This is a genomic window from Singulisphaera rosea (assembly GCF_054877945.1).
On the sequence record NZ_JBTYIP020000011.1, the window covers coordinates 1 to 115,343 of the forward strand.

Sequence of the window (115,343 nt, forward strand, 5' to 3'; positions counted from 1 at the left end):
GCGAGTGAATCCCATCGCAAGAAATCGAAGAGGATTCACTCGCTGGCGCTTCGGGCGTGTATCAATGAGGTGCTACCCGGATGTAAACCGCTGTAAGACGGAACCCGTGGCACTCGTCGTTTGAACATTAGAACAATGATGATTTCTGTCGCGGGGACGATCACGCCCCATGGGTCCCTCGGGATTTTACCTGAGGCTGCCGATTCGGTTCGACGGCCAGCAGCGGTACTCCGCGCGCCCGACGAACTGGTTGTCGGGGACTGGGCCCCAGACGTGGCTGTCGTTGCTGGCGTTCCGGCTGTCGCCCATCATGAAGTATTCGCCGGTCTGGAGGTGGATTGGGGGCATCGTGTAGGTGATGGGTGCCTTGAGGTAAGGCTCCTCGATAACCTTGCCGTCGATCCAAACCCGGCCACTCGAGACCTCGATTGTTTCGCCGGGCAGCCCGATTACCCGCTTGACGACCTCACCGCCCTTCGGCATACGAAACACCCAGACTTCCTGCCGCCTCGGCGCGGAGGCCCCGCGGAGCGACACGCAGATTCGGTCGCCGGGGGCGAGCGTCGGCCCCATCGAGCCCGACGGGATCGAATAGACCCGTAACGACGTCGCATAGGTCGCCGCGTCCCTCGCGAACCAGAGGATCACGGACAGGGCGGGGATGATTAGCAGCCAACGGCGCCGTCGCTTGCCGTTCAACGCCTTCTCGCTCGCCATGGAATCGACTCCTCCACCGTGGTGCGGCCGATCGGACCAACCCTCACCCTCGGGGCACGACGCCGAAGTCTCGGGGAGATCCCGAGGGGGCCGTGTCCCCGAGTCGGCTCGAACGTCCGCGACCGAATGACGGCGACTCCGGACCATTCGCAATCCCTCCGCCATCGGAGAGACTCCTCGCCGCGAAGCCTGACGAGCTTTCTTCGGCCGACTCGGGCGAATATTCACCGCAAAGGTACAAAGGGCTGCGAGAGCGATCCCTTCTCTCGGGATCCTGTCTTTGTGTCACGGTGCCTTTGTGGCGAATCAATCCTCCAAACAAGGGGTCAATTCTGCCCCGCGCGGGGACCTCACCTCGCGGTTACAATCGCGGGTCCGAGGGCGGCCGACGGGGCCGAGCCCTCCCGAAGAAAACCGGCGATCACCCCGATGAACATGAATCGTTTCAGGACGACTGGCCGCGTGCCGCTCCCCCCCCTCGCTCCTTGCCAGGCCTCCAGTCGAGGCGCCCGGGTGATTTTCTTTACGCTCCTTGTCACGGCAGGGGCGTTGTTCTCCCCAACCGAGGCGGCCGCCGAACTGTTGGCGGGCGTCGCCAAGGTCGACGTCACCGAGAGGGCAGGCGTACCGGTCAACGACCCGTTGTACGCCAAGGCCCTCGTCCTCAAAAACGGCCCGACGACGGCCGTGATCGTCACCGTCGACGCGGTCGCCATCGGCGAGATCGGCCCCATCAAGAACGACTACCTGCCCCGTGTCCGTTCCCGGCTCGAGGCCGAGCTCGGGATCAAGCCCGAGAGCGTCCTCGTCAACGCCAGCCACTGCCACGGGATCGTCTGCTCCGACGTCGACCAGCGGACGTTCCAGGCCGTGAAGGAGGCCTCGGAGCATTTGGTCCCCGTCAAGGTCGGCGTCGGCGTCGGCCGAGAGGACCGGATCATGGAGAACCGCCGGCTCCGGATGAAAGACGGACGCGAGGTCGACGTCCGCCATGCCTACTCGCTCCCGCCCGACGAAGAGGTCGCCGGCGTCGGCCCCGTCGACCCGGAGATCGGGATCCTCCGCCTCGACACGGCCGAGGGGCGACCCCTGGCGGTCGTCTACAACTTCGCCTGCCACCCGATCCTGGGCGTCCCCGGCGCCAAGAACACCGCCGACTTCACCGGCTTCGCGTCGAGGGTCATCGAGGAGAACCTCGGCGAAGGGGCCGTCGCCCTCTTCGTCCAAGGCTGCGGCGGCGATATCAACCCCGCCTTGTATAAAGACGTCGAGAACCCTCGGCATGCGGAAACGCTCGGCAACGTCCTCGGCCTGAGCACCCTGAAAGGCATCCGGGCCATCAAAACCCGAGACGACGGCCGCCTGCGCGTCGTTCGCGAAACCCTCGCGCTCCCGAGGGCCGACTTCGCGACTCGCATCCGCTCCCTCGAGGCCGAGCAACTCGCGCTCGCCCAATCCCTCGGGGGGACGAGCTTGAGCCTCAAGACGTTCCTCCCCCTCGCCGTGAAGTACAACCTGTCGAAGGAGTATCCCTCCTATTACTCACACAGGTATCTCTCCGAGCGGAACGCGGGCCGCGACGACCTCGACCAACTCGACGCCGAGAACCGCCGGAACATGGAGCAGTACATCAAGAACATCCACACCATGGAGCAGCTCACGAGGACCCAGACCAACCTCGCGCTCTTGAAGAAGCACCAGGCGGACTACCTGGCCAAGGGCAAGCCGACCGTCGACGTCGACCTGATGGGCCTGCGCGTGGGCGACTTCGTGCTCGTCACGTCCCCCGGCGAGCTGACGGTCCAGATCGGCCTGAACATCAAGAAGGCGTCGCCCCACGAACGGACCTTCGTCGCGGGATATACCAATGGGTATATCTATTACGCACCCACCGCCGAACAGCTCAAGAACAAGGGGGCGGCCCAGGAAGACTGCGACACCATCCTCGCCCCCGAGTGGCAAGCCCTCTTCGAGGGGAGGGCCGCCGACCTGTTGAGGAAACTCTGAGTGTCGATTTCAGAGCCCGGCGGTCCCGCAGGGGAATGCCGGGCCGTGGCCGGATCGACCTCGCCTTTGGCTCCGGTCCTGACGACTACTTGTCCCCCTCGGGGGCATACCCCTTCCAGACCCACTCGATGGCGTGCGGGAGGAATTGCTGCTGGGCGTTGCTGACGCTGTGCCGAGCGCCTCGGCAGAAGAGGTATTGATACTCGTAACCTTTGTCCTTGAGCACCTTGGCCATTCGGTGGTTGGCCTCGACCCAGTCGTGCATCCCGTCCCGCATCACGTTGGGGTTGAGCAGGTCCGCGTCGCCGACGGAGATGAACAGCCGGATGGGCTTCTTGGGGCTGTTCGGGATGAGCGTCTCGTGGAAGCCCCAGGCCCCGTCCGGGAACTTCGGGTCGAACGGCCACGCCTGGTTCACGAACGTGCCCGAGGTCGTCAGCACGCGGTGGTACAGGTCGTTTCGGAACCAGGCCATGATGAGGGCCGCCGATCCTCCGGAGCTGTTCCCCATCGCCGCGCGGCCGTCGGGGTCCTTCGTCAACGTCACCCCACAGTGCTTTTCCACCCGCGGCAGCACCTCGGTCTCGATGTACTCGGCGTAGTCGCCGTTCATGTTGTCATATTCTTTCCCACGCTCGTGACCCTGGGCATCGCCGCCGCCGTTGCCGATGGAAATGAGGACGATCGGCGGGATCCGCTTCTGGTGGATCAGGTTGTCGAGGATCGTCTTGAGGCCGTTCGCCTGGCCGGGGCCGTCGTGGACCACCAGGAACGGCGCCTCGGTCCCTGGCTTGTACTGTGCGGGGATGTAGACACCAACCCTCCGCTTGTAGTCGATGGGGTGCGTCTCCACGATCAGCGTCTTCGGATTGCTCGGGTCCACCTTCCCGAACTTGTCGCGGGCGATGCCGGGGTTAAAGAGCCTGGTCTCCTTCGAGTCGAAGACCAACGACTCGACCTTCCCTTCGGGCACGCCCTCGACCTTTTTGCGTTCCGGCGCGGGCACGTAGTTCGGCCCGATGACAAAATTGTCGTAAGCGTCGAGGGGTGGGGTTTCGCCTTCATTCAGCACCTTGAACGGCGGCGCACCCGGGGCGTCGAACGGGCGTGTCGCCGGCTGGGCCAGGACGCTGGAGCCTGCGAACACCGCGATCAAGCACGCCATCAGTCGTTTGAACATGACATCCCTCGCTGTTTCTTCGTCGGATCACCCGTGACGGTACCGGGTGGGGACTGCGATGTCTCTTATGTACCCGATTTCCCAACGGCCGGCACTACGTCGCCGAGATCCTTCGGGCTCTCGACACCCCCGCTTGCCTGACACCGGGCCGTCCTTTGACCTCTGACCCGGCCTGGTTCGTCCGTTTCATGATCAGGCTCATATCCGCGCGCCGCGAACAGAGCCTGAAGCTTGGATGAGCCGCGTCAACGAGGCGATGGAGCGTCTTGAGGCCGGCAAGGCCCGCTACCGCATCGTCCTCGACGCGGATTTCTCATGAGCCTTGCCCTGCTCATTTCTGCTGTAGGGGTGCATATGGGAATGAGCGAGGTGACTCCACTGGCCTCAGAATTTTCTCAGGGTCCAGGCGGAGACGCTCGACGGGCCAGGTGTCATCGATGGTGCGCGGCTCGAGCAGGATATCACCGAATTCTACCCGCTCGAAAGAGCGGGTCTGGAAACGGAATTCCTCGATGCGATCCGGTGAGATTGGAAATCGGTACACTGTCGAGGGACCGGGCATTTCCTTCTTGCTCGGTAAGTCGATGGCTTTGTGTACCTGGCCGTCATGATCGAAGGCGATCAGTCTCTTATCTATGTCTTTGAGGTCAACGTCGACCGTGATCGACGTATCTTGCTCGATTGCCCGAGCCCTGGAGAACGTGATGACGTGCGAGCCGAAAGTCACGTTCTCTCGCTCTTCCAGGCCGCGGGTCGTCGCGGCCGTCGCCCACGGGCCGGCGGCGATGCGGACCCGGGCCGTACACGACGACCAGGCCTTCGGCAACTGGACGATCGCCCCAAATCCTCCCGGGATGGCCTTTCCGTAGTAGAAGTCGCAGCGCTCGGCGGTGTCCGAGACGATGGCCCCGGGAAACTCCCAATCGACGTGAACGCCTTCTGGATCTTCCGGGTCCCACACCCGGATGACGAAGGCCCTGATCTTCTTGTCCTGATCGTGGCGTCGCGGGACCGAGGCGATGAGGACGAGCGAGCGTGGGATCCTCGAGCCCCCCGGGCTCCATTGGAGTCCTGCCGTGAGGTCCCTCGAACCGGTTGTGACTCCAAGTAAGGCCACCGTCACGCCGTTGGGGAGAGACCTCTTCCAGGGGGACTGCTCAGTCTTTGGCTCGTGGCTAGGCGCATCCGCGGGGAGGGGTTTCTCCGTGACCTTGCCGCGAGGAGCGGACTGTTTCGTCGCCGGCAAGTCCGTCGTCGAGGCGGGCTGCCTCGCGAGCAAGACCGCCCCGGTCGCGATCGAGGCCGCGAGGGAGAATGACGTCACGACGTGCTTGAATTTGGGGAGGAACATGGTCAGGAGGACTCCCTTCGAGAGCTCCAGGGCTCGCGCCGAGATGACCTCGGGGCAGGTGGCTCTGCCTTTCGCGACGGCCGAGGCAATGCGGACGGTCGACTCTCTCAACGAGGTCGCCACGGGCGGCGAGATCGATTCGAGGGAGAGCCCGGGGACGAACGCATGGCCCGAGACGGCGAAACCGCGACGGGCCAGGCCGACCCGGAGTCGTTCCCGGGCCCGCATTAGGCGCACGCCCAGGGTGTTCTCGGGGCACCGGAGCTGGGCCGATGCCCCTTGCCGGCTCATGCCTTCCAGGTGGCAGAGAACGATCGGGACGCGGTACTTGTCGGGTAGTCGAGCGATTTCCTCGTGGAGGACTGCCAACATCTCGAGGCGTTCTTCGTCGGGAAGGTATCCCTCGTCAACTCGCGCCGACCCTCGCGCCTCGTGCTTTCGCCGGCGCGCCTCGACCGTCCGGGCCTTCTTCGCCGTCCGGGAGGCGACGCCGTAGAGCCAGTTGCCGAGGAGCTCGGGCCTGGCGATGCGGCCGGCATGTCGGGCCAGGACCAGGAAGGTCGCCTGGAATGCATCCTGGGCGTCGTGTGGGTCGCCGAGGATGCGTAGGCTGACGCCGAGGACCATCGGGCCGTGCCGCTCGACGAGGGCCTCGAAGGCCGCCTCGGCCTCTCCTCCCTCGCGGGAGGCGAACCGTTGCAGCAACTCGCCGTCCGAGTCTCGGCCGAGGGCGCCGAATTCGAAGAGCGTCCGCACCTGTCTCAGGCAATCCGCCCGTCCGTCGGCCATCGCTCGGGGTCCTCTCCGGCGTTTACCGTCTTCCTCCTGTACTGCCCGGAGGGGCCGAGTTCATTTCATCGGGCTATGAGGAAAACCCGAAGGAGTCCCCAAATGGTCAGCTCGCGGAGGTTGGACTTTCGCTGTTGCGGTCGTAGGGGATGATATTTTGCCACTCGTCGGCGTCGGAGCGGGCGACGACGGCCACGACGGGCTCGGTGTCGCTCATGTTGAAGACTTCGTGGGGGACGCCGGGCTCGATGTAGATGAAGTCGCCCGCCTCGTTCTCGATGACCTTTTTAAGCCCTGGCCCGTACTCGTGCCGGACTCGGCCCTGGAGGATGTAGAGCATCAATTCGAAGTCGACGTGGATGTGGGCGTACGCGACGCCGCCGGGAGGGATCGTCGCCACGTTCATCGAGAGCTTCGACGAGCCCACGTTCTTGGCGCTCATGCCGGCCTTGTAGCGGATCCCGTTCCAGCCCCGGCAGTTCCCGCTGCCTCGGATGACACGGATCCCCTCGCCCCCCTCGATGTCGGGCATGAGATCGTCGACAGATTCCGATTCCGCCATTGCGAACGACCCTCCGGCAAACCCAAACCTTGATCTTCTCCCACTTTCCGATCTCCCAAGTCTAGACGAAGGGTGTGGGGCACGCCAGAATCCAAAAGTGGTGCCGCGGGCGTCGCGATCTCTCCTCCTGATCGTCCTGGTGGGATTAAGAATGCCGACCATGAACGCCGAAAACGCCGCCGACCCGTTCCTGGCCGAGCGCGAACGGTTCCCGATCCTGGCCCGGACCAATTATCTCATCAGCAACTCCCTGGGGGCGGTCCCGTCCTCGACCTCCGCGGCGCTCGGCGATTTCCTCGAGACCTGGGCGACGCGAGGGGTCCGGGCCTGGGAAGAGGGCTGGTGGACCCTGGCGACCGACCTCGGCAACCTCGTCTCCCCCCTGATCGGGGCCGGGAGGGACGAGGTGGTCTTCCAGCCGAACGTCACGCTGGCCCACGCCGTCGTCTTCAGCGCGTTCGATCTGGGCGGCCCCCGGAGGAAGGTCGTCACCGACGCCATGCACTTCCCCTCGATCCTCTACCTGATCGACGGGCTCCGGCCCACAGGGGCCGAGGTCGAGGTCGTCCCGACCGACGACGGGGTCACCGTCGACACCGGGCGGATCCTCGAGGAGATCGACGAGGGGACGGCGATCGTCAATCTTTCGCATATTTTGTTTAAAAGCTCGTATGTTCACGACATTGCCGCGATCGCCGCGAGGGCGAGGCAGGTGGGCGCCATCACGGTGGTCGACGGCTATCAGGCGGTCGGGGCCTTGCCCGTCGACGTGAAGGCCCTGGGGGTGGACGTTTACATCGGGGGCTGCTTGAAATGGCTCTGCGGGGGGCCCGGTACGGCGTTCCTCTGGGTGGACCCCGCGATCAGGGAACGACTGGCACCTCGGCTCACGGGATGGATGTCGCACGCCCACCCGTTCCTGTTCTCGCCCACGCTGGAACGCCGGACCGACGCCTGGCGATTCCTCAACGGGACGCCGAACATCCCGTCGTTCTACGCGGCCCGGCCGGGCCTCGAGATCATCAACCGCGTCGGCGTCCCGGCCATCCGCGGCAAGTCCGAGCGGCAGACGGCCCGGCTCCTGGCCCTGGCCGATGCACGCGGCTACCCCTGCACGACCCCTCGCGACCCGGCCAGGCGCGGAGGGACGGTGGCCTTGCAGGTCGAGCACGGTGCGGAGGTCGCCCTGGCGCTCAAGGCGCGAGAGATCCTCTGCGACTACCGGCCAGGTGCCGGGATTCGCTTGTCTCCCCATTTCTACACCCGTGACGACGAACTCGACGCGGCGATCGAGGCCATCGCCGAGATCCTCGCCGATGGGGCCTGGCGGACGTTCTCGGGAAAGCGCCCGACCGTCACATGACGGATGCTCACGAGAGGACCTGGCCCGATCGCAATGCGGAGCGCCCGGGTGGCGGTCCCAGGTCGAGACCGGTCTGGACTTCCCGCTCGATAGAAGCGACACTCTGGCCTCTGTCGGGAGGAGCGGAGAGGCGAAACAACCTCGCGATCGACATCCGCCTCGGAGATTGTTTCGATACCGTCCCACCCGATGCGTTTGCGACGGTCGGCCGCCAAGGCTTGGCACCTTCCCTTCCGAGGAACAGGAACGGATTCGACCGATGGACGTGACGACCTTTCGTTACAGCCCCGCCTGTTCGGCCCCCAAATGCTCTCACCCGGCGGTCTACAAGGTGGCCGCGCCCTGGAGCGACGGCACCAGCTCCGAGCTGAAGAACTACGGACTGGCTTGCGACGCCCACCGCGATTCGCAACTGATGCTGGCCCAACTCCATCGCGAAGGGCTCAAGCTCGCCGACGGCGAGTCGATCGGCCCCGTCGGCCTCTATCGGCTCGCCACCGGCCAACGTGACGTCGCGTTGGTCCGGCTCCCCGATCACTAAGGTCCTTTCCCGAAACCTGTTTTCTTCTTAGAAGACGGGTTTCTGTGGGAATGCACGGAGACATCCCCGGCGGGTTGTCGTTGTCGAGGGCGTCAGAAACCCGTTTTCTAATTAAGAAAACAGGTTGCGGGTTAGACACTGGGGACCCGGTCCGGACGCGGACGAGCGGGTCATGTCTCCTGAACGAGATGGATCTCGACCATGAGTCATAGGCCTAGGATCGGGCGAAGGCCGGGGATCGTGCTCGCGGCGTCGCTGGCACTCGCGACGTCGCTGGGCGCGGGAGTGCCCCGTTCGCAAGTCCATAACCTTTTCACGCAATTCGACTTGCCGGATGCGTGGGAGGCCCGCTTCTGGGGCGATCCCGCCGTTAAAGGGCTGCTCGCGCTGGATGCCAAGGCCTTGGCCGAGCTGGTGCCGGTCCAGGCGGGGATCCGATACTGCCGCTGCCCTTCGTGCGACGCCACCGAGGCCGAGGACCCGCTGGGTTGGTCCGTGGACAAGCCGGCCGTCCTGACTTGCCGACACTGCGGCGTCGCCGTGCCGAACGACCAGTTTCCGGCGAAGGACGAGAAGGACAAGAAGGTCCCCGAAGATGTCGTCGACGTCCTCCCTCGCGTGACACACCACTACCCGTACCACGTGGTCGAGGCCGCGAAGCAGCGATATCCCGACGAACGGCTCTACCTCGCCGCCAAACGTGACTACGAGGCTCGCCAGTTCCTCAGCAAGGCGGCCCTGTATGCCGCAGTCCGCTACCATGAGGCCCCCGGGGGGCGTCAGGATCCCGCCCTGGCGCGGCTCGCCTCGGTCCTGATCCTCCGCTTCGCCCAGACCTATCCCGCCTACGCAACCCACTACGATCAGCCGGAGTCCCCCAAGGTTTTCCAGCAGGCCGATTTGCCCCCGCCTTATCGCCAGGGCTACAAGACCGGGAAGTGGGATTGGACCGCGGGGCTGGACGTCCCCTTGCAGTTGGTCATCGCGTATGCCCTCATCCGCGACACCCCCGCGCTCCAGGAGGCCGGTCGGGCTCTGGGGGATCTGCACCCTTCCAAGACGATCGAACGCGACCTCTTCCGGGCCTCGGCCGAGTTCGTGAGGCTGCAACCGGAGGAGTTCAGCGAGAAATCCCTCCAGGCGTATCGGGGGATCCTCGCCGTCGGTCGGCTTCTCGACGACGCCGGGTTCGTCCATGAGGCCCTCACCCGGCTCGACGGGTTCGCCGAGCGTGGGTTCTACCACGACGGGCTCTGGCGGGAGGGCGACGCGGCGACGCACCGCCGGATCCTGGAATTGATCGACGGCTGGCTCGATCGACTCCTGGCGGGATACTCCGATCCCCCCGGCTATGTCCTGAGGCCCAACGAACGCCGGATCGAACACGTCGTGGGAGTGGCGGGGATCCCGATGCTGGCCCTGGCGCGTTCCGCGGGTGCGACGGTCCTGAGCGACCCCCCTACGCCCGAGATCCAGCAGGCGGCCTGGCCGGCGGTGGAGACCCCGGCGGTCGCGAGACACGCGGCCCTGCTCGGCGGTGCGGGACTGGCGAGGCTGGCCGTCGGCGAAGGGCTGGGGGCGATCGACCTCGAGCTGAAAGGGCAGGACAGCATCGGCTCGCCCCACTACCAGCGCCAGGCGTTCCGCCTCGACATCGGCGGTCGGCCGGTCCTCGGCGACCTCGACGACCTGCCCCCGATCCCCAACGGCTGGGACCGCGCCACGGCAAGTCACAACACCGTCCTGATCGACGGCCTGAATCAGCGCGAGTCCTTGAGGAAGGCCAAGGAGCCGACGCTCGGCGGGAACTTCCTCTACTTCGCCGCCGACCCCGACTTCCAGGTGGCGACGCTCGACGACCCCAGCGCCTATCCCCTATCGGCCAACCGTTATCGCCAGACGATGATCGCCGCCTCGGGGCCGAGGTCGTCGTACGCGATCGGCGTCTTCGAGGTGGACGGGGGGCTCCAGCACGACCAGATCTTCCACGGGGCGCCCGGCTCATTGGCCCGTTGGGAGCTCTCGGTCGCGTCCTCCGCCGCCCCTTCGTCGCTCCTCCCGGCATCAATCCCTTATGTCTCGACGGCCCGTGCCGAGGACGGGCGATGGTTCGTCCAGGCCTACGGGGAATTCGCCACGCTGGGCCAGGCTCGGGTCTTCCGCCCGTTGATGGCGTCCCTGACGGGCCCCGATGCGCCCGGGGTCCGGGTCCACATCCTCGGCGACATGCCCGCCTCGGTCATCGTGGCCACGAGCCCCGACCCCGCCTCGCCGACCACGGGCGAGGACCCCGGGCGCGCCGGGCTGATCGTCCGCCGGCGCTCGCCGAACGGGGCGACCTTGAAATCGACGTTCGTCAACGTCTTCGAGCCGACCGCCGGGCCGGCCTCGACCTTGTCGCGAGTCGGCCGTGTGGTCTCGCCCGAAGGGTCGGTCGTCGTCCACCTCGAGACGGCCGACGGCCCCGAGCAGGTCGTCGTCAACCTCACGCCGGGGACCGAGATCAAGGTCCCCCTGGTCGAGGGTCGATCGCTCGTGACCGACGCCCTGGCCGTCCGAGTCTCGGCGCATTCGCTCGTCCTGGCCGGCGGGACCTTCGCCGAGACGGCCGGCCGACGCGTCGAGCAGTCGGCGGCCTCGGGGAAGATCAAGGCCGCGGTCCGCAAGGCGTCGTCCAAGGGCCGGGGCTGGTTCGAGACCAACACCCCCTTGCCCGACGCCCCCTCCCTGGCTGGCCGGATCCTCCTGATCCGCCACGGCGACGGCACGACCCGAGGCTGGACCCTGCAACACGTCGAAACCCACGCCAACGGCTCTCGCCTCTACGTCCGCGAGGAGCCCGGCTTCACCATCGACGACAAGAACGACCGCGTCGCCCGCTACTACCAGTTCCCCAGGAATATCGCTCCCTGGCCCCACGAATTCCGCATCTCCAAGATGTCGAGGGCCGGCGACCCCATCGCGACGCCCGTTCGCTGAGGAGCGACCTACGGGGTTGGGCAATCGTGTGTTAGCCCTAAAGATAGGCTTCGGCCGTCAGAAACAAGGCATTGAGTCACTCGAGGAACTGTCGTCCTCTTGATGCGTCCCTCAACTCCTCCCAGATCCCGAACGACTGCTCGGCGGGTGCACGCTGAGGGTTGGCTCGAGGCCAGGGATATTCAGGATTCGGGCCTTCCCGAGCGAGGGCCGGGGCCAGGTCCTCGATGCTCATCGCCAAGGGGATACTCGAGCGGATACGCGACGACCACGCCTCATCCCTGCCATCATAACCGAGCTGTTGCTGGGCCATTCACCTGGTGGAGAGGCTCCGCAGGAAACGGACAATCGCATGGCAGTCGGGGAGTGCGGGCTGCTTGCGAAGGAGCTCGAATACGGCAAAATCCGACCGAGCCTGGGCCAGGAATAACCGCTGCTGCTCGTTCACGTCCGTCGGCCGGTCGCGATGTTGGCAACGAATTCCCAACCGTGGGGCAATGGCAGTCGGCTCGCGCTGATGGCCTCAAGTCGTTCGCTCGTGATGTCGGCCACAAAGAGCCGAAACGGAGCACCTTGGACATTCAGCCCGAATTCAATCGGCTCGACGTTGCGCCTCTCGGCCTCAGAAAGCGTCAGGCGATCGTTTACCCCCAGGAGCCGGATCTCGTCGGCTGGTGCACCCGTTGGGAGGTACAAAGCAACTCGGATGCTGCTGTCTGAGGCTAGATGCTTCCTCGTGATCCAACGCGCCATCTCATCTCGTTCGGTACTGGTAGGGGCCGAGGGTGGCGGTGTCTTCTGCTGACGGCGACGGGATACAGCGTCCAACTCGTCGAGGAACTCGAACCACTGCTCTTCATCGTATTGCTCAGCAGCACGGGCAAGTTCTTGGGACGTCGGAATCGGACCGGCTCCTCTTCTTGGTCTCCGGTGTCCGTCTATTTATTTCGATCATAGCGGGTAAAGAGCATGCCGAGTAGCCCGGGAGTGCCGACGCCAACGGTATACTGCAACGAGTGTTCATGAAAATTGTTATTATTTTTATGGTTTTTTTAAACATTTACGTTTGTGTTATGTTTGCTTGCGAGTCGATCGAGGTCGTCCGTAGTAGAAGCACTCTCCTCCGGCCATTCCCTTCCGACGTTCGGCGGATGCCCAGCGACGCCTTGTCGGTCGCCCGAGGCTGGGTTATCGTTGAGTCGAGCCATTCGATGCCGATCACGCTGATCTGTGATCGACCAGCCTCTTCGATATGAGCCTGTCGTCGGGTCCGATCTCCATAGGATCGTCGCGCCTACTCCGGAGAAGCCCTCGGGAGTCGGGCGGACCTCGGCGAGGATGATCTCGAGCGACAACGATCCAACAACCCGAAGGTCCACATGCACTCGTTCCCCCCTACGAGTCGCCGGTACTCACGCTTGGCGTCCTGCGCCGTCGGCCTGGTCTTGCTGGTCGCCCTCGCTGGTGGGGCGTGGAGGTATTCGACGGGAGGGCTAAGGGCTACACCCGCAGCCGTACCCCCACCCGCTCCGAAGCCGACTCACCCGTACCAGCCGAGGAAGCCGCTGGAGTCGAGCGGCTTTAGCTTGATCCTCACCATGGTGGATCGCTGGAAACCGGACGCGTCGCTCCAGGACGTCGCCGAATGCTGGCGAGACGTCGGCCATCGCCTCGGTCGGGTCGTCGACGAACGGCTCGCTCAGCCGTCGATGACGGACGAGGCCAAGGTCCCGCTCCTCGTCCGGAAGGCGATGCTACTCAACAGTGAGGCGGAGCCTGAGAACGCCTACGCCGCCTTGGCCGAAGCGAGGGGCCTCGCCGAGCGGAACAAATCCGTGCGCGATGCCTGGCTCTACTCGCTCGTCTATTTCCAGGGGATTTCGGCCCTGCGGCTCGGGGAGGACCAGAACTGCATCCTGTGCCGGGGCGAGAGCTCGTGCATCCTGCCGATCTCCTCGGCGGCGGCCCACACGAACCCGCACGGGTCGCGGCTGGCGATCGAACGGTTCACCGAGTACCTCGAACGCTTCCCCGACGACCTCGAGGTCCGCTGGCTCCTCAACCTGGCCCACATGACGCTCGGGGAGTATCCCCAGAAAGTCGACCCTCGGTATCGGATTTCGTATGATCGCTATCTCAAGTCCGAATTCGATATCGGCCGATTCCGCGACATCGGCGACCGGGCCAAGGTGAACCGGTTCAACCAGGCCGGGGGTGCCGTCATGGAGGACTTCGACGACGACGGCCGGCTCGACCTGGCCGTGACGTCGTTCGACCCGACCCAGAGGATGGAGGTCTATCGAAACCGAGGCGACGGTACCTTCGAGGAGCGGACCGAAGCGGCCGGCGTCACCGACCAACTCGGCGGCCTATACTGCGTCCAGGCCGACTACAACAACGACGGGGCCGTCGACCTCTTCATCCCGCGCGGGGCGTGGCTCCCGCTGCCCATACGGCCGACCCTGTTGAAGAACGTCGGCGGACGGTTCGTCGACGTGACCCGCGAGGCGGGGCTGCTCCACCCGGTCAACTCGAACTCGGCGAGCTGGGCCGACTACGACAACGACGGCTGGGTCGACCTGTTCGTTTGCTGCGAGAACCAGAGCAACCGCCTCTACCACAACGAAGGGAATGGGACCTTCACCGAGGTCGCCTCCAGGGCTGGTCTCTTCGCCCTGAACCAGACGTTTTGCAAAGGGGCAGCCTGGATCGACTACGACAACGACCGCTATCCGGACCTCTTCCTCAACGACTTGAAGGGGAGCGGCCAGCTCTTCCATAACAAGCGCGACGGCACGTTCCGCGATGCCTCGGTCCCGATGGGGATCGACGGCCCCAGGGTTGGATTCTCTTGCTGGGCGTGGGATTTCGACAACGACGGTTGGCTCGACATCTTCGCCGCCAGCTACGACCGCACGTTGGCCGGCGTGGTCCAGGGACTCATGGGCCAGCCCCACAACCTCAACGCGAACAAGCTCTATCGCAACCGGGGAGGCAAGGGTTTCGAAGACGTGACCCGGAAGACCGGCCTGGACATGGTCTTCGCGACGATGGGGAGCAACTTCGGAGACTTCGATAACGACGGATTCCTCGATATGTATCTCGGCACCGGGGAGCCTCACCTTTCCACCCTGGTCCCCAACCGGATGTTCAAGAATGTCGAGGGACGTCGATTCGCGGAGATCACCGCCTCGTCGGGCACCGGCCACCTCCAGAAGGGGCACGCCGTCGCGTGCGGCGACTGGGACCGAGACGGCGACATCGACCTCTTCCTCGAGATGGGCGGGGCGACGAACGGCGACCGGTATCACAACGTCCTGTTCGAGAACCCGGGGCAGGGGAATCACTGGCTGACGGTGAAGCTCGTCGGTAAGCAGACCAATCGTTCGGCGATCGGTGCCCGGATCAAGGCGGTCACGGCCGGGAAGGCGTCCGCAACGATCTACCGGCACGTCTCGTCGGGGAGCAGCTTCGGAGCGAACCCACTCCAGCAGACCCTCGGGCTCGCCCGGGCGACGAAGATTTCGAGCCTCGAGATCTATTGGCCGACGAGCGACACGACCCAGGTCTTCCGCGACGTCGACGCCGACCAGGCGATCGAGGTGACCGAGTTTGCCAAGGAATACCGACGTTTGGATTGGTCCCCGATCCCCCTCCCGAAGTGATCGCCTGATCGTGAAAACAGGCGCCTTCGGGGCAGATGATTCCCCAAGAAGACAGCCTGGAGAGTCTCGAGGGAGAAAATACGTCTACCCTGTTGACAACGGCCGATGAGGGGTTATTCTCACCCATGTCGGTCGTGAAGCCATACCCAGAAACCTGCCTCTCCGACCGGCCGAAGCATCGGCTTCGATCATCCGGCCTCTTCTCTGTTCCGGCCCCGGCGCCCTGTAGTAATACGGGACGCCGGGGTTTTTGCTTGGTTCCTTGGCGAGCGAGCCTGGTGATGTCACGACGCTGGAATGGACCCGGGCCGGAGTTCGACCTGGCCTGGGGAGAACGGACTTGGACGCTCAAAGTCGACGACCCGTCGCCCGGCTTGCGGGTCCGCGACGAGTCGGTCGGCCCGCTGCTGGGTCTGGAAGGGGTGGCGGCGATCGGCCGATGGTCTCCGGAAGCCCTCTCCGGGGCGACGCTCATCACTTTCGAGCGCCGGTTCGAGCGGGTTGAGGCCACCTACGCCCCTCAAGGGTGGGGCGACTTGGTCGTCCGGGCCGCCTGGAGCCCGTCCGGGGCCGATGGCGTGGACTTGGAAGTCCAGATCCATGCCTTGTCGGTCGACCAACTCCAGGCCGTCGAGGTCAAGCTCGCGAGCATCCTACCCGAGCCTTCGGAGTCGTCGCGGTGGAAGCGCTGGGTCGAACCTCGAGACGCACGCTCGGCCGCGTTGAGCTACGACGGGCGCGAGGCCGACGTCTGGGGATTGACGACCCTCCCGATCGTCGACGAGTCCGCCCCCCTGGCTCCTCGAGTGCTGCCGGGCCCCTGGGGTGATGGCTGGACGTACATCGAGATGGTCCACCCAAACGACGTGGCGCGGCGGATCACCGAGGCGGGAAAGGCCACGAGTCTTGGCCACACGACCCGATACGGCCTCTTTGGCTACGACCTCGAGAAGGGCGTGGTGCTCCGCGCCCGGTTGAGGGCACTCTGGACGAACTCCTCGACCGCCCGGCACGATTCGCTCGAGCTCTATGAGCGCTTCAAGGGCGAGCCGCTCCCGCTCGGCACTTGAGAAACGAGAGGGGCTCGGTACTGATCATCACGTCAGCGGGAAGTCGGGGCCGGTACCCTGATCATCCCCATTGCCAACTCCAGGACGATTCTCCGGCGGGGAGCTCGGTCGTCCAGGAGAGTCGGTTGGCGCGGTGGTCGTAGGCCGGTGCAGGAGACTCGGGGGCGGAATGCCAGGGACCGAGCTCGGCCAGGCCGGGGCAGGTCAGCCCGAGCTTCAGCGAGACCGCGTGGCGGAGCTTCGCGTTGAGCGTGAGGTGGTAGACCGTGCCGCCGATCGGGCGTTCGAGGCGGTAGCTGACCTCGCCGCAATCGAGCGTCCGGCTCAGTCCGACATGGGGCCAGCCGCTGGGGAGGGCGGGGTCCAGTCGGAGGACGCGGTCGGGGACGTCGTATTCGAGCCCGGCGATGTCGAGCATCGTCTCGGCGAGCATCGCGTGGAGGCCCCAGACGCCCGAGGCTGCACCGAGGGTGTAGCGGGGGGCATCGTTGGCCCGGAGCGACGAGCGGAGTAGCAGACCGAGCGGGAAGAGCCGTCCCAGGATCCCGTCGAGCATCGTCAAGGCACGGTTCCAGTGCCGGATCTGCCCGGTCTCCCGACCGAGTTGGATCAGGTACCGGGCCATCCAGAGGGTGGCCTGGCTGGAGATGTCGTGGTTGTGCGACTCGCTGGGGGAGGCGCTCCCGTGCGGGCGGGCCGGGTCGATCGACCATCGCGCGAGGACGTTCGAATCGCCGTTGACGGCGTTGTATCGGAGGATCGTCTCCGCGGTCCGGACGGCCCGGGGGTCGGCCGCGGGGAGGAGGCCGAACGGGACGATCAGCCCTAGCAGGCTGATGTCCAGGGCACTTGAGCGGTTGATCAAGGACTCGGGCCGGTCGGTCCAAAGCCCTCGGAGGGTCGAGAGTCGTCGGGCGTCGAGGAATCGGCCGGTCTCGAGGTCGACCAAACCCGGGGCGTCCTCGCCGGTCCCCTCGCCTCGGCCCAAGATCCCGGTCGTCCAGATGCGGTCGGCGAGGGCCGTCCAATGCTTGGCGGGCTCGGGGCGATCGAGCAACTCCGCGAGCCGGGCCGCGGCGCGGAGGCCGGCGACGACGCAGGCGTTCGAGTAGAGGAAGGCCCCGAAGCGGTGGTCCCAGACCCCTGCCGAGGTGATCAGCGACAGGTCTTCGAGCCAGCGCAGGCCCGGATGCCCGGCGTCGCCGGTGCAAACGCGCGCGGCTTGCTCGATCATCGGCCAGGACGCGGCGACGAAGTCGCGGTCGCCGGTGCGTCGGTAGTGCTGTTCGAGGGCCCAGGGGATCATCGCGGTCTGGTCGACCGCGGGCGTCTCCCACTCCGGCCCGCCGTCGATCGTATACTTCTGGAACCAGTATGTGTACGGGTGGTTCTGGCCTCGGACCTTGGAGAGCCAACGGAAGACGCCCCGGCCGATCTGGGGGTGGCCGAGCCGTTCCAGGGCTCCCGAGACCCAGATCGCGTCTCGGGGCCAGCAATAGGCGCTCAGGCCGCGGTCGAAGCCGGAGGCGATCGCACCCCAGGTCGCGTCGGCATGCAACGCCGCGGCGAGGGCCGAGCGGCGGAGGCTGACGGCGTAGGTCGGCTTCGAGAAATGGGGATTCGGCAAGGGTTCGACGAAACTATCCCACTCCTGGCCGGTCGTCTGCTCGACCTGGTCGAGGTCGGCCGATCGGAACCAGGCGAGTGCGGGGCGGAGCCAGTGCTCGAACGTCCCCGGGTCGCCCCGCCATCCCGTGAAGGCGCCGCTGACGAGGAGGTCGACGGTGACGGTCTCCCCGGCGGGCAGGTCGAGCCAGCGGAGCAAGATCGCCTCATTCGCGCCCGTCGGCTCGCAATGGACGTCCCCTCGGCCGTCGAGGGCCACGGCGAACTCGACCGTCGCGTCGCGGGCGAGCTTGCGGTTGGCGTGGGCGTGGCCCCGGTTCGTCGCCAGGAGCGTCCGGTCGCCGTCGTGCCAGATCAGGCCGGGCTCGCCGATCCCGCCATTCACCTCGGCCTGGATGTAGACCCCGAAAAGCGCCCGGCGCGGCTCGGTCCCCTCGTTTTTGACGCGGAACCGTTTGAGGTACTGCCCGGGCGACTCGGTCCCGCCGGCCGTCTTCGGCAGGCAAGGGCCCATCGCGGCGAAGTCGGTGATCAAGACGCGGACCGGCCCTCCTCGCCAGGCGAGCTCGGTCATCAGGAGGTTGGTCGCCCCGAGATAGTGCTGGAAGGGCTCCCACGAGAGCCGCTCGGTGAACCAGTCGAGCCGACGTCCCGCTGCCAGGCCCCCGACGATCGCCCGGAAGTGGGAACGGCTCTGCGGCAGGTCCCCCTCGGCGGGCCGGACGTCCGAGTGGAGGCCGACGGTCGGGAAGTACACGTCGTACGTCGAGCCTCGCCCGTCGACCCGGGCCGTCATCATTCGGTTCCCGACCAGCCCCTCCGGGCCCATCGCGACGATCTCGGCGGCCTCGGTCCGGTCGGGCAAGTTAGGCCGGATGATCGTATCCTGCGGCGGGCTGTAGACCGTCTCGCCCCCTTTGGGACGCATGACCGAACGGTAATGCAGCCGGACTCCCACCGCTTGAGGAGGGATGGGGACGTGCCAGAAGCTGTTGACCCCTTTGTTCTCGATCCAGAAGGCGGGCAGGGGGCCGAGGGCCACGTCGTCGGACGAGATCTCGAGCCAGACGATCTGATCGGCCTCGATCGGATGCGTCCCGACGACGACCGCCGACCACATCCCGGCGCGGACCGGTCCACCGTGTCGTCCCTTCGCCGCCGCCTCGATCCAGGTGGACACCATATTTGATATCGCCCCGCGTCCCCCGGTCCGGAATCGGTCGAAGGCCTCCGCCACCCAGCTCGTCCCCACGGGCCTGGGTGTATGATTGTGGAGTATCCGTCCCTTCGCGCCAAGGGCCTGGGCCCTCGAGCGGCGATTCCTCGACGGGCGACCTTCGGCATGCATGCCGATGCGGAGGCCCGCCTCCTCGGGGGGCGTCGCGGGTGCCCGCCCGAACGCGAACGGCTCGCGGAGGAGTCGGCCGTGCACAAGGCAGGCCGAGCCGCCCGGAACTGGCGCGTTTGACGCGGCCGGAACATCAACGGAAGGTGGGATGTCGATGTACGCGAGCTTCAATGCGAGGGCGATCGGCCTGGACCTCGCACCCGAGGATACGGTGCAACTCGCGGCCGAGGCGGGCTTCTCCGGGGTCGACCTCCTGGTCCGCGACATCGTCGACGGCGGGACGGACGTGGCGAAGCTCCGGGCGAGGATGGACGAGCTCGGGGTGCGCGGTGGGGCGTGGCCGCTGCCCGTCGATTGGAAGGGGGATGCGGGGCGATTCGCCCGGGACCTCGAACGCCTCCCACGATATGCCGAGGCGGCGGCGATTCTCGGCCTTTTCAGGACGGGGACCTGGGTCTTACCCGAGACCCTCGGACGTTCCGGCGCCGGGGAAGATCCGGAGACCGTTCTTGAGGAGACGGCCTCGTGGCATCGCGAACGATTGGCCGCGATGGCCAACGTCCTCGAGCGGCATGGGAGCCGGCTCGGCCTGGAGGTCATCGGCGTGGAGTCGTTCCGCACGGGGAACGGTCTGCCGTTCATTAGCCGACTGGGCGACATCGAAGCCCGATTGGGAGCAATCAGGTCGCTCGGCCCGAACGTCGGGATCCTCCTCGACGTCCATCACCTCTACGCGGCGGGCGAATCGATCGAGGCGGGACTCACCTGGGGAGTCGACCGTCTCGTCTGGGTTCACGTTGCCGACCTCCCGGCCTCGGCCTCGTCGGATCGGCATGCGATGCGCGACGACGTCCGGGGACTTCCGGGAGAACATGGGGCGATCGACTGCAGGGGCTTCCTGGAGCGCCTGGCCGTTGAAGGTTACGACGGTCCCGTCACGGCAGAACCACTCGCGGCGTGCCGGTCGCTCTCGGGACTGGACCCGAAGGCAAAGGTGCACACCGTCTCCGCATCGCTCCGATCGGTCTGGCCGATCGAAGGCGTCGTGTGAACACTCGAGGAGCAAGGTCCCGCGGGACAGCTCAACGGTTGTACGCGGGCTCCGTCTCGACGGCCTTGGCGACGCGGTTCGGCGAGATTTCTTCTCGGTACACGGGGACTTCGTGCGGGGCCTCGATCCCGATCCGAATCTGGTTGCGGTCGATCTTGACGACGGTCACGACGATGTTGTCACCGATCACGATCTTTTCGCCAAGCTTCCTGCTCAAAACCAGCATGGAACTCTCCCGTTCGTGGTGAAGTGCCCGTTGCCGAATTCCTCTTGGCGGCCCACGCCGATTTGAGGCGATCTGAACAATCTACTAATAGCACACACTATACCAAAACTCGGATTTTTTCCGATTGTCGCGCCTAATGTGAGATCCTGATTGGAGATCGGTCATATTATCGGGCAACGATCGAGGGGGCGGGAACGCAGAGGTATTGTCAACATTGCCGCCCCTTCCCGGATCGCCTTTGAAAAAATGGGAGGTGGAGTTTCCACCCTCCCTTGCGACGAATGTCATCGGACCGCGTGCGTTAACCCGCAAAGACCGTTTCCAGCGCCTGTCGCATGACTTCCGGGCGTGGGTCTCGTCCAGACCAGAGACGAATGCCGATGACACCCTGGTTGACGAGCATCCCGAGGCCATCAAGGACCTGGCACCCCTTCGATTCCGCCTCGCGGACCAGGCGAGTCCTCGGCGGATTCGGGATCACGTCGCTGACGATCATGCCGTTTCGGAGGGTTGACACGTCAACAGGGATGCGTGCATCGACGTCCGGGAAGAGGCCGATCGAGGTGGCATTGACGAGCATATCGACCCCTTCGGGGACGTGGTACTCGCCTTCCCAAACGGCGAACTTGGCCGGAACTCCCGTTCGCTCAATGAGCTGCGTCGTGAGCGTTTGACCACGACTCGAGTCGCGATTCACGATGGTCAGGTGTTCCGCACCCGCCAGGGCCAACTCGACCGCGATCGCGCGAGCGGCACCCCCGGCGCCCAGGATGACGGCCCGGATGCCGGAAATGGGACGTAGGGTGAGTACCGACTGGAGGAACCCTTTGCCGTCCGTATTATCGCCGATCAGTTCCCCGTCGCGATGAATGACGCAGTTAACCGCTCCAATCGCTTCGGCAGCAGGACTCAGCCGGTCGAGGTGGGGGATGACGGCGACTTTGTGCGGGATCGTGCAGTTAAACCCTTTCCAGTTCATGGCGCGGGCGCCTCGGACCGCGGCACCGAGGTCGTCGGGGCGGACTTCGACGGTCAGGTAGCGCCAGTCGAGCCCCATGTCGGCGAACGCCGGCTCGATCATCGCCTGGGTGGGGTTCTCGGCGACCGGGAAACCGAAGACGCCGACGAGTTCTTGCTTGAAGGAGCGGGTGGTGGCCACGGAGGGTCCCCTCATTGCGTTGCGGTACCGGCCTCGCACCGGTACGATTTGGACGTCTCCCATGCTGGAAGATGTCTGAACGTAACGCATCGAACGGCCTGGCGTAAGACAATGCCCGTTCGTGCCACGGAATCGGACTTCGCGAAAGGGAACGACCGATGATCGAGGCACGTGGGCTTACGCATCACTTCGGCGTCCGTCCCGTCCTCCGGGGGATCGACCTCACCATCGAGCGCGGCGAGCTCGTCGTCGTCCTGGGCCCGAACGGGATGGGGAAGACGACGTTGCTGTCGATCCTCGGTGGGGTCCTGAGCCCGCTGACTGGCACGGTGACCATCGACGGCAAGGAACGTCGGGGGTCGGTCGAAGAGGAACTGGCCATCCGCAAGATGGCCGTCTATCTCCCCGACCACCCTTGGCTGCCGGCCAACCGCACGGGGCGTGAGTTCCTGTATGCAGTCGGGCAACTGTACGACGTCGATCCCATGCGCCTGATCGACCACATCGAGCGCCTGCTGTCCCTCTTCGAGTTGACGGAGCAGTCCGATTCCCCGATCCGAGGGTATTCCGCGGGCCAGAAGAAGAAGATCTCGCTCTGCTCGGCGCTCGTAACCGAGGTCCCAGTCCTCCTGCTCGACGAGCCGTTCTCTGGTGGACTCGACCCGTCGGGCCTGACAGCCCTGAAACGAGTCCTCCAGCGGCACGCCCAGCTCAAGGAGCGGACGATCGTGCTCACGAGCCCGGTGCCGGAGCTCGTCGAGGAGATCGCCACCCGGGTCGTCGTCCTCCACCAGGGCGCCGTGCTGGCCTTCGACACGATCGAGGGTTTGCGAGCCCTGACAGGATGTCAGGGCACGCTCGGCGACGTGCTCGAGCGCTTGATCTTCCCCGAGACGGGCGAACGGCTCGAACGCTACTTCGAGGGGTTCTCGCGATGACCCGACGCCTCCGCGTGATCCTGCCGCCGACGTGGGCCTTGATTCTTGCCGCTGTGCTTTACGCAGCCCTCGAAGGATTTGTGCTTCTCCTGGAGTGGCGGGGAGGGATCACGTTAGAAGGGCTCAGAGCTCGACCGTCGACGATTATCGTCGGAGCCGCGGCGGTCGGCCTCGGGATCTTTCGGGTCTTGGCATTCCATCCGTTCTTCCGTCCCCGGTATCGCGAATGGCTCGCTCGGACGCCCTGGACGAGCCGGTCCCCCTTGCCGGACGGCCCTGTCTCCCTCATCTGGGAAGACGCAATCCTCGTCTCTGTCCTTGCCTCGATGGTCCTTCACGCACCCCTGGTCAGCCCGCCCCGGATACTCACGACGTTCCTCGTCAGTTACCTGGCGGCTTTGCTCGTGACGTTGATGACCACGGGAGCCTCGGCCTACGGGTATGCGATCGTCTTTGGTTTCGGCTTGATTGCCCATCTTTGGCAAGAGCCTTGGGCGGCGCTCAGCGTTGCCCTCGCCTTCGCCTGTGTCGGGCAACTCGGGCTTTGTCGTTCCCTGGAGAGGTTTCCCTGGGCGTCGGAGCCGGACTGGTACTTGGCAGGGTTCACGAAGGCCTTGGGCTTCTCCCGTCATTTAGAGACGAAATGCGGCTGGCCCTATGATCAATGCCGACCCCAAGCGGCCCGTCTCGTCAAGATACCGCTCTCCGACGCGATCGTCCTCAGCCTCCTCGCCGGCTGGGGGTTCTTCGTCTTCTTGGGCAAGCTCGAGGAACCCAGGGAACGGGTTGCCGCGGCGAGGGATATCTCCGTCTTCATGATCATGGTCATGGCGGGAATCCGAACTCTCGTCTATGTCCTCAAAGGCTTGCCGCCGATCAGCCTTCTCGGGCGACTCGCCACAGGCCGATGGATCATCCCTGGCTATGATCAAATCTTCATGGCGTCGATCGTCACGTGCGTGGCCCCCTTCGTCATCGCCCTGGGACTACGGCAAATCGGCGCCTCCGATGAGGTCATCGGGTCGATGGCGATCGCCTCGGCACTCTTCGTCGTGCTGAAGACCGGGCCAAGGCTCGAAACCTGGGGGTTGACGGGCCGTCTCCGGATTTTTCGGCTACCCGAGGATGTCGTTGTCAAGGTCGACTGATGCGTAGCGGCCGGAAGCCGACGGCGTCGGCGGCGACGCAGTGGTAGCGCACGCCCCGGATTTCGCCCTGGACGGCGAGCGACCATTGCCCCTGGATGTGGAGATGGCCGTAGACGCACGCCGAGACGCCCGAGGCTTCGAACCGTTCGACGCAAGGGCCGGGGCGTCGGTGCTGGTCGAAGGGGGGGTAGTGCCAGAGGACGTAGAGCGGCTCCCGGCCCGAGCCCAGGGACGTGGCACTTGCGAGCGCCCGGTCGAGTGCCTCGAGTTCCTTGGCTTGTGCCTCCTCGGCCGAGGCTTCGGGCTCGTCCGGGAGGACGGCCGTCCCTCGAGTTCCGCAGACGACGACGCCGTGGGTCGCCACGGCGTCGCCGCCCACGGCCAGCAGGGTCCTCCTCAGGAGGGGCCGGACCTTCTCCACGCTGTTCCACCAGTTGTCGTGATTGCCCGCCGAGAGGACCTTGGTGCCGGGCAAGCGGTCGAGCCAGACGAGGTCGGGCTGGAGATCCCGATGGTTCCGGGCCATCGAGAGGTCGCCGGGGAGGAGCACCAGGTCCTCGGGGCGGACCACCGTCCTCCACTCGCGTTCGATCTTGCTCGCGTGGTCGCGCCAGCGTTCGGCGTAGCGTTCGCGGCGGTCGACGCGTGCGAACGAGAGGTGGAGGTCGGCGATCGCCCAGACGTTCATGCCGGGTCGATCCCGTAGAGGCCCGCGTCCTCGCCGACGAAGGGGTTGAACCGACGCTCGCGGCCGACCGTCGTCATCGGGCCGTGGCCGGGGAAGACCGCCGTGTCGTCGGGGAGGTTCAAGAGCTTCGCCCGGATCCCCGAGATGAGCAGGGGCCCGTCGCCCCCGAGGTCCGTCCGCCCGACGCTCCCACTGAAGAGGACGTCGCCGCCGAAGACGAGATGCGGCTTGAACGTGTCGCAGAGGTAGACGATCGAGCCGGGGCTGTGCCCCGGGATCTCGCGGATCTCCATCGAGAACCCCGCCAACTCCAGCCGTTCGCCGTCGGACAGGAGCCGGTCGGCCGGTGGGCTGGTCACGGGCATGCCGAACTTGGCGCTCAGGTTCGCCTCGGGGTCGCTCAGCAGCGCGACTTCGTTCTTCCCGATGATCAGCGGCACATCCGGGTACGCTTCCTTCATCCTCGCGTTGCCCGCGATGTGGTCGACGTGCCCGTGCGTGTTCAGGATCGCCGCCAGCGTCTTCTTCTCGGCCTCGAGGATCCCGAGGATCGTCGCCGTGTCGAAGCTTGGGTCGATCACCAGCGCATCCTCGCGGCCCGGTCGCCAGATGACGTAGGCGACCTCCGCGAACGGGGCCGATTCGACGGGGACGATCTGATAGTCCTCTGGTTCCATCCTCGCGAGTCTCCCAAAGGGCACGGCGCTTCGTCGGCGAACGAAGTCTCGCCGGTTGTAATTTCGCCCAGGCGGTTGCAAAAATGACAAGCCCTCTTTCCAAAGGGGCGTGGCTCAACGCCCTGGCAATCGCCAATGCCGGTAAGTTCTTCCATCCGACCGTCCGAGAACGGATTGGGTGATTTTTGGCCCGGGACTTGCTCGAAGATTGTCTTGTCGGTGGAAAACCACCCGAACCCCCGCGGCTCGCCTCCTCGGCCTCCCCGCGGTCGGATCGCCTTCGTTGGTCCTAATTACGATCCATGAATGTGTGTGCAGGACAACCTTCAACCACCCGCTCTGGCCACAAGGATTGAGTTATGATCATGAAGCCAGGTTCGCGTTTTGTGGTCGCCGTCCCGGGTCGTCTGCGGGGAATGAAGGCCGTCGGCACGTTCGCGACTTTCGGGTTGTCGGCGGTCGTGGCGGGGCATGCGGGTTGGGGGAGCGAGCCTGGGTCGGCCCGCGACTCCGGTTCGATCGTGGTGGTCAACAACGCACTCTCGCCGTCGACTCCCGACTTCGACCGTGCGGTCATGAAGGTCGGTGGAGATGAAGGGGAAGGCTCGCCGGGCGCCCCTCGCGTGGCGAGCGCCGCGGGCCGCACGACGCCGAGCCTCCCGTCGCAGGCGTCATCCCCGTCTTCGGCGGTGGCTTCGATCGCCTCCGACCCGATCGCCAGGGCACACCAGGCGATCGCCGAGTGCCGGTCGAAGTATCGTCGGGTCCAGGATTACACTTGCACCTTCTACAAGCGTGAGCGGATCGACGGGAAGCTCGCCACTCCGCACGTCATGTCGATGAAGGCGCGGTCGAACCCGAACAGCATCTACTTCAAGTTCGTGAAGCCCAATAAAGGGCGTGAGGCGATCTACGTCACGGGCCGTCACAGCGGCCGGGTCCTCGCCCACGACGTCGGCCTTGGCAGGCTCGTCGCCGGCACGATGAAGCTCGACCCGCTCGGCGATATGGCCATGGAAGACAACCGCCACCCCGTGACCGAGGCCGGCATCGGCGCCCTGATCGAGACGGTCGCGAGCCGATGGAAGGCTGAGCTGACTCCCGAAGAGTCGAAGATGGTCTTCCACCCGACGTCGAAGGTTGGCTCGATCCCCTGCACGATGATCGAGTCGATCCACCCCGAGAAGCGGCCCGAGTTCTTCTTCCACGTCGTGAAGCTCTACATCGACAACGAGCACGGCCTCCCCATCCGCTTCGAAGCCTACGACTGGCCCAAGCACCCGGGCGCCGCCCCGGAGCTGGTCGAGGAGTACACCTACATGAACTTGCGGGTCAATGTCGGGCTCCGCGACCACGACTTCGACCCAGCCAACCCGCAGTATTCTTACGGCCGATTCTGAGTCCAGGCCCCTAAATTTGCGGCTGGCGCACATCCGGGTTGGGGCCATCAAATCGCTCCCCACGCCGGCTTGTATTGGCGGGCGGCGGCGGTTCAGGGCGGGGCATTTTCTTGGCGTTTCGGACGTAAGTCAGGGGTGTTTCCGAGGGTGGGGATTAATCGCTGCATTCCTCACGAGCTTACCCCGAAGAGGCCGATAACAAGCGTGGGCGAGCGGGGAGAATCGGCGTTCGGCCGGCCCTCACTCGACGATTCGGCGGGGGTGCCGAGTCGGGACGATCGGATGCGAAGAGGCTGAGGATTTGGGAGTCGAAGCGGTCTTGGCAGGCCGTAGGGCCTTCGCTAGAATCCGCCTCGCTTCGGGGATGTGACCCCCCCTACCGGGCCTTGGGAGGGCGGGTCCGACTGGCCGAAGTGTCCCTTCCAGCTATGGCGATTCGCGCCGATTGATCATGCGGGTCTGATTTTGCCGACCGCTCCCATGATGGGGGCTGGTCTCCGTCCGTCCGTTCCATGGAAGGAGGCTCGATGAGCACGGTCCCGACCACCAAGGCTCAGGTCCGCGTCCATATTCGCTGGATGATCCGCCGCGACATGCCCGAAGTCCTGGCCATCGAGCACGCCAGCTTCGAGTTCCCGTGGTGCGAAGAGGAGTTCCTCAGGGTCCTCCGCCAGCGGAACTGCATCGGGATGGTCGCCGAGTACGGCGAACGGGTCGTCGGGTTTATGATCTACGAGCTGCACAAGAACCGGCTCCACGTCCTCGACTTCGCGACCCATCCGGAGTTCCGCCGTCAGGGCGTCGGCCAGCAAATGGTCGCCAAGCTCGTCGGCAAGCTCTCGAGCCATCGCCGGACCCGGATCGCGTTGAGCGTCCGAGAGACCAACCTGCCGGCCCAGATGTTTTTCCGAGCCCAGGGCTTTCGCGCCTTGGAAGTCGTCCGCGAGCACTACCAGGACACGGGCGAAGACGCCTACGCCATGCAGTACCTGCTCGACGAGACGGTTATGGACGAGCCGGTCCCGACCAACCGAATTGCCAAGCAGTTCGAGAACTGACCGACGTTTCCCCCCCGAATTCGTTCCCTCGCGCGGGTCGCGCGGGCAGGCCCCTGGGCCCGCCCGCGCGGCCCGTTCCGCTTTCTCACCCTCGATTTGCAACGCCTGCTGACGACCCTTCTTCGAGGAGAGTTGGGATCGGGTTTCCCACCAGGCCATCAGGGGTCGCCGATGCGACTCGCGCGTTCGCGCGACGGATGAAGGCGAGCCGGTGCGGGGTCTTGAGACTGCGTCTTCCGCCCGACCGGCAATCGGCGTACCATTGGGTTGGGGTACGGTGCGCTCGTCACGGAGCGGGATTCCGAAGGACGGGAGCGGTCGTTCCTCCGTCTCGGGGTGAATTGCCTGCGGGTCTCCGAACGCCCGCGTCTCGGGGCGATCGGACAATCGACCTTGGGAGGGCCTGCCCGGCTCCTCTCCGGGGCCTGGGCCGCGAGGGACGGGCTCAGATCATCGGAATGCTCGGGCCTTCGGGGGCCACGTCTCGAGGAGGGTTCCGGGGTGGACGAGGACAAGGTACACCTGAGCCAGATCGAGACCTGCTGGACGATGGTCTTCCAGGCCCACGAGGGGGAGACCGACTCGGCTTCGGTCGCGCAGCGTCTGATGATGGAGCGCTACGGGGGGGCGGTTCATCGCTACCTTTTGAGCGTGACCCACGACCCGGAGCTGGCGGCCGACCTGGCACAGGAGTTCGCGCTGCGATTCCTCCGCGGGGATTTCCGACGCGCCGACCCGAGTCGTGGACGATTCCGCGACTTCGTCAAGACCGCCGCCATGAATCTGATGATCGACGCCTATCGACGGACACGAGTCCGCCCCCTCCCGCTCTCCTCCGGCATCCCCGAGCCGGCCATCCCCGGCCTCGACCTCGCCGAGCTCGACCAACGGTTCTACGAATGCTGGCGCGAAGAGCTGCTCAGCCACGCCTGGACGCGTCTCGCCCAGCTCCAGGACGAGTCGGGCGCGCCTTACTATGCCGTGCTCCGGTTCCGCGTCGACCACGCCGAGCTCCGCTCGGCCGAGATGGCCGAACACCTGACCGTCCGACTTGGGAAGCGCGTCAGCGCGAGCTGGGTCCGCCAGACGCTCCACCGCGCCCGCGAGAAGTTCGTGGATCTGCTCGTCCGGGAAGTCTCGCACTCCCTCGGGAACCCGACCCATGAGGAGCTCGACGACGAGCTGAGGAACATGGACCTCTGGAATTATTGCCGGCCCTCCCCCTCGTCCCGCAGGCCCGACGACCACCGCCGCATGCCCTGAGCGACCTCGGCCGATCGCCCTGCGCACCTCCTCCGCGTGCCGGCCTCGTTCGGAGCGGTCGGCCTCAATAAGACGTGAGCGAATAACCGTCGACGATCTCGCGGATCCGGATGACCCGGTCGTCTCGGAACGTGAAGAGCTGGACCCATTGGAGGTCGTAAAAGAGTTGCCGCGACGGGAGCTTCCCCCGCTCCCTCGCGATGACCACCACGGTGTCCCCCTGCGCGACGACCGTGTGGACCTCCGGATGCTGGTCCTCGATCATCCCGAAGTTCTTCCGGATGGCCTCGCCGACTTCGGCCCGCCCGCGCCAGTAGCCGAGGAACGGGAAATGACTCTGGCCCGTGATCTCCAACTCGACCTCATCGTCGAGGTGATCGAACGCGGCCTCGAGCTTCCCGAGGGCGAGGTTGCGATAGACCTCCTGAACGAATCCGACCCGCCGCGCCTCCGTCTTCTTTCGGTCGAACTCGGGGTCTCCGTGGCGGAAGGCGTGCCCGATCCCTTCGATGAAACGTCCGACGAGTCCCGGCGTCATCACAGCGGCCTCCGATGGTTCCTCGGTCCCCTACGACCTTATCGAAGAATGGAGGTCTCTGTCCCGCACTCCGGGACCATTCCTCGATACCGGGGTCTGGAGCCGTCGACGACTCCATTTCCAGCGAGGTCGTGCTGTAATCCCGCAGAAGCCCGATCACTCGGAAAAGGCGGGCTTCGGGACGGACACCGAGTCTATTCCATCAAGACCACCATAACATGAGCCACGAAGAATTGGGCCACTCCGGTAATCTCCGCTTTCGGATCTTGGCGGGCCGGCGGGAGGAGATCGCGAGGGGCGCTTTGCGGGGAACCCGCCGCCGTCGAGGTGGACCCGATCGGTTCGCCTCGACGGAGGAGGGGCGTCCGGCTCAGCTCACGTTGAAGGTGAAAGCCTTGGGGGTGGTGTCGGTGTCGATTCCGCCATTGGCGGTGCCGCCGTTGTCGCGGACCTGGAAGGTGAAGGACGCGTAGGGTGTGCCTGTCGCTCCTGCGGCGGGGATGAACTTGAGCTTCCCGGCGTTGATGTCGGCGACGAGGATGACGAGCCCCGCGGTGACGGCGGTCCCGTTGAAGGTGAGCGATCCGGCGGTCGGGAGCGAGGAGATCACGACCGCGGCAAGCGTGTTGGCGGGGTTGTCGTTGGCGTCGGTGAGGGCGAAGTCGGAGGCGGCGAAGGTGTACGTGGAGTTCTGGGCGATGGAGACCGTCTTGGCGACGCCGACGGGTGCGTCGTTGACGGAGGTGATCGTGACGTACATCGAGCGAGCGATGGTGTCGGTGTCGACGCCGCCGTTTGCGGTGCCGCCGTCGTCCTTGACCTGGAAGCTGAACTTGGCGTAGAGCGACCCGTTGACGTTGGTGGGCGGGGTGTAGACGAGCTTTCCTGCGGCGATATCGGCGGCGGGGATAATGGCTCCATTGGCGGGGGCGACCCCGTTGTAGGTGAGGCCCGATGCCGTGGCGACGTTGGTGAGCTTGATCGAGACGAAGTTATTGGCGGGCGAGTCGTTGGGGTCGGAATATCCGAAGTCGGCGACGGAGAAGACGTAGGGCTTGTCCTCGAGGGTGGTGACGGCCTTGGCGACGCCGACTGGGGCGTCGTTGACGGAGGTGATCGTGACGTACATGGAACGGGCGATCGGGTCGGTGTCGACCCCGCCATTGGCGGTGCCGCCGTCGTCGCGGACCTGGAAGGAGAACTTGATGTAGGAGCCGCCGTTGACGTTGGCGTTTGGCGTGAACTTGAGCTTGCCGGCGGCGAGGTCGGCGACGGGGATGACGACGCCGGAGGTGAGGGGGGCGCCGTTGTAGGTGAGTCCCGGGTTCGTGGGGATGTTGGTGACGACGATGGAGGCGAAGTTATTGGCGGGGTTGTCGTTGGGGTCGGAGAACCCGAAGTCGGCGACGGCGAAGGTGTAGGAGGAATCTTCGAGGATGGTGACGGTCTTTGCGATGCCGACGGGGGCGTCGTTGACCGGTGTGACGTTGACGGTGATGGTCTTGGGTGTGGGGTCGGTGTCGATACCACCGTTTGCGGTGCCGCCATTGTCCTTCACCTGAAAACCGAAACTGAGATATCCGGCGCCGTTGACGTTTGCGGGGCCGATGAACTTGAGCTTTCCGGCAGCGATGTCGACGGTGGTGATCACTTGGCCGTTGGTGAGGGCCGACCCGTTGAAGGTCAAACCGGGATTTGCGGGGACGTTGGAGACGATGATGTATCCGAAGGCGTTGGCCGGTGAGTCGTTGGGGTCGGAGAACCCGAAGTCGGCGACGGCGAAGGTGTAGGAGGAGTCTTCGAGGACGGAGACGACCTTGGAGGTGCCGAGTGGAGCGTCGTTGACGGAGGTGATGGAGACGTACATGGAGCGAGCGATCGGGTCGGTGTTGACGCCACCATTGGCGGTGCCGCCGTCGTCGCGGACCTGGAAGGAGAACTTGATGTAGGAGCCGCCGTTGACGTTGGCGTTTGGCGTGAACTTGAGCTTGCCGGCGGCGAGGTCGGCGACGGGGATGACGACGCCGGAGGTGAGGGCTGCGCCGTTGTAGGTGAGTCCCGGGTTCGTGGGGATGTTGGTGACGACGATGGAGGCGAAGTTATTGGCGGGGTTGTCGTTGGGGTCGGAGAACCCGAAGTCGGCGACGGCGAAGGTGTAGGAGGAATCTTCGAGGATGGTGACGGTCTTGGCGATGCCGACTGGGGCGTCGTTGACGGGCGTGACGTTGACGGTGATGGTCTTGGGTGTGGGGTCGGTGTCGACGCCGCCGTTGGCCGTTCCGCCGTTGTCCTTGACCTGGAACCCAAAGGAGAGGTAGGCGGAGCCTGCGACGTTTGCGGGGTCGATGAACTTGAGCTTTCCCGCGGCGATGTCGACGGTGGTGATGACCTGTCCGACGGTGAGAGCGGCCCCGTTGAAGGTCAGGCCTGGGGTGGTGGGCAGGCTGGAGATGACGACATATCCGAAGGCGTTGGCCGGAGAGTCGTTGGGGTCGGAGAACCCGAAGTCGGCGACGGCGAAGGTGTAGGAGTAGTCTTCGAGGACGGTGACGGCCTTGGAGGTCCCGACGGGCGCGTCGTTGACAGAGGTGATGGAGACGTACATGGAGCGAGCGACGGGGTCGGTGTTGACGCCGCCGTTGGCGGTGCCGCCGTCGTCGCGGACCTGGAAGGAGAACTTGATGTAGGAGCCGCCGTTGACGTTGGCGTTGGGGGTGAACTTGAGCTTGCCGGCGGCGAGGTCTGCGACGGGGATGACGACGCCGGAGGTGAGGGCTGCGCCGTTGTAGGTGAGTCCCGGGTTCGTGGGGACGTTGGTGACGACGATGGAGGCGAAGTTATTGGCGGGGGAGTCGTTGGGGTCGGAGAACCCGAAGTCGGCGACGGCGAAGGTGTAGGAGGAATCTTCGAGGATGGTGACGGTCTTGGCGATGCCGACTGGGGCGTCGTTGACGGGCGTGACGTTGACGGTGATGGTCTTGGGTGTGGGGTCGGTGTCGACGCCGCCGTTGGCCGTTCCGCCGTTGTCCTTCACCTGGAATCCGAAACTGAGATATCCGGCGCCGTTGACGTTTGCGGGGCCGATGAACTTGAGCTTTCCGGCAGCGATGTCGACGGTGGTGATCACTTGGCCGTTGGTGAGGGCCGACCCGTTGAAGGTCAAACCGGGATTTGCGGGGACGTTGGAGACGATGATGTATCCGAAGGCGTTGGCCGGTGAGTCGTTGGGGTCGGAGAACCCGAAGTCGGCGACGGCGAAGGTGTAGGAGGAGTCTTCGAGGACGGAGACGGCCTTGGAGGTGCCGAGTGGCGCGTCGTTGACGGAGGTGATGGAGACGTACATGGAGCGAGCGACGGGGTCGGTGTTGACGCCGCCGTTGGCGGTGCCGCCGTCGTCGCGGACCTGGAAGGAGAACTTGATGTAGGAGCCGCCGTTGACGTTGGCGTTTGGCGTGAACTTGAGCTTGCCGGCGGCGAGGTCGGCGACGGGGATGACGACGCCGGAGGTGAGGGCTGCGCCGTTGTAGGTGAGTCCCGGGTTCGTGGGGATGTTGGTGACGACGATGGAGGCGAAGTTATTGGCGGGGGAGTCGTTGGGGTCGGAGAACCCGAAGTCGGCGATGCCGAAGGTGTAGGAGGAATCTTCGAGGATGGTGACGGTCTTGGCGATGCCGACGGGGGCGTCGTTGACGGAGGTGACGGAGAGGGTCAAGGTGCGGGCGGTGGGGTCGGTGTCGATGCCGCCGTTGGCCGTTCCGCCGTTATCCTGGACCTGGAACTTGAAGGAGGCATAGGTCGCGGCGAAGGCGTTGGGGGCGGAGGAGAAGACGAGCTTGCCCGCCGCGATGTCGGAGGCGAGGATCGTGGCCCCCGCGGCGACGGCGGTCCCGTTGAGCGTGAACGATCCGGCGGCCGGCAGCGTGAGGACCTTGATGGAGAGGAGGGCATTGGCCGGGTTGTCGCCGGGATCGGTGAAGCCGAAATCGGCGACGGAGAAGGTGTAAGGGGTATCCTCGAAGGCGATGACGGTCTTGGAGATACCAACGGGGGCGTCATTCCTCGGGCTGCCGACGACGCTGGTGATGTTGGCGAAGGAGGTGACCCTGGTGACGAGGCCGCTGGCGAGGTCGAGGACGAGGCCGGTCGTGCTTGCGGACTCATTCAAGATGGCGCCGTCGGCGCCGCCGTCGAGCTTGAGGATGGAGGCGTTGTCGGCGGGGGCGAAGGTGTCGAGGCCGGCGCCGCCGAGGAGGGTGAGCTTGGGGTTGGCGCCGGAGTAGTTGAAGGTGTCAGTCCCGCCGGATCCGTCGACAGAAATATTGGTGATGCCGACGAGGAAGTTGGCGGACGATCCCAGCGAGATCTGGGTGGGCGAGATGGTGAAGGTATCGGCGGCGCCGGTGCCGATGACGCTCAAGGAATCGGTGCCGCCCATGCCCATAATCGTGAAGGGAGCGGTGCCGGAGAGGGTGCCCTCGAGGTACCCGTTGAGATAAACGTCGCGGGTGTTGGCGTCGAGGTACTGGACGACGATGGAGTCGTTGCCGGACGTGCCCCAGAGTTGCTTGATGTTGTCCGTGACCGGCAGGACGATGAAGGAATAGCTGACGGAGGACGTGTTCGCGAGCGCTCCATGGACAACCAGGGTATACGTGCCGGTGGTGGGCAGGGTGACGCGACCGGAGTCGACCTGCATGTTGCCGTCGAACACCGGGACGCCATACCCATCGTACAGCGTCCATCCTCCCAGGCTTCCATAATTGGGATCGTTCGAGGTGACCGCAGTGCTGTCTAAGAAGATTGTGCTGCCGGCGGTCCCGGAGAATTTGTAGAGATTTGCGGAGTTCGAAGGGTTCAGGCTGGCGTTGATTGCGGTGCCCGGGGTGATGGAGGTGGCGGCGGCGAAGTCGAGGAGGCTGAAAGCGTAGCCGTCCCCTGCGGGCCCGTTCACCTGGAGGGAGTAAGTGCCGGCGGGGAGCAGGCCGATGTTCTGGTCGTCCGAGCCGAAATTCTCGTAGGCCAGCACGGAGCCTTGAGGTCCGGCCAGGGCCCAACTCAGGCTGCCATCATTCGTCCGGACGTCGAACCAGAGCCGCGTGGGGTTGGCGAGCGTGAACTGGTAGTTGTCGATTCCTCCCGACGAGACGGAGGCGGAGACCGGACTGCCCAGGGTCAGGACGGTCCCGGTGACGGGGGCGGGATTGGTGTGGGACTGGTAGTTCACCAGGAAGCTAACGGTCGGCGAGGCTGTGTCGTCCAAGGCTCCGGCGAGCACCAGGGTATAGGTCCCGCTGGTGGGGAGGATGACGCCTCCGTTGTCGTCGGCCACGCTAGTGTCGAACAGGGGAGTGTTGAAGGAGTCGTACAACCGCCAAGTGGCATAATCGCCCGAGGAGCTGATTGTGTGGAAGAGCAACGAATCGCCCGCGGTCCCGGTGAACCGATAGAGCTTGGTCGAGTTGGCGGGACTGAGGCTGGCGGAGACGGTCTGACCCGTGGGGGTCGCGGCGGAGCCGACGGTGATGGGAGTGGCGGCGGCGTAGTCGAGGAGGTTGAACTTGAAGCTGCCGGTGTGGTCGCCGTTACCGAAGACCGTGAGGGTGTAGGTGCCGGCTGGGAGGACGTTGATGCCCTGATCTTCGGGTGCGAAGGCGGTGATGCCGCCGACACTGCCCTGGAGCCCCGCAAGGCTCCACTCGAGGTTCGCGTCGTCGGTTTGACTGTCGAACCAGAGCTTGGTAGGCGAGGCGAGGGTGAAGGTGTAGTTGCGCTGCTGTCCGACGCCCGTGATGGAACCGGAGACGGCGGTGCCGAGGGTAAGGGCGGCGGTGGCGTCGCTCACCGTCCTGACGACGAAGGTGTCGGTGGTGACCCCGTTCGCGTTGAGGTCGCCCGCGATGACGAGTGTGTAGGTGCCGGTGGTTGGCAGGGCGAGGCGGCCGGAGTCATTGGCGATGTTGCCTGAGTAAACCTGAGTGCCGAAGGCATCGTAGAGGTGCCAGTTCCCGGTATAAAGGTTGGAGCCGGTGGTGAAGGCGGTATTGTCGAGGAAGAGTGTCGAGCCCGCGGTACCTGAGAATGAGTAGAGTTTCGCGGAATTCGCGGGATTGAGCGTGGCGACGACGGAACTTCCGGGAGTGGCCGCGGTGGCGGCGGCGAAACCGAGAAGATTGAACGTGAAGCTGCCGGTGTAGTCGCCGTTTCCAGCCACCGTGAGGGTGTACGTGCCGGCCTGGAGGAGGCTGATGTCCTGGTCTTCGGAGCCGAAGGAGAAGCCGGAGTCGACGTTGCCCTGGGGCCCCGCCAGGCTCCAGAGGAGACTGTCGTCGGCGGTTTGGGTGTCGAACCAGAGTTGGGTCGGCGACGCCAGGGTGAAAGTATAGTTCGCCTGCTGTCCCTGGGAAGCAATGGAGCCGGAGACAGGAGTGCCGAGGGTGATCCCCGTTGTGGTGTCGCTGACTGTCCTCACGACGAAGGTGTCGGTCGCGGTCCCGTTCGCGTTGATGTCGCCCGCAAAGAGGAGTGTGTAGGTGCCGGTGGTGGGCAGGGTGAGGCGGCCGGAGTCATAGGCCAGACCGTTGAGAAAGACTTGAGTGCCGAAGGCGTCGTAGAGATACCAGTGTCCAGAATAACCGCTGGGGTCGGTGGTGGAGAATGACGTGATGTCAAGAAAGATGGTCGAGCCCGCGGTGCCCGAGAACGAGTAGAGCTTCGTAGAGTCTGCGGGGTTAAGTGAGGCTGCGACCGAGCTTCCGGCTGTGACGGCGGTTGCGGCGGCGAAGTCCAGAAGGTTGAAGGCGAAGGGTTCGGCCCGGGGGCCGCTCACGTCGAAGACGTAAGTGCCGGCCGGGAGCAGGCCGAGACTCCGGTCATCCGAACCGAAGTTTTGCCCATCGAGGACCATGCCCTGAGGCCCGGTCAGGCTCCAGCCCAGATTCGAGTCGTTGGACTGGCTATCGAACCAGAGGCGTGTGGGGGCGGCGAGGGTGAATTTGTAGGCCTTGTCGCCGCTGGCGCCGATGGAAGCCGAGATGGGAGTGCCGAGGGTCAGTGCGGTACCGGTGACCGAGGGAGGATTGGTGTGTGATTGGTAATTCACCTGGAAGCTATAGGTGGGAGCGACCGTATTCCCTGGAATTCCGGTCACTACGAGAGTATAGGTTCCCGAGCTGGGAAGTTTTACCCCATTGGCGTCGGTGCTAAGATAGTTGTCGAAGATGATATTGGTGTACGGGTCGATGAGTTCCCATTCGGTGTAGTCGCCGGTGAAGGAGAGGTTGTGAAAGAGGAAAGTGTCGCCGGCGGTCCCGCTAAACGTATAGAGCTTGGCGGAATTGGCCGGGTTGAGCGTTGCGCCGACGGTCGCGCCCGTGGGGCTGGCAGAGGTCCCGGTCGTGATGCTCGTGGCTGCGGCGAACGAGAGGAGATTGAAGCCGAAGCTGCCGGTATAGTCGCCATAACCGGCGACGGTGAGGGTGTACGTCGCGGCCGGGAGGAGATTGGTGGCCGTGTCGAGAAAGCTAAAGGGTTGCCCGCTGAGGCCGCTCCCTTGGGGGCCGTTCAAGCTCCAGCTCAAGTAACCATCGGCGGTCTGACTTGCGAACCAGAGCTGGGTCGGCGCGGCGAGGGTGAAAGTATAATTCTTCACCTGTCCGGGGACGGAGATGCTGCCCGAAACGGGCGTGCCGAGGGTCATCGAGGTGGTGGCGTCATTTGTCGGCTTGAAGTTGAACGAGTAAGTGGTGGTGCCCGGAAGGTTGAGGTCTCCGGAGACGACGAGCGTGTAGTTGCCGGTGGTCGGCAGCGTGACTCGCCCGGAATCCCACGGGATCCGATTGCTGAAAACCTCGGTGCCGTACGAGTCGTAGAGCGCCCAGCTTCCCCCGTAAGCGTCGTTGTCGGAGTTGGAGAACGCCGTGTTGTTGAGGAAGATCGTGGATCCGGCCGTCCCCGCGAATGAGTAGAGATTGGTGGTGTTCGCGGGGGAGAGGGTACCGCTGACGGCCGCCCCCGCGGTGATCGGTGCCGCGACGGCGGCCATGTCGAGGACCCGGAAGGCGAACGATCCGGTCGTGTCGCCGTCCGCGGAGACCGTGACCGTATAGTTTCCTGACGGTTCCAGGCCCAGCGGCGCGTCGTCGGCGTTCAGGGGTCGTGAGGCGACCGATCCGGCGGGCCCGGTGATGCTGACGTTGAGCGCGCCGGAATTCGTCAGGCTGTCGAGCCAGAGTCGCGTCGGATTGGCGAGCGTGAAGTTGAAGGTCTGGACCTGGCCGGGGGCCGAGATGGCGCCGAAGAAGCGATTGTCGCCCGCCGGTGCGCTCATGACGAGCCGCTCTTCGAGGGCTTCCACCAGGGCCAAGCCCCTGAGGTCGGCCCGCCGATTGCGGGCCCGCGCCTTGGCTCGCTCGCGGGAGCTCGCACGACCTTCGGACAGGGAGAACTTGAGGGTCTTGAGCCAGTTGCTCGGTCGCATGTTCGTTGATCCCTGGTGCGTGTCAATGTGCGAGTTGAAGCGAATCGACGGACGTATGGATCGAAGTCGACGTGATCCCTGGACCAGACCGCACCGCGCCTCCGACGACTCGGCGCAGGCGTTGCGTGGCCATTCGAAATGATGGGTCACGAGGCGTTTGCCTCGGGGGTCGCTCGAGTCTCGACCTGGCGGGGGGAGACCCAGGAATCGAGTTCTCATTCTTTGGCGAAAGTCGGTTCCGCCGGATGCGAGATCGTCGCTGGGAAGAAGCCCCCACTTCGGGGCGTGATCACCTCGTGGCCGTTGAGAGCTCGTGCTGCAGAACGATTCGCGTTGGGCCTGGGAGTCTCGCCATCGAGACTATCGAGGGTTGTACCCGATCACGCGAAGGGTGCGACGCGGCTCTTCTTGTCGGAGTACCCGACCGAGATGTCGTTTGCTTGCAACAGCATTTCGGCGACTCAACACGGACATATGCCGGGGATGCCGAGATTGCGGAGTTAAAGTAACGAGCGGATGGACGCATTGCAAACGGTAAATCCGATTTTTCTTGCGTGCTTTCGATCGGATGCGGAAATTCCTACGCGCATTATGCGAAAACCAAGAATGATCCGGTCGTGATGAGCCTGAATCGGAGGCGGCCCTTCGGGCCATGGTGACTGCATAACGTGGCTTCCTGCTGGATTTCGAGGGAATTCGGCCCATGGCATGGATCAACGTGATCGATGGCCGACTGTTTCCATCGACCCTATTCGTCCACCCGGCGATTGTCGGATTGGTCTCCTCGTTCGTGACGGATCGTCTAAGAACGTCACAACGATGACATCCCCCTCAGGAAGTTGTCGGATCTTGATGCTGAATCGGGACGGGAATCGTGCGTCTCGTCTCGGGATTAGGAATCGTGTGAATGTTAAGAATTAACAAAGAGCGATAAGTTCAGCTTAAGTCGCTTGTTGGTTCTTACTGTCGCCATATTGCGTGCGTGATTGGTGATGTGGAGTCTTCGGCCTATCGTCCCCACCAGCTCCGTTGAGTCATCCGCCGAGCGGTTGCGTGGGGCCGTTCGTGGGGCCAATGATTGAATCGCTTGCGAATGCGGCTTTTGCGTCGGCGCGGTTGTCGACGCAAAGGACGAAGGAGGAATTGTCAGCCCGGTCAGAAAAAGTTATCGAGTCGCCCCTGCTTGCCGATCTTAACTGGCGTCGGATCGGCCTCACGTCCCGAAGGAGTGGCCCGCCGGGGTCAGGTCCGACGTCACCCGCTGGAAATTCACCGATCCTCGTCTCCGCGTGAGTGGGGACGTTCGAAATACCCAAGTGCTTGGCAGCATGAGGCTCCTGGGCCCGGAGACCGTCGCGATGCTCACCGCCACCACCGCCGCGATTGGCATGGCTTGCCTGCTTCAGTTGCCCCCTCACGAATGTGCGGGGCCTTATGGATGTCCTCAACACGCGTCACCGGCCGTGGTCTATGCGCAGGACCACGGGGCTCGACGATCGTTCTTCTTCCAGGGGCACCTCCGCAGGCTGGTGTTCTCGGAGAACGTCTGTCCGCTCGGCTCTTGCGTGCCGGATGGGATGGATTATTACGCGATGCAGATGCGGCGGATGACCCCGGAGTTTGCTCCTCCGGCCCAGTCGGCGGCCCCCTCCTCGACGGGGGCACCGAATGCGGCCGGGTCGTCGGGCGCGACGGCACCGTCGGGGTCGGCGGCTCCCTCGGGTTCGGCACCTCCCGCGAACTCGGCACCCGCACCCGCACCCGCCCCCGCGACGTCCGGCGCGTCGACGACACCGTTGGATCCGACCTCGGCTGGAATTTCGCCCCTCAAGTGATCCAATGCTCATGATGACGCGGCCCGCTCCTTGGATCTGAGCGGGTCGCATGACACCGAGATGGCTCGATCGCTCCTTCGTCTGGGGGAGGGATCGAGCCTTGCCGCATTCGAAAATCATCGAAGCCGTGAGAGGCGATCGAGCGATTCTGAAAATGTCTTTTCCGCCGAATCTCTCGGTGGGCCTCGTCGTCCCTCACGGGCGTCTTCCTTCTCGGCCGCGACGACGTACCATTCTATCCAGGGGTCGGGAGGTGCCTTCGGCTCGACGGGTGGGGCCCGGACCTTCCTCGATCGGGTGGCGATTCCCCAGACGCGGGGGCCGAAGAGATGAGCATCTATCGCGCGGACCTGTTCCTTGGGCGGGTTGCGCTCGTGACCGGGGGAGGGACCGGGATCGGGCGAGGGATTGCCGAGGCGCTCGCGGCGCACGGGGCGGAGGTCGCCGTGCTGAGCCGCTCGGCGGAGCACCTCGAGCCTTCGGCGAGTGCGATCACCGAGGCGACGGGCCGTCGTTGCTTGCCGCTGGTCGCCGACGTCCGACAGCCGGCGCAGGTGGATGCCGCGGTCGGCCGCGTGGTCGAGGAGCTCGGCGGGCTCGACATCCTGATCAACGCCGCCGCGGGCAACTTCTTCTGCCCGTCGGCCGACCTCTCGCCCAACGGGTTCGGCACCGTCCTGGATATCGACGCCAAGGGGACCTGGAACGTCAGCCGGGCCGCCTATCTCGCCCGGATGCGCGACCATGGCGGCTCGATCCTGAACATCAGCGCGACGCTCCATTACGGGGGGACGCCCGGGCAGGCCCACGTCGCCGCGGCGAAGGCGGCGGTCGACGCGTTGACGAGGACGCTGGCCGTCGAGTGGGGGCCTAACGGTTTGCGGGTCAACGCGATCGCCCCCGGCCCGATCTCGGACACCGAAGGGGCCCGCCGGCTCTTCCCCGGCGAGGCGGCCGAGCGGCTCCGGCAGGCCATCCCCTCGCGACGACTTGGCCGGATCGAGGATATCGTCGACCTCGCCTTGTTCGTCGTCAGCGACGCCGCGGCGAATCTCAACGGGGCGATCGTGGTGAGCGACGGCGGCCTCTGCCTGGCGGGGAATTTCGGCCTGCTGCCGGGCGGAGCCGGGGCGTGAATCGCTTCGGGGCCGAGGAATCTATGTCCTTGCCTCGGCCCTGGTTTCGGCGGGAGTCGGGCGATTGCCCTGGAAAGTCGCCCACGCATCGGTTCGAATGAGGAGCATAGGGTTGAGCGTCGTCTCTCCGTCGGTGGAGGGCGCTCCCCTTTCGGAACCGTTGGGGGCGTTCGAGGCCCGGCGGGCCGGCCGAACAGGAGAGGCGAGGAGTCAGGACGGATGAGACGATTGCGAACGGTCGCGGCGGGGTTGGCGTTGCTCGTCGCGGGGGTCCCGGCCCGAGGCGCGGAGACGACCCCGGCGCCGAAGTCGGGGATCGATAAGGCGTTCATCGACCCGAAGGTGCGGCCCCAGGACGACCTCTTCCGTTACATCAACGGGAAGTGGCTCGACGAGGCCAAGATCCCCGCCGACAGGCCACTCGACGGGGCCTTCTACCAACTGCGCGACAAGGCCGAGGGCAACCTTCGGGCGATCATCGAGAAGGCTGCGGCGAAGGCCGACAACCCGGCGGGGTCCGAAGCCCAGAAGATCGGCGACCTCTACGCCAGCTTCATGGACGAGGCCCGCGTCGAATCCCTGGGCCTCGGGCCAATTAAGGACCGGCTCGCCAAGGTCGAGGCGATCGCCGACAAGGCCGGGCTGATCCGGACCCTCGGCGAACTCCAGCGCTCGGGGAGCCCGGGGCTCTTCGGGCTCAACGTCGACACCGACGCCAAGAAGTCCGACAGCTACATCGTCTACATCGGACAGGGGGGGATCGGACTCCCCGACGAATCCTACTATCGCGACGCCAAGTTCAAGGCGGTCCGCGAAGCCTACGTGGCCCACATCAAGAAGATCCTCGAGCTCGCCGGCATCCCCGGGGCCGAGGCGGGCGCGGCGCAGGTGATGGCCCTCGAGACCAAGCTGGCGGGCTCGCACTGGGACCGCGTGAAGAGCCGGGACGACACCCTGACCTACAACAAGAAGACACGCGCCGAGCTCGCTGCGTTGACCCCCGGCTTCGACTGGGCGGCCTGGTTCAAGGCGCTTGGCGCCCCGGAGATCGGCGACGTCGTCATCCGCCAGCCCAGCTACTTCGAGGGGATGGCCAAGGCCCTCGACGAGATCCCGCTCGCCCAGTGGAAGACCTGGCTGGCGTGGAACGTGATCCACGCACACGCACCGTTGTTGAATCGTGCGTTCGTCGATGAGAACTTCGCGTTCTACGGCCGGACCCTGACCGGTGCCCCCGAGATCCGCCCGCGCTGGAAGCGGGGCGTGGCGATCGCCGAGTCGGCGCTGGGCGAGGCACTGGGCCGCCTGTACGTCACTGAGCACTTCCCCCCGGCCGCCAAGGCGCGGATGCAGGGGCTCGTCGGGAACTTGATCGAGGCCTATCGCAAGGACATCGAGTCGCTCGAGTGGATGAGCCCGGCGACGCGGAAAAAAGCCCTCGAGAAGCTCGCCAAGTTCACGCCCAAGATCGGCTACCCCGACAAGTGGCGCGACTACTCGGCGCTCGAGATCAAGCGGGATGACCTCGTGGGCAACTCGGCCCGGTCCGATGCCTTCGAGCTCGACCGCAACCTCGCCAAGCTCGGTAAGCCGGTCGACCGCGGCGAGTGGTTCATGACGCCCCAGACCGTCAACGCCTATTACAACCCCGGCCTGAACGAGATCGTCTTCCCCGCCTCGATCTTGCAGCCCCCGTTCTTCGACCTCGAGGCCGACGACGCCGTGAACTACGGCGGGATCGGCGCGGTGATCGGCCACGAGATCGGCCACGGCTTCGACGACCAGGGGTCGAAGTACGACGGCGACGGCAACATGAACGACTGGTGGGGCGAGGCCGACCGCAAGGAGTTCGACTCCCGGTCCAAGATGCTCATCGAGCAGTACGACGGCTTCTCGCCCGCCCAGCTCCCCGGCCAGCACGTCAACGGGGCGCTCACGATCGGCGAGAACATCGGCGACCTCGGCGGCCTGACGATCGCCTTCAAGGCGTATGCCCTCGCCCTGAAGGGGAACGCGGCGCCCGTCCTCGACGGCATGACCGGCGACCAGCGGTTCTTCACCGGCTGGGCCCAGGTCTGGCGGTCGAAGTATCGCGACGCCGAGCTCACCCGACGGCTCGCCACCGACCCCCACTCGCCCACCGAATTCCGGTGCAACGGCGTCATCCGCAACCTCCCCGAGTTCTACGAGGCGTTCGGCGTCAAGGAAGGGGACAAGCTCTGGCTGCCCCCCGCGAAGCGCGTGCGGATCTGGTAAAACACCAACGGGGATCGGTGCTCTCTCGCAAAACGGCGACGGCCTTCGTGATGTCGAAGGCCGTCGCCGTTTTTCCATTGGCGGACGTCTTGCTTCGAGCGATGTCGCGATCGGCCCAAGCGGCAAAGGCATTCGAGGGATGCCGGGACGGTTGTTCCCGACCTCTTGTCATAAGCCCTTGCGGAAAAATATTCTCAAATTTTAGGGATGAAAGATCTCGCCGTGAGCCATTAATTTTCAAACGATCGAGCGGAGGGGCGGACTCTCCCCCGCTGCACTCTCAATCAACCACGAAAGGGACGAGTGCACGCAGTTTGCGGTCGCGGAGGTACAGCCCGAGCCACCCGATGACGCCGACGATGACAGGCACGAAGAACATCCCGTCCTTGGCGTGGACGTGGGTTGCCACCGCGCCGCCCAGATACGCGAGCATGAGGAGGCCGCCGAGATAGCGTGTCTTCGGGACGAGGTAGAGCACGAACATCGACAACTCGATGACCCCGAGCGGCAAGGCCGATCCGGCGGGGTACGTCTTGGACCATTCCTCGAGGAATCCCTTCGGTTGCGTGATCTTGAAGTAGGCGCTTGGCAGGAACGCGAGAGAGAGGATGCCCGAGAGCACCCAACCGGTCGTGCGCTGCCATGTGGGGATCGGATCCGTCAGCATTTTTGTGGCACCTGAATGATGGTTTTGGGGTTAACACGCCGCTTTTAACGCCCCGTCGAACCACGTGCAAGGCAGGTTTCCGGCTCGTCTCGCCGATCGCCCCCGGGCGAACCTCTCCGGGGTCACTCTTGTCGGACGCGTGACAATGCTGCGGGAATGCCGTTCGGTGGGAGGGGCGTTGGTCGAAGAGGGAGAGGACCGCGATGGGTAGGCAGCACGAGCGGATCGACGAGGCGCTGGCGGAGTTCATCGAGAAACAGCACATGTTCTTCGTCGGGACGGCGCCGACGGCGATCGACGGCCGTCTCAACCTCTCGCCGAAGGGGCTCGACACGTTCCGGGTCCTCGGGCCGACTTCGGTCGCCTACCTCGACCTGATCGGGAGCGGGATCGAGACGGTGGCCCACGTCCGCGAGAATGGTCGGATCACCTTGATGTTCTGCGCCTTCGAAGGACGACCGCTCATCCTCCGGCTCTACGGCCGAGGCCGTGTCATCGAGCCCCAGGACGCGGAGTGGGGCGACCTGATCGGTCATTTCCCGGATCTGCCGGGGGCCCGGGCCTTGGTGGTCGTCGAGGTTGATCGGATCGCGGATGCCTGCGGATTCGCCGTGCCCCTCTACGAGTTCCAAGGCCACCGCAAGCAACTGCTCGACTACGCCGACCAGCAGGGCCCCGACGGCCTCGAGGCCTACAAGGCCAAGAAGAACCGCGTGAGCATCGACGGGATCGCCGGCCTCCGTGTCCCGGAGCCGGGCGTGCCCTGATCCGGGTCGCGGCTCCTCGTCTGTTTGATCTTTGGTCGACTTTCTTTTAACCTGGGGCCGTCACCTCGACGGCTTGCGCGTGCCGCGGCCGCGATGGACGTGGGCCAGTTGCGAGGCGTTGCGCGATGGAGAAGGCACGGGCCTCGAACGGCGGAGACCAACGCGAAGGAACTGGTCTGAGCCGGCGCGGGTTCCTCCATGCGGGCCTCTTGGGGCTCACCCTGCCGCAACTCCTGGCGCTCCGAGCGAAAGGGAGCGTGGCGACCGGGGAACCGACGGCCTTGATCGTCGTCTGGCTCCAGGGCGGGGCCAGCCACCTCGAGACGTATGACCCCAAGCCCGACGCCCCCGCGGAGATCCGAGGGCCCTTCGGCTCGATCGAGACCCGAGTCCCGGGGATGCGGATCAGCGAGCTCCTACCTCGTCACGCGGAAGTCGCCGACAAGTTCACGATCTTGCGTTCCCTCGTCCACAGCGGGTTCTGCCACCAGCAAGGCAACCAGCAGATGTTCACGGGCCACCCGGTCCAGGAGTTGAAGCTCCGGCCGGATCACCCGGACATGTTCTGCATCGCCCATAAGTTCCGCGCGGATCGTTCCCGCTCATTGCCTGCCTACGTCGGGGTGAATCCCATCCCTTACCTCGGCTCGTCCTACCTCGGCCCGGCTTATGAGCCGTTCGTCGTGGCCAACGACCCGAACGCCCCCGGCTTCGAGGTGTCGGACATCGGCCTGCGCAACCCCGCCGACATCGAACGCCTGGGGGGGCGGATGGGCTTGATGAGCCGGATGGACGGCCTGCGGATGGCGCTCGACGACCCGAAGCGTTCGCGGGCATTCGACGAGTTCCAGACGCAGGCGTATAGCCTCCTGACCGGCCCCGACGCGCGTCGGGCCTTCGACCTGAACCGCGAAGACCCGCGCCTCCGCGACCGCTACGGCCGCAACACCTGGGGCCAGCGATGCCTCCTGGCTCGTCGGCTCGTCGAGGCGGGCGTGGATATCGTGACAACCAGCCTCGACGGCCCACTCTGCGGGCGGATCGGCAACTGGGACGACCACGCGGTTAACCATCACATCTTCGAGGCGATGAAACGGCGTTGCGCGTACCTCGACCGGGCCGTGGCGGCCTTGATCGAGGACCTCCATGAGCGGGGCCTCGACCGTCGCGTGATGGTCGTGTTCACCGGCGAGTTCGGCCGGACGCCGAAGATCAACTACGCGCCCGACTCCGCCAGCGGGGTGAGTCAGCCGGGCCGCGACCACTGGCCCCACGCGACCTCGCTCCTGCTCAGCGGCGGGGGCATCCGCCCCGGACAGATCATCGGCGCGACCGATCGTCATGGTGCCGAGGTGACCCGTCGCCGCGTCGGCGTCCGCGACCTGATGGCCACGCTCTACCGCCACCTCGGCATCGACGCCTCGCGCCTGGCCGTACCCGACCAGGCCGGCCGACCCGTCCCGATCCTCCCGGAAGGGGAAGTGATCCCCGGCCTCGAGGTCGGATGAACATCGTTCGTCAATGACAGCCGTTCGCGGTGTTGTGGCCGCGGGAGCTCTTCACCACAAAGGCACAAAGTCACACAGGGGAGGATTCGCAGAGTTGCGGAACTTTCCCGAATTCCCTACGGCATTTGTTTAAGTTTGTGGTTCTGTGGTGAGTCTCGCGCAAGGCATGGTGGATGTCAGCAAAGAGAGTCTCGATTATTCGGTGGACGGCTCGAGATCTTCAACCTATTTGCTTTTCCAACGTTCGATCGGGATGACGGCCAAGTCCTCTTCGCGGACTGGGCCGTCACGCTTGATCTGGGTGAAGGAAAAGACGCACGTGGCCTGGCCTGGCCCATACCAGACGACCCGCTTGGGGAGCCAGGTTTTCTTGTCGACTTCAATCATGGCATGGAGCTCCGTCCCTATCCCCGCGCCCGCCGCCTCGGTCAGAGTGATGAGGGCGGTCGATAGGCTCTCGCGCACCAGGGTTATTTCCTTGTAGCGGCGACGGGCTTCGGCGACGTTCATGTCGAAGAGAAACGGGAGCTGATGGCCTTGAAGCATGCAATTGTAATCAAGTGTAAATGCTTTAGTGAATCCGGCGAGGACGGTCATATTCGCCCTCCCTCGTAGCTCGGCGGGATTGTGCGGGATTTCGACGATGGAGCTCGCATCGGGTCGATATCGGTAGAGCCGCCCTCCTGTCAGGAGGATACGTTGATGGGGCTCCCATAGGTCGCCGACCTGTTTGATTTCCTTGAAAACGGCCCGGTTCGTCGGCCGATCGATGACGATTCGGCCGGCGAACCGGTCCTTCTTAAAGTCCAACGGGGGTGCCAGGGTGACGACCTTGGTGTAGGCCACGTCGAGGGACTTGCTGACCCCGCGCTTTTCCCAAAGGGTGAGGATTTCCTGGAGCCTTGGGTCGTTCGCGTTGACTTCGCCCGGCCTGGGGGCTTCGGCCTGGCGGGCCGGGGCGAAGTCCGATTGGGCCTGGGCTGCGACCACGACCCCCATCAATACGAAGATCCTTCGCATGTCAATCCTCGGTGGTGATGGTTCTCTCAACGGTGCTGTGCAAACATGCGTCGTCTGGTGCGGCCGGACTAACCTCTCTCCCAGTCTTGGCAGCCGATGGTCATCTCCGGGCCGCACCCCTGGTGGGCTTCGCGGGCTTGGTGCTGATTTGCTTCGGCATCGGCTCCGGGGCGTCCGTGGCGTCGACCTTCTCGATCTTCCAGCCTGCGAGTGGTGTGAACTGGAAGGTCTTATCCTGGACAGGGATATTATGCCGGACCCTGTTGAAGGTGTAAACCTTCGTCGACTGGTTCTCCTTGATGTGGGTCACGGTCCTGGGTAGGAGGAGCTTCTTGTCGAGCTCGAGGGTTGCCGTGACGCCCGAGCTTTTCCCGTCCTTGGTGAGCTCGGTGAACTTGATGACCGCAACCTCGTCATCCTCGCGGACCAGGCTCATGTCGTAGAAGCGACGCGCGTCGGCCTCCGTCATGTCGAAGAGGAACGGGAGGCGGTCGCCGTGGATGATCCGGTCGAAGAGGGTTGCGAAGAGGAGCCTGAGCTCCGGCTCCTGGTTGCCGGGGGGGCCTGGGCGTTCGTCCCGCGCGCTGAGCGGGATGTCGAAGATCGTGTGGGTGTCGACCCGGTAGTGATAGAGCCGTTCGCCCGACCAGAGCATCCGTTCGAACGTCTTCTTGTTCGAGCCGACGAACTCGTCGACGTCGACCCAGGCGAGATTCGGGCGTTTCAAGAGCAGTCGTCCCGCGGATTGGGTCGACTTGGTGGCCATCTGGGGGGCGAACGTCTCGGTCTTGGTGTAGATCACGTCGAGGGTCTTGCTCGGCCCCCGTTTTTCCCACTGGGCGAGGATCTCCTTCAGCCTCGAATCCGTCGGGCGTGCTTCGACTTGCGTCGGAGTGGTCGCTTGCCCTAGGGCCGTATTCGAGGGGATCGGGGGGAGGGCCAAGAGGCCCACGAATACGACGAGTCTCCGCATCGGGTCCGTCCTTTGCGAAACGATCGAGCGAGTTATCGTGATTAGCGTCTTTGTCTAGACCGTTATGAATCGGTTGGTTCGCACCTCGGGTTTATCTCGTTTGGTCCACGGTCTGGATATCCCCGATGATTTCCGGGCTGGCCCCGGAACTGACCGACGATCAGGACTCGATAAGCACGTCACGGACGACATCGGGGGCCTTGGGGTCGTGAGCTACGGTGTTGAAGCCGAGTAGGATGGATGTGGTCGTCCCGGTGTTCTGGAACGCATGGGCAAGGCCGGGTGGGATGATGAAGCGATAGGCTTCGCCTTCGGGGATGTGGACGTCGCGGATTTCGGCCCCGTCTCGGTAGCGGAAGAGGGTCGGGCCGAATGCGGCGGTGATCTCGGTCCCGCGCTCGTGGTAGTGATTGCCGCGGATGGCCCCGGGTTCCGTCAGGACGAGGTGCACGTTTCGCTGGTTGGGGAGGTCGTCCGGGCCGATCGGCTCCAGGACGAGGCCTCGGGCATCGGTCGGGAACATAATCCGTTCGATCTGGATCGACGTCGACATGGGGAGGTCATAACTCGGGATTGCCGTCTTCCCTTTAATCAAAGGGGAACGGCACGAATCATCCGCGCCCGGTCCTGTCCGGGCGTCCGGGCTCTCCTCGTGTCCCGGCCGGGTTTTTGTAACGTTCACGAGGGTAAGGCGGCAACCCCGATGTCGGCAGGGCGCCTGGTGTGCGCGGCGGACTGGTTGCGTATGATGGGCCTCGAGTCACCAAGGCCGAATCTTTTCGATGAGCGGGAACGACCCGACATGATCCACGTCATCGCCACGATCGAACTGCGGGAAGGGGCACGCGACGCCTTCCTGGCCGAATTCCATGCGATCGTGCCCCTGGTCCACGCCGAGGACGGCTGTCTCGAGTACGGGCCCACGGTCGACGTGGCGACGGGCCTGTCGGTCCAGCCTCCGATCCGCGAGGACGTCGTGACGGTCGTCGAGAAGTGGGAAAGCCTCGAGCATCTCCATAGGCACATGACCGCGCCGCACATGGAAGCGTATCGGCCGAAGGTCAAGGACCTGGTCACCAAGACGACCCTGCACATCTTGACCCCCGTGTAAAACGACGGCCCGGCTTCGGGCTGTTGCGCATGGACACAAGATTTTTTGGCCACGGAGGAAACACGGATCGTCCAAGGATTGAAAATTCAATATAGATTTGATATCTGTGTTCATCTGTGTCGTCGGTTGAAAGATCGACTTCCTTGGTCTTAGGCCAAGGAGGGGCGTTGCGCGAATCAAGAATGAAAAGGAAGATGGTTGCGACCGGAATCACCTCGGAGTCCTCGACCATGCCCAAGGGCCTCAGGCTGCTGACCTTGTTCGCCGTCGCGATTCTCCTGCCGACGTTGGCCTTGAAGGCCCAGCCGCAGGCTCCCCCGGCGCCACCGTCCGAGCCGACGGCCAAGGACGTGGTCAAGGCCGTCGAGAAGGAGGAGAAGGCCGCCGAGAAGGAGGAGAAGGCCGCCGAGAAGAAAGTGGCGCCGGATCCTATCGAGCGGATCAAGGAGGAAGGCCTGAAGCACTCGCAGGTCATGGCGACCCTGAGCTACCTGACCGACGTGATCGGGCCGAGGCTCACCGGCTCGCCCCAGATGAAGCGGGCGAACGAGTGGACGAAGGAAAAGCTCGCGTCGTGGGGCCTCGAGAACGCCCACCTCGAACCCTGGGGTACGTTCGGGCGAGGTTGGAGCCTCAAGCGGTTCTCGGCCCAGGTGATCGAGCCTCAATGCCTGCCGCTGATCGCCTATCCCAGGGCCTGGTCGACCGGGACCGAAGGACTGCTGGTTGCCCCGGTCGTCTATCTGAACGCCAAGACCGAGGCCGACCTGGCGAAGTTCAAGGGCAAGCTCAAGGGGGCGGTCGTCCTGCCCAGCCCGACCCGCGAGATCGCCGCGCGGTTCGAACCCCCGGGGAACCGGCTCACCGACAAGGAACTCCTCACCCTGGCCGACGCCCCCGAACCCACCCCGCGCGGGGCGGGTCCTCGTCGAGGACGGAACGGCGACAGCGCTGGGGCCGCCACGAAGGGGGCTCCCGGCGCACGTCCTTCTCCCGCCCAGGCGGTCCGAGACCGGCTCGAGTTCACGAGAAAGACGCTCCAGTTCGTCATCGACGAAGGGGCGGCGGCCCTGGTCGATCCCAGCCGTCGAGGGGACGGCGGGACCTTGTTCGTGGGCTCGGCCCTCGTGCCGGGAGGCCCGACGCCCCCCGGAGCGAAGCGGATCTCGGCCTGGGACAAGGAGGCCCCCAAGGCGACGATCCCCCAGATCGTCCTCGCCGACGAACACTACAACCGCATGATCCGCATGATCGAACTGGGTGAGCCGCTCAAAGTGGCCATCGAACTGTCGGTCGGGTTCCACGACGACGACCTCTCGGCCTACAACACGATCGCCGAGATCCCGGGGACCGACCTCAAGGATCAGGTCGTCATGCTCGGGGGCCACATGGACTCATGGCACAGCGGCACCGGCGCGACCGACAACGCGGCGGGCGTCGCCGTGGCGATGGAGGTCGTGCGGATCCTCAAGGCCCTCGACCTCAAGCCGAGGCGCACCGTGCGTATCGCCCTGTGGAGCGGCGAGGAGCAGGGGCTCCTCGGCTCGCGCGGGTATGTCTCGGAGCACTTCGGCAAGGCCCCACCCCAGAGGACACCCGAGGGGCCGCGCCCCTCGAGCCCCGAGAACGAGTCGATCCCCAAGGACTCGGCCGACCCGACGCGCACGCAGGAATTCGAGAAGTTCTCGGCCTACTACAACCTCGACAACGGGACGGGCAAGATCCGAGGGGTCTACCTCCAGGGCAACGAGGCCGTCCGCCCCCTCTTCCGCAAGTGGCTCCAACCGTTCCGCGACATGGGGGCCTCCACGCTGACGCCCTCGAACACGGGCGGGACCGACCACGAGTCGTTCGACGGGATCGGGCTCCCCGGGTTCCAGTTCATCCAGGACCCGGTCGAGTACGACAGCCGGACGCACCATTCCAATCAGGATGTCTACGACCGCATCCAGGCCGACGACATGAAGCAGGCCGCGGTGGTCATGGCCGCCTTCGTCTACAACACCGCGATGGACGACGAGAAACTGCCGAGGAAGCCGAAGCCCGGGGCGAAGTGAAGGCGAGGGTAAACGACGGGCTAGTGTCTGCCACAGATGGAAGAAGAGACCCTTTGGCCACGGATGGAACACGGATAAGACGGAGAAAGAGTATGATCAACAGATAACGCAGATTGACGCAGAAAATAAATTCGATAATTTTGCAATTTTATTGAGTTTCAAATCTGTGTCCATCTGCGTTATCTGTTGACGCATCCTCCGATCCCTTGATTTATCCGTGCTCCATCCGTGGCTAAAAGATCCTTTGCCCTCTCTGTGGCGGATCCCTATCTCGAAGTTCGGTCATTGAGGGGAAAGAGGCCCGACCGATGTCCATCGTGCGAGCCGCGGTCGTCCAGTCCGCGTCCGTTGCCTTCGATCGTGATCGGAGTGTGGAGCGAGTCCGGGACCTCACATGCTCGGCGGCCGAGCAGGGGGCCGGGCTTGTCGTCTTCCCCGAGGCGTTCGTCTCGGGATACCCGCGCGGGCTCGACTTCGGGGCCCGTGTCGGCTCGCGCTCGGCGGAGGGGCGGGAGTGGTATCGACGCTATTGGGAGAGCGGTATCGACGTCCCCGGCCCGGCGGTCGACGCGATGGGGGCCGCCGCCCTCGAGGCTGGGGTCCATCTCGTCGTGGGCGTCATCGAGCGGGAAGGGGGGACGCTCTACTGCTCGGTCCTCTTCTTCGGCCCCGACGGCTCGCTCCTGGGCAAGCATCGCAAGCTGATGCCGACGGCCGCCGAGCGGCTCGTCTGGGGATTCGGAGACGGTTCGACCCTGCCCGTCCTCGAGACGTCGATCGGCCGCCTCGGCGCGGCGATCTGCTGGGAAAACTACATGCCGCTCCTGCGGATGCACCTCTATTCAAAAGGGGTGCAACTCTACTGCGCCCCGACCGCCGACGATCGCGAAACCTGGCTCGCGACCATGCGGCACGTCGCGCTCGAAGGGCGTTGCTTCGTCCTCTCCTGCAACCAATACGCGTTGCGGAGCGACTACCCCGAGGAATATCCGGCGATCCAGGGAAACGACCCTTCCACGATCATGACCCGAGGGGGTAGCTGCATCATCGACCCCTTGGGCCGCATCCTCGCCGGCCCGGCCTTCGACGGCCCTTGCATCTTGACCGCCGACCTCGACCTCGACGAGATCGCCCGGGGCAAATATGACTTCGACGTCTCGGGCCATTACGCCCGCCCCGACGTCTTCCAACTCGTTGTCGACGAACGGCCGAAGCGGCCGGTGGTAACCGGGCCGGCCTGAGCGTCGTTTTGCCATGGAGCCGGGTGATGCGCGCTTCGCCTGACCATCAAACGACTCGGGGAGCCGCAGTTTGCGGCTCCCCGAGAGCGTTTCCAGGGTGGATTCCTCGAGACTCGTCGTCGACAACGGGGCAAGAGTGCCCCGCACGAGGAACGCGGGGCACTCCTGCCCCGCGCCCCTCTCGAGGTCACTTCGCGGTGGCGGGGAGGGAACGGATCCAGTCGCCGATGAACTTGATGGCCTGGCGGTCGAGCTCGGTGGTGACGAGCGGTGGCATCCGGCCGGTCCCCGTGTTGGAGATCCGGTAGTACATCACGGAGCGCTCGGGGGCGCCGGGGGTGACGATGCGGGCGTCGGGGAGGTCGAACTTGTTGTGGATCGGGATCTCGTCGACCACCCGCATGCGGCGGAGCGGCGTGCGGAGGTCGAGCTGCATCTTGGCGTTGCCGCCCCCTTCGCCGACGTGGCAGACGGAGCAGTTCACGCTCAGGTACGACTTGACGCGGGCCTCGAGCGGGGCGTCCGGCGAGTAAGGATTGACGAGCTTGGTGCTGTCCTCGCTCTTCTTGGGCAATTCGCCGTCGAACAGCCCGAGGTGCTCGAGCACCCGGACCTGGTTGTCGAGCTTGCCGGCGTAGCTGTTCTCGCGGTCGAGCTGGAGCTGCGTGAAGCCGAGGACGAAGCCGGCCGCGCGGGAGTGGCAACCCATGCACTCGGACCGTGAGGCGAAGCGGTAGATCTGCTCGCGGTGGCCGCCCGGGGCGCTCGGGTCGGCGACCTCATACTCCTCGGCGAGGCCGCCGCCGCTGACGAGCTCGGCGTCGGTGTTCTCGGGGTTCCACTTGTAGGAGTAGCCGACCCACTCGCCCTGCTGCCGGGTCATGAGTCGCGTCTCGACCCGCTTGGGGGCCGCCTTGCCGGCCTCATCGACGAGGTTGAGGCTGAGGGTCTGGATCATCACCGAGCCGTTGGGGAAGGTCCAGGTTCCGCCCGCGTTGAGCTGCGGCTTCTGGATGATCTTCTCGAGCCCCGGGATCGCGGCGAATCGCTCCATCGTCGCGCCGTCGGCCCACTGCGGGGCGGTGACGTCGAACGGCAGGGCGGCCGGGTGGGGCTTGTGTTCGGCGACCGAGGCGAACAGGCCGGTCTCGCTCAGCTTGGTCGGGAACGGCTGGGTGGGGCGGTCGGCCTCGGTCGTCGGGTCGAGGCGATAGAAGGCCCCCGCGTGGTCGATGACGTAGAGCTCCTGGGCATGGTCGGTGCCGAAGCCCGTGATGTTGAAGGGGGTGTCGACCAGCTCTCGGTGCCCGTGGACGGTCTTGCCGTCGTCGGACTTGACGCCCCAGACGCGGCCGGTGGACCAGTCGCCGTAGATGTAGGTCCCGACCAGGTCGGGGACGCGGGTGCCTCGGTAGACCCGGCCGCCGGTGAGCGATCGGGCTTCGCTGTGGGAGTGCTCGGCGGCCGGCAGCAAGATCGGATCGGGGCCGGGCTTGCGCAAGGCGTGGAAGATGTGGCTCCCCTCGGTGACGCTCCAGCCGTAGTTGCCCCCCTTCTGGATCAGGAAGACCTGCTCCCAGAGGTCCTGGCCGTTGTTGCCGACCCAGAGCTGTCCCGACGGGTGGTCGTAGCTGAGCTTCCACGGGTTGCGCAGGCCATAGGCCCAGAGCTCGCCCCGGGCGCCTGGGCGATCAACGAACGGGTTATCCTTGGGGATCCCGTATTCCTTGCCGTTCTCGGGGTGGTCGACATCGATCCGGATCACGGACCCGGTCAGGTCGTTGAGGGTCTGGCCGGTGAGGTCGGCGTCGGAGTCGCTGGAGCCGTCGCCGGCGGAGACGTAGAGGTAGCCGTCGTTGCCGAAGTCGAGGTCGTCGCCGTTGTGGCCGTTCGAGGGCCACTCGATGATCAGCTTTCTCGTCTTCGGATCGACCTTGCCGGTCTTCCGGTCGACCGTGAAGCGCACCGCCTGGCTTGTCTTCTTCCAGCCCCGGATCGGCCCGTTCAGGCCGATGTAGATGTAGCCGTTCTCCACATACTTGGGGTGGAACGTGAGGCCGACCGCGAGGCCGTCGACCTCCACCAGCAGCTCGGTCTTGCTCGCGTCCTGGCTGTCGTCGAGGACGAGCACCTGCCCGGGCCCCGCCCAGGTGTTTTCGTGCCGGAGCAGGAACAGTCGATTCGTCCCAGGCTCGGGGAACAACCCGAGGGGTTGCTTCACCTTGAGGTTGGGGAAGGCCCGGACGACCTTGTAGGGAGAGAGCGGGTCGGGGGAGCCGACGACGCGCGAGTCGTTCCAGGGGATGCGGCGATCGAGCCCGAACGGCTTCTCGTCGCCGGGGCGTTCGGCCGCCGACACCGCGGGGCCGAGCAGGACGATGAATACGAGGACGCGCAGCGACCACATTGTTGTTGGGGCCCCTCGAGGATTCGGATTGGATCAGGTCTCGATCGGACGCGAAAACGACCCGCGGCGGACCTCAGAGAGGATTGAGGAGGCCCGGGGGTCGCGATTCGAGAATAGTTTAATCAAACGGTGGGTCATCACCAAGTCGCAGGACCGACAAATCTCGTACTCAGCGGAGGACTTGTTTCGACAATGCCACCTGTCTCTGGTCTCCGAATGAATAAGGAGTAATATTCTGGTCTTGAGTGTGCGACCCGATGGCGGCAGTGTCGCGGGCATGGAGGCATGGTGGGAGATTGACGGTGGGAAGATCGTGAAATCATAAAGTGTGGACATTTCTAATTTTTGTGGCTGGTCGCTGTCTGTGCCGAACCTGTGTGGGAGGGAGCCGCTCTGTTCCTCGAGAGTCGTGAGGGATTTCGGTCTGGCGGGGGCGATGATGGCTCCTTGCCCTGTGGAGGGGGAGGAGGATGAGCACAATTCAACGCTCGACCGATCGGGATTTGGTCCGACCCCCGCCGTGGCTCCCGGGATACGTTCAGTACGAGACGATTATGGGGTCGGTCGCGTATGGGGTTTCTCCCGACTCGAGCGACATGGACGTCTACGGCTGGGCGGTCTCGAGGAAGGACGACGTCTTCCCGCACCTGCGCGGAGAAGTCCTCGGGTTCGGCACGGCGAAGCCCCGGTTCGGGCAGTTCCAGAAGCATCACATCACCGACAGTGATGCGCTTGGGGGGCGAGGACGTGCAGGTGGTTATCCATGACCGAGAACGTGGCGACCGAGCCCGCGAAAATCTCCGCGAGTTCTTTGAGCCGCTGGTCGATCCGGTCCTTGCGGTCGTGCTCGGGATCACCCAGGAGAAAGGCACGTCGGACGCAGCGGGTGATGCAATGATACCAGCGGGTGGCGGTCGGATCGACCAAACGGGCGAGGGCCATTGTCATCGGGAAGCCTCCTGTATGTGATCGTCAGTGCAGTGGTAATGCCGAGGCGGGACGTCAAGACTGCGCTGCATGTCCTTTGTGGAGTCTGTATCGAGAACGAGGAGGAGGCACGTACCTTCTGGCGGGACCACGCAATCGAGACAGATCTTGACTGGTTCGGCCCTGGCGCTCCTGTTTTTTCTATTGGTCGTCAGGGAGATATCGGTCGTTGCAAAATCGGGGATCGAGTCAGCCAAACAGTCGAAGTTGTTGATCGCCCAGGAAAGCGCGGTACGAAGACCGTCGATTTTGACGTGCTGTGAACAGCGACCGTATTCCTCAGTGGAGGGCCCCACTTCCCCGAACGATTTGTTGCAAAAAGCAATCGAGGGTTGTTTGAAAACACTGTCCGCTAAAATTCGACGCTAGGTGGTAAAGGGCGATCTAATGACAGAGATTCGTTGGGAACGCATTACTCCGCATCTTGAAGAGTTCCAACGTCACTTGGCGTCCCACGTCCCCCTATTGAGGATCGAGCATCTAAACGATCGTCGTTGGACCGATGAGCGATATCGCGAACATCTAAAAACCGGTGCATACTACCGCTATGGCGTTTACCTCATCTTCGACCGTAGCGAAGTCCTCGAGTACATCGGCCACGCTATGAACCGCTTTCATGATCGAGTCTGGGATCATGACAAGGTTTTAGACCGGATTCTGACTGACGTGATCGCGATTCCACACGAATATTACTTCTTGGGACCTGCGCTCGAGTTTTTTCTGATCTGTCGGCTTAATCCCACAAAAAACAAAGTCTATAGCGGGTATACCATTCCTGAATTCCCGGGCGACCTCCCAACCGCGCCACCTTAGATTTGCGACTCGCTAATCCACGCCGATGCTACACCTGAATGAGGTTTCAGTAGGCTTCTACTCCGAGCTGAACGTAGCATACCCAAATGGCGATTTGTTCGTCCAACTTATTCAGACTCTTCGATCAATTTCCATAGCGAGGGGAAGTTTGACTTGAGCCATGCATCCCATCCAGCCCGTTCATTGCGAGAATTCCGATATTCAGAAACCTGTTGGGCGACGTCGTCGTGACCTGCCTTTTCAAGTAGTTCGACTGCCACCTTCCAGCGGTCGCGGCCTCGCCGCGTGCTAGTTTTGCCTGGATCCGACGCCGTAGGGATTTGTCTCAATTCTCCCGCCGTTGGCACGGATGGAAGTGCTTCGGGCCAAGCGTAATGCGCCCCAAGTTCTTGCGGGAGAATCAATCTTTCGTCATGGCCGCATGGTAGTTGATGAAGGTCATTTAACCAATGGCCAGCGTCCCATTCTCGGGCTACAAACGCTGATATCAAAGCATCCCAGGCATGCTCAGAGTCAACGCTATAGATCCCCAACGCAAGCCAGCTACTAAGAGCTTGATCCATTTGCTCTCGCAGATTCACGAAGTCGTACCCGATCCGGGTAAGTGCGAAATATAGCACCTTTGGATGGGTTTCTGTAATCTTCAGTCTCGTGTATTTATGGCGTAATGCAAGAGCAACCACCATTCCGTTAATCGGCATGGCTCCGTAGAGTGAATTCGGTGCAGTCACCGAGGCCGCTGCGGTCGGATATGCGGCTCGGAGCGCTCGGTCCGCTGGCCGCCACCCAGCCGGTCCGGTGCTCCAAAGAGTCAGTGTATCGACTCCAAGAGCGATTGGTTCGCAGCCCTGACAACACTGACTGAACCATCTAAGTGCGTGCTCAGCGGTAGGAACCGTCTCGCACTGCGCCTGATGACAATCGATCGCAGCAACTCCGTGGGCACCGCCACCGCCCGGATCGTAGCCAAGGTACATTCTCCTTATCACGTGAATCCTCAGATGGCCCGCTACTTTACCCGAACGTGTATAGATTTGACAATCAGCTTTCATTGCTTGAGCCAGGCGCACGGACAATCTCTCCTGCGATATCTTTAATCACAATCGGAGCTCCCGCGTCATCCCAGATCTCCACCCCCAAAAGTGTCATTTTTGGTATGTTGACCGCCTGAAATCTCACATCCGGCTGATAGTCGAGAGATTTTTCAAGCCTTACAAATGTCTTACCTTGCAGCCACGCCTTGACTTGAGGCTGATTCTCCACGTCTTGAACTCCTGCCGGAACAAACGTGATCGACGCCATAAGTCTAATATGGTGACGAGCTTTGCCCTTGTACGCATTTTGGCTAATGATCTGCTCTATAATATGGTCGTCGACTTTGATGATACGCATTATCATCATGATCACGGCCTGCCGAATCAACTGAATGTGATCATCGGCAGTCTTACTCGCCGTTTGTAAGCTGAGTGAGCCATGTGCGATTTCATTTCGAAGCCGCTCAAGTCGATCAAAGACTGTTGGTCGACCAAGTCGCCCTAGTACGTCTTTCATCCCCTCCTTGAAATTTCGAACAGTGCTTGATGGAAGGAGTTTGGTGTAAACGCAATCCAAACCTTCCATCGTCGACCATGCAGTCAAAAACTCATTGAGAACGTCTTCATTGTCCGCAAGCCCTCGCCGAAACGACACCAAAGCTCGCTGAACCCGTTCTTTGAAGTCGTCTTTAATGTCAGTGCGTACCAAAAACGAATTATAGTTTTTTTCGAGAACATGTATTAGATTTTGGTCTTTCAAGGCTCTAGACGCTTGTGGTCCGCCGGTCTCGTAGAAACAATACCTAAAGTCTCGATCCTGGATATTCTCGCTGACGTCATACGCCATTATAGGTAAGGCTGTTGCGGCAGAGGCCATTGCTACGCAACTCAGCAAGCTGAGTGCATAGTTCGCAAGGTTCCCGGCTGCTCTTATCGCTGAATCAATATTAGCTTCCACAATTCTTACCTGAAGCACCAGCCCGTTACATACGTGAAGCCCTGGTTCCATTTCGGTCCATGCGTCAAATATCGCGATTTGGCCAAATGGAAAATCAAGAAACACTGTTTTCCCTTCGTTTTCATCGATATAGGGTTTCTCCCCTAATCGAATTTTGGAGGGCGAAAACAGTCGGACGATATATTCCGGCACAGTGCCCTCACAGGAATTTGTCCAGGCCCAAGTTTGTAAAAGCTACGAGTTTCTCTACTCCTCCCCCACCTCTTCCACGCTGATCCCCGTGATCACAGCCTTGCCCTTCTCCTGCTCGAAATCCCGCCCTGGCATCGCCTGCTGAATCCAGACCAGGGCGTGCCTCGTGATCGCGTCGTATACCCTCCACAGATTACGACCTGTGACCGTCACCCGCCAGACCTTCGTCCCGACGAATTGGACGACGAACCGACCGGGCGAGTATTCGCTGTGGGAATCGATCCCCACATACTGCATCGTGACCCGCGGGCCCGGCTCGCGGATGATGTGCAGGCGGAGCAGGGCCTTGCCTTGGCCCACGATCCCGGCCGCCTCGTATCCGCCTCCGAACTCGGTTTCGGGGACGCCGTCGTCCTCAGGCTTCTGGCCGTTGGCCCCGAAACGCTCGGTGAACTCTCTCAGGTGGGCATTCTCATCGCTCATAACTCATTTCCTTGCTTCGGGTTGGTTCTCTCAGGAATTGCTCCGCCTTCTCGCGGAGCTGGCGGTACGTGTCACGGACCCGCTTGATCAGCGAGTTGACCTTGCTCTTCTTCTTTGGCTTGGGCCGTGCGGGCCCAACCAGCTCGGTAGCCGTCATGCGGGGGTCGGTCTTCTGGATCGCCTCCCGCAGCACGGCAGGGGCCATGCTCGTGAAGATGCGGGCCGAGTCCTTACCCCGCGACACTGAGACGTAGAACTGCTCGGCGTTGATCGCCCGCCTGGACTCGCCGCCCATCGCGATCAGCACCTGGTCGACGGTCTTGCCCTGGCTCGCGTGCGAGGTGGTCGTGTAGGCGTGGGCTACGTGCAGCGGCTGCGATCCGTCGAGGATCCACTTGTTGGAAAGGATAATATCTGTGCTGGTCTGTCCGTCTCTGCGCTTGTCCTCGCGGAACCCTGCCACGGTATAAACAGCACCGTTGTCGAGGCGGTGGCCGTCTTTGGACTTGCCGCCAGCGGTGATTCGGATGACGTCACCAGGGGCGAGGGGGATCTCGGCGGACTGGTAGACGGCGATGTGCTTAGGGTTGAGAGGTCTGACTCCAGCTCCAGCCAGCGCACTCTGCGCTCCAATCCTCTCACCGATCTTATGAGGCCCCGAATTCCGGACAAACTGGATGACCTCCGAGCCGTCGTAGCGGTCGCGGTCTCCGCGTTCGGCTTCCGACCAAGCCAGCGGCTTAAGCTGCCCCAGAACCTTCTCATCCTCGCCAAGCGAGGTGAACTTACTGAGGCGGAAGCGAGCTGGCGTCGGATCCTCGGACTGCGACGGCCGGAGCCGTTTTGCTCGGTCGACGAGGGCATTTATGGTCATTGGACACGCCGTAACCTGGCAATGCTGGCGGAAGACCGCAATGACAGATCCGAAGCCGTCCGGCATTGCCGAATGGGCCCACGCCGCATAGGAGTTATTTCCGTCGGATTCGACTTGGAGTGTCGCTTCCACGGCTTCGGACGCGAGTCGTTCAATCTCACCGGCCCGACGTTGGTGGGTAAGCTCGCTACGGCCGTCGGAGTCACAATCGAGCCGAAGGCCGCGCTCCGAACCATTGAAGGGCGGGGCCCCTCTGTTCTCCGAGAGTCGTGATGGGATTCGGTCGGGCGCGGCGACAACACCTCGCCCGTTTCTCGGCATCCGCCGCCGTGGGAGTCGTTCGCTGCGGGCGGGTTGGGAGAGAGGGATGAGCACGCTGCAACGCTTGACGGACCGGGGGTTGGTCAGGCCTCCGGCCTGGCTCCCGGGGAACGTCCAGTACGAGACGATCATGGGGTCGGTCGCGTATGGGGTCTCTTCCGACTCGAGCGACATGGACGTCTACGGCTGGGCGGTCCCGAGGAAGGATGATGTCTTCCCGCACCTGCGCGGCGAGGTCCTCGGCTTCGGCACGGCGAAGCCCCGATTCGAGCAGTTCCAGGAGCACCACATCGCCGACCGCGATGCGCTCGGGGGGAAAGGACGTACCTATGACGTGACGATCTTCGGGATCGTCAAGTTCTTCCGGCTGGCGATGGAGAACAACCCGAACGTCATTGATTCGTTGTTCACGCCGGTGACCTGTGTCCTGCACAGCACGAAGGTCGGGAACCTCGTCCGCGAGAACCGTCGCCTGTTCCTCCATCGGGGGGCGTGGCCCAAGTTCAAGGGCTATGCCTATTCGCAGTTGCACAAGCTCTCGAACAAGCAGCCGAGCGGCCGTCGGGCCGAGCTGGTGGAGCGGCACGGCTACGACACGAAGTTCGCGTACCACGTCGTCCGCCTGGTCGGCGAGGCCGAGCAGATCCTGGTGGAGGGGGATATCGACCTCCAGCGGAACAACGAAACCTTGAAGGCGATCCGGCGCGGCGAGTGGAGTGAGGAACGGTTGAGGCAGTGGTTCGCGGACAAGGAGGCGCAGCTCGAGCGGGTCTACCTCGAGAGTACCCTCCGGCCGATCCCCGACGAGGCACGCCTCAAGTCGCTGCTTTTGAATTGCCTCGAGGAACACTTCGGCAGCCTGGACGGTTGCGTGGTCGATCCCGACCGGGCCGTCGCCGCGCTCCGAAATATTCAGGCCGAGCTCGACCGCGTCAGGGACCTGCTGTCAGGGGAGGGGGGACGATCATGACGACAACCGAGGATACGCTCCGCCGGAAAGCGAACGAGCACCCGTACCCGTTGATCTTCGCCACGATCAGCGGGGCCCACCTCTACGGGTTCCCCTCGCCCGACTCCGACTACGACCTTCGCGGGGTTCATGTCCTGCCGGTCCGCGAGGTCGTCGGATTGGAGCCGGGCAGGGAGACGGTCTCGAGCTCGACGATCGAAGATGGGCTCGAGGTCGACCTCGTCACCCACGACGCCGCCAAGTTCTTCGGCCTCCTCCTGAAGAAGGACGGCTCGGTACTCGAGCAACTCGAGTCCCCCTTGGTCGTCCACACGACGCCCGAGCACGAGGAGTTGAAGGTGATCGGCCGGTCGTGCGTGACGAAGCACCACGCGCACCACTATCTCGGCTTTGCCGCGGCCCAGTGGCGGCTCATCGAGGGGGAAACGCCCCTCCGGGCCAAGCCCCTGCTGTATGTCTACCGGGTCTTGCTGACCGGCCTGCACCTGATGCGCTCGGGAGTCGTCGAGGCGAACCTCGAGCGGTTGAACGACGATGTTCGGTTGTCGCACGTGGCCGACCTGCTCGCCCTCAAGCGGTCGGGGCCGGAGGCCTCGACGTTGACTCGTGACGACCTGGCGTTCCATCGTGGCGAGTTCGAGCGGCTCCGTGCCGAGCTCGAGGCTGCCTACCAGGCGAGCACGCTCCCCGAAAGCCCTTCGGGTCGACCTGCCCTGAACGACCTCCTGATCCGCTTGCGTCTCGGGCCTGTTGGCTGAAGCCGGCTCCTCCCGAGTACCCCGTTCGGAGCTGTGACGGGGCTTGGGTACGACGATCGATGATACTCTGGGTGCCACGGGTTCCGTCTTCGGACCCCGTGTGGATTAGACTCGGGTTGATGGCTTGCTTTTCGGCCGAGAGAGGATCCTGGCATGAACCGTGAAGGTTCGCCTCCGACGAGCCCTCTGCTCAAGCCCGATATCGCCGGCCGGGTCTAATCCTCACGGGGTCCGAAGACGGAACCCGTGGCACCCTCGAGCAGCGTCCTCCACCGATTTCGCTCCTTGATCCATCCCGGTTTTGGAGGGTCGAGTCGGACAATGCATGAGATCAGTCCACCAACTCTGTTCGGGCGACTTCGGAGGCCTAACTCCCCGATTGGGACTTGCGCGTGTAGAATGATCCCCGGGTAGAGGCGCCGGACCGGGAGATTTCTCCGGGACAATGTCGTGTCCTTCGCTCCCGGTGCGGTGTAGCGGAAAGGCGGCGCATGGCCCGGACGACCCATCCCGTTCCGAGATATCTCGGTGCGGTCGCGATCATCGCCCTCGTGACCTTCTTGCGTTGGTGGCTCCCGTCACTCCTGGGCGTGAACGTCCCGTATGTGACCTATGCCGTCGCGCTGGCCATCGCCGCCTGGTTCGGCGGCCTGGGGCCCGGGCTGGTGGCCCTCGCGCTCGGCGTCGTGACCGCGACGGTGCTCTTCGTCGCGCCCGGCGGCTCGGTGCTCGGCCTCCAGGCGGACGACATCCTCGACCTGGCCCTGTACCTGACCACGGGGCTGATCATCGTGCTCATGGCCGAGTCCCACCGCAACGCCCAGGCGAAGGCGGTGGATGGGATCCGCGACGCGCTCGAGAAGCAGCGGCAGCTCGAGCGCGAGGTCGCCGAGCGCGAGCGGGCCGAGCACGAGACGGAGCGCGCCCTGGCCGAGCAGAGCCGGCTGCGGGCCCTCGCCGAGGAGCAGTCGGCCACGCTCGCCAACCTCTTCGAGCAGGCACCATTGGGCATCGTCTTCTTCGACACCGAGCTCCGCTACGTCCGGGCCAACACCTACGCGGCCGCGCTGACCGGACACACGCCCGAGCAGGTCGCCGGCAAGCCGGTCGTCGAGATCCTCTCCGAGGCCATCCCGGCCGAGCAGGTCCCCGACGTCGCGTCCCACTTCCGGCGCGTCATCGAGACGGGGGAGACGTTCTCCGTGCGCGGATGGGCGTCGGAGATGCGCCATCGCGACGGTGCCACCGCCTATTTCGACTGGAGCCTCCGTCGTGTCGACCGGCCCGAGGGAGGGGAGACGCTCGGCGGACTCTTGACGGTCGTCGAGGTGACCGAGGAGCTCCGGCGCGAGCGTGCGATCCGCGAGGGGGAGGAACGATTCCGGGTCATCCTGAGCAGCATCGGCGACGCCGTGATCGCTACCGACGCCGTCGGCACGATCGGGTTCATGAACCCGGTGGCCGAGTCATTGACCGGTTGGGAGGCCTCCGAGGCTCGCGGCCGTCCCCTCGTCGAGGTCTTCCAGATCGTCAACGAAGAGACGAGGGAGGTCGTCGACAACCCGGCCCACAAGGTGATGAGGGATGGGGTGGTCGTCGGGCTGGCGAATCACACGATCCTCGTCGGCAAGGATCAGTCCGAGCGGGCGATCGACGACAGCGCCGCCCCGATCCGAGACCTTGACGGAGGGATCAAGGGAGTCGTCCTCGTCTTCCGGGACGTCGAAGAGCGGCGGAAGTCCGAGCGTTCCTTGCGGGAGAGCCAGGAGCGACTCCGGCAGCTCGCCGACACCATGCCCCAGATGGTCTGGACGGCCGGGCCGAATGGCGAGGTCGAGTACTTCAACGGCCGTTGGTATGAGTACACCGGGCTCTCGGCCGAGCAATCGCTCCTGTTTGAAGGCTGGCGGCGCGTCGTCCATCCCGAGGATATGGAGCAGGTCTACGCCCTCAGGAACCGGGCGGTCGTCGAGGGTGAGCACTTCCACGTCGAGGTCCGGCTCCGGGATCGCCATGGCGCCTATCGCTGGCACATCGCGCGGTCGGTCCCCGTCTACGACGAGTCCGGCCATTTGACCAGGCGGTTCGGCACCGCGACCGACATCGACGATCGCGTGCGCTCCGAACAAGCCTTGCGGGAGGGCGAGGAACGCTACCGACTCCTGGCGGAGGTCCTGCCCCAACTGGTCTGGTCGAGCCGGCCCGACGGCCGGCTGGCCTACGGCAACCCCCGCTGGCTCGACTACACCGGGATGACCTTGGAGCAGGCCCGGGGCCAAGGCTGGACGTCGGCCGTCCACCCGGACGACCTCGAGGCGACGCTGGCAACCTGGGTCCGGGCGACCGAGTCCGGCCAGTCCTACCAGGGCGAGCAGCGCCTCCGCGGCAAGGACGGGCAGTATCGTTGGTTCTTGACCAGGGCCCTCCCCCTCCGCGACGAAGGGGGGCAAGTCGTCGGCTGGCACGGGACGTGTACCGACGTGGAGGACCAGAAGCGGGCGACCGAGGCGCTCGTCCTGAGCGAACGCCGACTCGAGCTCGCGCAGGAGACCGGGCGAATCGGGACGTTCGACTGGGACCTCCGGACCGGGCGACTGGAGTGGTCCGCTTCGCAGGAGACGCTCTTCGGCCTGCCAGTCGGGGGCTTCGGCGGCCGGTTCGAGGATTGGGCCCAACTTGTCCATCCCGAGGATCGCGAACAAGCCCAGGACCAGTCTCGCCGGGCCGTCGCGGACCGCTCGGTGCTGAAGACCGAATTCCGGGCCGTGCGCCCCGACGGCGAGATTCGCTGGATGACCGCCGACGCGAAAGTCATCTGCGACGACGAGGGGCGGCCCGTCCGCATGATTGGCGTCAACCAGGACATCACCGAGCGGAAGCAGCTCGAGGATGAGCTCCATCGGCGGATGGAGGAGTTGGCGGAGGCCGACCGGAAGAAGGACGAGTTCCTCGCGATGCTCGCCCACGAGCTGCGCAACCCCCTCGCCCCGATCCGCAACGCCTTGCACCTGATGCGACAGCCGGAAGGGGACGGCCTCGGCATCGAGGCCGAGCGTGTGATCGCCGAGCGACAGGTCCGCCACCTCGCCCGACTCGTCGACGACCTGCTCGACGTCTCCCGGATCACCCGAGGCAAGATCGAGCTCCGCAAAGAGTCGCTCCTCCTGGCCCCGATCGTCCGCCAGGCCGTCGAAGCGACGCGCTCACTGGTCACCGAGAAGGGGCACGAGCTGACCGTCTCCCTCCACGAAGAGCCGATCCGACTCGAGGCCGACCCGACCCGCCTCGAACAGGTGCTCTGGAACCTCCTCACCAACGCCGTGAAATACACCGAGGCGGGGGGGAAGATCCAGCTCCGGGCCGAACTCGGCGAGGGCGAGGCGGTCATCCGAATCCAGGATTCGGGCGTCGGCATCGAGCCCGAGATGCTCCCGGAAGTCTTCCAGATGTTCGTCCAGGCCGGCCGGCACCTGGGCCACGCCCAGGGAGGTTTGGGGATCGGCCTGAGCCTGGTGAAGATGCTCGTGGAGATGCACGGGGGGCGGATCGAGGCCAGGAGCGAGGGGTTGGGAATGGGCAGCGAGTTCATCGTCCGCCTGCCCATCCTCGCCGCCGCGGAGACGTCCCCCGAGCCGCCGGCCGCCGCCCCTGTGGCCCCCGAGGCCGCGAACGGTGTGAAGTGCCGGCGGATCCTCGTCGTCGACGACAACGTCGACGCGGCCAACAGCCTCGGTCGGGTCCTTTCCCGCCTGCTGAAGCAGGATGTCCGCGTCGCCTACGCCGGCCAGGCGGCCCTGTCTCTGGCCGAGGATTTCCAGCCCGAGATCATCCTGCTGGACATCGGCATGCCCGGCATGGACGGCTACGAAGTCGCCCGACGCATCCGGTCCCGCGACGAGAAGACGAATCCCGAACCCCTCCTCGTCGCCCTCACCGGCTGGGGCCAGGACGAAGACCGGCGCAAGTCGAAGGAGGCCGGCTTCGACCTCCACCTCGTCAAGCCGGTCGACCCCGACGTCCTGCAATCCCTGCTCGCCGAGGCCTGGGGCGACGCATCGAATGACAACAACCCAACATCGGGCTAGGATCCGCCACGGATATTCCAAGGGATCAGAGAATTTGTCAACAGATGACGCAGATTGACACGGATTGGAAATTCGATAATTTTCTTAAAATTATTCGAATTAATCATCTGTGTCAATCTGTGTCATCTGTTGATCGCCCTCTTTCTTCCTCTTATCCGTGTTTCATCCGCGGCTAAAAAGTCTTTTGCCCTATCGGCGGCGGATCCTAGCTCGATTCGGATCGGAACCTCTCCGGTCACTTCGCCTTGGCACGCTCCGTCAAGTCCTCATACACTTCGCCCTCGTTCATGGGTATCCACAGGACCTCATTCCCGTCGAAGCGGAGCTTCGCGAGGTCGACCTTGCGGATCCGCTGATTCTCATAGGTGCGGACGTAGTAGCATTTGTTCTTGAGGTCGGCGAAGGACGTCCACTGCGTGAGATCCAGGGCGTCTCCCGCGGCCCCCTTCTCGCGGACGATGCCGGGGAAGATGTCGAAGGAGTCGAGGATGTGCGAGGCGAGGTTGATGCCGTCCTTGGCCGTCGCCACGGGCTTGGCGGATTGGCTCAGGACGGCGGCCCGGACGAAACGCGAGGGCGGGGTGAAGTCGCCGGGAAGTCCGAGCAGGCCCGACCCCTGGCCGAGCTGGTCCAGCTTGAGGCCTCCGAGGTCGACCTCGGGGACGTTGGTCGCGGACAGGTTGAGATAGTTGCGCAGGTTGATGAGGTGCCAGTCGAAGGTCGGTGAGTTGGTGATGACCCCGAGAGGATTGTCGTAGAGCTTCATCGCCCCGTCGGTGTACTCGACGACGAGGCACGCGCCGGAGGGGTCGTGGAGGATGTAGTGCAGCGGGGGGACCAGGTTCAGGTCCGCGAACCGGGAGGCGCCGACCTTGATCGTGGCCAGCGCCTTCTTGGCTTCGGCGACCGTGGCGAATTGGCTGAGGAGCCAGGTCGGGAGTTCCCAGGGGGCGAGCGCCCGGCCTGCCTCCTCGGCGGCGATCTCGGCGTACTCCGCGAAGCCGGGGTGGTAGAAGGCACCCACGACGAGGCCTTTCTCGTTGATCCCGTCCACGACCCCCTCATAGTCCTTGACGTTCGCTCCGACGAACCCGAGGGTCGTTGACCATCGCACGCCGGCTCGGCCACCCGGGGCGGTCCCGACGTAGGGCTTTCCCCGGGGAATCACGACGATCTTCGAATCCAGGGGGATGCCGAACTCCAGGGTCCTCCCATAGATGACCGCGCCGTCGCGGGTGGTGATGCGTATGCCGGTGCAGGCCTCGATGGCCTTCGCTCCCCCGAGGAGCGCGAGGGACGCCAGGAGGGCCGCGGTCAGCGTGGGTCGGGACGTCATGGGGATGACCTCGTCTCGTGTTGATGGCTGGGGATCGTCTCGACGTACGAGCGAAAGGATCGGCCGTCGCCGATCTTATCGATAAGCCTCGCAGAGCCGGCCGGGTTCGACAAGGAGAGGGGCCTTGCGGCCGCCCGACCCCCGGCGGATCATGAGGGTCGTTCGGGTGGGAGGATGCTCTCGAAGTCGATCGCCCGCCAAAGGGCGACAAGCCCCGGAGCCTGATGCATGAACCCCAGCGACCTTTCCGCAGCGGGACGGCCGACGCGCCGACAGTTTACCAAGGCCATCGCGGGGACGGCCGTCGGGGCCTTCGCCGCGCCGGCGATCGTCCGGGGGCGAGGGCTCAACGAGAAGCTCAACATCGCCGTGATCGGTGTGGGGGGACGCGGGGCGTCGAACCTGGAGAACGTCTCCTCCGAGAACATCGTGGCCCTCTGCGACGTCTTCGAGCCGGCGATCGACCGGGCCTCCTCGCTCCATCCGAAGGCGCGGCGTGTCCGCGATTTCCGGAAGCTCTACGACCACGCCAACGAGTTCGACGCCGTCGTCGTGAGCACGACCGAGCACACGCACGCCTTCGCCACCCTCCCGGCCCTCCAACTGGGCAAGCACGTCTACTGCGAGAAGCCCCTCACGCACACGATCGACGAGGCCCGCAAGATCCGGCTCGCCGCCGCGAAGGCCAAAGTCGCGACCCAGATGGGCACCCAGATCCACGCCGGCGAGAATTACCGACGGGTCGTCGAACTGATCCGGGCGAACGCCATCGGCCCGGTCAGCGAAGCCCACGTCTGGGTCGGCCGGGCCTGGGGCCGGCAGTCGAAGGCCGCGTCCGAACGGAACCATGACCTGGTTTACGTCGAAGAACGGCCGAGCGACGAGTCGCCCGTCCCCGCCGGCCTCGACTGGGACCTCTGGGTCGGCCCCATGCCGGCCCGGCCCTTCAACAAGGTCTATTTCCCCGGGCCGAAGTGGTACCGCTGGTGGGACTTCGGCAACGGCACCATGAGCGACCTCGGGAGCCACTGGATCGACCTCCCGTTCTGGGCCCTCGGGCTCCAGGCACCCCGGGCCGTCGCGGCGGCCGGGCCGCCCCCCCACCCGGAAATCGCCCCCGCCTCGATGCGCGTGGCGTACGACTACGAACCTCGAGGCGACATGCCCGCCGTCCGCCTGAACTGGTACCAGGGCGAAGAAAAGCCCGAGCCCTGGACCGCCGGCGCGATCCCGAAGTGGGACAGCGGCGTGCTCTTCGTCGGGACCAAGGGGATGCTGCTGTCCGGCTACGACAAGCACGTGCTCCTCCCCGAGGCGACGTTCCGCGACTACAAGCGGCCCGACCCGACAATTCCCAAGTCGCTCGGCCATCACGCCGAGTGGATCCACGCCGCCAAGACCGGCGCGCCCACCACCTGCAACTTCGAGTACGCCGGCTGGTTGACCGAGGCCAATCACCTCGGGAACGTCGCCTACCGCGTCGGCAAGCCGATCGAGTGGGACGCCGCCAAGATGTACGCCCCCAACGCCCCCGAGGCCGAGGCATTCATCCACCTCGAGTATCGCAAGGGCTGGACGCTCTCCTGAGCACGGTCGACCCCGACATCACCACATTTGTAGGGTGGGCATTGCCCACAAATTTCTTTGCGCAATATCGATTGTGCAACTCTCGGTGGGCGATGCCCACCCTACAAATCCGACCTTCGTCGGGTGGACGCCCCACCGATTTCACTTCGCGTTGGGGAGCTTCGACGCGGGTCGCCCGGCCGATCGCGCCCAGCCTAGCAGGAGCACAACGAACCTGGCCTGGATGATGAGGCAAACGACGATCGCGATCGGCAGGGAATGCCTCGGCGCGTCGTGAAGCAGGACCATGTGATATTTCTGCTTCAAGAGCCAGTTGAGGTCGTCCGAGACGCGGCCGGTGTTCACGTAGTAGTACGTCCATGCGACGAAGGACCAAAACACCAACAGGAACTCGGCGGCGATTCCCATGCACGCCAGGGTGGCCGATCGCCTGTCGAACCGGCTGAGCGTGCCCCATCCCCACGAGGCGAGGATCACCGCGGACGGCACCAGCGCCGAGTGGGCGATGCCGTAATACGTCATCCCGGGCTGCAACACCGAGGCGACCATGGCCCCCAGCGACGCGAACAGGATGACCGCGCGCCGTTGCGAGGGCTCGATCGCCCTGTCCTCACGCACGGAAAGCGAGCCTCGCCATCGCCCGATCAGTAGCGAGAGCATCAGCGAAATCGTGAGCAGGCCGGGGAGCTGGCAGAAGTAGAAGCCGGTGATGAAAATATAAAGGCTTCCCGCCGATAACGGGCCGTGGGCGAACATCCCGAGGATCCGGTCGGGGACGACCGTGGTCAGCATGTTGTGGCCGTAAGCGTTGAGGAGCTGGGATGGCCGGTCGAGCGAATAATTCGCGTACATGGTCGCCGTCGGGTTGCTCTGGGCGGTCTCCGACACGCCGAAGGCATACGCGAGCCAGGCGTGCCAGGGACCGACGAGGATCAGCGCCACGACCCCGAGAATGACGAGGTCGACGAGGCCCGGTCGTCGCCGACGGTCGCGAAGGCCCGCGATCGCCGCGTGCAAGAGCAGGGGGGCCATGTAGACCCCACCGACCTGGTGGGTCATGAAGCCGAGGAGCGAGGCCACCCAGAACGCCAGGAAGTATCGGGGCGCCGGCGTCTCCCCCTCCTCGGCACTCGCCTTCAGCCAGCGAAGGTAGAAGTGGAGCCCGAGGAAGACGTAGTAGGCCGTGAGCATCTTGCTCCAGGTGAACCAGGCTTCGTGAAGGAGCCAGAGGTTCATCGGGATCAGGAGCAAGCCCAGTCGCGCGGCCCGAGGCCCCCAGAGTTCGCGCAGGACGAGCGAGGCCGGGAGCACGAACACGCCGTTCGTCAGGACCGAGGCGAGCTGGTAGACCCAGTAGCCGTCGCCCGCCTGCGACATCACGCTGGCCGTGACGAGGTTGTAGAGGGGCGTCCTCGAGGCCATGTCGTAGAGCTCGACCCACTTGGTCGTGATCGGCAGCTTCCCGAGGAAGACCAGGGCCTCTTCGTAGTGCATCCACCAGTCGTTCGCCCACCCGCCGCCGATGTAGATCGGGAGGATCCACTGGATGGCCGCCAGGTGGGCGAGCCCGAGCAGCCAGACCCCGACGGGCGGGGGGCCGTCCGACTCAGGGGGTGAGACCGGCTTCGAGAGGAATTGAAGTCCGATCGCGACGAGCAGCGCCGCCCCCAGGGCCCATCGATTGAACGTCGCTGAATTCACATGCAGCACGAACGCCACGAACTGGCTGGTGCCCATGAGGGCGAACCCCACGCCCCAGGCGCTCGCGAACCTCTCGGTGCGGTCGAGCCAGGCCATTCGCCCGACGAGCGACCACCCCAACGCGAAGGCGACGATGGGGAAGCCGAAGGCGACCCCAAGGACTCGCGAAAGGACTTCGAACGAATCGCTCATACCGGAGGACTCCGGGCCTGGGTGTAGACAACCTCGATGATCCTGCCTGATCCCCCGCGGCCAAGGGCCGAAGGTCCGCGGCGGATCCGAGCCAAGAACCTGTCCCGAAACCCGGTCTTTTCTTCAAAACCGGGTTTCTGACGCGGTCGTCGTCGAAACCCCTCGTGGGTTGTCGTCGTGGGCGCCCTCAGAAACCCGGTTTTGAAGAAAAAACCGGGTCTCGAAACAGAGCTTAAGAGCCTATCGTCGCCGTCGCGACTCGCCCACTCCTTCCCACGATCCCGAAGCATTTCGACGGATCGCGCCAACTTGGACTTCGCGAAGGGAACGACGGCCCCGCGTTTCTTCCACGACGCGTGCGAGGTAACTTGGAGCCCCTCTCGGGGCCTGCGAAACGCCCTTCCTCCAAGGGCCGGCCCCGGGTTCCCAGATCTCGACGACAGCGAAGGGAGAGCCAGTCCGATGCAAACAGTTTCGAGAATGATCCTGGCCGGGGCGTTCGTCACCTTTGGAGTCGACGGCCCGGCCTGGGCGGAAGCCCCCTCGGCCGCGATCACCCACCGGTTCCTGGCCACGGGCGGAGAGTCCTACATTCGCGACGGCGAAGGTAAGATCACCAGGCGCTTCCCTTACGCCTCGCGCGACGGCTGGGTCCTTCCGAACGGAAACGTGATCCTGGCCGTCAACAAGAGTCCGAAATTTCCCGGCGGCGGAGTCGTCGAAATCTCGCCGGAGGACCGCGTCCTTTTCGAGTACAAGGGGACCCAATCCGAGGTCAACACCGTCCAGTCGGTGGGACCCGATCGATTCTTGCTGACGGAGGCCGGCGACAAGCCCCGGCTGCTCGAGGTCGATCGGGAAGGCCGGGTCGTGGTCGAGGTCGCCTTGAAGGCCCAGACGCGGGACCACCACCTCCAGACCCGGATGACGCGCAAGCTCGCGAACGGCAATTACCTCGTCCCGCAGCTCCTCGACAGGGTCGTTCGCGAGTACACGCCGGAGGGCAAAATCGTCTGGGAGGTCGCGACCCCGAATATGCCCTTCACGGCCATTCGCCTCGACGACGGAAACACCCTGATCGGTTGCACGCTCGGGGACCTCGTGATCGAGGTCGACCCGAAGGGGCGGACGGTCTGGCAGGTCACCAACGACGACCTCCCCGGCCGGCCGTTCAACGACGCCTGCGGCGTCCAGCGCCTCCCGAACGGGAACACCGTCATCACCGCCCAACATGCGAAGGGGGACGAGATCAAGCTGTTCGAGGTGACGCCCGCGAAACAGCTCGTCTGGACCTCGAGGGATCCGAAGACGCCGAGCATCCACCACTTCCAGATCCTCGACACCAACGGCGAGGCGCTGACCGGGCGTCCCCTCCGCTGACGCTGCGACGGCGGAGCCGAGACGTCTCCGGTCGGATACAGGGCGTCGTGGATTGATGTCGTGAAGGGATTTGGTTCTGCCGATGAAAAACGGTCGACGGGCGGGCTCGATGGGGCTTGGCCGTCGGCCGTTGTCTTTTCTTTTCCGCGAGTTTGAATGGCGAAGGGCATTCGGTATGCTGAGTGAACTCTCCCGCCGTGACCCACTTCGGATCGACCGGCACGCCTAGTCCTCGTCACGCAGGGAACATCCAAAGGTATGCAAGCGACCGTCCAGGAAGTCCTCAGCGCCGACATCCATCTCCTCGGCGACCTGCTCGGCCAGGCGATCCGGCGCCTCGCGGGGGAGGAATCGTTCCAGCTCGAGGAGGAGCTCCGCGCCCTGGCCAAGGGGTTGCGCTCCGATCCATCGGTGGAAGAAGCTCGCCGGCTCCGCGATCGCCTGGGGGCGCTCGAGCTGCCCGACCTCCGGACTATGATTCGGGCCTTCAGCATCTATTTCGACCTGATCAACCTGGCCGAGCAGCAGGCGCGAGTCCGGGCGCTCCGCCGAGGGGCGATCGAGGGCAGGGCGTCGGCCTCGGCCGAGACGCCCGAGGCGGCGCTCCGCCAACTCCGCGACCGAGGGATCGCCGCCGATCAGGTCGCCGAACATCTTCAACAGGCCCTCGTCTGCCCGGTTTTCACCGCGCACCCGAGCGAGGCCCGGCGCCGGACGATCCTCGAGAAGCTCGCCGCCATCGCCCGGCTCCTCGACCGGATGGAGTACGGCGTCGTCACGCCGAAGGAGCACGCCAGGGCCATCACCGAGATCGCCGAGGAAATCGAAACGTACTGGCTTTCGGAGACCATCCGCGCCACCCGGCCCACCGTGATCGACGAGGTTCGCCAAGAGCTCGGCCTGGTCGAAGGGCGACTGCTCGACGTCGTCCCGAAGGTCTATCGCACGATCGAGGATGCCCTGGCGAAGGTCTATCCCGAACATTCGTGGGACGTCCCCTCGTTCCTGCGGTTCGGATCCTGGATCGGCGGCGACCGGGACGGCCATCCGAAAGTCACCCACGACGTCACGGCCGAGGCGATCCGGCTTCAGCAGGAGACCATCCTCAACATCTACCTCGCGAAGGTCGACGACCTCTGGCGGCGCCTCAGCCACTCCGATCACTTCGTCGAGCACGGCGCGGCCTTCCGCGAGTCCTTGGAACGCGATGCCGACCTCCTACCCGAGGTCCCGATCGGCCCCGAACGCGAGTCGTATCGGCTCAAGTGCCGGATGATCGCCGCCAAGCTTCGACGCACGCTCGAATATCTACGTAGCGTCTCGCCCGAGGGGGCGGAGGACGATCCGGTCGCACCGCCCGGCGTGTACCTGGTGCGCCAGGCTTTGATCGACGACCTCAGGACGATCGTCGACGACCTGAAGCAGGCCGGCGCCAAGGCCGCCGCGGACGGGGCGATCCACGACCTGATCCGCCTCGTCGAGGTCTTCGGCGTCCACTTACTCAAGCTCGACCTCCGCCAGCATAGCAATCGACACGGCCAGGCGCTCGACGAGATCCTCCGCGAGGCGGGCGTCTGCCGGGGGTATCTCGACCTCCTTCCCGACAAGCGGTTCGACTTCCTCGCGAGCGAGCTCCAGCTCTCGCGCCGGATCGTCCCGAAGGGGATGACCTTCTCGCCGGAGACGACGGAAGTCCTCGAGACCTTCCGGACGATGGCGACGATCCTCGAACGGCGTTGCCCCGAGGCCCTGAGCACCTACATCATCAGCTCGACCACCGAGGCGGCGCACCTCCTCGAGGTCCTGGTGCTGGCACGCGAGGCCGGCCTGTTCCGGCCCGAGGAAGGGATCAGCCGGCTCGACATCGTCCCGCTCTTCGAGGCCCTCATCCCGCTCCGCGAAGGCCCGGCGATCATGGAGTGTCTCTTCGACCTCCCGATCTACCGACGGCACCTCCAGCTCCGAGGCGAGCTCCAGGAGGTCATGATCGGCTACTCCGACAGCAACAAGGAGAGTGGCTTCCTCCAGTCGGCCTGGGCCCTCTACCGGGCCCAGTCGGAGCTGACCGAACTGGGCCATCGCGCCGGGATCCGGATGCAGATGTTCCACGGCCGAGGGGGGGCGGTCGGGCGCGGCGGAGGGCCGGCCAACAACGCGATCCTCGCCCAGCCCCGGGGGACCGTCAACGGCCGGCTCCGGATCACCGAGCAAGGCGAGGTGATCGCCGACCGCTACGGCCATCCGGCCATCGCCGAACGTCATCTCGAGCAGGTCCTCAACGCCGTCCTGCGGACCAGCTTCCCCGACGACGCCGACTCCCCCGACCCCGGCTGGTTCCCGATCCTCGACACCCTCGCCGACGCCGCGTGCCGCCACTACCGGACGCTCGTCTACGACATGCCCGAATTCCTCGCCTACTTCGAGCAGGCGACGTGCATCGAGGAGATCTCCCAGCTCAAGATCGGCTCGAGGCCCGCACGCCGAGGGGGCGCCGCGAGCATCGACCAGCTCCGGGCGATCCCCTGGGTCTTCAGTTGGATGCAGAGCCGGCACACCCTCCCGGGATGGTTCGGTCTCGGCAGTGCGCTCGACGAGTATCTCGCGCACGATCCCGAGGGCCTCGAACGTCTCCGGGAGATGTACCAACGTTGGCCGTTCTGGAGTACCCTGATCGACAACGCCCAGATGATCCTGGCCAAGGCCGACATGACGATCGCTCGGCTCTACGCCGACCTGGTCGATGACCAGGACCTGGCGACTCGGGTCTTCGACCAGATCGCCGCCGAGTATCGACGGACGGTGGACCTCGTTTGCAAGGTCACCGAGCAGACCGAGCTGCTCGAACGTTCGCCGATCCTCCGGCACTCGATCGACCGCCGCAACCCTTACGTCGACCCCTTGAGCTTCATCCAACTCGTCATGCTCAAGCGCCTCCGTTGCGGCGAAGAGCCCCGTGAGGAGCTCCTCACCGGGGTCCTCGAGAGCATCAACGGCATCGCCTCCGGGTTGAAGAACACGGGGTGACCGGGGCGGATCAGCAGTGGGACCGTGACTTCCCCTTAAAGATTCTTTACGAGCCCGAAGCGCAAGCGAGTGAATCTTCCTCGATTTCTTTAGAAGAGATTCACTCGCTTGCGCCTCGGGGCTTGTATTGGCGAAATGCCACTCAATCGTTATCAACTTCGGGCCCTGCCCCACAGCTGCGGAGCGTGGGCCGGGTCGAAGTCACTTGGCGAGCTTCCCCTGAAGGGAATAAATGTTGAGCAAAGCCTTATCCATCATCCGCTCCCCCGCGCCGACCTCGGCGAAGGAGACGCCGGGGTCGGCGCCGTAGCCGCCTTCGGAGGCGGCTTCGATGGTGGGGAAGTACATGCCGTGGCCGTTGCAGTACCCGAAGAACAGGGTGTGCTTGACGTAGGAGCGGGCCCTGAGGCGGTTGGCGTGGTTGCAGAAGAACTCGCCCGAGGCCCCAACCAGCGCGATCTCGCCGTTGATCAGCACCGTGTCGAGCTCGGCGTCGAGCCCTTTGGCGAAGAGCTTGGAGAAGTTGCGGCTGATCTCGGGAAAGAACGCCTTTTCATAGGCAGCGACGACCCTGGGATCGCCGAGGTCGACGCGCGTCTTGAAGTGGAACGTGTCGACCATCCCCTTGATCGAAGGGTGCTCTGGAGCCTCGGTCTTGATCGACCGGGCGAGCGCGACCACGTGGTCGGCAAGGGTCTCGCCGAACCCCTTGGGGCCGCCCGGCCCTTGGCCGGCGTTCGTGCTCATGTCGCCGGCCGCCCCTTGCATGAACACGCATTTGGTCGCGAGCTCGGCCTCGACCTTGTTCTTGAGGAAGGCGGGATAGTCGGCCGAGTACTTGAGAATTTTGACATCCGTCATCACGGGATGGGCGGCGAAATTGACGAGGACCGCGATCGGCTTCCCGGCCTCGTCATCAAATCGGAGGACGGCCAGCGTCGGGTCCGTGGCCTTCGGCTCGCGCTTCGTATGACGGTTCCGGTTGAGCGTGACCGATTCGGTGGCGACCCCGATCTTGGCCGGCCTCAGCGTCTTGTCGGCGGCCAGGATCACGTCGACGAGGAGGTGAGGCAACTTCTGCGAATAGGCGACGGCCGCGTCGAACTTCCCCTTCCCGAGCCCGGGCTCGTCGGTCAGTTCGAGGACCGGCCCGTGATGGGTATGGCTGCCGGTGATCAGGACGTTGTGGATCCCGGCCTTCTCCCCGATCTCCTGGCGGATGACCTTCATCATCGCCTCCGTCGGCCCTCGACCCAGGTCGATCCCGACGAGTGCGACCTTATCCGTGCCCGCCGCGATCACCACCGCCTTTGCCATCAGCGGGTCGAGCGCCCCTTCCGACAACATGTCATGCCGAGGCCCGTACCCCCACATCGGGAGCCCTGGTGGCGGCGTGATGTCCGCATCCGCCGCCCCGGCCCGGAATCCGTTCGCCTCGTCCGAGGCTGGATGCGTCTCCGTTGTTTGACTCGCCAGGCGTACCTTGTCGAAGAATGCCACGATCGGCGTCGGGTCGGGCAGGCCGTGCGGGTGGTGATCCAGCCCAGGCTTGACGATCCGCTCGACGGGACCGCCCAGGGCCTTATAGCGATCGAAGAGGACTTCCGAATTCTCGCCGTGCGGGACGACGTGATCCTTGTCGCCATAGACGAGCAAAACAGGAATCTTCGCGGCTGCCAGCGGCTCGAGTCGGTCGACGGGGCTGAGTTTTGACTCGATCGCTTGCTGGTCGTTCGCGAAGCCAAGGGCGCCGAGGAGCTTGGTCCAATCTTCGGGCGACCCCTTCCCCTTGCCGAGCCCCTTGGGCGAACCACCGGGCCAGCTCTTGAAGTCGCAGACGCCATTATCGAGGTAAACGGCCAGCGTCTTGTCCGGGTGGGCCGCGGCCCAGGCCATGCAGTAGAGGGCGCCTCGGCTCAGGCCGATCAGACCAGGCTTCGGGTTGAGTTGATGTTCATGCACCATCGCGTCATGGAGCTTTTCCCATTGGGCGACGGCCTTCGGGGAACCGAAGAGGTCGGGTACACCGATGTAGGCCAGGTGCCACCCGCGTTTCACCAGCTCGATGTCGGCATTGGGGAAGGCGTCAAAGAATTCCCCTCGCCAGGCCCAAGGGCGGCCGGGTAGCGGCTGCATCGGTTCCACGACGATGACCTTGGTCCCTTCCAACTCGAAATCGTGGCGGACAAACCCGTTCCAACGGCTCTCGACGCCCGGGAACGGCTTCGGCTCTCCCGCGGGCGCGAGCGCAGGCAGGGTGAGCACGACGGTCACGGCCATCATGGTATTTGCGACAGATCGCTTCTTCAACATGGCTTGCACGCCCCTCTTGATCGTCGACATCGCCCTTTACGCGAATCCGTCGGCACGCCGCGAGTGCTTCGCCATGCGCGCCGGCGAGTTTCGTAGGATAGCGTGCGCCGAGTCGCTTCGCCTGGTGCCAGAAGATCCGGTCCATCGCCCCTTCGGACCGCTCCATCCCCCGCTGCCAGGATTGAACGCCACCCATTTCGCGACATGGGGCAACCCGGCCTTCAAGGAAAGGCCGGGTTTGGAGGCCGCCACTGAGCGTTCCCGACCATCCGATCGCTTGGCTCAATCCACGACAGAGCCGAGCTTCTCCGCGATGATCGTCTTGTCAGCAGAGGAGACCGAGGGGGCTTTGGTGACGATCTCGACGACTATCTTGCAGGCCGCGGAGCGGGAGGTCCCGGGGATCTCGGCCGCCTTTCGCAGGGTATCCGCGATCAGGTCATCGAGGGTGTCACTCTCCGCTTGCTTGGTCTGGGCTTCGCCCTTGGCGGCTTCCTTGGACGCGGCCTCCGGCCGAGTCTTACGCTTCGGCGAGCGGGCCGGCTCGCCCCCCTTCTTCGGCTTCAATTCGCCGTAGCTGGAGAGGAATTCCCGGGCGAGGGTGTTCGCCGTATACGGGACGGGCGGGGTGTATTCGAGGTTGTTGCTGCAGGCCGAGAGCCCGATCGCGAGGAAGAAAGCGGCCGAGGCCCGGACGAAATGGGCGGGATACGTCGGCGACATCGAACTTATCCGTCCTTTCGAAAACCAACGAGGGGCCGGGGTAGCCGCCCCGGCCCCTCGGTCGTTGATCAGTACGAGTCGGACGAGAGGATCTCGCCACGATTCCGGGTCCCCAGCGCCCACCAGGCCTGAAGGTTGATCGTGTTCTTGATGAAGTGGACCGAACCGTCCATGAACGCGATGTTCACGCCGCCGGGGTGGTTGCCGGTCGGGTTCATGTACGAGTCCCCCTCGTTGCACCGGAACGTATTATCGTGGTACGTGTTGACGGCCGGGGCGTTGGGCGGGAAGACGTGAGAGTAGACGTGCCGCTCCCAACCGTCGGTATAGCCCCACGAGAGCCCTTTGTAATAGCTCCAGTCCTGCCAATTCTGCAGCGCCCCCTTGGCCTGGGCGCCCGCGATGACCGTCATCACATCGGCGTTGGGACTGTCGGTGTACGAGGTGGTGTAGTTCAGATTCCGGCGAGGGTCGGGCGAGTTCCCCTGGCCGTCGTTGACCAGCGACTCGCTGACCGCCGCGGTGTTCGAGGTGCCGTCGGTGATGCTCGCCAGCGAGACCACATTGTTCGTGGTCGCGTCGGCCTGGGCGCTGCACCAGTAGGCACCGGTATACATCTTGCTCATGGACATGATCCCCGTCAGCGGGGGATAGTTCCCGCTCCCGAAGGACGGGTCGCCCGGCAGGAGCAGGTTGCGGGGATGGCCCGTGTTGGCGACGTAGTTGAAGTTACCGACCCCCGGGAGATTCTGGTTCTTGACGCCGTCGGAGGGGCAGAGGAACGTCGAGATCGAGGTGTGGTAGACGGTGTAGTCGGGGCCGGCCGTCGTGGCGATGTCGTCCCACTCGTACGTGTCGCCGGCCGGGACGGTGGTGCTCTGATTCAGGGCGTTATACATGTTCGACTGCTCGACGAACGGCAGGATCCCGACGTACCAGCTCTTGCACCCGGCCGCGCCCGAGTTGCCCCCCTCCAGGGCGAACCGGAACTCGTGGAGCGGCGTCGTGCTATTCACGTCGCAGTAATTGGCGATGCCCAGGCCGATCTGCTTGAGGTTGTTCGTGCACTGGGCCCGCCTCGCGGCCTCGCGAGCGGCCTGGACCGCAGGCAGCAGCAGCGCGATCAGGACGGCGATGATCGCGATCACCACCAGCAGCTCGATCAGGGTAAATCCACGTCGAATGTTCATGTGAATAACTTTCATGATGGAAGGCACGTCCGTATCGGATCGACTTTCGAAAGAGAGCATGGTTTCGGATGGCAGGAACGACCTCGAGCGTCTCCCGTCTTCGGGGACGCTTGGCGTACCTGAACGTCGATGCTCAGGGCGCCAACTCCGGAGATCCTGCGGGATCAGTAGGAATTCGAGCTAAGGACTTCATCTCCAGGCGTGGTGCCGAGACCCCGCCAGATGGGGATGTTGATCGAGTCCTTGTTGAACCAGACGGTGCCGCGGGCCAGCAAGGCGTTGACGCCGCTAGGGGTGGTAACATCTTGTAGCGTTACACGTTAGAGTCGGGCCGGTCGTGGTTTGACCGTCGTGCAGGGTGGGTGATTCTGATACGAATAGGCGGGTCGGGTGTTCCTTTGTGCATCGGGAGCAGATGATTGGAGGCGGAATGAGCCGTTAACATGAAGCCGTTGGCGCCCTCATTATACACAACTCCCCGCAAATCCTGCGAGGCTGCGTTTGGCACGCAGTCGATGACTTCGGTCAATATGAGGGCTTTGCTCGAACCATCGTTGATGGTTTCGAGGCCGTAAGCATTATCCACATCCGACGCGGACGGCGAGCCGAGAGACGTAACAGCCTTCCGGAGCCTGGGCCATCGAAGGTGGGAACTTCAGCGATGCCAACCTGAGCATAGGGAGAGTTGCCCCGATCTCGCCAAATTCGCTGGAAGCCTCTGATTGAATTGGATTTGGTAAAGTCTGAATGATCTTATTCTTGGGAGAGCTTGTGGCGATTCTGTTTAGGCTGTTTGAATATTTTGTGAGTATTTTTGGCCTCGACCCTCGGTTCGATGACTTGAGACGGTCGTTCAATGGCGGGACGAGGACTCACGCTGTTCAGAAATTGAAGCGGGGAGGATCCACCACAAAGTCGCGAAGGGAGCAAAGAACATCGAGAAAGAAATTGTTGATTTCCTCCTTGCTTCTTCCTTCGTGCCCTTTGTGGTGAATCCTCCCCGCATTGATCGGTCTGGCCGAAGCGAGCAAGGGCCGCGCAAGTCGCGCAGCCCTTGGGAAACAGCCTTGAAAGGTCGGCCCTCTGGACCGGTCGCGACGCTGGTCTCTCATCCCAACAGCCGGTGGACGTCCTTCAGTTTGGCGGCGATGTTGATCTCTTGCGAGCAGGTCGGCAGGCAATCGCCGCAGCCGACGCAGGAGGTGCCGTTCTTCGTCAGGGCGGCGTATTCCCGCTTCGCCCGGTCGAGCTCGCGGTAATCCCGGGCATACCGCTCGTATCGGAAGATGTCGGCGATCCCGATGTGTTCGGGGCAACTGGAGACGCACTGGGCGCACAGCAGGCAGGTCAGCCCCTTGTTGTATCCGGACAGGAGGGTGAGCGCGGCGTTGTCCTGCGGGGTCATGGCCAGGCTGGCGGCCGCTCCGACGTTCTCCCGGAACTGGTCGAAGTTCTTGGTCGCGATCACCGTCGCGGTGAGGTTGTCGTTCGACCTCAGCCACTTGATCATCGCCGCGCCGGGGCTGCTGCCCTCGAACTTCGGATCTGCCAGGAGCTTCTTGAACTTGTCATCGTGCGAGGCGCGACCCACGCCGCCCATCGTCTTCATGGCGATGGTGCCGATGTCCTTCTTCTTCGCCGTGTCGATCCATTCCCGGACTTCCTTGCGGTCGTCGTAGGTGTAGAAGAACTGGGCCGCCTCGTAGGGCCGATTGTCGGCGAGGTAGTCCAGGATCTCCCAGGCCATGCCCCCGCCGATCGAGTTGTAGTGGTGCTGGGAGATGGCCAGGTGCTTGACCAGCCCCTCTTTCTTGAGCCGCTCGAACGCCCGGACCATGCCCGTGTTCTGCTTCGCCTCTTCGATGGAGTGGTAACCGAAGTGGAACTTGAAGACGTCGTAATATCCGAGGCCCGACGCCTTCAATCGATCCTTGACGAACTGATAGTGCTGCTCTTCCTCGATCCTGCCGCGCGTGTGGTCCCCGCCCACGCGATCGACCACGCATTCGAGATAGTAGGACTCTCTCGGGAGGGCCTTGAGGGCCGGCGGAAGCGTCGCGGCGTCCCACTTCTGGGCCTTGTGCCAGTAGTTGACCCCCGCGGCCACCGCCCTGGGGATCAGCTCTTTCGTCCAGTCGGACGCGCCCACGAGCCAGCCGATCTCAAGGCCTGTGCGGCCGTATCGACGCTTCGGCAGCTTGTCCGCGGCGGGTTTCTCGTCCGCCAACACCGGCAAACTCATGCCGGCCGCGGCCACCCCCGTAGCCCCGAGCCGCATCATGTCCCGGCGAGAAAGATTCTGCGAGCTATCCGACATAGCCGTGCTCCTCTCCTTCTGATGGACAAATTTGGGAAACGGCCCGGTCTCCCAACGGCTTCAGTCTACAAAGTGAGTGAAGGCGGTCAATATTCGAGTTCAGCGGCATGTCGGGGCGATCCGACCCCGGAATTCGAAATCTTCACGACATAAGGGTTGGCGAGTCGGCAGTCTATGGACTTCGAGCCGCGTTGCCGAAGGTCGAGTTTTGGCGGGGAAATCCCCTCACTCTCTTCGGACTTTCGGGTCGCGGATCCATCAAAACGCGAAGGTGTTTGCACGAGACCGAGGCAAGACCTATCATCGGGAGAACCAAATCCCCCCATCGAACGGGAAAGGCGTCTCGCCTTTCGTGGTGCCGATCATCCAAACACACAATCGTTGGCAATCGAAAATGACGAGCACCTGTGGGAGGTTGGACGCGATGGAATGGCTTTATCGCTCGGCGGCCCTGGGGTTCCTGCTCGTCGCCGGCTACGGAGGATTAGGTTCGCCTCGGGCCGCCGCGGAGGATCGCGCGGACACGCGGTTGAGCCCGTTCGGAATCGGGAGTTGTTACATCAATAATCGCTCGGTCGATGACAATTCGCGGTGGATGCCGCAAATCGCCAAGCTCGGAGTCCGCGTGCATCGGACCCCCCACGCCGACTGGGGCGCGCTCGAGCCCGAACCGGGCCGGTGGAGCTGGAAGACGATCGACGAGCAGATGAATTACTTGGATAAGCACAAATTCGAATTCGGCATCCTTCTGGTCGGGACTCCGGGGTGGAACACTCGCGACAAACCCGGGACGCTTCCGGTGAACAACCTGGAGGGATGGTCGAACTACGTGACGAGCTTGGCCCGGCACGTCAAGGGGCGGGCGCGTCGGTTCGAGGTCTGGAACGAGCCGCCGAACTTCACGGGGAGTGAGCAGACCCCCGCGGTTTACGCCAGGATCGTGACCTCGGCCTATCGTGGGGTGAAGGCCGTCGACCCAGGCGCGATGGTCGGCCTGGCCGCGAAGTCGGTCCATGTGAACTACCTGGAGCAGGTGATCCTCGCGGGTGCGAAGGACCATTTCGACTTCATCACGCTCCACCCGTACGAGGTGTTGGACGGCGTGGCCGAGAACCTGGGCTCGGAGGCCGTTTACATGAACATCGTCCCGTCCGTGCGGAAAATGCTCGCGGCCAGGAATCCGGCCAGGGCCGACGTGCCGATCCTCTTCACGGAACTGGGTGTCTCGGCGGAGAAGGGCGTGGACGTCCAGGCCCAAGCGCTGGTCAAGGCGTACGTCATGGGGATCGCGCAGGGGGTCGAGTGCCTCCAGTGGTTCGAGGGCCGGGATGGCGATAGTGGGCCGATGGGACTGCTCGACGGCGAAGGCAAGCCCCGGCCGGCCTATCACGCCCTGGGCGCCCTGGTGGAGTACCTCGGGCAGCATCCCACGTACCTCGGCTGGACGCTCCTCAACCAGCGGCGGTATGCGTTCGCGTTTCGCGGCATGCGCGGGACGGTCGTCGTCGCGTGGGGGGGGGCCGGAAAACCCGATGTCGTCGATTTCGGCGCGGATGTTCGAGTGGTCGACCCGCCGACCGGCTCCCTAACGGCCCGCCGCTCGGTTCCCCTCGGTGTTGCACCGATCCTCGTGCTCGACGTGCCCGATCGCCTGGTCGCCGACGCGAAAACCCATCGCGACACGCCGTTGCCGTGGAACGGTAATTTCTCCAAAGCCGCCGAGGTCTCGATCGAGTACGGCGAGACGACCGTCGAGAAGGGCCTGCACACCCGCTCGGGGTCGAACGTGGCCCAGGCGGTCGTCGCCTACGGCGGATCGGCGCGGGCCGGGAACGTCCCGGGCGGGAACGCATTCATCGTCGACCCGGGCTTCCTGACTTACACGGCCGAGCCCATCGAAATTTCCGTCGTCGTCCGCCGCAACCCCGCGAACGACAACTCCGGATTCAAGCTCGTGTACGAATCGACCAACGGCTTCAAGACGGCGGGTACCTGGTATACCGTGCCCGACAACAAGGAGTGGCACACCAAGACCTGGGTCATCGACGACCCGGAGTTCGTCAATTACTGGGGTTTCAACTTTGCACTCGAATCGGATGGAAACGTCTATAACAGCTATCTGATTCGCCGCGCGGCCGTGAGGAAAGTCCCTCGGTGATCGGCCTGTCCGCCGCAGGCCGATGGGGTGCGACGTCAGGCCAGGCCCGGGGCTATTTTTCAACCCGGTGACCGGAGCGGTGTCGTCGGCATCAGAAACCCGGCTTTGAGGAATAGCCGGGTTTCGGGATCGACGCTCAGACGAGCCCGGTGAGGATACCGTCCTTGCAGTGGTTGGGGTTGCCGAACCGCTCGATGTGGTGGCCCATGCCATGGGCGAGCGCCATCAGGAGGCGGTTGTGGGGGACCTTCTTGAATTTGAGGGATCGGCCCATCTTGAAGTCGAGGCCGTTGCCGACGAGGACGAATGGGATGTTGTCCATCGTGTGGGAGTTGCCCTTGCCGAGCTCGTTCGTCCAGACGATGAGCGTGTTGTCGAGGAGGCTGCCGCCGCCGCCCGGCTCGGGGGTCTCGGCGAGTCGCTTGGCGAGGTAGGCCATCTGCTCGGCGTACCAGGCGTTGATCTTGGTGAGCTTCTCCTGGGACTTCGTGTCGCTGTCCGGGTTGTGCGAGAGCTCGTGATGGCCCTCGTCCACGCCAAGCCAACGCATCTTGGCCCCGCCGACCGAGTTGGTGTACTGGAGGGTCGCGACTCGGGTGAAGTCGGCGGCGAAGCTGTTCACCATCAGGTCGATCTGCATCTTGCTGATGCGCGGGATGTTGTCGTTGTCCTCCTTGACGCCCTTCTCGAGCTCGGGGACCGCGTGGCCGAGGGTCGCCTCGTCGGGCTCCTTGAGCTCAACTTCCATCTCGCGGACGAAGGTGGCGTGCTCGTCGAGCAGGCGGCGGTCCTCCGCGCTGATGTGGGAGCCGACCTTGCGGAGGTCGTCCTGGAGGTCGTCGAGGATGCTGCGGAGGCTCTCCTGGTCTTTGACCCGGCCGTAGAGCTTGGCGAACATCTCGTAGGGGTTGTCGATCGGCGCGATCGGCTTGTTCGGCCCGGCGTAGACCATGCGGGTCCAGGTGTCCGCGCGCTCGGGCACGACCACGCCGTACTCGAGCGAGCCGAACCGGGTCCGCGTCTCCGGATTGCCTTGCAGATAAGCCTTGATTTCTTGATCGATCGAGAGTCCGCTCGCCCACCCGGCGGGGGTGTCGGAACCCCCCTGGATGTTGCCCGGGAACAGCTCGATCCCGGTCAGGAGGCAGCCGATCCCGCGCATGTGGTTGTCGCCGTCCCCGCGCACCTTGTCGCAGACGCCGTGGAGGGTCAGCAGGCGGTCGCGGAACGGCTCGAGGGGCTTGAGGCTCTCCTTGAGCGTGAACTTGTCGCCTTCCTCGTCGGGCCAGAACGTCGAGGGGACGACGCCGTTCGGGCTGAACATGACGACCAGCCGCTGCTTGCGGCGCTGCTGGTTGGCGAAACCGAGGCTCGGCAAGTTCAGGAGGAAGGGCAGGGCCGCGGCGCCGATGCCGAGGTCGCGGAGGAAATCGCGTCGGTTGCGTCCTTGGGCCACGTCAGACCTCCCGAATCGGTGAAAGGGTCGGTGTTTCGACGGATCAGGGCATCGGCGAGTGCAACCTGAATCGAACGGAGCGGGTCCAGAGCGACAACGTCTTCGCGGTCGCGAGGATCTGATCCCACCCAGGACGCGCCTCGGCCTGGGGGCCGGTGGAATTTGCGGCCGGCGCGGCGGCGACGACCACCATGTCGACGATCAGCTTGCGAATATTGTCGTCGGATTCCACGAACGATCGTTGCAAGGTCGAGGCGGTCGCCGGGCCGAAGGCTCCGATCGGTTGCTTGACCATGTGGTGGAACAACTGGTTCACGAATGCGGCCTGCGTCTCCTCGCCTTGGGCCAATAAGGTCGCGAGCTCTCGGGCTCCGGAGAACGGCAACGACTCGCCCGCCTTCGTTTCATACGTCCCGGCCGCGACGATCGGCTTCCCTTTTTCCTCGCGGCGGAACCGGCCGACGGCGTCGTAATTCTCGAGCCCGAACCCGAGCGGGTTGATCGTACCGTGGCAGGTCACGCAGGCGGCGGGGCTGGTCTGGAGCGTGACGCGTTCGCGGGTCGTCAGGTCCGCGTGCAGGTCGGGGGCGAGAGGGGCGACGGCCTCGGGAGGCGGCCGTAACGCCCGGCCGAGCACGCTCCGGGTGATGAAGACGCCCCGGTGGATCGGCGAGCTCGTCCCGGTGTACGCGAAGTTCGCCAGCAGGTAGGGGTGGGTGAGCACGCCGGCCCGCTCCTTGGGGTCGACGGTGACTTTCTGGAAGGAGGCGTCGCCGGGGAGGTCGACGCCGTAGAACTTCGCCAGCCGACCGTTGAGGTAGAGGTAGTCGGCGAGCAGGAGTTGGCGGAAGTCGGAGGCCTCGCTCCAGAGCACGTCCTCGACGAAGAGGTCGAGCGAGGTCCGGAGGTCGGACGTCAGCGCCGGGCTGAACTCGGGGAACTCCTTGGGGTCTTTCGCGAGGTCCGGGACCTGCTCGACCCGGAGCCATTGGAGGAAGAAGTCGCGGACCTTGGTCCTGGTCCGGAAGTCGCCCACCATCCGCTCGGCCTGCTTGGCGACCTGCTCACGACTGGCGAGCTCACCCTTCGCGGCGGCTTCGAGCAGGGCCTTGTCGGGGATCGAGTCCCACATCCCGAAAGAGATCCGGGAGGCCACGTCGTAGGCGTCCCCCCGACCTTCGACCTCGCGATAGAGAAACCTCGGCGATTTGAGGACCAGCAAGATGACGCGACGGACGGCCGTGTCGAGGTCGCGGGTCTTCGCGAACTGGTGGCCGACATACCGCTCCTTCTGTTCGTCGTCGAGCGGTCGACGGAAAGCGGCCTGGGCGAAGCGGACGCAGAAGTCGCGGAGCTTGGCCTCGCGGTCGGGGGTGTCTTCGCGGACCCCGGCGAGCTCCTGGAGGTTGGCCGAGACGTACGTTGCAACCTCGATCGCCGCGCCCGTGGTGGCTTCCTCCCACGCCCTGGAGATCGACGACCCTCGCTCGTAGCCGACGCTCCGGTCGTCGGGGGGGAACGACGCCTCGACGACGAACGTGTTGGGGAATCGGTTCGGGGTCAGGTTCCGCGCGGGGATGACCTCGGCCGGCCGGTGCGGGAGCTTCCACTCGAGCGAGATCGACGCCTTGATCCCGGGGGGCTTATCCTTGTTCTTCTTCGAGTCGTCGACCCCTTGCTTGGCCTTCGTGAACTCGAGCCGGAGCGGATAGGCTCGGCCGCCGAGCAGGACGATCGTCGCGGTGTGCTCGGTGTCGTCCCCCGAGCGGACCCAGTTGTCGATCAGGGGCTGCTTGCCGCCGTTGAGCCACATCCGGACCGCGTGCTCGGAGCGGATGATGAACTCATATTCGCCCGTCTCGGGCGCCAGGACGGACCCTTCCCAGCGGATCGAGAACTCGTTCACCTTGAATTTGTCGTCGGCGCTGGGGGCCGCCTCGCCGAAATCGAACCGGACCTCGGGGTCGGTCCGGTCGATGACGCGTTCCCCTTCGCGGGTCCGTCGCCCCTGGAAATACTCGCCGTGGAGTCCGCGCTTCGGTCCCCACCAGCCTGGCTCGCGGAAGCTCCCGATGAGGTCGGCGGCCGCGTTGCGATACTGCCGGACCGTGAGCCGAGACAGGGCGACCCTCGGCCCTTGCCCGGCTTTCGAATAAAAGGCGTCGTGGATATAGCTCGCGACCTTCTCGGCCTCTTCCCCGACGCACGTCCCGGGGTCGTCCTCGGGCATCGTCTTGGCGATCAGCTTCGCGAGCTGCGCCGACGACCGGTCCCCCTCGAGGGCCCTGGGGAACTCCTTCGACCCTTCCCCTCGTGCCCCATGGCACGAAGCGCAGCGCTGCCGGTAGATCTGCTCCCCGCTCAGGCTGGCGTCGCCAGCTTCGAGGGACGGCGACCACGCCAGGCTCGCGACTCCGAAGAGGATCGCCAGGCCGGTCCGGCGCGGGGGGCGGTGCGTGGGCGAGGCATCAATCGGCATGGGGTAGGCCAACCAGCGGTCGAGTCGAAGCTGCCCGGTGGGACTCGGGTCAAATTCACGTCGAGGCGGGACCATTCATCCGCCGGAGCAAACGGGGATAACTCCGGTGCGAATCATTCCAACATAGTTTTACCGAATTCTTACCGTCTCAACAAGTCCCGATGAAATTGTGCATAACCATGACATCGGGATAGCGACGACGGCCCATCATCCCTCGCAGCGGGCCGACGGCAATGCGAACGCCACCGTCATCTTGACTCATCGATCGGGCGACGGGGATTTGTTCACGAATTCGAGGGACTTCTCGATCAGGATCTCGCCGGTCATCTCGCCGAGCGAGGTCCGGGAGACGTAGTCGTAGCGCGGGAAGCTGTGGAAATCGACCTTGGTGAGGATGTAGCCGAAGGCTTCGTTGGTCAGGCCGAAGAGGAGGGTGTGGGCCCCGTGCATCTTCCGCTTGAGGTAGAAGCCGATGTTGGGCAGGGCCTCGCCGGGGATGGTCAGGATCTGGGCGTTGCCGAGGTTGACGAGGTTGACCTGGGCCGAGACCGACTGGTCGTCGTTGTGCGGGTACTTGAGCGGCGAGCCGAGGATGACGGCCCACATGATTTCAGATTCGACAGGGAAACGCACGTCGATCGAGTCGCAGAAGAGGCCCGGGTCTTTTTGTTCGGGGGCGTCCTTGAGGAAGCGCAGGGCTTCCGTCGCCATCAAGCGGCCGATCCGGAGGCATTCGTCCCAGGAACGCGCGTCCGACCAGTAGGCGCGTTGCGGATCCTTCGGGTCGTTGAGGTTGCGGTTGTCGGCCGTGATCATCCCCCCCTGGGCTCCGTTCATGAAGATCGCGGTGCCGCCGACCTTCGCCTCGAGCGTCTCGCAGAGGGGGCCGATCAGGTCCGGGCTGAGGATCCCCACGTCATTGCCCAGGACCTCGGGATGGATCGCGTAGTTGACGAGAGTCGCGATCGTCTTGCCGTTGGTGCCGAGGGCCTGGATGACGCTCATCCGCTTGTCGTAGAGGTCGGGCGCATAGTAGTTGTACGCGATCTTCCCCTCGGCCATGCCGGTCGCGATTTTGAGCGAGGCGGGTTGGAGGCGGTCGATGGCTTCGTTGACAGCTTCGGCGGCCCTGTCGCAGACGAGATCCATGTATTTGAGGTCGCCCGTGTGCCCCCCCTTGCCGTCGGGGAACGCATAGCAATCGGGCGCGCTGTGCGTGTGGGTCGAGCCGATGAGGATGTTCTTCGCCGGGATCCGGCCGACCTTCGCCCGGACGCGATCGCCGAGGGCGGAGGGGAATCCGAGGAGGTCGAGCGCGACGAAGGCGACGGAGGTCTCCCCTTTGCGGAGGACGACCGCCCTGGCCGTGAGCTCTCCGCGCTTCTCGCGGGAAGGCCGGGTCGGTCCCATCCCTCCCGAGACGGGCAGGAGGGGGTTGGGGGTGATCACCCGCACGGCCGCCCCGGCCTGGATCTCGCCTCGGGCCGTCGGCCCTCCCCAAATCAAGGCGAGGCCGAGCCAGGCGCACGAGAACCAGACCGTCCGAGACGCGCAGGCTTTCCCCGAGGTGCGACCCATGCCTATCACCCTCCGACCTTCGTTCAATCGCGAATGTTTCAAGAGACCGCCCCGCCCAAGAGCTTCGTCCGAGGGCAGATCGGGACGATCAATGGACCCGAGCGCCCGGGCCGGTTCAAGACAATTCCTGGAGGCTGATCGGTTTTCGAAACGGGCTCGGCGTCGGCGACCACGGAAGTGTGGGTCGTCGACGCCGAAGGGCATCGCCGTTCGAGGTTCGGATGCGCCCTCAGCCGACGAGTTCGGGGACGTTCTCGGGGGCCTTGGGCTGGGGGTCCTCGTGGTGGGTCACGCAGTTCCGCCCACGGGTCTTGGACCGGGCGAGGGCCTGTTCGGCCTGCTTGAGCAAGGCCTGCCCGCTGGTGAGCTCGGGCGTGAGGGTGGCCACGCCGAAGCTGGCCGTGATCGGGCGGAGCGTCCAAGGCTGCCGTTCGATGGCGGCCCGAAGCCGTTCGCCGACGAGCCTGACGATCCGGGAGTCGCTGCCGGGGAGGAGGATCGCGAACTGGCCTCCCCAGAAGCGGGCGACCAGGTCGTGCTTACGGGCCTGGGCCTGGATGAGGTCGGCCACCAGGCAGAGCACTTCGTTGCCTTCCTTGTGCCCGTAGGTGGCGTTGTAGGCCTTGAACCCGTCGAGGTCGAAGAGGACCATCGAAAGCGCCGTGTGGGCCTTGTTCGCCCGGGCCAGGGACGACTCCATCGCCTCCTCGAAGTGGGGGCGGTTGCACAGGCCGGTGAGGCCGTCGATGATCGCCTCTTCCACGAGCCGGGCGTTCTCCCGCTCGAGGGCACCGTTGACACGCTCCCGCTCGACCAGGCCGTAGACCGCGCAGAAGAGGATCACGCCCAGGATGCAGACGGTGACCGTCGTGCCCCGGACGTTGGCCGCGCCCGCCTCGGCCTCTCGGCCCAGGAGGGATCGTTCGTCGTCTTCCATCTCGCGGACCGTCTTCTGGATGTCGGCGAGCTGTTTCTTTTCCTGGCCTCCTCGGACCGCTTTCAAAGCCGCATCGAACCCGTCGCGGCCCCGGATCTCTCGGGTCTCGGCGAGCTCGGTGAGGAGGTCCGCAATGACCGGCTTCAGCGTCGTCAACTTGCGCTGAGGGATGGGGTCCTGGATCAACCCTTCGAGGATGCTTATGCTCCGATCGACGGCCCCGGGGGCGGTGCGATAGGTTTCGAGATACGACGCGTCGCCGGTCAGCAGGTAACCTCGGTGCCCCGCCTCGGCCTCGTCGACGACCCTCATGAGCGTCCCGAGGGCGTCGAGCACGTCGCGGCCGTGGGCGGCCCGATTGGCGATCCCTCGCCCGTTGACGACGCTTCGGAAGGCCACGTATCCCATCGCCGACATGATCGTGGCGATGACGACGATCCGGAATACCACGGGTTTTCCAATCGATCGACTCATGGTTCTCGTGGCTTTCATCCCATCTCGTTGCGAAGAAGAGGTCGGCGATCCGGGCCGGTGCTCCTGGTGGACGCTCTGTTCCTTGCGCCCCCTCCAACCGATAGCATAGCTCATCGTGATAAAATCGGTGCGAAGTTCCGAAATATGGCCTAAGCTTTCCGGCCAAATCTCTCGCGTCGCCCGCCTCCCGTCCTCACGGCCCTCCTCGAACTACCATGGCCCTCTCGATCGCCTTCGGGAAGGCCCACTGACCTAATCCTAGGACAGGATCCCTCCTGCTGATGAATTTCGGGCGACGGATGCCTGCTTTGTAGGCGGGATGCCACGCCTCCGTCGGGCGTCCGGCCACCGTCTTCGATCTTAACTTGATATTGATTCTTAAGTTATGGTCTGAGGAAGCGGGCCAGGTGGAGAAGGTATGTGAGTTGCGTTTTGCCCATGGTTTGATCCCATCACGACCTGGTGATACCAGGCCGTCGAATGACATAACGCCGACGAACTCCGCCTCGAGCCGGACTATCCGGCCTCCCGCGGTTACTTCCGGGAAGGTGCCATGCGACCGAGCCCACCCGCGACCTCCTCCTTTCCTGGTGCCCGTGGACCGCGCGAAGGGCTCTATGACCCTGCATTCGAGAAGGACTCCTGCGGCGTCGGATTCCTGGCCGACCTCAAAGGGCGGAAGAGTCACGCGATCGTGGAGGGGGGGCTGCAGATCCTCCGGAACCTCCAGCATCGCGGCGCCTGCGGTTGCGATCAGGACACCGGTGATGGCGCGGGGATCTTGATCCAGATGCCCGACGCCTTCTTCCGGGCCGAGGCCGAGCGGCTCGCGTTCCGGCTTCCCTCCCCGGGCGAATACGCGGTCGCCTTCACCTTCCTTCCCAAGGGAGGGGCCCAGCGGGTCGTCTGCCAGAGGACGCTCGAGGCGATCGTCCGCGAGGAAGGTCAGGTCGTGATCGGCTGGCGACCGGTCCCCGTCGACTCCTCGGCGATCGGCTGGCTCGCCCGTTCGCAAGAGCCGTGGATGGAGCAACTGCTCATCGGCCGAGGCCCGGCAACCCGCGACGAAGACGCCTTCGAGAAGAGCCTCTACATCATCCGCCGACGCGCCGAGCGCTGGTGTGCGACGGAAGGGAACCCGACGGACCCCCTCTGGTTCGCGATCCCCAGTTGCAGCGCCCGCACGGTCGTCTACAAGGGGATGCTCAAGCCCGACCAGCTCGAGGCCTACTTCCCCGACCTGTCCAATCCGAGCATGGCCTCGGCGCTCGCGCTCGTCCACAGCCGCTACAGCACCAACACGACCCCCCAGTGGGGCCTCGCCCAGCCGTTCCACCTGCTGGCGCACAACGGCGAGATCAACACGCTGCAGGGCAACACCAACTGGCTCAAGGCCCGACAGCCCCGGATGCACGGGGGGACGCTCGGCGAGGATCTCGCGAAAGTCCTCCCGCTGGAATTCGACGGGATGAGCGACTCATCGATCCTCGACCAGGCGGCGGAGCTCCTCTACCGGTCGGGACGGAGTCTCCCCCACGCCATGATGATGCTGGTGCCCGAAGCGTATGAGGGGCAGGCGGGGCTCGACCCCCAACTCCGCGGCTTCTACCAATACCATCGAGCCCTGATGGAGCCCTGGGACGGCCCGGCCAGCCTGATCTTCACCGACGGGACCAGGATCGGCGCCACGCTCGACCGCAACGGACTGCGGCCGAGCCGTTACGTCGTCACCCAGGACGACCTCGTCATCATGGCCAGCGAGGTCGGCGTCCTGCCGGTGCTCCCCGAGCACATCCGCGAGAAGGGACGCATCGAGCCGGGCAAGATCTTCCTCGTCGATACCGCGCGAGGGCGGATCGTCGGCGACGATGAGCTCAAGGCGGAGATCTCGAAGCGGCATCCCTACCCGCTCTGGGTCCGGGACAACATGCTTGGCCTGGGCGACCTGCCCGAGCCCGCCGCGATGCCCGAGGCCGAGCCGGCGCTCGTCCGTCCCCGGCAGCAGGCCTTCGGTTACACCCAGGAGGATGTCACCCGGATCCTGCTCCCGATGGCCCAGGACGGCAAGGAGCCCGTCTCGAGCATGGGGACGGACATCCCCCTGGCGGTCCTCAGCAACCGGAGCCAGTTGCTCTACCACTACTTCAAGCAGCTCTTCGCCCAGGTGACGAACCCGCCGATCGACCCGATCCGCGAGAAGGTCGTCATGAATACCGAGTCGCTGCTCGGGAGCGAGGCGAACACGCTGGAGGAAACCCCCGGGCACGCCCGCTTGCTCCGGCTCGAGTCGCCCGTGCTCCGAGACGTCGAACTCGCCAAGGTCCGGGAGCTGGATCGCCCCGGCTTCCGGGTCCGGGTCCTCTCCACCCTCTTCGACAGGTCCGAGGGGGAGCCGGGCCTCGGCGCGTCGGTGGAACGCCTCCAGGCCGAGGCCGCCCGGGCCGTCGCCGACGGGGCGACGATTCTCGTCCTCTCCGACCGTGGCGTCGACTTCGACCGCGTCGCCATCCCCGCGCTCCTGGCCACGTCGGCGGTTCATCATCATTTGATCCGAGAAGGCCTGCGGACGCGTTGCGGCCTGGTGGTCGAGACGGGCGAGGCCCGGGAGATCCACCACTTCGCCCTGCTGATCGGCTATGGCGCCGGGGCTGTTAACCCCTATCTCGTCTTCGAGACCTATCAGGCCTTGGCCCGCGAGGCGATGCTGCTCGACCCGCAAGGGACCCCGATGGATCTCACCCTCGCCGAGAAGAACTACGGCAAGGCGATCGACCAGGGGCTCCTGAAGATCTTCAGCAAGATGGGGATCAGCACCCTGATGAGCTACCGGGGGGCCCAGATGTTCGAGGCGATCGGGCTCGGCCGGTCGCTCATCGAAGGGTACTTCACCGGGACTCCCACCCCCATCGAAGGGATTGGGATCGAGGCGGTCGCCCGCGAGTCGCTCGTCCGCCACGCGATCGGGTTCCCGAGTCTTCCGCCGGTCGAGGAGCCGGACCTCGACGGCGGCGGCGACCACATGTGGCGCCGTCGGGGGGAGTACCACATGTGGAACCCCGAGACGATCCAGAAGCTCCAGCACTCGCTGCGGAAGAACGAGTTCGCCAGCTACAAGGAGTTCGCCGACGCCGCCAATGACGAGAGTCGGCACCTCTGCACCCTCCGGGGACTCCTCGAGATCCGCAAAGGACGCAAGCCGATCCCCCTCGAGCTGGTCGAGCCGGCCAAGGAGATCGTCAAGCGGTTCTTCACCGGCGCGATGAGCTTCGGAAGCATTAGTAAGGAAGCCCACGAGGCCCTGGCGATCGCCCTGAACCGGATCGGCGGGCGGAGCAATACCGGCGAAGGGGGGGAAGACCCCATCCGGTTCAAGCGCGACGCCAACGGCGACTTGCGCAGCAGCGCCATCAAGCAAGTGGCCAGCGGACGGTTCGGCGTCACGGCCAACTACCTGGCGAACGCCGTCGAGATCCAGATCAAGATGGCGCAGGGGGCCAAGCCGGGGGAGGGGGGGCAGCTCCCCGGCCACAAGGTCGACAACTTCATCGCGAAGACCCGGTACAGCACCCCCGGCGTGGGCCTGATCTCGCCCCCGCCCCACCATGATATCTACAGTATTGAGGATCTCGCTCAGCTCATCTTCGACCTCAAGAACGCCAACCCGCACGCGGAGGTCTCGGTCAAGCTCGTGGCCGCCGCGGGGGTCGGGACGATCGCCACCGGGGTCGCGAAGGGGTATGCCGACCGGATCCTGATCAGCGGCGACTCCGGAGGGACCGGCGCCTCGCCCCTCTCGAGCATCCGGCACGCCGGAGTCCCCTGGGAGATCGGGCTGGCGGAGACCCAGCAGACCTTGATCCGCAATGGCCTGCGCGGTCGCGTCCGGCTCCAGACCGACGGGCAATTCAAGACGGGGCGCGACGTCGTCGTCGCCGCGTGCCTGGGGGCCGAGGAATACGGGTTCGCCACCGCCCCGCTGATCGCGATGGGCTGCATCATGATGCGGAAGTGCCACCTGAACACCTGCCCGGTCGGCATCGCCACCCAGGATCCCGTCCTCCGGGCCCAGTTCACGGGGACTCCCGATCAAGTCGTCGACTACCTCTTCTTCGTGGCCGAGGAGGTCCGCGAATTCCTGAGCCTGATGGGATTTCGGACCCTGGACGAGATCATCGGGCGCTCGGACCTGCTGGAGGCGGCGGACCTCAGCGGCCACTGGAAGGCGCGGTCACTCGACCTCTCACCCCTGCTGCACCGCCCCGACGTCCCCCACGGGACCCCGATCCGCCGCGTCGAGCGCCAGCCGGACATCCTCGCCGAGCAACTCGACTGGGAACTCCTCCGCTCCAGCAAGGACGCCCTCGAGAACCAGAAGCGGGTCGAGCGGACCCTGCCGATCACCAACCGGAACCGCACGGTCGGCACCCTGCTGAGCTACTTCGTGACCACCCGCTACGGCGAAGCCGGACTCCGCGAGGACACGATCGACTTCCAGTTCCTCGGCAGCGCCGGGCAGAGTTTCGGGGCGTTCCTCACCCGAGGGATCACCCTAAGGGTCCGAGGCGACGCCAACGACTACATCGGCAAGGGGCTCTCCGGCGGAAAGCTGATCGTCGCGCCCCCGCTCGAGGCGACCTACAAGGCCGAGGAGAACATCATCGTCGGCAACGTGGCCCTCTACGGGGCCACGGGGGGTGAAGCCTACTTCCGAGGCCTCGCGGGCGAGCGGTTCGCCGTCCGGAACAGCGGGGCCAAGGCGGTGGTGGAGGGGATCGGCGACCACGGTTGCGAGTACATGACCGGCGGCGTGGTCGTCATCCTCGGGCCGACCGGCCGGAACTTCGCGGCCGGGATGAGCGGCGGGGTGGCCTACGTCTACGACCCCGACGGACTCTTCCGAGACCGCTGCAACCTCGAGATGGTCGACCTCGTCCCCGTCGAGGACTACAAGGATGTCGGCCTCTTGAGCAACCTCATCAACCGGCACGTCCTCCACACCGGGTCGACCGTCGGCGACCAGATCGTCAACGACTTCTCCGCCGCCCTCGGGCGATTCATCAAGGTCTTCCCGCGCGACTATCGCCGGGTGATCGAGCAGAGCAAGCTCGTCCAGCGGCAGTGGGAACTGATCAACGGTTGATCGTGTAGGCGAAGCGAAGCGGAGACCGAGAATGGCCGACCCCCGAGGCTTCCTGAACATCGACCCCCAGAAGCCCACTCCCCGGCCGATCCACCAGCGGATCAAGGATTTCGGGGAGCTCTACCAGGCGATGCCCGAGGAAGGGCTCCGCGCCCAGGCGTCGCGCTGCATGGACTGCGGGATCCCGTTCTGCCACACCGGTTGCCCGCTCGGGAACCTGATCCCCGACTGGAACGACCTCGTCCATCGCAATCGTTGGCGGGAGGCGCTCCGGGCCCTGCACGACACGAACAACTTCCCCGAGTTCACGGGCAAGACGTGCCCCGCACCTTGCGAGTCGTCGTGCGTCCTCGCCCTGAGTGGCGCCCCGGTGACGATCAAGAACATCGAGCTGGCGATCGTCGACAAGGGTTGGGAGATGGGGTGGATCCGCCCCCATCCCCCCGAATTCGAGACGGGCAAGCACGTGGCCGTAGTCGGCAGCGGACCGGCCGGCCTCGCCGCCGCCCAGCAGCTCCGCAAGGCCGGTCACGCGGTCACCGTCTTCGAACGAGACGACCGCCTTGGGGGCCTCCTGACTTACGGCATCCCCGACTTCAAGATGGCCAAGGAGTATGTCGCTCGACGGGTCGAACAGCTCGAGGCCGAGGGGATCCGCTTCGTCGTCAATGCGGACGTCGGAGGTTCCATCGACCCCCGCGAGCTCCGCAACGCCCACGACGCCGTGCTGCTGACGGTCGGTGCCTCGCGGTCCCGCGACCTCGAGATCCTCGGTCGAGGCCTCAAGGGCGTCGAGCTGGCCATGCCGTTCCTGACGCAGCAGAATCGGCGAGGCTTCGGCGACGCCGAAGTTGGCGAGCCGATCTTCGCGACCGGTAAGAATGTGATCATCATCGGCGGCGGCGACACCGCGGCCGACTGCCTGGGGACGTGCCATCGTCACCAGGCCCGCTCGGTCCTCCAACTCGACTACAACCCGCGTCCCCCCGAGAACACGAACCCGGACACCCCCTGGCCGCTCTGGCCGAAGATCCTCCGGATCTCGCCCGCGCACGAAGAAGGGGGGAAACGCGACTGGCAGATCAAGACCAAGCAGTTCGTCGGCGACGAGAACGGCCACGTCAAGGAATTGCACGCGGTCCGCGTCCACCAATACTTCGACGAGGCGGGCGAGCGGCAGTTCGAGGAGCTCCACGGCACCGACCTGAAATTCCCTTGCGAGCTCGTCCTCCTCGCAATCGGCTTCTCCGGTCCCGAGCCGACCTTGCCCGGCCTCCTCGGCCTCGCGTTGAACGAGAACGGGGCGCTCGCCTGCGACCGCCGCTACATGACCTCGCAAGCCGGCGTCTTCGCCGCGGGCGATTGCCGACGCGGCCAGTCGATCGTGGTCTGGGCCATCGCCGAAGGACGAGAGGCCGCGCGACATATCGACGAATACCTGATGGGACACCCCAGCGCCCTCCGCGCTCGGGATAGCTCGTCCTTCCTGGTCGAGTCGCCGGTCAAGGCTACGCTCTGATCGAATCGGGAAGACGTTCGATGAGAGCCACAAAAGGAACGAGACGTCGGGCCCGCGGTCGTAGGCCCGACGTCTCGGTTTCGTCCGTTTCTCGGTGCTTGCCCTCGCCCAGGCGGGACTTTGTAGCGCGTCAGATCGCGCCCGAGGCGGTCGGCCGCATCGACAGTTGGGAATCTCCCGAGACGACTTCCGCACCCTGATCGTCCACGCCGTCGGCCCAGAGGACCACGGGAACGGTCGTCAAGAGGATCCGGATGTCGAGGCCGACCGACCAATTGTCTTGGTACCAGAGGTCGTATCGGACCTTGTCATCCCAACTGATGGAATTCCTGCCGTTGATCTGGGCCCACCCGGTGATCCCGGGAAGGACGTCGTGGCGGCGGGTTTGCTCCGGGGTGCACATCGCGAGATATCGTGGGACCTGGGGGCGGGGGCCGACCAGGCTCAACTCTCCCAGCATGACGTTCCAGAGCTGCGGGAGCTCGTCGAGGCTCGTCTTGCGCAGGAGCCGGCCGAGGTTGGTGATCCGCTCGGCGTCGGAGAGGGGCTCGCCGTCCGGACCGAAGGCTTCGCGCATCGTCCGGAACTTATAGATCAGGAACGGCCGGGCGCGGTATCCCAGGCGGACCTGGCGGAAGAAGATGGGACGGCCCATCGCCAGGTAGATCGCCGCGGCGATGGCCAGGAACAGCGGGGCCAACACGATCAACGCCATCGTGGCGAGCGTCAAGTCGACGAGCGACTTGACGAAGGGGCGAACCGGCCGGGCCGTGGGCTTCGCGTCCGGGCGACTCGAATTCGTCGCCGCCCGGCGTTCGCCGAAGCCGGTCGTCTCTCGGCACATCCCCTGGACGGTTGCGTTGGCGCGATGATCTCGCCGACCCATGATGAAATCGACTCCTGAATAAGTCCGATCCGGATAAACGAGTCGAGATAGTGCGTTCGTAAGCTGCGGAAGTCCTGCAAGCAGACCCGTCCAAGTCGACCGACACCGACCCGCGGGCGCTCGTTGCGCAGCCGCCCCCGGCATCCTCCCGGAGGAGGACGAGCTTGAAGCACGGGCCGATCCTCTCGGGGGACGAGATCCCCGCAGACCCGCAGCGATCTGAACTAAATGAGCACCGAGCGTCAGGTTGGCGCCTTGACCATGGCGCCGAGGGAGCAGCATCGGTGAAAGTCCCATCCTTGGGCGCCACTCTGAATCGGGCTGGAAACCAAACTGAGCGTCTCGAAGCCGTCCACTGGCTTCTCGCTTCGGATCCTTCCCGAGTCCCCGGGTTAGGTCGTTAGACCCTCTCGGAGGTCGGAAGCTTCGGGTCCGAGGATATCGCGCCGGGCTGCGACATTAAGGAGGTCGTTCAAGAGAACCCGGCCGGCTTACCCTCGAGTCCGTCGATGAACTTGTAAAGTGATAGAGCTAAGTATTTTGCGGCCTCGGCCGAGGAGGCGAATCGGTCACAAGCCTTGAGATTTAGGGGTTAGCGTCGTTGTGGCTTGACGATGCGGCGGGAGGAGTCGGCACATCAGGGTGATCTCCATCTGAGGCGGGCGACCCCGCGGGCCGAGTCGGAATTCAGGCGAGAAGTTACCAACCGTGCTAATCCAGGCAAGTCCAAATTATGGAAATCGGGGGGGACCTCGGCTTCCTCGGTAATTCGTAGGTGGGGGGATTGTTCGATATGGCTCTTGGAAGCCGGGTGAAGGAGGGGAGACGGGCTCGGGACATTCGTCTTCGGTTTCCGGTCCCCCTCTCGTTTTCCGGTGACGTTCGAGTCAGGTCACCATTCGGCTCGATTCCATCATCCGGAACGTCAAGGTGAAGGAGGCCGGGCCGGTGAAGGCTTCGGCGATCCACTGGCCTTGGACTCGCCGGGCCAGCACGATGTCGCCGAGTCGGGGTGCCCGGGGGCCGAACACGAGGACCATGAGCGGTTCGGCCGAGGTCGAGACGAGGATCGCCGCCGCCCCTTCGTCCGGCCGGGTGTCGTCGAAGACGACGGGGCGGGCGGCGAAGTAGAGCCCGGGGGTCTTGGGGAGACGGCCGCAGTCGACGACCTCGGCCAGGACCGCCCCGGCCTTGATGGCCTCGGCGACCCGCTTGTCCTCCCAACTCTCCGACTTGGTTCGCCTGGGTAGCATCGGACGACTCTCCACGTCTCCTCGCTTCGCGACTTTCATCAAACAAGCTCCGGCGTTGCGACGTCCGATCCGGCCGATGCTGACCCAGGAAACCCGTCAATTCCTTTCAGGCAACCGCCGGGCGGCGGTATCGCTTCGTCGCGAAGCAGAGTCCGACCAGGCCGATTCCGAGGAGCCCGACCGAAGTCGGCTCGGGGACGGCGGTCAGCGTGATGTTGTCGAAGGTCGCAGACGGGAAGAGGTTCGCCGTGAGGAGCCCGGTCGGCTGGTCGAACAGGCGGATGCCGATGTTACCGGTGGGCGGGGTGCTCCCCGTCGTGAAGGTGAGCTGCAAGGTGTAGTTGTTGCTACCCAAGGGCGTCAAGGTGACGAGCCCCGCCCCTGCCGTGGACGTCGAAGCCACATCAGATCCGTTCGAGGTCAGCGCGATACCCACGTTACGACTCTGCAGAAGTCCCAGTGAGAGCGTCGCGCCGGCGTTGACGTCCGCGGACAGCGTATAGGTTGCGTTGGCTGCGTAAGTCTGGCCGAGCGTCTGGGAGAAATATCCGTTGTTATTGGTGAGGCCGAGGCCGAGGACGTTGAGGCCGACCACCCCGCTGATGGTCGCGGCGCCGCTGCCGATCGTCAACGACGGAGGAGCCAGGATGCCGAGGGTGCCGTTGTACGTCCCCGACCAGGGGCCGGACCCGATCTGGGCCGAGCCCGAGGGGTTGAGGAGGCCGCCGCCGACCGTCCCGTTATCGCCGGCGTCGGAGAAATCCCCGTTGGGCACGGGGATGACGGCCGCCCGGGCGGGGGCGGCGACCAGGCACATCGCGGCGGCGACGGCCAGTAGGGACGCGAGACGGACCAGGGAGACCTTGCGGGAAATGGTCGAGTACATTCGTCGAACGCTCCGTGATGAAGGTGCCTAAATAAGGTTCCCGCGGTTTCGCGGGCCCGATCCTCAAGAAATGAGATCCGGAATGCCGCATACCACAAAAATCATCAATCAACATTAATGATGTTGCGAAAATGCAGCGATCCGGTTCACGCCTACGGTTGAGCAGATTTCGATCGAGATGAGCTGGTCGGTGGGTTGGCCGGTCAGCGCGATCCTCTTCGGTCGGGGCTTCCCCCCTTCCCGTCTCGGCGGGACAGGTTGCCGAGCCGTCCGTCGTTTGCAGTGCGGGGGCCGTGACCTCGTCGGTTGGCTTCGGCCTTCGTCGTGCGAAATCCAGAATGCTGGATCCGATTAGACTCGTCAACTCTTGGTGCGAACGTTGCGAAAAAGCACCGAGTGGCAATCATGTTCTGAGACGTAGAGGCCGTGACGTCAGCAATCGTCGGTGTAATAGACGCCCCCGCCGCACGGCCCCGAAACGCCTCTGCAGCCGGATTTCGGTCGCGTCGGGACGCATTTCCCGTCTTCCTGTCGGCGGGGAACGCGGGCGATTTTCCTTGGAGTCGAGAGCGCGTCGCCGAGCTCTCCGTAAAGCCACTTTCCGGGGTTTACCCCGCCGGACGTGGCGAGGAGAGTTGCCTGACGGGATTCAAAATGATCGATCCAACGAGGATCGTCAACTCTTGTTATTAGTGTTGTGAAAATGCAGCGAAAGCTATGAATCGCTCGATGAAGAATCGGGCGATTTCCGGGGAAAGCCAGGGTTCTTGCTCCGTGATGCCACATCGTTATCGTTGTGCAGCGACTGCGACGGGCTGCATCGCCCCGGAATGTGGTGAAATTCTTCGCCGAGCTATCCGTCCGAATGACGCACGGGCCTTGACGCCCCGGGATGTGTTCTGTCACATCGCCGAGCTATCCGTGAGAGACCAAACTCCGTCCCGCTCGATGCGGCAGGGCTCGAATCGGCGAACCGACAGGGGCGGCGGACCAGGGTTGGCCCGCAAACCCTCGCGTCTGGTTTCTTTATGATAGGTTACATGCCTGCAGCTCGTGGAGTTGCCTTGGAATCGGTTGAAATTATCAACCTCGGAATCGGGCTCCGGAATTCCTGTAATAGTGCGCAAACGTAACGAGTGAGCGGATTGCTATCGATTATCGCCGCTTCTGAGCCTTGCATCGACATGACTTCCACTCGAAAGGCTTCGATGCCCCGAGGGCCTGTTGAGCTCGAGCCCGATGTCTCTTGGGGCAGCCGGGCGATGAATTGCCGAGCTCTCCGTGTAATAGTCGAGGCTTCACCCGAAGCCGAGCTTGTTGTTGCCTTCCGGTATTAGTGCGGACTCGAGAGTCTGCTCACGAAACAACGCCGAGCTCTCCGTAGTCCTCTGTTCCTGGAACTGGCTCGGCTTCTGTCCCGAAACCCGATCCATCCCTCAACGCCAGACATCTGCCGCGGCGGCGTAAGCCTGCGAACTGCGCCGAAGGTCCATTGGCTGGAGTCGGCTACGGAGCGGCACGTAGTCTCGGGTAAGTCATCGAGGTTGAGGGAGGGTCCTCGGAAGTGGAGTTCGGCCTCGCCCCTGCCCACTTGTTCGATCCGGGGCTGGCGATCGTTGGGTGGTTCACGCCGGGGGCGATAAGTCACTTGTTGCTGCGCGACGCTGGTGGTGCCAACCGGCCTAGCTGTGGTCTAATCGGCCCAGCACCGACCTCGGTCCATGATCCGGCCGGATCCTGGTGCGGATTCTCCCTTTCCGATTCCCATTCGTCTGAAAATCTCAAATCCTTTGGACTTCGAGATCGTCAGGGCGTTTCTGTAACAACACGCCTCTGAAAGGAGCGTGAGATTCAACCGCTCCCAAGCGAACAGGACACCGCAGGTTTTCGGGTCTGAATCGAAGCTTGAGGGAGGCTGTCGACGCGGTGGGAAGGTAATAAACAGGAATGGGGTGAGGCGGAAGGATGCGTTGGTGTTGTTCGGGTGTCGCGAATGGCTTCGTCGTCTGGTAAGAAAATCCAGAAGATTTGACGTGCGGGGCCACAGAATGACGCTCGTCCCTGCGTTTAGCCTGATCGGCCGAATGCCCGTGAGGCGTACCGGGGAGGCCTTCTCAGACGGGCTGCAAAGACGGTGATGACACGCCGAGCTATCCGTATTTTTGGCTGGGAATCCCGCGAATTCGTTAAGTCAGGAGGAGGTGGACGCGATTTGGGCTAAACCTGAAAGGGCGGACGAAGTCATTTCGAAACAACAACATCTTCGACATGATCGCATTTGACTGACGTCCAAGCCTTCGAGGTCGATTTTGTGGCGCCCGAAGTGGTTATTACCATCGGCCAAAGCATTCAGATTCTTCGTCAAATGAGAGGGTTAACGTCGAAAACTGGCGATTCCGATGCGCCGCATCTTGCCCTAAGAGACCGTAAAAGGCATGGTATATGACATAACGATTTTTCCCGGATGTCGCCATTCGAAGGCTACGGTTCTATGTTATGGGGGTGCCAGGGTCGCTCGGACCCCCGTAAACTATCGATCTCGACCCATTTCTCTGGTATTCTCACATCCGGGATCGGGTTATAGGGTAAGGAGGACGCCGATGGATATTTTGGGCGGACGGTCCCCGCAGGCGGCGGCGCGGCCGAATGCGCCGACCCGGATCGTAGGGAGGCTCCTCATCGTCGAGGACAACTCGATGTCGCGTCGAGTCCTCGAGACCTTGTTCAGCATGAGGGGCTGGGAGGTCTCGTCGGCGTCGACGCTGGTCGAGGCGTTCGAGAGACTCTCTCCCCCCCCGGACTGCATCATCCTGGACCTGATGCTCCCCGACGGCGACGGCGAGGAGATCCTCCGTCATGTCCGAGAGCAGAATCTCCCCTCCCGGGTTATCGTGACCACCGGTTGCCACGACCCGATCCGACTCGCGGCGGTTTCCCAACTGGTGCCGGCGGCGCTACTTTACAAGCCGCTCGACTTCTTCCACATCGCGTTCGCGTGTCGTGCGCCCGAGCCGAGGACGATCGACACTCCGGTCGCCCTGGCCGAAGCGTCCGGCGTCGAACGCTGACCGGGCGAATTCGGACGAAGCTCGCGCCCGGATTCAAATCGCGGTTTTGAAAAAGTCGAAATGCGTTAGGATGTAGAAGTCTTTGGGGTTTTCGAGTCGTCGGCGACTCAACTCTTCGCGGAGAACCTGTCACGACGTCTGTCCGCGTGACCTGGATGCCCCGACCGCTGATCGACTCTAGGACTTCTTGGGCCCGCCCTGCGGACTCCCCGGAGGTTGCGTGGAGTCGGTCCAAGCCAGTCTACCAGTCGGGCGAGGGCGTTGCCGGCTCGAGGACTTGGGTCCATCCCGGTCCTCCGTGGAGGCTCGAGGCGCGGACGCATTTTTGTGTTCGTGACCTGCGAAGGGATTTCCGCGATGGCGTGCCACTCGCCAAATTATGGGCGTGACGGCGTCCGGAAGCGATGTCCTGCGGACGAGTCACCCGGAGGATCCGGGACATGACGGCAAGCGTTCGAAATGGGGATCAACGGACTTGGACGAGGGGGACACGTCGTCATCGGCGGAGCCAGCTGCTCGCAATCGCTCGCGGTGCTTTCCTACTGAGGCTGGTACGGGGCGAAGGCGAGGCTGCTGCAGGCCGTGAGGAGCCTTGCGAGGTCGAGGGGTTTGGGCATGAGCAGGTCGGGCTTCAAGGGCAGGACCCTGGCGACACAGTCTGGGTCGAGGGCACCCGAAGTGATGGCGACGAATGTCCTCATTCCCGTCTTCCTCACATGGCGGAGGACCGACACCCCGTCTCCGTCCGGGAGCCACAAGTCGAGGATGATCATGTCCGGCGGTGGGTCGAGGGCTTCGAGGGCACCGGCCACCGTCGTGGCGGTGCTGACACCCCAACCCCAGGAAGCGAACAGACGCTGGAGTGCTCGACGAGTCGTGTCATCGTCCTCGACGATCAAGACTCGATCCCCGGCTTGCTGGTGCATCTGAGGAATCCTCTCCGTAGTCGGTCGGCGTCGACCATTCCGCCCGGACCTCGCGGTCTCGGGTCAACTGAGGCATCCGGCCGTCGACCGCGGCGCTGGACGCCCGTAAAGATTTGGGTGATCGGTAGAGAGCGTTCCGAAGCGACGTCGTCTCCGCGGCCTCGACGGGGTACGAAAAAGATAGAACACGCGTAGACGTTGTGTTTCACCCCGGAGCGTCGGGATCGAAAAGCCTCGGGACCGAGTGCGAGTCGGTCGGGTTTCCACGTAGTCGACTCCGGCTCACGACGATCTCCGATCTAGCCCGGAACGCCGTTCTGATCCGTTCCACCTTTGGGCGTTGTTGTCGGCGGACGTGACTTGAAGGAAGACCTCGACGACTTTCGGGTCGAGATGGTTGCCCGACAAGGAACGGATGTGCTCGCGTACCTTCGCCTCGGGCCAGGCGTTTCGGTAGGGGCGTTCCGAGCAGAGGGCGTCCCAGATGTCGACCGCGGCGAAGATCCTCGCGGCGAGCGGGATCTGTTCGTCTTTCAATCCGAGGGGATAGCCGGTGCCGTCCCACTTCTCGTGGTGGGCGTAGGGGATCTCGAGCGCCGGGAGGAGGAACGGGATCGGCGAGAGCCACTCGTAGGCGTAGACCGGGTGCTGTCGCATGATCTGGAGTTCTTCGTCGTCGAGCGGCCCACGCTTGAGCAAGATCGAGTCGGGGATGCCCATCTTGCCGATGTCGTGCAAGAGCGCCCCGCGGCGGATCTGGACGAGTTGGTGGCCCCGGACGCCCATCGCTCGGGCCAGGCGGAGGGACATCTCGGTGACCCGTTGCGTATGGCCCTCGGTCTCCTTGTCGCGGAGGTCGAGCGCCCGCGACCAGCCTTCGATTGTGGCGTCGTAAGCGGTTGTAAGTTCGGAGTTCGCGCGTTGGAGGTCGTCGAAGAGCGTGGCGTTGTCGACGGCGATCGCGGCCTGGTTCGCCAGGGTCTCGAGGAACTCGATCCACTCGGGATCCGGGTCGAGCGGGGCGCGATGGAAGATCTCCAGGACCCCTTTGACCTGACCTTTGGAGACGAGGGGGATCGCCAGGAGCGAGCGGAACGACTCTTCTTCGAGAAAGGTCTTCTTGGTGAAGTCCGGATCCATCTCGTCCAGGTCGGGGACCCTGATGAGGCGGCGCTCGAGCGCGGCGCGTCCGGCGAGGGATTCGCCGAGCGGGAGATGCAGTTGGCTGATCGCCGTCCCCCGGAATCCTCGGCCGGCGGCGTAGTTCAGGGTCTGGGTCTGGGGCGAGAGCCGGAGCACGGCGGCCGCGTGGACCCCGAGTTGACTGGTCACCTGGTCGAGCACCGTCTCCAGGGTGAGGCGCAGGTCGAGGCTCGCGGTGATCGCCAGGTCAATCCGGCGGAGGGCGTCGATCCGCTCCAGGCGGCGTTGGAGTCGGGTGTTGAGCTCCCTGGCTTCCAGCTCCGCCTGGCGACGGCCGGTGATGTCGGTCCCGACCCCGACGACTTCCTCCACGGCCCCGCTCGCGTCTCGGACCGGGGTGAAGCGGCAGTTGAAGCTCAAGCCGGCGACGTCCACGATCTCGTCGAAATCCTCGCCGTCGAGGGCCCGACGGACCTGGGCGATGATCAGCGGGAAGTCGCGATACATGTCGAAGGCCGAGCGGCCGACGGCCTCACCGGGCCTTAGGCCGAGGACCTCGAGCCCTCGGCCTTCGGAAAGGGTGAAGACCCCGTTGCGGTCCAGGGCGAAGAGGATGATCGGCGCGCTGGTGATGACGGTCTGGAGCCGCTCCCAACTCCGGCGGACGGCCTTCTCGGAGAGGTTCCGGATCTCGCGCTCCGCGCGCACGCGCTCGGCGTTCTGTCCGCGGAGCTCGAGTTGGGCGGTGACCTGTCGGCCCAGGGCCTCGAGCGACTCGCATTGATCGGATGTCAGGGTCTTCGGTTTGCGGTCGAGGACGCAGAGGGCACCGACCACGTGCCCCTCCGGGCTCCGAAGCGGCGTCCCCGCGTAGAAGCGGACGTGGGGCTCCGAGACCACGAGCGGGTCATTGGCGAACCGAGGATCGGCCAGGGTGTCGGGGATGACCATCACCCCGTCCTGTTGAACCGTTTCGTGGCAGAACGAGACCTCGCGCGGGATCCTCACCGGCTCGAGCCCGGCCCAGGCCTTGAACCACGTCTTGCCCGCGGAGATGAAGCCAATGAGGCCGATCGGTGTGCCGCATACGGTCGCGGCGAGGCGGGCCAGGTCGTCGAATCGGGCTTCCGGTGCGGTGTCCAAGATCTCGTAACGGTCCAGTGCGGCGAGTCCCTCGAGCGAGTCTTGAGTTTCCAGGCCTTCGATTATCGCCATGCTCGCTCCGGGACTCGACCGTTTCACGACTTATGGATTACCGGACGACGAATGGGTGCGGGATCATTCCTGACTATGTAAGAGGGGCTGGCGGCCTCCGGCAAGCGAGGGACTACCTGGAATCCTTCCCGAGTCGGCCACTAACCACCGCGCTCGCCTAACGGACAACTCGGCAGAGTGGTCTTCTCCAACGCTAGTCTAGGATCCGTTGACGGCTTTTCCTGACATCGAACGCAAACTCGCCGATTTTTCCGTACGCAACGCGAAATCCGTGGGCTATTGTCGCTATCTAGGCCCGTCTCTCGGCATCGTAGGATCGGTTGGCTCCCGTATTTTGCCCACTTTATCATGGTTGGGGCCCGGGTTTCCAGGAAATCTCGGATTATTTCCGAAATAGGCGGATTCCCTCCATTCCGGATCTCCTGGCCAAACGGGACTTCGCCGGTGGGCACTCGGTATCCTGGGCTTCAGGCTATGGCTCTAGATAAGGGGTGAAACCTGGGTAATCGGCTTTCGAACGTGGACGGGATTTTGCCCTTGTTGCAAAATCCGTTTTTTATATCCGATCGGGGGTAAGTCCTGGCCTAGAGTTTTCGGGAGTGACGACAGAGCGGTGACATCGAGGGCGTCCCCCCGGGTCCCGGGCGAGAGTGGACCCTTACTAGTTAAATTGTAGGTATGAGATGAATCGATCCGCGAAGCACTCTGTTTCGGTTGCCCAGGTGGCGGTCGTCGCGATCGTGACGGTGATCGGAATCGCTTCGTATCGGAGCGTCTCGGGCTTCCTGGCGACGTCGGGACGGGTCGAGCACAGCCATCGGGTCATCGAGGCGCTGGGTACGCTCATGCGCCTGACCGACGATGCCGAGCGTGGGCAGCGCGGTTATCTGTTGACGGGGGACGAAGCAGACCTGGCTCTCTATCGACAGGCGGCCGACGGGCTGGGTCAGGCCCTTTCCGGTCTCGGCGGTTTGATCGACGACTCCGGGCAACGTCAGCGGTTCGAGGGGCTCCGGCGTGCGGTCGTCGGGAAGACGGACGAACTCGCCGGGACGATCCAGACGCGACGGGCCGAAGGGCTCGATGCCGCCCTCAAGGCGGTCCAGACGGGGCGAGGGCATCGCCTGATGGAAGAGGTCCGCGGGATCATGCGGGCGATGGAGGATGAGGAACGCGCGAGGCTGGACGTCCTCTCCATGGAGTCCGCAGAGAACTCCCGAGGTACGACGGCGACGATCACCATCCTCTGTGCGCTCTTGTTCTGGGCCATCTACGCCCTGGTTCGTCGAGAGCGGGCCAAGCAAGACCTCGACCTCGAGAACGCCCGGCTGGTGGAACTCGCCACGATCGACGCACTCACCGGGTTGGGTAATCGTCGCCACTTCGACGAGGTCTTGAAATCCATGTTTGCGGACTCGGTCGAGGGAGGGCTTCCTCTCACACTGCTGATGATGGACCTCGACGGGTTCAAGTCCTACAACGACACCTTCGGCCACCCGGCCGGCGACGACGCCTTGGGACGAGTCGCGGGCCTGATCCGAGGCGGGGCCCGCAAGCGGGACCTGGTCGCCCGTTATGGCGGGGAAGAATTCGTCGTCCTCCTCCCCGAAACCGACGCCAGGGAAGGATGCGTCGTCGCGGAGCGACTCCGGCTCGCCGTCGAACAGCACGACTGGCCGCTCCGCCCCATGACCGTCAGCCTGGGGATCGCGACCTTGCGTCCGGGCCTCCCCGATCCCCCCGCCCTGATCGCACAGGCGGACCAGGCCCTCTATCACTCGAAGCACCGGGGCCGGAACTGCGTCACCCACCACGAGGATCTGAAACCCGGCGCCGGCGGGACGACCCCCCACGGAAACAGCGACTCGGCCCGCCCCTCGATGGCCGCCGACCCGCGTGAGCCGCACTGCCTCTCCTGATCATCGAGGCGTCGCCCCGCTCAATTCAATCACGGGCACGCACGCCGATCCGGATATGGGCCGGATCGCTCGCGGCGGCGAACGCCCGCTCGGCCTCGCCGAGCCCGTACCATCGGGCGACGAGATTCGAGAGGGGAAGTCGGTGGTGGTTCTCGGCGAGGAAGCTCACGGCCTGGGCCAGGTGCCTCGGCGCGTAGTTGTGAACCCCCTTCAGGGTGAGGCAACGGCGAACGAGCTGCTCGACGTCGAAGAGGACCGCGGGGGCGGGATACACCGCGCCGACGGCGATGAGCGTCCCCCCGATTCGCAGCGATCGCCACGCGTCGTCGAATCCTCGCGGATTTCCCGAGAGCTCGAGGGCGACGTCGGCCCCGAGCAATCCCGAGGCCGCGCCGACGGTCGACGTCAACTCCGCCGGAGTCGTCACGCGCGAGGCTCCGAAGGCGGTCGCCAGCTCGAGCCGATCGTGGCGGACGTCGATCGCGATCACCTCAGACGCCCCGAGCGAGCGGGCGAAGGCGATGGCCGTGAGGCCGAGGAGTCCGGCCCCGTGGACCGTGACCGTGCGCCCGGCCAAAGGCCCGGCGGCCTCGACGGCCGCGGCGATCGTCGCCGAGGCGCAGCTCGAGGGGCAGGCGACGTCGAGCGGTAGGTCCGGAAGCGCGACGACCGCGGTCCCGGGCGCCAGCAGGCAGTGCTCGGCGAGCCCGCCGCGGAGCTCCTGACCCGGTTTCATCCGTTCATGACCATACTTGACCGCATGGAGGCATTTCTGTGGGAGGCCTCGCAGGCAGAAGATGCATCCGCCGCAAGCCGCGACGATCGCCCAGGTCACGCGTGTCCCTTTGGCGAGCGGCATGCCGAGCTGGTCGACTCGGGGGGCCCCTTCACCGAAGGACGCGACTTCGCCCACGATCTCGTGGCCGAGGATCGTCGGGGTCGGCGTGCTTCGTCGCCCTTCGTAGGTATGGAGGTCGCTGCCGCAGAGCGTACACCCGAGGACGCGGATGAGGAGCTCGCCCGCCCTGGGCTCGGGGGTCGGGACCCGGCGGAGGGCGAGTCGCCCCGGCTCGCCTTCGAAAACTGCGGCCAACGAGGTCAACACGCGAGGGCCTCGAGGTGACGTCTGGAGTCGGCGTGCGTCACGCCGGGACCTTCGCAAAGTATCGCCAGGCCAGGACCAGGCACAAGGTCGAAACGACGCACGCGACCCCGCAGGCGATCTCGAAGAAGTCCAGGACATGCGCGTAACTGCCGAGTCCCGCCCTCGCCAGCATGACGGCGACGTAACCGAGGTAGCCCACGGAATCGGCCAAATACATGAGGAAGCCGACGTTCGCGCGGTCGCGGGTCATGGCGATGAGCCGCTCGAAGACGGTCGTGTGGACGGCGACATAGGGGAGGTAAAGACCCAGGCCGACCACGACCATGAACGAGAACCCGTCGGCCTGGCCGGAGGCTCGGCCGATCAGCGCGGCGGCGATGAGCAGGAAGCCGAGGCCGCAGGTCGCGAGGGCCGTGAAGAACGCCGCGCGATTGCTCCGGATCAGGCAGGCCGAGCCGTTTACCGCCATGACGCCGAGGGCCACGGGGATCTCGGACTGGGTGAACGTCGCCGGGACGGTCCCCGAACCGAGGCCTTTCCAGAGCTCGGCGGCGAAGTCGGCACGGATACTCCGGAGGATGGTCACCGCCAGGTAGATGGCGACGATCATCCCGAGCCCGAACGCGTGGCGCGCGACCCAGGCTCTTCGTTCTTCGCGACCGAGCGGAACGCGAGTCGTCCTGGCCGAGCGGTCGTGGTGGTCCGGGGCCGGCAGCCTCGACAACATCCACACCGCGACGACGAGCGGCGCTGCGAACAGGCCCCCCGCGGCGGCCGGCATCCAGGCCTCGGGGATGCCTCGGCCGAGCAACCACGACCCGACCGACTTGGAGACCCCGTCGGCCAGGATGAAGCTCGCGCAGAGGCCCGCCGCCAGCGCTTCGGTCAGCCGACGTCCTTCGAGGAACCCCATCACGAGGCCGAAGACCATCCCGAGCGGCAACCCGTTCAGGAAGAGGCAGGCGGCGTTCCAAGGCCTCGGCGTCAGCCCGAAAAACAGGAGGGCCAGCTCCGCCCAGGCGACCAGCAACAAGATCGCCGTGGCCCGGCGCCTCGGCGACATCTCCGAGATCACGCGGATCCCCACGAACTTCGAAAGCGTATACCCGGCGACCTGCGCCACGACGAGCACCGTCTTGAAGTCGGCGCCGCCGAAGCCCGCCGCCGTGAACGGCTTGCGAAATCCATACATGCAGAAATACGTTCCGAACGCGGCGATGATGGCCCACACCGCATAGAGCGGGTGATTCCTCGTCTCGCCCGTTTCGGGAATTGGTGCGGTCGCTGTCGCCATCGCGCCCCTCGAATTCCTCGCGGCCCGTCGTCGGGCCCGCGTCGCCGTCCTGAAATACTGTCGAGGGAGTCTCCGCGATGCCGTCGGTGGATTTGATGAGGTTCGGATGAAAGCTTCGAGAGGAATTCCGGGCGGCACCTCCTCGGATTGATCCACAGATGACGCGGATGAACGCAGATTTGAAAACTATTAAAAATCAGCGTTCATCCGCGTCATCTGTGGATCGTATTGAATTTATGGTTAAAAGCGTTTGCCGGGATGTGAGCCCGCTCAATTAACCGGCGGCCTTCGCGCGTCGGGCGATCGTGCCGAGGTCGACGATGGCGGCACGATCGCCAGCGGCTCGGGCGAGGTCGCAGATCAGGTCGATCGCCTCGAAGTGGGGGTCGGCGACGACCAGGCACGACGGATGCGCGAGGAAGTCGTACACGGCGCGTCGTTCGATGACCTTCGAGACGCTCCTCCGGATGGCCTCGAGGAAGGGTTCGAGCTTCCAACGCCCCGTCCGCATGGCGTTGACGTCGCTGATCGGGCTCATCGGGATCTCGACCAGGCCCGACGGATAGACGAAAGGCTGCGCCGAGGGCCAGGCGTCGGCGATGCCGTCGAGGATTTTTCCCGAGGGGGCCTGGCCGGGCTCGGAGTGGGGATGGGGGGGGTACTTGCTGCTGACCCAGTCGTAGCCGAGTTTGAGGAGCATGCGTTGGATGTGGGCGAACTCGGCGAGGCCGTCGTAGAAGCCGCCGGGGGTCCGGAAGCCGGCGGGGTCGATCCCCAGTCGCAGCTTCATCGCCCGGGCGGCGAGCCGGGTGTTCTCCTCGAGGATCTGCGGGACGTCCTTCCCCTCGACGAGCCAGGGGGCGCGTTGGAATCGGAATTGCGTCTCGGGGACCGTCTTCGCACGCATGTTGACGTGATCGTACGTATGATTGCCGACCGGATGCCCTTCGCGGACGATCTCCTGGAGCCAGCCGATGTCTTCTTGCTCGAGGACTCGCCCGACCGCGAAGAAGTGGATCCGCCCCCCCTTGGCCTTCACCCGGCGCGCAGCCTCGAGGGCGTAGCGCTTGGTGTCGGCGTCGAGGTTCCCCTTCTCGTAGTCCCAGTGGGTCTGGTCCCAGGTGGGGTAGTGCCGGCTCATCTCGAGGTCGAGGGTGATCGAGATGAGGGCCCGGCCGTCGTCCGGGTCGGCGGGCCGGGCGTCCCGTGCGAGGGTCAGGCCGGCGCCGGCGGCGAGCGCCCCGGCGAGGAAGTCGCGCCGAGTTGTTCGGTTCGATCGCGTGGTCATCGTGGGTTCCTCGGGCCAGCGTCTGTCCCGAAACCCGGTTTCTCTGAAGAACCCGGGTTTCGGGAGGGATTTCAGCGAGCGGCGGCCTTCTCGGGGGAGGGGAGGGGGTGGACCCACGAGCTTTGCGTGATGAAGAGATTGAGCGCCGCGAATGACACGGAGGCGTTCGTCGCGAAGCGAGGACTCGGGTTTCCGGGGAAGGTCGCGATCGTGGCGTCGCCGACGAGGAAGACGTCGAAGTCGGGGGCGAGGTTCTTGTAGCCGGCCGTGGTCAGGCAGACGCACATGTCGGTGTTGTAGCCCGCGAGCAGGACGTGGCGGATCCCCTGGGCCTTGAGGAAGTCGCGGAGGGCGTCGTACCCTTCGCCGTCGTAGATGACCACGTCGCGCGGGTGGACCTCGATCGTCTTCATGACGGGGATCGGCTGCTCCCAGAACCCGGCGTGGTCGTACTCCGGGCCGGCGTCGAGGCCGGGGAAGCCGCGGAAGTATTCGACGGTCGGGGTCTCGGCCGACACCGCGAGGGTCTTGGGCAGGGCCTTCCCTTCATAAGGAAAGTCTTTGAGCTTGGCCTCGAGCTCCTTCCGCCCCTGAACTCGATCCTCGGCGGTCGGCTGGGATCGGAACGAGCGGTAGAGCTTCTTGCGGATCGGGTCTTCCTTGCCCGGCAGGCTGTAGGCGACGACGCCGACGCGGCCGCGCAGCGCTTTCAAGAGCGGGTCGATCACCTTGCCGCCGTGGTCGAGGACGATCCGGTTCTTGACCGGCGTGCATTGGAAGGCGACGCCGGCGGGCTCGGGGGTCTTCCACCCCTGGCCGTCGTCGATCCCCCAGGGGTGGACGACAATCACGGCGGTGCGGTCGGATCGGAGTCGATTCGGGACCTCGATGATCCCCCGGGCGTTGTACGAGAACCGCCAGGCGCGGACCTCGAGGTCGGCGCCCGGGTCGTCGACGAGGACCGGCGCCTCGAACCGGGCGATCTCTCGGATCGGCTCGACGAACTCGGGGTGGTCGGCCAGGATCGGCTTCGCGTCGACGATCGGCTTGAGCCGGTTCTCATATGTGCGCGACGTGCCGGGATCGCCTGCCTCGACGACGCTGGCCGAGGCGAGGAACCCCAAGAGGGTGAGGGTCGTCGACATCTTCCCATTCCCAGGTCGGACGGTCATCGCGAGGCGCTCCTTTCCGAAGGCGCAGGGCTTTGAAGATATCCAAATAAATCGCGGAGTTGCTGCGGGTCGAGCTGGCGGTAGAGCCCCTCGGGCATGAGCGACTGGGGCGACTCCTTCAACGATTCGATCGAGTCTCGGGGGATCCGGGTCCGCTGGTCGTTGGCGTCGAGCAGCGTGATCGAGTCGGCCGACTGCTCGGCGATCAGTCCGGTGAGGACTCGCCCGTCTCGGGTCTCGACCAGGAAGTTTTGGTATTCCTTCCGGACGACCGAGCCGGGATCGACGAGGCTGACGAGCAGAAAGTCGCGGTCGCTCCGGTTCGCGTGCGTCAGCTCGGGGCCGATCGACTTGCCCTCGCCGAAGAGGCGATGGCATGAGGCGCAATGCTGGGTGAACAGGGCTCGCCCCTTGTCCTTGTTGCCGGCCGACGCGCGGAGGTCGTTGTTCAGGCGGCGGACCTCCGCGAGCTTCTCCTCGGGGGTCGCCGCGGCGACCATCCCCCAGTGCGTGCGCACTCGGGCGTCGAGCCGCTCGTCGTGGAGTAGGGCGACCCGCCTTACCTGGTCGAGAGGGACGTCCTTCGCCGAGATTTTGCCCGCGTCCACCGCGTCGATCAGCTTCGACGTCCCCGAGGCTCGCCCCAGGAGGACGTCTCGGGCGAAGGCCTGCCATGCCGGCGACTTGGCGGGATAGGAATCAAGGATCGCCTTCGGGATCGTCGGGTCGTCGAACGATGCCAGGGCCCGGAATGCGGCGGCCTGGACGTCGTCCTGGCCAGCTCCGACGACGAGTCCGATCAGCGGCTGGAGGAACGACGGGTCCGTCAACTCGCCCAGGAACTCGATCGACTTCAACCGCTCGTCCTTGGGTGTGTCGGGGCCCGTGGCCAGGGCCGTGATGCGGACTCGAGCCGGGGGGTATCCGAGCCGGGCCGCGATCCGGATCGCCGCGGGATCGGCCGGATTCGCCTCGGCGCGTGTCGCGATCTCGCGGAAGAACCCCTGGTCGGTCGGCTTCGGTCGCCGGCCGCGCGTGGCCTCGTCGAGCGCCGAGAGGAGGCGAGGTCGAATCGTCTCCGGTGCGGTCACCAGCAAACGCCGGCATCGTGCGTCGGCGACCTCCGTCCGAGCGGCGGCGTAGCGACGGATGAGTCGGGGTGCGATCACGTCACGGACCAGGGAGGAGTCCCAGGCTCTGGTTGAGGTCAAGGCATCGAGGAAGCTCCCCGTCAGCTCCATCGCGTCGCGCTCCACGGCCCACCAGAGGAGGAGCGGCAGGTCGGGATCGGCGGCGTCTTCGTCGCGGAGCAGGATCGTCTCGACCACCCCTGCCGAAACCGCAAAGGGGAACCGGCGAGCGGAGCACGCCAACTGGGAGCGGACGACGACGCTCGGCTCCCGACCGGCCA

At 64.7% G+C, this 115,343-nt stretch carries 74 protein-coding genes and 1 pseudogene (1 of these 75 running past the window's edge); 34 read left to right on the forward strand and 41 right to left on the reverse strand.

Features of this window, described 5'->3' with window-relative positions:
• Positions 1-186 precede the first annotated feature (186 nt).
• Complete coding sequence (lepB, locus tag ACYOEI_RS19235; protein WP_462851173.1) at positions 187-717, reverse strand: signal peptidase I; 531 nt, start codon at positions 715-717, stop codon at positions 187-189.
• Positions 718-1,230: 513 nt separating this feature from the next.
• Between lepB and ACYOEI_RS19240 the strand changes: the two genes are divergently transcribed.
• Entirely contained in the window at positions 1,231-2,724 is a 1,494-nt protein-coding gene (locus ACYOEI_RS19240; protein ID WP_462851174.1) for a hypothetical protein, read from the forward strand.
• An 85-nt stretch (positions 2,725-2,809) separates the two neighbouring features.
• Here the strand turns inward: ACYOEI_RS19240 and ACYOEI_RS19245 are convergent, their stop codons facing one another.
• The gene (locus tag ACYOEI_RS19245; protein WP_462851175.1) at positions 2,810-3,904 is read right to left on the reverse strand and encodes an alpha/beta hydrolase; all 1,095 of its coding nucleotides are present in this window, start codon (positions 3,902-3,904) and stop codon (positions 2,810-2,812) included.
• 235 nt (positions 3,905-4,139) lie between these two features.
• Between ACYOEI_RS19245 and ACYOEI_RS19250 the strand changes: the two are divergent.
• Positions 4,140-4,223, forward strand: a pseudogene (locus ACYOEI_RS19250) (zinc-binding dehydrogenase); the annotation flags it as partial.
• A 12-nt stretch (positions 4,224-4,235) separates the two neighbouring features.
• Here ACYOEI_RS19250 and ACYOEI_RS19255 read toward each other — a convergent pair.
• Both ACYOEI_RS19255 and ACYOEI_RS19260 read right to left on the reverse strand, forming a co-directional pair.
• Positions 4,236-6,044 carry an RNA polymerase sigma factor gene (locus ACYOEI_RS19255; RefSeq protein WP_462851176.1) on the reverse strand — a complete coding sequence of 603 codons (1,809 nt, stop codon included), beginning with the start codon at positions 6,042-6,044 and terminating at the stop codon, positions 4,236-4,238.
• A gap of 106 nt (positions 6,045-6,150) precedes the next feature.
• A complete protein-coding gene (locus ACYOEI_RS19260) occupies positions 6,151-6,606 on the reverse strand; it encodes a cupin domain-containing protein (protein ID WP_462851178.1) in 456 nt (151 codons plus the stop codon).
• Positions 6,607-6,766: 160 nt separating this feature from the next.
• Between ACYOEI_RS19260 and ACYOEI_RS19265 the strand changes: the two genes are divergently transcribed.
• The 5 genes from ACYOEI_RS19265 (at position 6,767) to ACYOEI_RS19285 (ending at position 16,224) form a co-directional block, all read left to right on the forward strand.
• The gene (locus ACYOEI_RS19265) at positions 6,767-7,969 is read left to right on the forward strand and encodes an aminotransferase class V-fold PLP-dependent enzyme (RefSeq protein WP_462851179.1); all 1,203 of its coding nucleotides are present in this window, start codon (positions 6,767-6,769) and stop codon (positions 7,967-7,969) included.
• 259 nt (positions 7,970-8,228) lie between these two features.
• A complete protein-coding gene (locus ACYOEI_RS19270; protein WP_462851180.1) occupies positions 8,229-8,510 on the forward strand; it encodes a hypothetical protein in 282 nt (93 codons plus the stop codon).
• 201 nt (positions 8,511-8,711) lie between these two features.
• On the forward strand, positions 8,712-11,489 hold the full coding sequence (locus ACYOEI_RS19275; RefSeq protein WP_462851181.1) for a hypothetical protein: 2,778 nt from the start codon (positions 8,712-8,714) through the stop codon (positions 11,487-11,489).
• A 1,379-nt stretch (positions 11,490-12,868) separates the two neighbouring features.
• Positions 12,869-15,154: an FG-GAP repeat domain-containing protein gene (locus tag ACYOEI_RS19280; protein ID WP_462851182.1), complete on the forward strand. Its 2,286-nt coding sequence runs from the start codon at positions 12,869-12,871 to the stop codon at positions 15,152-15,154.
• 281 nt (positions 15,155-15,435) lie between these two features.
• The gene (locus ACYOEI_RS19285; RefSeq protein ID WP_462851183.1) at positions 15,436-16,224 is read left to right on the forward strand and encodes a hypothetical protein; all 789 of its coding nucleotides are present in this window, start codon (positions 15,436-15,438) and stop codon (positions 16,222-16,224) included.
• A gap of 61 nt (positions 16,225-16,285) precedes the next feature.
• On the opposite strand, the gene ACYOEI_RS19290 is transcribed toward ACYOEI_RS19285, so the two are convergent.
• Positions 16,286-19,033 carry a glycoside hydrolase family 15 protein gene (locus tag ACYOEI_RS19290; RefSeq protein WP_462851184.1) on the reverse strand — a complete coding sequence of 916 codons (2,748 nt, stop codon included), beginning with the start codon at positions 19,031-19,033 and terminating at the stop codon, positions 16,286-16,288.
• Between the two features lie 81 nt (positions 19,034-19,114).
• On the opposite strand from ACYOEI_RS19290, the gene ACYOEI_RS19295 reads away from it, so the two are divergent.
• Positions 19,115-19,318 carry a hypothetical protein gene (locus tag ACYOEI_RS19295; protein WP_462851185.1) on the forward strand — a complete coding sequence of 68 codons (204 nt, stop codon included), beginning with the start codon at positions 19,115-19,117 and terminating at the stop codon, positions 19,316-19,318.
• A 28-nt stretch (positions 19,319-19,346) separates the two neighbouring features.
• Positions 19,347-20,249, forward strand: coding sequence for a sugar phosphate isomerase/epimerase family protein (locus tag ACYOEI_RS19300; protein ID WP_462851186.1), 903 nt, complete (start codon positions 19,347-19,349; stop codon positions 20,247-20,249).
• 31 nt (positions 20,250-20,280) lie between these two features.
• On the opposite strand, the gene csrA is transcribed toward ACYOEI_RS19300, so the two are convergent.
• Entirely contained in the window at positions 20,281-20,475 is a 195-nt protein-coding gene (gene csrA / locus ACYOEI_RS19305) for a carbon storage regulator CsrA (RefSeq protein WP_462851187.1), read from the reverse strand.
• Positions 20,476-20,776: 301 nt separating this feature from the next.
• Positions 20,777-21,634, reverse strand: a complete 858-nt coding sequence (aroE, locus tag ACYOEI_RS19310) for a shikimate dehydrogenase (protein WP_462851188.1) — start codon at positions 21,632-21,634, stop codon at positions 20,777-20,779.
• Positions 21,635-21,792: 158 nt separating this feature from the next.
• Between aroE and ACYOEI_RS19315 the strand changes: the two genes are divergently transcribed.
• Both ACYOEI_RS19315 and ACYOEI_RS19320 read left to right on the forward strand, forming a co-directional pair.
• A complete protein-coding gene (locus tag ACYOEI_RS19315; protein ID WP_462851190.1) occupies positions 21,793-22,572 on the forward strand; it encodes an ABC transporter ATP-binding protein in 780 nt (259 codons plus the stop codon).
• Positions 22,569-23,720: a hypothetical protein gene (locus ACYOEI_RS19320; protein ID WP_462851191.1), complete on the forward strand. Its 1,152-nt coding sequence runs from the start codon at positions 22,569-22,571 to the stop codon at positions 23,718-23,720. The genes ACYOEI_RS19315 and ACYOEI_RS19320 overlap by 4 nt, the downstream gene beginning before the upstream one ends.
• Here the strand turns inward: ACYOEI_RS19320 and ACYOEI_RS19325 are convergent.
• Positions 23,707-24,408 (reverse strand): metallophosphoesterase, encoded by a 702-nt coding sequence (locus ACYOEI_RS19325; protein WP_462851192.1) that lies wholly within the window; start codon positions 24,406-24,408, stop codon positions 23,707-23,709. The genes ACYOEI_RS19320 and ACYOEI_RS19325 overlap by 14 nt on opposite strands.
• On the reverse strand, positions 24,405-25,085 hold the full coding sequence (locus ACYOEI_RS19330; RefSeq protein WP_462851193.1) for an MBL fold metallo-hydrolase: 681 nt from the start codon (positions 25,083-25,085) through the stop codon (positions 24,405-24,407). Before ACYOEI_RS19330 ends, ACYOEI_RS19325 begins: the two co-directional genes overlap by 4 nt.
• Positions 25,086-25,444: 359 nt before the next feature.
• Here ACYOEI_RS19330 and ACYOEI_RS19335 point away from each other — a divergent pair, with 359 nt between their 5' ends.
• From ACYOEI_RS19335 to ACYOEI_RS19345, 3 genes are all read left to right on the forward strand, one after another.
• On the forward strand, positions 25,445-26,485 hold the full coding sequence (locus tag ACYOEI_RS19335; RefSeq protein ID WP_462851194.1) for a DUF1571 domain-containing protein: 1,041 nt from the start codon (positions 25,445-25,447) through the stop codon (positions 26,483-26,485).
• 527 nt (positions 26,486-27,012) lie between these two features.
• Positions 27,013-27,543 carry a ribosomal protein S18-alanine N-acetyltransferase gene (gene rimI / locus ACYOEI_RS19340; protein ID WP_462851195.1) on the forward strand — a complete coding sequence of 177 codons (531 nt, stop codon included), beginning with the start codon at positions 27,013-27,015 and terminating at the stop codon, positions 27,541-27,543.
• 501 nt (positions 27,544-28,044) lie between these two features.
• The gene (locus ACYOEI_RS19345; RefSeq protein ID WP_462851196.1) at positions 28,045-28,806 is read left to right on the forward strand and encodes an RNA polymerase sigma factor; all 762 of its coding nucleotides are present in this window, start codon (positions 28,045-28,047) and stop codon (positions 28,804-28,806) included.
• A gap of 64 nt (positions 28,807-28,870) precedes the next feature.
• Here the strand turns inward: ACYOEI_RS19345 and ACYOEI_RS19350 are convergent, their stop codons facing one another.
• Complete coding sequence (locus ACYOEI_RS19350) at positions 28,871-29,344, reverse strand: nuclear transport factor 2 family protein (protein ID WP_462851197.1); 474 nt, start codon at positions 29,342-29,344, stop codon at positions 28,871-28,873.
• A 370-nt stretch (positions 29,345-29,714) separates the two neighbouring features.
• Entirely contained in the window at positions 29,715-37,820 is an 8,106-nt protein-coding gene (locus ACYOEI_RS19355) for an Ig-like domain-containing protein (RefSeq protein ID WP_462851198.1), read from the reverse strand.
• Between the two features lie 1,328 nt (positions 37,821-39,148).
• Between ACYOEI_RS19355 and ACYOEI_RS19360 the strand changes: the two genes are divergently transcribed.
• The 3 genes from ACYOEI_RS19360 to ACYOEI_RS19370 all read left to right on the forward strand — a co-directional run bounded on the left by ACYOEI_RS19360 (position 39,149) and on the right by ACYOEI_RS19370 (position 43,047).
• Positions 39,149-39,655 (forward strand): hypothetical protein, encoded by a 507-nt coding sequence (locus tag ACYOEI_RS19360; protein ID WP_462851199.1) that lies wholly within the window; start codon positions 39,149-39,151, stop codon positions 39,653-39,655.
• A 329-nt stretch (positions 39,656-39,984) separates the two neighbouring features.
• Positions 39,985-40,791, forward strand: a complete 807-nt coding sequence (locus ACYOEI_RS19365) for an SDR family oxidoreductase (protein ID WP_462851200.1) — start codon at positions 39,985-39,987, stop codon at positions 40,789-40,791.
• A gap of 219 nt (positions 40,792-41,010) precedes the next feature.
• Positions 41,011-43,047: a M13 family metallopeptidase gene (locus ACYOEI_RS19370; protein WP_462851201.1), complete on the forward strand. Its 2,037-nt coding sequence runs from the start codon at positions 41,011-41,013 to the stop codon at positions 43,045-43,047.
• Positions 43,048-43,327: 280 nt separating this feature from the next.
• Here ACYOEI_RS19370 and ACYOEI_RS19375 read toward each other — a convergent pair whose 3' ends face one another.
• Positions 43,328-43,714 (reverse strand): DoxX family protein, encoded by a 387-nt coding sequence (locus ACYOEI_RS19375; protein ID WP_462851202.1) that lies wholly within the window; start codon positions 43,712-43,714, stop codon positions 43,328-43,330.
• Positions 43,715-43,917: 203 nt separating this feature from the next.
• Here ACYOEI_RS19375 and ACYOEI_RS19380 point away from each other — a divergent pair, with 203 nt between their 5' ends.
• On the forward strand, positions 43,918-44,481 hold the full coding sequence (locus ACYOEI_RS19380; protein WP_462851203.1) for a pyridoxamine 5'-phosphate oxidase family protein: 564 nt from the start codon (positions 43,918-43,920) through the stop codon (positions 44,479-44,481).
• Positions 44,482-44,606: 125 nt separating this feature from the next.
• Positions 44,607-45,989, forward strand: coding sequence for a DUF1501 domain-containing protein (locus ACYOEI_RS19385; RefSeq protein ID WP_462851204.1), 1,383 nt, complete (start codon positions 44,607-44,609; stop codon positions 45,987-45,989).
• Between the two features lie 225 nt (positions 45,990-46,214).
• Here ACYOEI_RS19385 and ACYOEI_RS19390 read toward each other — a convergent pair whose 3' ends face one another.
• The 3 genes from ACYOEI_RS19390 to ACYOEI_RS19400 form a co-directional block, all read right to left on the reverse strand.
• Positions 46,215-47,009, reverse strand: coding sequence for a hypothetical protein (locus ACYOEI_RS19390; RefSeq protein ID WP_462851205.1), 795 nt, complete (start codon positions 47,007-47,009; stop codon positions 46,215-46,217).
• A 100-nt stretch (positions 47,010-47,109) separates the two neighbouring features.
• The gene (locus ACYOEI_RS19395) at positions 47,110-47,982 is read right to left on the reverse strand and encodes a LolA family protein (protein WP_462851206.1); all 873 of its coding nucleotides are present in this window, start codon (positions 47,980-47,982) and stop codon (positions 47,110-47,112) included.
• A 160-nt stretch (positions 47,983-48,142) separates the two neighbouring features.
• Entirely contained in the window at positions 48,143-48,535 is a 393-nt protein-coding gene (locus ACYOEI_RS19400) for a polysaccharide biosynthesis C-terminal domain-containing protein (protein WP_462851207.1), read from the reverse strand.
• Positions 48,536-48,784: 249 nt separating this feature from the next.
• On the opposite strand from ACYOEI_RS19400, the gene ACYOEI_RS19405 reads away from it, so the two are divergent.
• The 3 genes from ACYOEI_RS19405 (at position 48,785) to ACYOEI_RS19415 (ending at position 52,391) form a co-directional block, all read left to right on the forward strand.
• Positions 48,785-49,093: a putative quinol monooxygenase gene (locus tag ACYOEI_RS19405; RefSeq protein ID WP_462851208.1), complete on the forward strand. Its 309-nt coding sequence runs from the start codon at positions 48,785-48,787 to the stop codon at positions 49,091-49,093.
• A gap of 194 nt (positions 49,094-49,287) precedes the next feature.
• The gene (locus ACYOEI_RS19410) at positions 49,288-51,150 is read left to right on the forward strand and encodes a M20/M25/M40 family metallo-hydrolase (protein WP_462851209.1); all 1,863 of its coding nucleotides are present in this window, start codon (positions 49,288-49,290) and stop codon (positions 51,148-51,150) included.
• Between the two features lie 308 nt (positions 51,151-51,458).
• Positions 51,459-52,391: a carbon-nitrogen hydrolase family protein gene (locus ACYOEI_RS19415; RefSeq protein ID WP_462851210.1), complete on the forward strand. Its 933-nt coding sequence runs from the start codon at positions 51,459-51,461 to the stop codon at positions 52,389-52,391.
• A 187-nt stretch (positions 52,392-52,578) separates the two neighbouring features.
• Here the strand turns inward: ACYOEI_RS19415 and ACYOEI_RS19420 are convergent, their stop codons facing one another.
• Complete coding sequence (locus ACYOEI_RS19420; protein ID WP_462851211.1) at positions 52,579-54,798, reverse strand: PQQ-dependent sugar dehydrogenase; 2,220 nt, start codon at positions 54,796-54,798, stop codon at positions 52,579-52,581.
• A 470-nt stretch (positions 54,799-55,268) separates the two neighbouring features.
• Between ACYOEI_RS19420 and ACYOEI_RS19425 the strand changes: the two genes are divergently transcribed.
• Positions 55,269-55,565, forward strand: coding sequence for a hypothetical protein (locus ACYOEI_RS19425; RefSeq protein WP_462851212.1), 297 nt, complete (start codon positions 55,269-55,271; stop codon positions 55,563-55,565).
• On the opposite strand, the gene ACYOEI_RS19430 is transcribed toward ACYOEI_RS19425, so the two are convergent.
• The 4 genes from ACYOEI_RS19430 to ACYOEI_RS19445 form a co-directional block, all read right to left on the reverse strand.
• Positions 55,513-55,746 (reverse strand): transposase, encoded by a 234-nt coding sequence (locus tag ACYOEI_RS19430; protein WP_462851213.1) that lies wholly within the window; start codon positions 55,744-55,746, stop codon positions 55,513-55,515. The genes ACYOEI_RS19425 and ACYOEI_RS19430 overlap by 53 nt on opposite strands.
• Positions 55,747-57,639: 1,893 nt before the next feature.
• Positions 57,640-58,782: a hypothetical protein gene (locus tag ACYOEI_RS19435; RefSeq protein ID WP_462851214.1), complete on the reverse strand. Its 1,143-nt coding sequence runs from the start codon at positions 58,780-58,782 to the stop codon at positions 57,640-57,642.
• A gap of 54 nt (positions 58,783-58,836) precedes the next feature.
• Complete coding sequence (locus tag ACYOEI_RS19440; protein WP_462851215.1) at positions 58,837-59,265, reverse strand: hypothetical protein; 429 nt, start codon at positions 59,263-59,265, stop codon at positions 58,837-58,839.
• Positions 59,255-60,139, reverse strand: coding sequence for a hypothetical protein (locus ACYOEI_RS19445; RefSeq protein WP_462851216.1), 885 nt, complete (start codon positions 60,137-60,139; stop codon positions 59,255-59,257). Before ACYOEI_RS19445 ends, ACYOEI_RS19440 begins: the two co-directional genes overlap by 11 nt.
• A 367-nt stretch (positions 60,140-60,506) precedes the next feature.
• Here ACYOEI_RS19445 and ACYOEI_RS19450 point away from each other — a divergent pair, with 367 nt between their 5' ends.
• From ACYOEI_RS19450 to ACYOEI_RS19460, 3 genes are all read left to right on the forward strand, one after another.
• Positions 60,507-61,430, forward strand: coding sequence for a nucleotidyltransferase domain-containing protein (locus tag ACYOEI_RS19450; protein ID WP_462851217.1), 924 nt, complete (start codon positions 60,507-60,509; stop codon positions 61,428-61,430).
• Positions 61,427-62,188 carry a nucleotidyltransferase domain-containing protein gene (locus ACYOEI_RS19455; RefSeq protein ID WP_462851218.1) on the forward strand — a complete coding sequence of 254 codons (762 nt, stop codon included), beginning with the start codon at positions 61,427-61,429 and terminating at the stop codon, positions 62,186-62,188. The genes ACYOEI_RS19450 and ACYOEI_RS19455 overlap by 4 nt, the downstream gene beginning before the upstream one ends.
• Positions 62,189-62,679: 491 nt before the next feature.
• Positions 62,680-66,273: a PAS domain S-box protein gene (locus ACYOEI_RS19460; RefSeq protein ID WP_462851219.1), complete on the forward strand. Its 3,594-nt coding sequence runs from the start codon at positions 62,680-62,682 to the stop codon at positions 66,271-66,273.
• A gap of 235 nt (positions 66,274-66,508) precedes the next feature.
• Here ACYOEI_RS19460 and ACYOEI_RS19465 read toward each other — a convergent pair whose 3' ends face one another.
• A complete protein-coding gene (locus ACYOEI_RS19465) occupies positions 66,509-67,609 on the reverse strand; it encodes a linear amide C-N hydrolase (protein WP_462851220.1) in 1,101 nt (366 codons plus the stop codon).
• Between the two features lie 228 nt (positions 67,610-67,837).
• Between ACYOEI_RS19465 and ACYOEI_RS19470 the strand changes: the two genes are divergently transcribed.
• Positions 67,838-69,196 (forward strand): Gfo/Idh/MocA family protein, encoded by a 1,359-nt coding sequence (locus ACYOEI_RS19470; protein WP_462851221.1) that lies wholly within the window; start codon positions 67,838-67,840, stop codon positions 69,194-69,196.
• Between the two features lie 141 nt (positions 69,197-69,337).
• Here the strand turns inward: ACYOEI_RS19470 and ACYOEI_RS19475 are convergent, their stop codons facing one another.
• Entirely contained in the window at positions 69,338-71,089 is a 1,752-nt protein-coding gene (locus ACYOEI_RS19475) for an ArnT family glycosyltransferase (RefSeq protein WP_462851222.1), read from the reverse strand.
• 462 nt (positions 71,090-71,551) lie between these two features.
• On the opposite strand from ACYOEI_RS19475, the gene ACYOEI_RS19480 reads away from it, so the two are divergent.
• Complete coding sequence (locus ACYOEI_RS19480; RefSeq protein ID WP_462851223.1) at positions 71,552-72,469, forward strand: beta-propeller domain-containing protein; 918 nt, start codon at positions 71,552-71,554, stop codon at positions 72,467-72,469.
• A gap of 258 nt (positions 72,470-72,727) precedes the next feature.
• The gene (gene ppc / locus ACYOEI_RS19485; protein WP_462851224.1) at positions 72,728-75,493 is read left to right on the forward strand and encodes a phosphoenolpyruvate carboxylase; all 2,766 of its coding nucleotides are present in this window, start codon (positions 72,728-72,730) and stop codon (positions 75,491-75,493) included.
• 201 nt (positions 75,494-75,694) lie between these two features.
• On the opposite strand, the gene ACYOEI_RS19490 is transcribed toward ppc, so the two are convergent.
• From ACYOEI_RS19490 to ACYOEI_RS19505, 4 genes are all read right to left on the reverse strand, one after another.
• The gene (locus tag ACYOEI_RS19490) at positions 75,695-77,836 is read right to left on the reverse strand and encodes a neutral/alkaline non-lysosomal ceramidase N-terminal domain-containing protein (protein ID WP_462851225.1); all 2,142 of its coding nucleotides are present in this window, start codon (positions 77,834-77,836) and stop codon (positions 75,695-75,697) included.
• Positions 77,837-78,088: 252 nt separating this feature from the next.
• On the reverse strand, positions 78,089-78,529 hold the full coding sequence (locus tag ACYOEI_RS19495) for a hypothetical protein (protein WP_462851226.1): 441 nt from the start codon (positions 78,527-78,529) through the stop codon (positions 78,089-78,091).
• Between the two features lie 68 nt (positions 78,530-78,597).
• Positions 78,598-79,719 carry a DUF1559 family PulG-like putative transporter gene (locus ACYOEI_RS19500; RefSeq protein WP_462851228.1) on the reverse strand — a complete coding sequence of 374 codons (1,122 nt, stop codon included), beginning with the start codon at positions 79,717-79,719 and terminating at the stop codon, positions 78,598-78,600.
• A 1,108-nt stretch (positions 79,720-80,827) separates the two neighbouring features.
• Complete coding sequence (locus ACYOEI_RS19505) at positions 80,828-82,036, reverse strand: aldo/keto reductase (RefSeq protein WP_462851229.1); 1,209 nt, start codon at positions 82,034-82,036, stop codon at positions 80,828-80,830.
• A gap of 424 nt (positions 82,037-82,460) precedes the next feature.
• On the opposite strand from ACYOEI_RS19505, the gene ACYOEI_RS19510 reads away from it, so the two are divergent.
• Positions 82,461-84,194 carry a hypothetical protein gene (locus tag ACYOEI_RS19510; RefSeq protein ID WP_462851230.1) on the forward strand — a complete coding sequence of 578 codons (1,734 nt, stop codon included), beginning with the start codon at positions 82,461-82,463 and terminating at the stop codon, positions 84,192-84,194.
• 136 nt (positions 84,195-84,330) lie between these two features.
• Here the strand turns inward: ACYOEI_RS19510 and ACYOEI_RS19515 are convergent, their stop codons facing one another.
• The 4 genes from ACYOEI_RS19515 to ACYOEI_RS19530 form a co-directional block, all read right to left on the reverse strand.
• Positions 84,331-85,650 (reverse strand): DUF1552 domain-containing protein, encoded by a 1,320-nt coding sequence (locus tag ACYOEI_RS19515; protein ID WP_462851231.1) that lies wholly within the window; start codon positions 85,648-85,650, stop codon positions 84,331-84,333.
• A gap of 43 nt (positions 85,651-85,693) precedes the next feature.
• Positions 85,694-88,204 carry a DUF1592 domain-containing protein gene (locus ACYOEI_RS19520; RefSeq protein ID WP_462851232.1) on the reverse strand — a complete coding sequence of 837 codons (2,511 nt, stop codon included), beginning with the start codon at positions 88,202-88,204 and terminating at the stop codon, positions 85,694-85,696.
• A 183-nt stretch (positions 88,205-88,387) separates the two neighbouring features.
• Positions 88,388-89,707 carry a hypothetical protein gene (locus ACYOEI_RS19525; protein WP_462851233.1) on the reverse strand — a complete coding sequence of 440 codons (1,320 nt, stop codon included), beginning with the start codon at positions 89,705-89,707 and terminating at the stop codon, positions 88,388-88,390.
• A gap of 229 nt (positions 89,708-89,936) precedes the next feature.
• Complete coding sequence (locus tag ACYOEI_RS19530; RefSeq protein WP_462851234.1) at positions 89,937-91,118, reverse strand: diguanylate cyclase; 1,182 nt, start codon at positions 91,116-91,118, stop codon at positions 89,937-89,939.
• Between the two features lie 553 nt (positions 91,119-91,671).
• On the opposite strand from ACYOEI_RS19530, the gene gltB reads away from it, so the two are divergent.
• Entirely contained in the window at positions 91,672-96,258 is a 4,587-nt protein-coding gene (gene gltB / locus ACYOEI_RS19535; RefSeq protein WP_462851235.1) for a glutamate synthase large subunit, read from the forward strand.
• Positions 96,259-96,289: 31 nt separating this feature from the next.
• Positions 96,290-97,777 (forward strand): glutamate synthase subunit beta, encoded by a 1,488-nt coding sequence (locus ACYOEI_RS19540; RefSeq protein ID WP_462851236.1) that lies wholly within the window; start codon positions 96,290-96,292, stop codon positions 97,775-97,777.
• 130 nt (positions 97,778-97,907) lie between these two features.
• On the opposite strand, the gene ACYOEI_RS19545 is transcribed toward ACYOEI_RS19540, so the two are convergent.
• The 4 genes from ACYOEI_RS19545 to ACYOEI_RS19560 all read right to left on the reverse strand — a co-directional run bounded on the left by ACYOEI_RS19545 (position 97,908) and on the right by ACYOEI_RS19560 (position 102,235).
• Positions 97,908-98,663, reverse strand: coding sequence for a sugar transferase (locus ACYOEI_RS19545; protein ID WP_462851237.1), 756 nt, complete (start codon positions 98,661-98,663; stop codon positions 97,908-97,910).
• An 887-nt stretch (positions 98,664-99,550) separates the two neighbouring features.
• Positions 99,551-99,916 (reverse strand): hypothetical protein, encoded by a 366-nt coding sequence (locus ACYOEI_RS19550; RefSeq protein ID WP_462851238.1) that lies wholly within the window; start codon positions 99,914-99,916, stop codon positions 99,551-99,553.
• 106 nt (positions 99,917-100,022) lie between these two features.
• Positions 100,023-100,802, reverse strand: coding sequence for a PEP-CTERM sorting domain-containing protein (locus ACYOEI_RS19555; RefSeq protein WP_462851239.1), 780 nt, complete (start codon positions 100,800-100,802; stop codon positions 100,023-100,025).
• 1,298 nt (positions 100,803-102,100) lie between these two features.
• Positions 102,101-102,235 carry a hypothetical protein gene (locus tag ACYOEI_RS19560; RefSeq protein WP_462851240.1) on the reverse strand — a complete coding sequence of 45 codons (135 nt, stop codon included), beginning with the start codon at positions 102,233-102,235 and terminating at the stop codon, positions 102,101-102,103.
• A 1,167-nt stretch (positions 102,236-103,402) separates the two neighbouring features.
• Here ACYOEI_RS19560 and ACYOEI_RS19565 point away from each other — a divergent pair.
• A complete protein-coding gene (locus ACYOEI_RS19565; protein WP_462851241.1) occupies positions 103,403-103,870 on the forward strand; it encodes a response regulator in 468 nt (155 codons plus the stop codon).
• A 539-nt stretch (positions 103,871-104,409) separates the two neighbouring features.
• Here ACYOEI_RS19565 and ACYOEI_RS19570 read toward each other — a convergent pair.
• Both ACYOEI_RS19570 and ACYOEI_RS19575 read right to left on the reverse strand, forming a co-directional pair.
• Complete coding sequence (locus ACYOEI_RS19570; RefSeq protein WP_462851242.1) at positions 104,410-104,796, reverse strand: response regulator; 387 nt, start codon at positions 104,794-104,796, stop codon at positions 104,410-104,412.
• Positions 104,797-105,078: 282 nt separating this feature from the next.
• The gene (locus ACYOEI_RS19575; RefSeq protein WP_462851243.1) at positions 105,079-107,154 is read right to left on the reverse strand and encodes a GAF domain-containing protein; all 2,076 of its coding nucleotides are present in this window, start codon (positions 107,152-107,154) and stop codon (positions 105,079-105,081) included.
• A 683-nt stretch (positions 107,155-107,837) separates the two neighbouring features.
• Between ACYOEI_RS19575 and ACYOEI_RS19580 the strand changes: the two genes are divergently transcribed.
• Positions 107,838-109,073 (forward strand): diguanylate cyclase, encoded by a 1,236-nt coding sequence (locus ACYOEI_RS19580; protein ID WP_462851244.1) that lies wholly within the window; start codon positions 107,838-107,840, stop codon positions 109,071-109,073.
• A gap of 25 nt (positions 109,074-109,098) precedes the next feature.
• On the opposite strand, the gene ACYOEI_RS19585 is transcribed toward ACYOEI_RS19580, so the two are convergent.
• The 5 genes from ACYOEI_RS19585 to ACYOEI_RS19605 form a co-directional block, all read right to left on the reverse strand.
• Positions 109,099-110,178 carry a zinc-binding dehydrogenase gene (locus ACYOEI_RS19585; RefSeq protein WP_462851245.1) on the reverse strand — a complete coding sequence of 360 codons (1,080 nt, stop codon included), beginning with the start codon at positions 110,176-110,178 and terminating at the stop codon, positions 109,099-109,101.
• Between the two features lie 37 nt (positions 110,179-110,215).
• Positions 110,216-111,472 (reverse strand): DUF5690 family protein, encoded by a 1,257-nt coding sequence (locus tag ACYOEI_RS19590; protein ID WP_462851246.1) that lies wholly within the window; start codon positions 111,470-111,472, stop codon positions 110,216-110,218.
• 274 nt (positions 111,473-111,746) lie between these two features.
• Positions 111,747-112,760 carry a polysaccharide deacetylase family protein gene (locus ACYOEI_RS19595; protein WP_462851247.1) on the reverse strand — a complete coding sequence of 338 codons (1,014 nt, stop codon included), beginning with the start codon at positions 112,758-112,760 and terminating at the stop codon, positions 111,747-111,749.
• Positions 112,761-112,831: 71 nt separating this feature from the next.
• Positions 112,832-113,932, reverse strand: coding sequence for an isochorismatase family protein (locus tag ACYOEI_RS19600; RefSeq protein ID WP_462851248.1), 1,101 nt, complete (start codon positions 113,930-113,932; stop codon positions 112,832-112,834).
• Positions 113,929-115,343 carry the 3' portion of a PVC-type heme-binding CxxCH protein gene (locus ACYOEI_RS19605; protein ID WP_462851249.1) on the reverse strand. It continues 1,561 nt past the right edge of the window, so the window shows 1,415 of its 2,976 coding nt (coding positions 1,562-2,976); the start codon falls outside the window, past its right edge; it ends in the stop codon at positions 113,929-113,931. Before ACYOEI_RS19605 ends, ACYOEI_RS19600 begins: the two co-directional genes overlap by 4 nt.

What these genes read in the sequence shown, in the direction of transcription:
- lepB (WP_462851173.1), bottom strand. Translation starts at nt 717, where the DNA reads ATGGCGAGCGAGAAGGCGTTGAACGGCAAGCGACGGCGCCGTTGGCTG.
- ACYOEI_RS19245 (WP_462851175.1), bottom strand. Translation starts at nt 3,904, where the DNA reads ATGTTCAAACGACTGATGGCGTGCTTGATCGCGGTGTTCGCAGGCTCC.
- ACYOEI_RS19255 (WP_462851176.1), bottom strand. Translation starts at nt 6,044, where the DNA reads ATGGCCGACGGACGGGCGGATTGCCTGAGACAGGTGCGGACGCTCTTC.
- ACYOEI_RS19260 (WP_462851178.1), bottom strand. Translation starts at nt 6,606, where the DNA reads ATGGCGGAATCGGAATCTGTCGACGATCTCATGCCCGACATCGAGGGG.
- ACYOEI_RS19265 (WP_462851179.1), top strand. Translation starts at nt 6,767, where the DNA reads ATGAACGCCGAAAACGCCGCCGACCCGTTCCTGGCCGAGCGCGAACGG.
- ACYOEI_RS19270 (WP_462851180.1), top strand. Translation starts at nt 8,229, where the DNA reads ATGGACGTGACGACCTTTCGTTACAGCCCCGCCTGTTCGGCCCCCAAA.
- ACYOEI_RS19275 (WP_462851181.1), top strand. Translation starts at nt 8,712, where the DNA reads ATGAGTCATAGGCCTAGGATCGGGCGAAGGCCGGGGATCGTGCTCGCG.
- ACYOEI_RS19280 (WP_462851182.1), top strand. Translation starts at nt 12,869, where the DNA reads ATGCACTCGTTCCCCCCTACGAGTCGCCGGTACTCACGCTTGGCGTCC.
- ACYOEI_RS19285 (WP_462851183.1), top strand. Translation starts at nt 15,436, where the DNA reads ATGTCACGACGCTGGAATGGACCCGGGCCGGAGTTCGACCTGGCCTGG.
- ACYOEI_RS19290 (WP_462851184.1), bottom strand. Translation starts at nt 19,033, where the DNA reads ATGGTGTCCACCTGGATCGAGGCGGCGGCGAAGGGACGACACGGTGGA.
- ACYOEI_RS19295 (WP_462851185.1), top strand. Translation starts at nt 19,115, where the DNA reads ATGATTGTGGAGTATCCGTCCCTTCGCGCCAAGGGCCTGGGCCCTCGA.
- ACYOEI_RS19300 (WP_462851186.1), top strand. Translation starts at nt 19,347, where the DNA reads ATGTCGATGTACGCGAGCTTCAATGCGAGGGCGATCGGCCTGGACCTC.
- csrA (WP_462851187.1), bottom strand. Translation starts at nt 20,475, where the DNA reads ATGCTGGTTTTGAGCAGGAAGCTTGGCGAAAAGATCGTGATCGGTGAC.
- ACYOEI_RS19315 (WP_462851190.1), top strand. Translation starts at nt 21,793, where the DNA reads ATGATCGAGGCACGTGGGCTTACGCATCACTTCGGCGTCCGTCCCGTC.
- ACYOEI_RS19320 (WP_462851191.1), top strand. Translation starts at nt 22,569, where the DNA reads ATGACCCGACGCCTCCGCGTGATCCTGCCGCCGACGTGGGCCTTGATT.
- ACYOEI_RS19325 (WP_462851192.1), bottom strand. Translation starts at nt 24,408, where the DNA reads ATGAACGTCTGGGCGATCGCCGACCTCCACCTCTCGTTCGCACGCGTC.
- ACYOEI_RS19330 (WP_462851193.1), bottom strand. Translation starts at nt 25,085, where the DNA reads ATGGAACCAGAGGACTATCAGATCGTCCCCGTCGAATCGGCCCCGTTC.
- ACYOEI_RS19335 (WP_462851194.1), top strand. Translation starts at nt 25,445, where the DNA reads ATGATCATGAAGCCAGGTTCGCGTTTTGTGGTCGCCGTCCCGGGTCGT.
- rimI (WP_462851195.1), top strand. Translation starts at nt 27,013, where the DNA reads ATGAGCACGGTCCCGACCACCAAGGCTCAGGTCCGCGTCCATATTCGC.
- ACYOEI_RS19350 (WP_462851197.1), bottom strand. Translation starts at nt 29,344, where the DNA reads ATGACGCCGGGACTCGTCGGACGTTTCATCGAAGGGATCGGGCACGCC.
- ACYOEI_RS19355 (WP_462851198.1), bottom strand. Translation starts at nt 37,820, where the DNA reads ATGCGACCGAGCAACTGGCTCAAGACCCTCAAGTTCTCCCTGTCCGAA.
- ACYOEI_RS19360 (WP_462851199.1), top strand. Translation starts at nt 39,149, where the DNA reads ATGAGGCTCCTGGGCCCGGAGACCGTCGCGATGCTCACCGCCACCACC.
- ACYOEI_RS19365 (WP_462851200.1), top strand. Translation starts at nt 39,985, where the DNA reads ATGAGCATCTATCGCGCGGACCTGTTCCTTGGGCGGGTTGCGCTCGTG.
- ACYOEI_RS19370 (WP_462851201.1), top strand. Translation starts at nt 41,011, where the DNA reads ATGAGACGATTGCGAACGGTCGCGGCGGGGTTGGCGTTGCTCGTCGCG.
- ACYOEI_RS19375 (WP_462851202.1), bottom strand. Translation starts at nt 43,714, where the DNA reads ATGCTGACGGATCCGATCCCCACATGGCAGCGCACGACCGGTTGGGTG.
- ACYOEI_RS19380 (WP_462851203.1), top strand. Translation starts at nt 43,918, where the DNA reads ATGGGTAGGCAGCACGAGCGGATCGACGAGGCGCTGGCGGAGTTCATC.
- ACYOEI_RS19385 (WP_462851204.1), top strand. Translation starts at nt 44,607, where the DNA reads ATGGAGAAGGCACGGGCCTCGAACGGCGGAGACCAACGCGAAGGAACT.
- ACYOEI_RS19390 (WP_462851205.1), bottom strand. Translation starts at nt 47,009, where the DNA reads ATGCGAAGGATCTTCGTATTGATGGGGGTCGTGGTCGCAGCCCAGGCC.
- ACYOEI_RS19395 (WP_462851206.1), bottom strand. Translation starts at nt 47,982, where the DNA reads ATGCGGAGACTCGTCGTATTCGTGGGCCTCTTGGCCCTCCCCCCGATC.
- ACYOEI_RS19400 (WP_462851207.1), bottom strand. Translation starts at nt 48,535, where the DNA reads ATGTCGACGTCGATCCAGATCGAACGGATTATGTTCCCGACCGATGCC.
- ACYOEI_RS19405 (WP_462851208.1), top strand. Translation starts at nt 48,785, where the DNA reads ATGATCCACGTCATCGCCACGATCGAACTGCGGGAAGGGGCACGCGAC.
- ACYOEI_RS19410 (WP_462851209.1), top strand. Translation starts at nt 49,288, where the DNA reads ATGGTTGCGACCGGAATCACCTCGGAGTCCTCGACCATGCCCAAGGGC.
- ACYOEI_RS19415 (WP_462851210.1), top strand. Translation starts at nt 51,459, where the DNA reads ATGTCCATCGTGCGAGCCGCGGTCGTCCAGTCCGCGTCCGTTGCCTTC.
- ACYOEI_RS19420 (WP_462851211.1), bottom strand. Translation starts at nt 54,798, where the DNA reads ATGTGGTCGCTGCGCGTCCTCGTATTCATCGTCCTGCTCGGCCCCGCG.
- ACYOEI_RS19425 (WP_462851212.1), top strand. Translation starts at nt 55,269, where the DNA reads ATGAGCACAATTCAACGCTCGACCGATCGGGATTTGGTCCGACCCCCG.
- ACYOEI_RS19430 (WP_462851213.1), bottom strand. Translation starts at nt 55,746, where the DNA reads ATGACAATGGCCCTCGCCCGTTTGGTCGATCCGACCGCCACCCGCTGG.
- ACYOEI_RS19440 (WP_462851215.1), bottom strand. Translation starts at nt 59,265, where the DNA reads ATGAGCGATGAGAATGCCCACCTGAGAGAGTTCACCGAGCGTTTCGGG.
- ACYOEI_RS19445 (WP_462851216.1), bottom strand. Translation starts at nt 60,139, where the DNA reads ATGACCATAAATGCCCTCGTCGACCGAGCAAAACGGCTCCGGCCGTCG.
- ACYOEI_RS19450 (WP_462851217.1), top strand. Translation starts at nt 60,507, where the DNA reads ATGAGCACGCTGCAACGCTTGACGGACCGGGGGTTGGTCAGGCCTCCG.
- ACYOEI_RS19455 (WP_462851218.1), top strand. Translation starts at nt 61,427, where the DNA reads ATGACGACAACCGAGGATACGCTCCGCCGGAAAGCGAACGAGCACCCG.
- ACYOEI_RS19460 (WP_462851219.1), top strand. Translation starts at nt 62,680, where the DNA reads ATGGCCCGGACGACCCATCCCGTTCCGAGATATCTCGGTGCGGTCGCG.
- ACYOEI_RS19465 (WP_462851220.1), bottom strand. Translation starts at nt 67,609, where the DNA reads ATGACGTCCCGACCCACGCTGACCGCGGCCCTCCTGGCGTCCCTCGCG.
- ACYOEI_RS19470 (WP_462851221.1), top strand. Translation starts at nt 67,838, where the DNA reads ATGAACCCCAGCGACCTTTCCGCAGCGGGACGGCCGACGCGCCGACAG.
- ACYOEI_RS19475 (WP_462851222.1), bottom strand. Translation starts at nt 71,089, where the DNA reads ATGAGCGATTCGTTCGAAGTCCTTTCGCGAGTCCTTGGGGTCGCCTTC.
- ACYOEI_RS19480 (WP_462851223.1), top strand. Translation starts at nt 71,552, where the DNA reads ATGCAAACAGTTTCGAGAATGATCCTGGCCGGGGCGTTCGTCACCTTT.
- ppc (WP_462851224.1), top strand. Translation starts at nt 72,728, where the DNA reads ATGCAAGCGACCGTCCAGGAAGTCCTCAGCGCCGACATCCATCTCCTC.
- ACYOEI_RS19490 (WP_462851225.1), bottom strand. Translation starts at nt 77,836, where the DNA reads ATGTCGACGATCAAGAGGGGCGTGCAAGCCATGTTGAAGAAGCGATCT.
- ACYOEI_RS19495 (WP_462851226.1), bottom strand. Translation starts at nt 78,529, where the DNA reads ATGTCGCCGACGTATCCCGCCCATTTCGTCCGGGCCTCGGCCGCTTTC.
- ACYOEI_RS19500 (WP_462851228.1), bottom strand. Translation starts at nt 79,719, where the DNA reads ATGAACATTCGACGTGGATTTACCCTGATCGAGCTGCTGGTGGTGATC.
- ACYOEI_RS19505 (WP_462851229.1), bottom strand. Translation starts at nt 82,036, where the DNA reads ATGTCGGATAGCTCGCAGAATCTTTCTCGCCGGGACATGATGCGGCTC.
- ACYOEI_RS19510 (WP_462851230.1), top strand. Translation starts at nt 82,461, where the DNA reads ATGGAATGGCTTTATCGCTCGGCGGCCCTGGGGTTCCTGCTCGTCGCC.
- ACYOEI_RS19520 (WP_462851232.1), bottom strand. Translation starts at nt 88,204, where the DNA reads ATGGTCCCGCCTCGACGTGAATTTGACCCGAGTCCCACCGGGCAGCTT.
- ACYOEI_RS19525 (WP_462851233.1), bottom strand. Translation starts at nt 89,707, where the DNA reads ATGGGTCGCACCTCGGGGAAAGCCTGCGCGTCTCGGACGGTCTGGTTC.
- ACYOEI_RS19530 (WP_462851234.1), bottom strand. Translation starts at nt 91,118, where the DNA reads ATGAGTCGATCGATTGGAAAACCCGTGGTATTCCGGATCGTCGTCATC.
- gltB (WP_462851235.1), top strand. Translation starts at nt 91,672, where the DNA reads ATGCGACCGAGCCCACCCGCGACCTCCTCCTTTCCTGGTGCCCGTGGA.
- ACYOEI_RS19540 (WP_462851236.1), top strand. Translation starts at nt 96,290, where the DNA reads ATGGCCGACCCCCGAGGCTTCCTGAACATCGACCCCCAGAAGCCCACT.
- ACYOEI_RS19545 (WP_462851237.1), bottom strand. Translation starts at nt 98,663, where the DNA reads ATGGGTCGGCGAGATCATCGCGCCAACGCAACCGTCCAGGGGATGTGC.
- ACYOEI_RS19550 (WP_462851238.1), bottom strand. Translation starts at nt 99,916, where the DNA reads ATGCTACCCAGGCGAACCAAGTCGGAGAGTTGGGAGGACAAGCGGGTC.
- ACYOEI_RS19555 (WP_462851239.1), bottom strand. Translation starts at nt 100,802, where the DNA reads ATGTACTCGACCATTTCCCGCAAGGTCTCCCTGGTCCGTCTCGCGTCC.
- ACYOEI_RS19560 (WP_462851240.1), bottom strand. Translation starts at nt 102,235, where the DNA reads ATGGATCGGGTTTCGGGACAGAAGCCGAGCCAGTTCCAGGAACAGAGG.
- ACYOEI_RS19565 (WP_462851241.1), top strand. Translation starts at nt 103,403, where the DNA reads ATGGATATTTTGGGCGGACGGTCCCCGCAGGCGGCGGCGCGGCCGAAT.
- ACYOEI_RS19570 (WP_462851242.1), bottom strand. Translation starts at nt 104,796, where the DNA reads ATGCACCAGCAAGCCGGGGATCGAGTCTTGATCGTCGAGGACGATGAC.
- ACYOEI_RS19575 (WP_462851243.1), bottom strand. Translation starts at nt 107,154, where the DNA reads ATGGCGATAATCGAAGGCCTGGAAACTCAAGACTCGCTCGAGGGACTC.
- ACYOEI_RS19580 (WP_462851244.1), top strand. Translation starts at nt 107,838, where the DNA reads ATGAATCGATCCGCGAAGCACTCTGTTTCGGTTGCCCAGGTGGCGGTC.
- ACYOEI_RS19590 (WP_462851246.1), bottom strand. Translation starts at nt 111,472, where the DNA reads ATGGCGACAGCGACCGCACCAATTCCCGAAACGGGCGAGACGAGGAAT.
- ACYOEI_RS19595 (WP_462851247.1), bottom strand. Translation starts at nt 112,760, where the DNA reads ATGACCACGCGATCGAACCGAACAACTCGGCGCGACTTCCTCGCCGGG.
- ACYOEI_RS19600 (WP_462851248.1), bottom strand. Translation starts at nt 113,932, where the DNA reads ATGACCGTCCGACCTGGGAATGGGAAGATGTCGACGACCCTCACCCTC.